We start from the raw sequence: 112,965 nt of genomic DNA, 5'->3' as shown, positions 1-112,965 counted from the left end.
GATGTCTCGGCGTACGCGATCCTTCGCCAAGCCGTAGCGTTCCTGGATCTTGCCTTCGAGCTGATCGCGCTTGCCGGCGATGCGGTCTAGATCATCATCAGTGAGCTTGCCCCACTGTTCCTTGACCTTGCCTTTAACCTGCTTCCAATTTCCTTCGACGCGGTTCCAGTCCATGGTGGCGAACTCCTTCGTTTCTCTGGTGGAAAAACGGTCGTATGACCGTGGGGTTCCGCTACAACGCCGAACAAGCGACAGCCGCGATTTGGAAGCCGATTTTCGTTTCGATCAAACAGCTTCGATGGAACATTAGCAGTCCCTAAAGGTTGATACGTGCGGCAGGTGGTGCCCTCCATCGCCTGCTGAAGATTGGGGCGACAGCCCCGATCGGCCCGCGCTCTCCGCCAGAGGCGCGGGCTTTATAAAGTGACCAAGCGAATAAACCGGCCAAGCGAAGCGATGACCGACAAGCCCTACGTCCTCACGTGTTCGAGAAGCCGCATTGGCGGACCGCGAGGCAGCTGAACAACGATTAATCCGGCGGCGATGCGATCTCTCCTATGACACCCCCACCACAGCCCGCACACTCTCCCGCTCCACCAGCGGGCACTCCAGCTTGGTGATCGGATACCGTCCCCGCCCGGGCGCCGCCGGCGCTTCCAGCTGTTCTATCGCCCATTGGCCCATCGCCATGTGCGGCAGGATCGAGGTCGTCAGCGGCGGGAACAGATGCCTGGCGATTTCCTCGTCGTCGTAGCCAACGACGGAAATATCCCCAGGGATGCGCAGGCCGGCTTCCTTCAGCGCTTCGTAGCAGCCGATCGCGGTACGGTCGTTCTGGCAGAAGATGGCGGTCGGGCGGTCCCTCAGCGCCAGGAGCTTGACGGTCGCGGCATAGCCCGCGCTGGCCGACCAGTCGCCCTCGACCACCAGTTCCGGATCGAACGGGATGTCGGCGGTGGCGAGCGCGCGGCGGTAGCCTTTCAGCCGGTCTTGTGCTGCCTGCATCCACGGCTCGCCGGTGATGGTGGCGATGCGGCGGTGGCCGTGGCTGATCAGATGGCGGGTGGAGCTCTGGCCGCCGGCGATCTCGCTCGGCACCACGGCCGGGAAGGCGTAGTCCGACGTGTAGCAATTGAGCAGGATCACCGGAATGTCGAGGCCGTAGAGATAGTCGGGCGCGGTGATCTCGCGGGTGAAGATGGTCATGTAGATCAGCGCCGAAATGCCCCGCTTGGTGAGTGCGGCGATGGCGCGCGGCTCCATGACGGAATCGCCAAGCGTCTGCGCCACCAGAAGCACGTTGCCGGCATTCCACGAGGCCTGCCGCGCGCCCTCGATGGCGACGACGGCTTCCGGGCTGGTGGCGAGCTGGTCGACGGCGAAGCCGATCACCCCGTCCAGCCCTTCAAAGGCGGGAAGCGGCGGGTGAAGTGCCGAAAAGGCGGGCGCGGCATAGCCAAGGGTCCGCGCGGCCTCGATCACCCGTTCGCGGGTCTGCTGCGACAGCTTGATGCCGGGCGAATTGTTGAGCACGAAGGAAACGGTCGCCTGCGAGCAGCCGGCGGCCCTGGCGATGTCGGTCATGGTGACGCGACCCCTGGCGCTCTTCGCCGGCGCCTTGCGGCGCCTCACCGTGTCGATGGCCGGATCCGTGGTTTCGCTCATGTCACTCCTCCAGCCTGTCTAGCGGCCGCCCGTCAGGCCGGCAAGATGGCGTGACGTTGTCGATTTATAGAGATCGTCGCGCGGATTTATATCTATTAGTAGCTTCAAGGTCTATCCATCCGGCATCTCCACACAGCCCGAAGGTCAAACGGCATAAGACATAGGCGTTGGCGCAGCCGAGGCGGAGGCTCGCCGGCGGATGTGCCGCGAAGCGCAAGCATACCCAGGGATATCGCCTCAGAACTAATACTGTTTACTAATACAAAAATGCGCTGTACCGTCAATCTGTCGCGTCCGGGTCGGTTGGGCTCGAGGCGGCGGGAGTACGAGAAATGGCCCGATGGCGAGCGGATCTTAACCCCGCAAGCCTTGTCTCGGATATGTGATATGTCTGACAAATCGGACTATTTACGAACGAAGGATGAGTCTCTAAGGTCCGCATCGTGGCTGGACCGGCGCCATTCTTTCGGTGCCGGGAACCCTTTGAGGAGGAGGGCGTCCAAGCTGCAAACGGCAAAATCAGGTCAGTGCAAGATCGGTCAGTCGCACGACTGAACCAAACGGGAGGTTGAACATGAAATCCTTGATACGAAATGCATCCGTAGCCACCGCGGCGCTGTTGCTCGGCCTGTCGGCCACGGCAATCGCGCGCGCCGACGACAAGCCGACGCTGGCCTTCGTCGTCAACGGCGCTTCCGATTTCTGGAAGGCCGCCGAAGCCGGCGTCAAGAAGGCGCAAGGCGAACTGCCTGACTACAATCTCGAACTCAAATATCCCGAACAGTCCTCGGTGGCCATCCAGCAGCGGCTGATGGACGATCTGGTGACCGCGGGCGTCAAGGGCATCATGGTCTCGGCCGTCGATCCCAAGACCTCGACCGACGGGCTTAACAAGATCGCCTCGGAAACGGCGCTGTTCACCACCGACAGCGACGCTCCGCAGACCAAGCGCGTCGCCTATATCGGCTCGTCCAACGTCGATGCCGGCAAGCAGGCGGCCGAAATCGCCAAGAAGGCGATGCCCGATGGCGGCAAGTGCCTCGGCTTCGTCGGCCTGCTCGGCGCCGACAATGCCAAGGAGCGCATCCAGGGCATGAAGGACGGTCTGGCCGGCACCAAGATCGAGCTGATCGACGTGCGTGGCGACGACATCGACCAGGCGCGCGCCAAGAAGAATGTCGAGGACGCGCTGGTTGCCAGCCCCGACGTCACCTGCATGGTCGGCTTCTACTCCTACAACACGCCGCGCATCTACGAAGCGCTGCGCGACGCCGGCAAGCTCGGCTCGATCACGGTGGTCGGCTTCGATGACGATCCGATCACGCTGGGCGGCGTCAAGGAAGGCACCGTTGCCGCAACCGTCGTGCAGCAGCCCTTCGAATGGGCCTATCAGGGCATGAAGCTGATGGCTGCCTATCTCAAGGGCGACAAGTCGGGCATCCCGGAAGGTGGCCTCATCATCGTCCCCACCAAGATCATCGGCAAGGACGATGTCGACGCCTATGCCGCCAACCTGAAGGCGATGTCTGGAAACTGATCGTCGTTAGCGCTGCCCCCATCCGCCTCCGGCTCCCTCTCCCCCTCTCTATACGGGGAGAGGGTAAGGGTGAGGGGTAGCGCGACGCCTCGCTTTTTATTGACGGGTTCGATCAGGCCAGTCAGTCTGTGAGCCCGCCAACTGCTGTCAGGCATGATGAACTATTCCGACACATCCATCGCCACGACCACCCCGTTCCTCAGCCTCGAGAACGTGCGCAAGACCTATCCGGGCGTCGTCGCGCTCGACGGCTTCTCCATGGAGGTCAGGCCGGGCGAGGTCATCGGCCTCGTCGGCGAAAACGGCGCCGGCAAATCGACACTGATGAAGATACTCGGCGGCGTCACCACGCCGGACAACGGCACGATCACCGTCGACGGCATCGCCCACAATAGCCTGACCGTCGAAGCCAGCCTGGGCTCGGGCATCGCCTTCGTCCACCAGGAACTCAATCTGTTCGACAATCTCGACGTCGCCGCCAACATCTTCTTCGGCCGCGAGCCGTTGCGCGCCGGGCCGCTCAGGCTCGTCGACCGCGCAAAGCTGCGCACCATGGTGGCGCCGCTGTTGAAGCGCGTCGGCGCCAATTTTTCCCCCGACACACCGGTCGCCGCTCTGTCGCTGGCGCAGCAGCAAATGGTCGAGATCGCCAAGGCGCTGTCGATCGAGGCAAGGCTGGTCATCCTCGACGAGCCGACATCGAGCCTGCCGCTCGCCGAGACCGACAAATTGCTCGACGTCATCAAGGCGCTGAAGGCCGACGGCATCAGCGTCATCTTTATTTCGCACCGCCTGCACGAGGTCGAGCGCGTCGCCGACCGCGTCGTCGTGCTGCGCGACGGCATGCTGGCCGGCACCTTGCCGAAGAGCGACATCGGCCATGACCAGATGGTCAAGCTGATGATCGGCCGCATGCTGAAGGAGCGCGAAAAGGCCTCCGAGGCCGCGCGCGCGCCCGGCGCCACAGCGCTTTCGGCCAAGGCCATCCGCACGCCAGCCTATCCCGGCCGGCCGGTCGATCTCGACGTCAGGCGCGGCGAAATCCTCGGCCTTGCCGGCCTTGTCGGCTCCGGCCGCACCGAACTGGCGCGGGTTTTCTTCGGCATCGACTCAAGTCTTGGCGGCGCGCTCGAGCTCGACGGCAAGCCGCTTGTGCTCGGCTCGGCGGCCGACGCCGTCGCGCATGGCATCTTCCTGGTGCCGGAGGACCGCAAGCTGACCGGCATCCTGCTCGACCTGTCGATCGCCCAGAATATTTCGCTGCCCAATCTGCCGGCGCATGCGCGACGCTCCCTGGTGTCCGCAAGCGCCGAGACCGCCACCGCCGAGAAACAAAAGAAAGATCTCGGCATCAAGGCGCCGTCGGTGCAAACGCGCACCGGAACGCTGTCGGGCGGCAACCAGCAGAAGGTCGTGCTCGGCAAATGGCTGGCCATGAATCCGAAAGTGATGATCCTCGACGAGCCAACGCGCGGCATCGACATCGGCGCCAAGGCGGAAATCTACGGGCTGATGCGCGCTCTCGCCGATGCCGGCGTCGCCGTGCTGATGATCTCCTCAGACATGGAAGAGGTGATCGGCGTGTCCGACCGCATCGCCGTCATGCATGAGGGCCAGATCTCGGGCATTCTCGACAAGGACCGGTTCAGCCAGGAAAACGTGCTGCTGCTGGCGGTGGGTAAGCAGCCGAAATAGGTTTTTGCCGGGGTCTCGCGCAAGCGCGATCTGCTCAGGCATTGGGGAGAAAACGATGAGCAAGAAAGATCTCGGCCTGCTGATCCTGATCCTGGTGGTCGGCGCCATCGTGGCGATCATCAATCCGCGCTTCCTGTTGCCGATCAACCTCGCCAACACCTCGAACCTGATCGGCCTGTTCGGCATCCTGTCGATCGGCCAGGCCTTCGTCATCATCACCGGCGGCATCGAACTGTCGGTCGGCTCGGTGGTTGCGCTGCTGGGAACGTTGTTCATCGACTTCATCGCCGTGCGCGAGGTGGCGTGGCCACTGGCCTTCGTGCTGATCCTCTTTCTTGGCGCCATCATCGGCCTGGTGCATGGCTGGCTGATCACAAGGCTCAAGCTGCAGCCGTTCGTCGTCACGCTGTGCGGTCTTCTGATCTACCGCGGCGTCGCCCGCTTCTACACCGCCGACGGCACCGCCGGCTTCGCCTTCGGCCAGAATTTTCCCGAGCTCGAATTCCTCACCGCCGGGCGCTCCTATGGCGTGCCGAACAGCTTCATCGCGCTCATCGTCATCGCCATCGTCATGTGGGTGGTGCTGCACCGCTCGGTCTTCGGCCGCTATCTCTACGCCATCGGCAAGAACGAGGAGGCGGCGAAATATTCGGGCATCCGCACCGGCCGCGTCGTCATGGCCGCCTATGTCATCTGCGGCGTGCTGACGGCACTGTCGGCGATCTATTTCGCCATGTACACGCGCTCGATCTCGCCGGCCAGCCACGGCCAGTTCTACGAACTCTACGCCATCGCGGCCGCCGTGCTCGGCGGCTTCTCGCTGCGCGGCGGCGAAGGCTCGCTGATCGGCGTCATCCTCGGCACGGTGCTGCTGCAGGAGCTGCAGAACCTCGTCAACCTGCTCGGCATCCCGTCCTCGCTCAACTTCGCGGTGATGGGCGGCGTCATCCTCATCGGCGTGCTGGTCGACCAGCAATGGGGCGTGTTCCGGGCACGGCGGCTGATGGCCGACGCCACCCGCAAAAGCGCCGCCGGTGCGGCCGCGGAATAGGCCGGGCTCGAAGCAGGTTAGATCAGCCCCAACATATCGGAAAGGGCCATCGCCTTGCGCAGTACCTCGGCGAAGCGCTCGCCGGCCGCGTCGCGCGGGCCGCTATTGTCGATCGAGGTGACGCCAGGGCCGGACAGAGTGACATTGGCGCTGCGCGCCAGCCGCGCCAGCACTTCGCCGCGCGATTCCCGTCCCCGCATCGCCAGACGCTCGGCCAGCACCTCCGGCGAGGCAGTGATCTCGACGACGGCCAGGTTGGCATAGCGCTCGCGCAGCATCGGGATGATCGCGCGCGACACATTGGCGACGGCCACGCGGCCATTGGCGACGCACCAGTCGACATCGGCCGGGATACCATAGCGCAAGCCGTGCGCTTCCCAGGAGATGGCGAAGGCGCCATCGGCTTCGGCTTCGATGAAGGCGGCGTCGGCCAGCGTGTCGTGGTCTTCGCTGGCGGCATCGCTCGGCCTGGTGATGACGCGGCGGACGAACTCCAGCCTTGTCTCCTCGGCAAAGCAGGCGCGGGCGTAGCCGATCACCGTGTCCTTGCCGGCGCCACTTGGGCCGACCACGGCGACGAAGACGCCATCGCGGATCGGAAACGTCTCGGCCGACAATTCACGCTCGATCGATGCCGACACCATCATGCCACCCGGCGCCCCTGGCGCCAGACCGTGCGTACGACCGGAACATGGTCGTCGACGCGCACGCGCACCAGATCAGCGCGGCGGCCCTGCTCGATGACGCCACGGTCGGTCAGGCCAATCGCTTCGGCTGGGTTCTTCGAGACCATCGCCACCGCCTGCGGCAACGAAATGCCGTCGACGACGTCGCCGAGGAAGAATGCCGACTGGATCAGGCTGAAGGGGATATAGTCGGACGACAGGATGTCGAGCAGGCCGTCGCTGGCCAGCGTACGGGCCGAGACATTGCCCGAATGCGAGGCGCCGCGCATGACGTTGGGCGCTCCCATCAGCACGCCGAGGCCAGCCCCTTTCGAGGCCCTCGCGGCCTCCTCCGTTGTCGGGAACTCGGCGACGCGCACGCCCTGTTCTATCGCCTCGCCGACATGGCCAAGGGTGGCGTCGTCATGGCTGGCCAGCACGATGCCGCGCTCATGGCAGGCGGCGGCGATCACCGCCCGGTTCGGTACCGAATTGCGCGCCGATTCTCCCATCCGCTTTTCGCAGAACAGTTTGAAGTCGCGATCGGTCAGCTTCAGCTTGCGCTGGTAATAGTAGGCATAGGTCTCGAGGTTGACGAACTGGCGCTGGCCGGGCGCATGATCCATCAGCGATGCCAGCTTGACCCGCTCGTCGCCATCGAAATTGGCGAATGCCTTGAGGCAGTCCGGCGCCGAAACCTCGCAGCGCAGATGGATGAAGTGGTCGGCCCGCAGACGGTCCTGCTGCACACTGTCCTCGATCGCGTCGGCCAATTTGCGGATGTCGGTCGATGTCAGGTCGGCGTCCTCGTCCATGCCGACGCGCAGGGCGTCGAGCACTGTGGTGATGCCGGCGGTCGCCACTTGCGCGTCATGGGCGAGCACGGCGGCGATCGGGTTCCAGCGCACCTTCGGCCGCGGCGCGTAGTGGCCTTCGAGATGATCCGTATGGAGTTCGACCAGCCCGGGAATGATGTAGTCGCCGCCCATATCCTCGCCGGCCATGCTCCCACTGGTATGGCAGGCGCCGGCGTCGATGCCGGCGATAAAGCCGTCGCGCAGCACCAGCGAACCCTCGACGATCTCGTCGGCAAGCACGATGCGGGCGTTGTGGAGAACAGTCTCGACGGTCATTTCAGGCAGTCCTTGGTTAGTCCAGCTGGGGTTGTTCGGCGGGTGCTCAGGCGGTTCTTCTGGCCGGGCGGCGCCCGAGCACGTGATGTGAGAGCACCATGAACGGTGCGCCCGGTTCGGTTTCGACAAACAGCGTCAGCGCATCCACCAGCACCGGCTGTCGCAGAATGTCCGCGAACAGACTATCGATTGCTGCGCGCAAACGAGGGCTTTCCTGTGACGTCGCCCGGCCGGACAGCGTCATGTGAAAGCGAAAGGTCTCGAAGACATAGGGGTAGCCCCATCGGCAAAGATTGCGGAACTCGGCCGGCTTCAGCGAATCCGGGCCGCGCCGCTCGATCTCGGATTCGGTCAGCGGAGCGCGAAAGCGATCGAAATCGCGCACCACGTCATCGGCGAAGCGGTTGAGCAGAGGCAGCGGTCCTTCCGGCACCAATGCGAAGAAGCCGTCGATCTGGCTGACGACGAGACGCGGGATGGTCGCCATCGGCGTCGCCTCGGCGAAATGGTCGAGTGCGGCGCGCAGCGAGGCTTCCGTCTCGTTGGCGGCCAGGCGGAACGGCGCCTTCAGCGTCGCGTGAAAACCATAGCGGCGCGCCGAAGCGGTGTGAAAAGCGACTTCCGCCGCCGACAGGTCGGCCACCGCCTCGACCGGCCTTGTCGCGGCACCAAACGGGTCGCGACCGAGCCAGTTGGCGGCGATCCGCGCCAGTGGCTCGTCCTGCCGGGGGGTGAAATAGATGGCGTAGCGCATTAGGAAGCCTCGTCAGTCCCGTTGCCATAGGTGATTTCCATGACGGATTGACGAAGCTTTGAAGGGTTTTCGAAGGCAAATCGACCCAGCCGTGTCCTTAGCCGACATTTTTCTCGGGCTGGACCAATTTTCCAGACGTCGGCGCTGCCCCTCACCTGCCTGCCGGCATCCTCTCCCCGTATAGTGACGGGGAGAGGGGCGCTGTCGTCGATGGTTTCGCCAATCATCATCGTAGCAAGAAGAAATGCCGAGGTTGTGGCCAGCCTCCTTCTCCCCGTCCCTATACGGGGAGAAGTGCCCGGCAGGGCGATGAGGGGCGGCGCCGACTTTCGACAATGGGTTGGTTTCCAAGAATGGGGAGCTGTCTTTGTCTGAAGCCATTCTATTGGAGGAGCAATCAGGCCTTCATCAGCCATTCGTGCTCGGGCGCGTTGTGGAATTTCCACGTCCGCTTCGGCCCGGCCATCACGTTGAGATAGTAGAGGTCGTAGCCGTGGCAGGCGGCGCAGGGGTGGTAGCCCTTGGGCACCAGCACGACATCGCCATCCTCGATCGCCATCGCTTCGTCGAGCGCGCGATGACCATTCTGGTCGGCGTCGGTGTAGACGCGCTGAAAGGCAAAGCCCTGCGGCGGGTTGAGCCGGTGATAGTAGGTTTCCTCGAGATAGGATTCATCAGGCAGATTGTCCTGGTCATGCTTGTGCGGCGGATAGCTCGACGTATGGCCGCCGGGCGTGATGACCTCGACCACCAGCAACGAATCGGCCGGCTTGCCCTCCGGCAATATGTTGGTCACGTAGCGCGTGTTGGTGCCCTTGCCGCGCACCTCCTGGCCGACATCGTCCGGTGCGATGACCCGCACCGGCAGGCCGCCGCCAAGGCCCGGCGCCGAGCAGACCGCGAGTTCCAGGTCGGTATCCGCGGTTACCGACCAGTCGGAGCCCTCAGGCACATACACCGACCACGGCTTGCCTTCGAAGGGCGACATGCGCTCGCCGAGCAGGCCGAGTTCCTTGCCGCCGGCTCTCGCATTGCCCTTGCCGGTGACGAACACCAGGCAGACTTCGCGATCATCCGTCTTCCCGAACGCGCTCTCGCCCGGCTTCAGCCGATGCAGGTCGAAACCAACATAGGTCCAGCCCGCGATTTGCGGCGTCACATGAGCGACGCGGCCATGGCCCTTGTCGGCCTTCACCAACAGCTTCGACATTGTGTCTCTCCTATCGCAAATCTTCGAGAATTGGCCGAAGTCTCCCAACTTCGTCATCCTAGGGCGTAGCAGGAGCGAAGCTCCGTCGCGAAGACCCTAGGATCCATGCCGCAACCTCGGTCCAAGAGCGCAGCGAAGCGGAATTTTGCACCGAAGCGGCTGTTTTGACATCACGGCAGGGATCCCGGGGTCTGCGCAGCGTCGCTTCGCTCCTTGCTTCGCCCCAGGATGACGAAGCGAGGAGCGTTTCAGCCAATCTCCAACGCATGCGACCTGTCATGCGCGCAGTGCCCGACCCGTTAGCCTTCTGCGTCATAGGCCGCTTTACTCCTTCGGCTCGACCGGAGGCTTGGCCTCATCGGCCGGCTTGTAGAGATAGAAGAACTGCCAGACCGCGTAGCCGGCGAAGCCGAGGGCAAGCACGCCCCAGAACGGCGTGCCGGTTGCGAATTCGATGATCGACCAGACGACGCAGACCGCGACGACGGCGACACGCCGCCACAAAGGCCGGAAGAAGGGGTGTTCGTAATCTTTCATCGGGCCAATCTACAGCAATCGGCTTTGCCGGGAACCCATCGCACATACGGCCTCCCTTGATCAGACATTGGGAAAGCCTTGCGTCTCGACCGTGTAGCCGGCGGCGGTCATCACGCGCATCAATTCCTTGTAGCCGACCTGAGCCATCCTGAGCGGCGGGTTCTTCTTCGGATCCTGCTCGGCCTCGACCACGAACCAGCCCTCATAGCCATGGTCGGCAAAGCGCTGCACGATGGCGCCGAAATCCAGCGAGCCGTCGCCCGGCACCGTGAAGGCACCCAGCGCCACCGCGTCGAGGAAGGACTGTTTCGTGCGGTCGAGTTTGTCGATCACGCCCATGCGCACATCCTTCACATGCACATGGTTGATGCGCTTATGATGGTTGTCGATGGCGCGCAGCACGTCGCCGCCGGCGAATGCCAGGTGGCCGGCGTCGAGCAGCAGCGGAATGCCGGCTCCGGAATAGCGCATGAAGGCATCGAGTTCCGGCTCGGTCTCGACCACGGCCGCCATATGGTGGTGGTAGGACAGCGGCATGCCCTGTTCGGCGCACCATTCGCCGAAATCGGTCAGGCGCCTAGCATAGGCCTTCATCTCGTCATCCGACAGCTTCGGCTTGGTGGCCAGCGGCTTGGAGCGGTCGCCCTGGATCGAGCGACCGACCTCGCCATAGACAATGCAAGGCGCGTTCACCGCCTTGAACAGGTCGATCATAGGCTGGATGCGATCCTTGTTGTCGGCCATCTCGTCATCGACCAGCGTGCCGGAGAACCAGCCGCCGCACAGCGTCACGTCGGCTGCCTTGAGGATCGGCAGCATGACATCGGGGTCATTGGGAAAACGCCGGCCCATTTCCATGCCGGTGAAACCGGCCGAGCGCGACTGGCGCAGACATTCTTCCAGCGACACGTCATCGCTGAGTTCCGCAAGATCGTCGTTCCACCACGCAATGGGGGACATGCCCAGTTTGGCTTTCAAGTCGTCGCTCCGGTCCTTGTTCACCCTCCCCCTTGTGGGGAGGGTCGCTGCGAAGCAGCGGGGGTGCGGCGCCGGCCCCCCACCCGGACCTTCGGTCCGACCTTCCCACAAGGGGGAGGTAGGGGCTTGGCCGCGTTACATCAATCGCCGATTGTCTGCATCTGCCGCTTCTCATCATAGGCCTTGCGCGCCGCGTTAACCTGCGGCCGTGCCGACACTTCCGGCACCGCCACATCCCACCAATGGCCTCCGGCATCGGTGGAAACCAGCGGGTCGGTGTCGATGACCAGCACGGTGGTGCGGCTGTTTGTCTTCGCCTTCTCCAGCGCGTTTTCCAGCCCGGCAATCGACGGTACTTTCTCCGCTACAGCGCCCATGCTCGCGGCATGCGCGGCGAAGTCGATATCGGGCAGAACTTCGTGGCGCGAGTCCTTCAGGAGATTGTTGAAGTTGGCGCCACCGGTCGCCATCTGCAGCCGGTTGATGCAGCCATAGCCTCTGTTGTCGAGCAGCACGATGGTGAGCTTGAGGCCGAGCATCACCGAGGTGGCGATCTCGGAATTCAGCATCAGATAGGAGCCGTCGCCGATCATGACGACCACCTCCTCGTCGGGCTTGGCCATCTTCGTGCCGAGCCCGCCGGCGATCTCGTAGCCCATGGTCGAGAAGCCGTATTCGGCGTGATAGGAGCCAGGCGCGCCAGCCTGCCAGAGCTTGTGCAACTCGCCCGGCAGGCCGCCGGCGGCATGCAGCAGCGTCACGCCGGAGCCCATCGCGCGCTGCACGGCACCGATCACTTGTGCGTCCGACGGATAGGCGGCATTGGTCGACGCGGTCACCTTGGCCGCCTCGGCCTGCCAGGCTGTCTTTCCGGTGGCCGCATTGTCGGTCCAGGTGGAAGGTGCCTTCCAATCTTTAAGCGCTGCACCCAGTTCGGCCAGACCCTCGGCTGCGTCAGTGACCAACGGCAGCGCGCGGTGTTTGCCGGCGTCGAAAGGCTGCACGTTGAGCCCGATGATGGTCTTGCCGGAGTTCTTGAACAGCGCCCACGAGCCGGTTGTGAAATCCTGCAGGCGCGTGCCGATGGCAATCACGACATCGGCTTCCTCGGCCAGCCGGTTGGCGGCCGAGGTGCCGGTGACGCCGACCGCCGCCATGTTGAGCGGATGGTCGTCCGGCAGCGAGGATTTGCCGCCTTGCGTCTCGCAGACGGGGATGCCGGCGTTTTCCACGAATTTCGCCAGCTCGTTCGAGGCCTGGGAATAGAGGACGCCACCACCGGCGATCACCAGCGGCTTTTTTGCTCCCTTGAGCGCGGCGACAGCCGCCGCAAGCTCATGACGGTCCGGGCGCGGCCGGCGCTGATGCCAGACCCGCTCGGCGAAAAAACTCTCGGGATAATCATAGGCCTCGGCCTGGACGTCCTGGCACAGCGACAGCGTCACCGGGCCGCATTCGGCCGGATCGGTCAGCACCTGCATGGCACGGCTCAGCGCCGGAATGATCTGCTCCGGCCGGGTGATGCGGTCGAAATAGCGCGACACCGGACGGAAGCAGTCATTGACCGTCGCCGTGCCGTCGGAAAAGTCCTCGGCCTGCTGCAGCACCGGATCCGGGATGCGGTTGGCAAAGACATCGCCGGGGAGAAACAGGACGGGCAACCTGTTTACATGGGCGAGCGCCGCCGCCGTCACCATGTTGAGCGCGCCCGGACCGATCGAAGAGGTCGCCGCCATGAAACGGCGGCGGAAATTGGCCTTGGCATAGGCGATCGCCGCATGCGCCATCGCCTGCTCGTTGTGGGCGCGGAAGGTCGGCAGTTCGTCGCGCACCTGATAAAGCGCCTCGCCGATGCCGGCGACATTGCCATGACCGAAGATCGCCCAGACGCCGCCGAAGATCGGCATGGTCTTGCCGTCGATCTCGGTCATCTGCTTGCTGAGAAAGCGGGTCAGCGCCTGCGCCATCGTCAGGCGGATTGTCTTGCTCATGGTGTCTCCTCCGCAGTCGTTATGCCGCGCTTCTTATGCCGCCTTGCGGCCGCGCGCGGCAAGCCACGCTTCGGTCAGCTGTTCGAAGCGCTGCGCCATGTCGGCGATAGCCTCTTCATCCGACATCTTGCCGGCCAGCCACTGTTCGGCTGCGTGGACGAAGATGGTGCGGCCGACGGCAAAACCCTTGACGATGGGCGCCTTGGCGGTGGCGGCGAAAGCCGCTTCCAGCTCGTCCTGCGGCGCTTCCAGGCCAAGCAGCACGACGCCGCGGCACCATGGATCGTGCTTCAGGATGACGGCTTCGATCTTCGCCCATGCACCGCTCGATGCCTGTGGTTCGAGCTTCCACCAATCAGGCTTGATGCCGAGCGCATAGAGTTCCTCCAACGCGCGTGGGATCGTCGTGTCGTCGAGCTTGCCATGCTTGCCGGCAATGATCTCGACCAGCAATTCGCGGCCGACCTTGCGCGCGCCTTCGAACAGCGCGCGCAGCTTCTGCTGCTGTTCTTCCTTGAGCGCCGCCGGATCGTCGGGATGATAGAAGCACAGGCACTTGATGCAGTGATCGACCGGCCATTCGGTGAGCTGCGAGCCGATGTCCTGTGAGAATTCGAAGCGCAGCGGCCGCGAGCCGGGCAGTTCGACCGGCCGGCCGAGCCAGGCAAAGGGATGGCGGGCGAATTCGAACATCGCCTCGCGGCCGTGCTTCTCGTCGATCAGCATGCCGTAGCCGTCGCGGCCGGCGGCGACCTTCGCCGCTGCCTTGACCGCCAGCACCTTGAAGTCACGGATGCGTGCCGGATCGGCACCGGCCTTCGCCGCCACATCCTCGAGCTGCACGCGGTGGTCGCAGGCGAGTGCCATCAGCGAGGGGACGTCGCGGCGGCGCGTCGTCGCCCAATGGATGTGGTTGATCGCCTCGTCCTTGCGCAGCGCCAGATGCTTGCTGCCGTGATTGAGGAAGAACCGCAACTCCTCGAAGGTCGGATACTCCGGCGCGCAGAGCAGCCGCGATACGGCAAAAGCGCCGCAGGCATTGGCCCAGGTTGCGGCCGTCGCATGGTCTTCTCCGCCCAGCCAGCCGCGCAGGAAGCCGGACATGAAGGCGTCGCCGGCGCCGAGCACATTGTAGATCTCGATCGGAAACCCCTTGCCGACGACGCCGTCTTCCAGGTCGTCGCTGATCGGTCCGTCATAGACGATGCAGCCCATGGCGCCGCGCTTCAAGACGATGGTGGCGGACGACAGCGAGCGGATCGTCTTCAGCGCGCTCAGGCAGTCGTCGGCGCCCGACGCGATCATGATCTCTTCCTCGGTGCCGACGATGAGGTCGCAATCGGGCAGCACCGTCTTCAGCTGGGCCGAGACCCGGTCCGATTTCACATAGCGCTCGAACCCTTCGGCATGGCCGGCAAGACCCCAGAGATTGGGCCGGTAGTCGATGTCGAACACCACCTTGCCGTCCTTGGCCTTCATGATGCGGATCGCCTTGCGCTGGGCGGCATCGCTGTTGGGCCGGGAAAAATGGGTGCCGGTGACGACGATCGACCGGGCTGAGGCGATGAAGGCCTCGTCGATGTCTTCCGGCGCCAGCGCCATGTCGGCGCAGTCCGAACGGTAGAAGATCATCGGCGAAACGCCTTCGTCCTCGACCGACAGCAGCACCAGCGCAGTCAGCCGCTCCTTGTCGGTCTTCAGGCCGTCGACATTGACGCCCTCGCGCTTGAGCTGCTCGCGGATGAAGCGGCCCATCTGCTCGTCGCCGACGCGGGTCAGCAGCGCCGAGCGCAGGCCGAGCCTGGCCGTGCCGACCGAAATGTTGGCCGGACAGCCGCCGACCGACTTGGCGAAGGAGGTGATATCCTCCAGCCGCGAGCCGATCTGCTGGCCGTAAAGGTCGACGGAAGCGCGACCGATGGTGATCACGTCGAGCGGCGCCTGTTTCGCGTCCACGGCTTCGCTCATTGGAACCTCCCGTCGGCCTTGTTGTCATGAACAACATTGTTGGGTAACACGCGCGAGCGGCAGCGTGGCGCCAGGAATATGAAATAATAATTCCAATCCATAGTCAATATGGAATGAGCGTTCCTTCGTTTAAAAGTGCCACCAAATGATGCGCAGGGGAGGAAACTTTGGTGGGTCTGTCTCCGTTCACCACGGAAGCGGGCCATCGTCGTTGAAGTACCCGGCGTTCGGACCGTCGGCATCCAGGGTCGCCAGGCGTATGACGATCTCGGCCGCCTGCTGCACGGTGCGGTGGCCCTTAAATCCATTTAGGTCGGTGGCGGTATAGCCCGGCGCCGCTGCATTGATCTTGATGCCTTGCGGCGCAAGCTCGCGGGCGAAGGCGACGGTGATGGCATTCAGGGCCGTCTTGGAACTGCCGTAACCCATCAGATTGACCGAATGGTTCGGCGTGGCGGAATCGAGCGCCCTCCCGATGGATCCCGTGGAACTGCTCACCATCACGATGCGGGCGGCCGGCGCTGCAAGCAGCAGCGGCAGGAAAGCCTGGGTCACGCGGATCGGCCCGAAGACATTGACGTCATAGGTCGCCATGACATCGGCAATGTGCTGCTGGCTCGGCGGCAGCTCGTAGTTGATGGCGACGCCGGCATTGTTCACCAGCACGTCGAGACAAGCGCTTTCCGCCCCGACAGTCTTGGCAGCCGCCGCCACGCTTTCGTCCTGTGTGACATCCAGCTCGAGCCATTGAACCTCCAGACCTTCGGCGCGCAATTCCTGTGCCGCCGCCATGCCACGCTCGGCATTCCTGGCGCCAAGCCAGACCTTGAAGCCCGTCGTCGCCAGACGCCGGGCGATTTCGTGGCCGATGCCCTTGTTGGCACCTGTCACCATAGCGGTTTTCGATTTCATCATTTGTATCTCCATCTCTTCCTGTCGAAGACCCCAGAGATGGCGCCCTGTGGGAAACACCGCGCGCCGAAAACTCTCCAGCTCTTGCCCAATCCTCTCATGCGGGTTGCGCGGCCCATTTGGATGCGCGATGCTGAGATCATGAGCGAGGCACTGCAGGAGTTGATCGATATCGCCGCGCGCCATGCGCAGGGGCGACGCACGAGAACGGCGATCCCTCGCGTTTCGATCGGCCGCAGCGAAGTCGCCACGGCGCCAATGGCGGGGGTATGGGGGTCGGGGGTGCTGTTCGTGCTGCAGGGTGCGAAAACGGTTCTGATCGGGGGCCGGACCCTTCGATACAATCCCGCCAGCTATTTCATCTACACCGTCGACACTCCCACCATCAGCCAGTTGGTCGAAGCGAGCCCCAGACATCCCTACCTGGCGATCGGCTTCACCCTCGACCTGCAGGCCGTCGCCGCCCTCCTCGTCGAGCATGAACCCGCGCTCGGCGGCGACAGTTTCTCCACCTCGCCCGTCAATGACGACCTGCTCGACGCCTTGCGGCGAATGATGCGGCTGCTCGACCGGCCAAGGGAGATTCCCGTGCTGGCGGCCACGCTTGAACGCGAGATGTTGTTTCGGCTGCTGCAAGGCCCCCAGGGCGGAAAGCTTCGCCAGCTTGCGCGCGCTGACGGCCATCTGTCCCGGATCGGCCAGGCGATTGCCTGGATCCGATCACATTGCCATCAGCCGGTCCGGGTCAGCGATCTGGCTGAAATCGCCCATATGAGCAACGCTGCATTTTTCCGCCACTTCAAGGCGGCGACGGCCATGAGCCCGATCCAATATCAGAAACAGATCCGGCTCCTGGAAGCCCGCCATTTGCTGGCCGCCCAGCCAGGCAATGTTGCAAGCGTTGCCTTCGCCGTCGGCTACGAGAGCGCTTCCCAGTTCAGCCGGGAATATGCCCGTCAGTTCGGCTTGCCGCCCGCGCGCGACGCGGCGCGGCTTTTGGCGGCAGGCGAGGCGTCCGCGGAGATTCTCTAAGCTTTGCGCTTGCGGCCCGTGTCGCGTCGCTTCTCGCCGACGCCGACGGTCAGCGCCATGGCCAGCGCCATCGTCGCCGACAGCGAACGGAAGCCGGCGAAATCGGCCTCGGCAACCTCGAACCAGACCTTGGCGAACTGGGCGAGCGGCGAGAACGAGCTGTCGGTGATGGCGACGATCGGCACGCCCTGTTCGGAAATGGTGCGGGCTTCCTCGATGGTGGCCGGGGCGTAGGGCGAGAACGAGATGGCGATGACGGCGTCCGCCGGCGTGGCGAAGGCGATCATCTCGGCATTCAGGCCGGCGGCCGATTCGATCAGCTGGTTGCGGATCTTGAGCTTGCCCAGCGCGTAGGCGATGTAGGACGCCACCGGATAGGAGCGGCGCTTGGCCAGCACGTAGATGGTCTCCGCCCTTGCCAGCAGGGAGATTGCGTCTTCCAGATGCGCTTCGTCCAGCGCGCGCGAGATGTCGTTGAGCGAGGTGGAGGCGGCAGCGACGAAACCGTCGAAGATCGCCCGGTGGCCGGCGCCCCCCTCGGCCTTGGCGCGCAAGGCCTGCAGCCTTTCGTCATAGGACGAGTTGCGCTCGCGCAGCCGCTCGCGGAATACCTGCTGCAGGCTGGTGAACCCGTCGAAGCCAAGCTGCTGGGCAAAGCGGATCAGGGTAGACGGCTGCACGCCGGCCGAAGCGGCGATGCTGGCGGCGGTGCCGAAGGCAATGTCGTCGGGATTGTCGAGCGCATAGGCGGCGATCTGGACGATGCGCTTGGGCAGGCTTTCGCGCCGATCGAGGATCGTTGCGCGCAGCGTCTCGAAGTCGCGAGGTACCCGTTCGTCCATCGTCGCCCTGTCCAAGCTCATGCGTGAAGCGTCCCTCTGTGCCTCATCATAGTGAGCCTGCGCAAGAACGCCATAAAAAATGAGACATACATTCCATTCCAAGAGAAAATGGATTAATTCATCCACGAAGCGCTTCAGGCAGTGGAGGAACGGAAAATGGTCGGCGTCGGTCTCATCGGCACGGGTTTCATGGGCAAGTGTCACGCCATCGCATGGAGCGCCGTCGGCGCCGTCTTTCCAGACGTGCCTAAACCCAGACTGGTCCATCTCGGCGAGGTCAATGAGGAGCTTGCCCGGCGCAAGGCGGGCGAGTTCGGTTTCGCCAAGGCCTCCGGCGACTGGCGCGCGGTCGTCAACGATCCGGAGGTCGATATCGTCTCGCTGACCACGCCCAACCAGTTCCATCCGGAGATGGCCATCGCCATCCTCGAAGCGGGCAAGCATCTGTGGTGCGAAAAGCCGATGGCGCCAAGCTTTGCCGAGGCTGAAGCCATGGCGGCGGCGGCGAAAAAGTCCGGCAAGGTTGCCGCGCTCGGCTACAACTACATCCAGAGCCCGGCGATCCGTCATATCGGCATGCTGCTCGATGAGAAGATCATCGGTGAGGTCAACCATCTGCGCATCGAGATGGATGAGGATTTTATGGCCGATCCCGAAGCGCTGTTCTTCTGGAAGCACGAAGCCGCTTCCGGCTACGGCGCGCTCGACGATTTCGCCGTGCATCCGCTGTCGCTGGTCTCAACCCTGTTCGGCCGGGTCGCCAGCGTCATCTGCGACATGGCGAAACCCTATGCCGACCGCAAGGTGGCCAGCGGCGGCCGTCGCGCGGTCGAGACCTACGACATCGCCAGCGTGCTGATGCATCTGGAAAACGGCATTGCCGGCACGCTGCTGGTCAACCGCTCGGCCTGGGGCCGCAAGGGCCGCATCGCCGTCCAGATATTCGGTTCGAAAGGATCGATCCTGTTCGATCAGGAGCGATCGAACGAATTCCAGCTCTATCTCACCGCCGATCGCCCGACCGAACAGGGCTACCGCACCATCCTGGTGGCGCCGCACCACAAGCCCTACGATGCTTTCCTGCCGGCGCCAGGCCATGGCCTCGGCTTCAACGACCTCAAGATCATCGAGTGCCACGAATTGCTGACGCGGCTTGACGGCAAGCCGGCGCGGCTCATCGAGTTTGCCGAAGGGCTGGAGATCGAGCGCACGGTGCACGCGATGGCGCGCTCGTTCGAGGAAAAGCGCTGGGTCGATGTCAGGTAGAGCCATGTAGTTCGTCGACGGGGAAGGTTACCGACTCTCGGCAGGCAAGATTTCACCATTCATTTGGTGACCCGTCACAGACATTCGCGATTGGCCGAAGCCTCCCGTCGCTCCTTGCTTTGCCCCAGGATGACGAAGTAACGGGCGTTTCGGCCAATCCCCAAGGCATGTGACCTGCCAAGGCAAGCACCATCCGACCGGTCAAAAATTTCCACGCCAAGTATCTGCGGTCACCTCAGCCGCCAGCGGCCGGAGTCTCCCAGCCGCTGACCCAGACCTGCCGCAACCGGTCGCCAATCCCCGGGCGACCGCCTTTGCCGGCCGGGCGGCCGGACTGCTTCTGGTTGTGGTTTCAATGCTGACCGCCTGGCAAGGCTTGAAGGCGGCGTGAATCCAGGTCTGAACCTGAAAACCGCCGCCTTATCCCTACCGGCTTCACCAATCAGGCGGCTCCCTGGCGGCTGTCGATCATGGCGCGGCGCACGGAGCGGCGCCACTCGACGGCGCCGGCAAGGCCGTGCAGCACCGTCTCGGTGGTCGCCCAGCCGATGCAGCCATCGGTGATGCTCTGGCCATAGACCAGCGGCTTGCCTGCCACCACGTCCTGCCGGCCGGCGACGAGGTTGCTCTCGATCATGACGCCGATGATGCGCTCGTCCCCCGCCGCGACCTGGCCGGCGACATCGGCCGCCACCTTGGGCTGGTTCTCGGGCTTCTTGGCTGAGTTGGCGTGGCTGACATCGATCATCAGGCGCGGCGCGACGCCGATGCGGGCAAGCTCGGTGCTGGCAGCTTCGATGCTCGCCGCGTCATAATTGGGCGCGACGCCACCGCGCAGGATGACGTGACAATCCTCATTGCCTGTCGTCGTCGCGATGCCGCTGCGGCCACCCTTGGTCACCGCCATGAAATGATGCGGCTGGGCGGCGGATTTCACCGCCTCGGCGGCGATCCGCAAATTGCCGTCGGTGCCGTTCTTGAAGCCGACCGGGCAGGACAGGCCGGAGGCAAGCTCGCGGTGGATCTGGCTCTCGGTCGTGCGCGCGCCGATCGCGCCCCAGGCGACGAGGTCGGCGATGTATTGCGGCGTGGTCATGTCGAGGAATTCGGTCGCCGCCGGCAGGCCGAGATTGTTGACGGCGGAGAGCACATTGCGCGCCATCCTCAGTCCCTTGTCGATGTTGAAGCTGCCGTCGAGGTCGGGATCGTTGATCAGGCCCTTCCAGCCGACCGTCGTGCGCGGCTTCTCGAAATAGACCCGCATCACGATCTCGAGCCGGTCCGACAGGCTCTCGCGCAGCGCCGCCAGACGGCTGGCATAGTCCACGGCGGCGACCGGATCGTGGATCGAACACGGCCCGACGATGACGAGCAGCCGGTCGTCGATGCCGTTCAAAATAGCGTGGATTGCGTTGCGTGACGCGCTGACGGTGCGCGTTGCCGTCAGCGTGCGCGGTATCTCCCGCATCACTTGGTCCGGCGTACTCAATTCCCTGATTTCCTTGACCCGAAGATCATCTGTGGTGGTCAACACGGCTTTCTGCTCCTGTTTGGGGAACCTGCCGGCTGAAAACAAAAAAGCCGCCAGGTATGGCGGCTGTTCGGATCTTGTTGCTGCAATCTTCAGATCGAGCGCAATCCTCCCGCCGCCAGCGAGCTCCTAAAGTACCAATACGTGGCGGTCAGGTTGATCATGTGGCTGATATAGTCGAAGCGGAGGAGCTTGTCACGTGCCTGATCGGGCTTACCAGCGCGGATCAGGCCATTCGACGTTATCCCACTCCAGAAGGTCTCCAGGTGACAAAAGATTCTTCTCACCACGTTGAAGGCGGTATGTGTAGAGGGTTTCGTACATGGGCTCGAAACTGGATAGTAGGTCCAGAAAATGCCGCCTCCGCTCGGATTTTGACCATGAGCAGAAAATTGCGGTACGGCTCCAGAGACCATCGAAAACATTGCGGTATGCTGGATCCAGCCGCTGCCAACGCGCGACTGCTTCAGCGCCAAGCGCTGCGAAATCCTCCTTGAGAGCCTCCTCGATTACGGCTTCCAGAGCATAGACAATGGCCTGGGTTTTTGCGGTGTGTTCGAGATACGCCAGCGATACCCTCAGCATCCTTTGCTGAAGAAGAATAACGGGCCACAGCGCCTGGACTCCATAACGGATGCCCATTTCCTCATGATCTGAGGAGGGGTGTAGAATCTCGCGTTGGCGTTCGTAGGCCTTCCGGACATCGTAGGCTAGATTTAAGAACAGGCCTTCCCTGTTCTTAATGAGTGGCGATCGCTCATTGACCTCATGCACGACCGTGCGGAGCCATTGAAGAGATGTATAGTCACCAACCAGAAGAATGCCGGCGTGATTTTTCAGTAAGCGATATGAGAGCAAACGCACCCTCCTGTCTCAGGCGGCTTTCCAGACATGCTGCACCGAGCGGCTCATGCAGTCCAGGGATCGAAGAGTTCAATTCCAAAGCCTTCGAAATCCTTCGTATTGCGCGTTGCCAAGGTGAGTTCTTGCGCAATCGCCGTGGCTGCGATCAGGCCGTCCATCGACGCCAGACCGCGACCGCGGCGCTTCGCAAGGCCCATCAGGTCGCCCCAGGCCAAGGCAACCAGTTCGTCCACCGGAATAACCCGCTGCTCGAAGCGCTGCGGCAGGTCCCGAGCAAGCCACTCGGCCAGTGCCTCACGTTTCCGGCCCTCATCCATGAGGGCAACCCCGCGCCGGATCTCGGCAATCGACACGACGCTGATAAATGAGCGGTCCTCATCAAGCCCGTCCAGCCAGTCCAGAACGCGTGCGTCCGGTGCCGGCCTTGTCACCTCGGACAAGACATTCGTATCGAGCAGTAGCCTCACAGCGGCAGATCACGCGGTTCGTCACGCTGACGCTGAAGGTCGAGATCGGCGCCGCGCAGCGGCGACTCCAGCAGGAACTCCGCAAGCGTACCCTTGCGCGCGGTCTTCCGCTGCCATTCCTCGGCCGAGACGACAACCACGCTTGGTTTGCCGTTTCTAGTGATCGTCTGCGGTGAAGACTGTGCGCGCTCGATAACTTCCGAGAGCCGGGCTTTTGCCCCGGCGACCGTCCAGTTGGTATTCTCTTTGGGCGCAGATAGCATTGCGACCTCCATGACCAGTCTGACTATCCTGACTATATGGGAATGGCGATGCGGCGGCAACAGGGCGCGGGGGCTAACCGATGGTAGCCAATTGCGGGATGGGCCGAAGCCTCTCGACTTCGTTATCCCTGGGCGAAGCAGGAGCGAAGCTCCGTCGGGGAGACCCTGGGACCCATGCCGGGACGCCAATCGAAGAGTGCAGCGGAGCAGAAGTCTGGACTGCTGTGACGCTCGGAAGTCGCGGCATGGATCCTCGGGTCTGCGCCGCGTCGCTACGCTGCTTGCTCCGCCCGTGGATGACGAAGTGATGCCGCCAGACTCGCCGACGCTACTCCGGCGATGACCCTGCGATGCTCTGGTCGTAGTCGACCAGCGATCCGGTCATGACGCCTGACTGCGGGCTGACCATGTAGCTGATCAGCCGCGCGAGCTGGTCGGGCTTCACCAACTGGCCCATCGGCTGCGCCGCCTCGGCCTTTGCCAGCCAGTCGTCGGGCGCGTCGTGCCATTTCTTCTGCACGATGTCCTCGCCCTCGGTGTCCATCCAGCCGGGCAGCACGGCGTTGCTGCGGATGCGGTTATAGCGATACGCATTGGCGACATTCTTGGTCAGCGTCATCAGCGCGCCTTTGCTGGTCGAATAGGGCGTCAGGAAAGACTGCCCGCAATGCGCCGACATAGACAGCACATTGACGATCGAGCCGGGCGCCTTCTTCTCGAGCAGATGCGCCACCACGCCCTGCATCAGGAAAAACGGCCCGCGCACATTGGTGTCGAAAATCGTGTCGAAAAGCTCTTCGCTGGTTTCGACCAGCGAACCACGCGCCGACGTCGCGGCGGCGTTGACCAGCGCGTTGATGGTGCCGAAATGCGAGATCGCGGTGGCGACCGCGCGCTTGCAGTCGGCGACCTTCGAGACGTCGGCGCTGATGAAGATCGCGTCGACACCCAATTTCCTGAAATGGGCAACGGCCTTGTCGCCCTTCTCCTGCGAGCGGCCGATGAGCGCCAGCGCCCGGCAGCCCTCGTCGGCCAGCGCCTCGGCAACGGCAAAGCCGATGCCTTGCGCACCGCCGGTGACGATGGCGCGTGTCTGCGAATTGCGATCGGCGGATGCACTCATCGCTATGCTCCTGGGTCTGGGGTCCGGATTCCGGTTCTTACTTGTCGAGGCGGACGGTCTTGCCCGATGTCGCGGATTTCAGCGCCGCATCCGCCAGCTTCAGCGCCACCAGCCCGTCCGCGCCGCTTGGCGCCGCCTTCTTGCCCGACGTCGCCGCTGCGATGAAGGCAGCGATCTCGTTGGCATAGGCGTCGAGATAGCGGGTCATGAAGAAGTCATGCAATGGCGGGCGGGTGTAGCCCTTCTCGTTGGCCAGTTCGATCGACACCGGGCGCTGGTTCTCGGCCGCGATCATGCCTTTCGAGCCATGCACCTCGATGCGCTGGTCGTAGCCATAGGTGGCGCGGCGCGAGTTGGAGATGACGGCCTGCTTGCCCGAAGCGGTCTCGAGGATGACACTGACGCTGTCGAAATCGCCAGCCGCGCCGATCTTCTTGTCGACCAGCACCGAGGCATGGGCGCTGACCGCCACCGGCTCCTCGCCGAGCAGGAAGCGCGCCATGTCGAAATCATGGATGGTCATGTCGCGAAAAATGCCGCCCGAGCGCTTGATGTAGTCGATCGGCGGCGCACCCGGATCGCGCGAGGTGATGGTGACCATCTCGACGGTGCCGATGGCGCCGTCGTCGATCGCCTTGCGCACGGCGGCGAAATGCGGATCGAAGCGCCTGTTGAAGCCGACCATCAGCGTCGCCTTGGTCTTGTCGACCACCGCCAGGCATTTCTCGACCCGCTTGACGTTCAAATCGATCGGCTTCTCGCAAAAGATCGCCTTGCCGACCTTGGCGAAACGCTCGATCAAATCGGCATGGGTATCGGTCGGCGTGCAGATGACGACGGCGTCGATGTCCTTGGATTTCTCGATGGCGTCGATTGTGCGCACTTCGGCGCCGTAGGCGCTCGCCAACTCGGTCGCCGCCTTCTCGAACGCGTCGGCGACGGCAACCAGTTGGGCCTGCGGATTGGAGCCGACGGCGCGGGCGTGGACCTTGCCGATGCGGCCGGCACCGAGGAGGGCGAAGCGGAGAGTCATGGAAATTTCCTCTAGGGATGGGTTAGAGAGTGGTGTCTCCACCTTGCTGTCAGCGAAAGGTGGCAGGGGGTATTTTTCCAGCGAGCCAGATTGTTCCTAAACCGGGTGACCACCCTGTTTAGGCCGCGAGTTCCGCCTCGCCGGTCTTGGCGCCTGTGATGTAGGAGACGATATCGTTTCCGTCGGTGTTTTCCTTGCGCAAATTGGCGACGATGCGGCCGCGCCGGAACACGACGATCCGGTCGCAAAGATCGAACACCTGGCGCATGTTGTGGCTGATCAGGATCAGCGGCTCGCCATTGTCCTTCAGCGTGCGGATGATGTTTTCGACCTGCGCCGTCTCCTGCACGCCGAGTGCGGCCGTCGGCTCATCCATGATGATCAGCTTGGAGGCGAAGGTCGCGGTCCGGGCGATCGCCACGCACTGGCGCTGGCCTCCGGACATGTGGCGGATGGTGTTGGACAGATTGGGGATCTTCACCGCCGTGCGGATCAGCGCCGCCTCGGTCGCCTTGCGCATATATTTGCGGTCGAGGATCGAGAACGGCCCGAGATTGAACAGCACCTTTTCGCGGCCGAGGAACAGGTTCGAGGGCACGTCGAGATCGTCGGCCAGCGCCAGGTTCTGGAACACTGTCTCGATGCCCGCCGTGCGGGCCTCGATCGGCCCGGTGAAATTCACTTCCTTGCCGTCGAACCAGATCTGGCCGCTGGTGCGCTGCTCGACAGCGGTGATCTGGCGCACGAAGGTCGACTTGCCGGCGCCGTTATCGCCCATGATGGCGACATGCTCGCCCTTGCGCAGCTCGAAGTTCGCGCCTTCCAGCGCATGCACGCCGCCATAGCGCTTGGTCAGGTTTTCGGTCTTCAGGACGATGTCTGACATGGTCAAGCCCTCATTGCCCGCAGGCGTTGGCGCCACTGGTCGAGAACCACCGCACCGACGATGATCACGCCCTTGACCATCTCCTGGTAGTAGGCGTCGAGGCGCAGGAAGGTGAAGCCGGAGATGATGACGCCGAAGATCAGCGAGCCTATCACCGTGCCGATGATCGAGCCGCGGCCGCCCGACAATGAGACGCCGCCGATGACCGCCATGGCGATCGCGTCGAGTTCGTACATCACGCCCATGCCGGACTGCGCGGTCAGGTTCTTGGAGCTCAGCACCACGGCGGCGAGTGCGGCAAGCACACCGGCGATGACGTAGACGAGGATCTTGTGGTTGGCGATCTTGATGCCGGACATGCGCGCGGCGTCCTCATTGGAGCCGATCGCGTAGCAATGCTTGCCGTACCTTGTGTAGGTCATGATCAGCTGGAACAGCACCGCCAGCGACAGGAAGATGATGACGGGCATCAGGCCTTTGCCGATGCCAGCGAAACTCTCGGTGGGAAACGAGATCGGCTGGCCCTTGGACCACCATTTGGCGATGCCGCGCGCGGTCACCATCATGCCGAGCGTGGCGATGAACGGCGGAATGCGCGTGTAGGCGATCAACGCACCGTTGACCAGGCCGGCAAACAGGCCGCAGGCGATCGCGACCAGCACCGGCACGATCACCGGCAGGTCGGTCCAGCCCTGGGCGAGGAACATCGCCTTGGGGTTGGGATTTCCGTTGACGGTCGCTACCTGGGCAAAACTCATGGCAATCATTGCCGTCGCGCCGACGATCGAACCCGAGGACAGGTCGATGCCGCCGGTGATGATCACCTGCGTCACGCCGATGGCGATGATGCCGACGATCGACACCTGCAGGATGATGATCTGCAGCCGGGCTTCGTTGAAGATCGCGCTGACGTCGCCGCGGGTGTTGAACAGGAAGCTGTCGCCAAGAAAGATGCGGCCGATCAGTTCGAAGACGACAACAAGAATGACGAGCGCCAGGAAAACGTTGAGCTCGGCAGGCCATGCGCGCTTCTTCGCGTCATAGCCAACTCCGCCGACGCCATGAGATGTCTGTGCCACGTATTCTGTCCTCCGTCAGCCGCGGTCGCCCCTTGCTGCCTTGCCGGCGCCGAGGGAAAGAGGAGCGGCGCTGTGAGTGCGCCGCTCCGTATGTCCGCTGCTCAGTTCTTCTTCAGGAACTTGTCGATGTTGGCCGGCGTCACCAGCTGGAAGGGGACGTAGACCTTGTGTTCGACCTTTTCGCCCTTGGAGAGCTTGAGCGCCGCATCCAGCGCACCGGCGCCCTGGCCGGCCGCGTCCTGGAACACGGTTGCGTCGAGGTCGCCCGCCTGCATGGCGGCAAGTGCGTCCTGGGTGGCGTCGACGCCGCCGACCACGACCGTCTTCATGTCGATGTTGGCGGCCTTCATCGCCTGGATGGCGCCGATGGCGCTTTCGTCATTGTTGGCGATGACGCCGTCGAATGGCTTGCCGGTCGACAGCCAGTTGGTCATCAGGTTCTGCGCCTCGTCGCGATTCCAGTTCGATGTCTGCTTGTCGATGATCTTGATGAAGCTGCAATCCGGCGTGGCGATCACCTCTTCGATATCCTTGGTGCGCTGCACGGCGGCCTGGTTGGAGAGCTCGCCCATGATCACGTAGACGTTGGCTTCCTTCTTGCCGGCTTCCTTGAACAAGCGGCAGACTTCCTTGGTCTCGAGCGTGCCGGAATCGGCCTCGTTCGAGGCGACGAAGGCCTGGTTGTCGGGCAGGGTGTCGACGTTGACCGGCTCGCGGTTGACGTAGACCAGCGGGATCTTGGCCGCGGCGGCAGCGTCCGACATTGCCTGCGTGGCCGAGGTGTCGACCGGATTGACGATGATCGCGTCGACGCCCGAAGCGGCGAAGTTCTTGATCTGGTCGAGCTGCTTGGCGACGTCGTTTTGCGCGTCCTCGACCTGCAGCTCGACGCCATCCATGCCCTTGGCCTGCTCGATCATGCCGTTGCGCAGCACGGTCAGGAAGTTGTCGTCGAACTTGGCCATCGACACGCCAACCTTGGCGGCCATGGCGGATGAACTCATCAGCGCCGCGAAAGCGACGCCCAAAATCAGTTTCTTCATTGTGTTTCTCCTCCACATGCTGGTGTCCGGTTTCACCGATTTATCCGGAATCCCCGATCTCCCCGGGGAATCTCTCCCTGATATCGTTTCTGTTCCGGGTGACGGCTTGCCGTTTGCTGCTGGAACGCCAAACCCTCTGCTTGAAACAGATGTTCCGGAACGAAAGAACCAAAATACACAGTTGGTGAAATATTTATTCCATTTCACATCCGGGCGTCAAGGGCGATTCAGCGGCCTGCCGGCCGATTTATGCATCGCCCTGATAGATTCTATCATTTGCCTCGGCGGCTCGCGCGACGGAAGCTAGATGTTTTCCGGCAGATAGATGTCAAAGGGCAGGAAGGTCTGGCCTGGAGCGTTGGCGGCGCCGGTTTCGATGGCATGCGCCATCAGGTCGACAAGCTCGCGACATAGAGCGGCGAGCGGCGTCGAGATCACCATGGTGAGGATGTTGTCGGCGAGTGCCGCGCGCGATTCGGCGTTGATCTCGTTGCAAACGACCACCGGCATGTTCGCGGGCCTTGCTGCCCGCAGCGCCGAAACCGCGCCTTCCATGCCCCCGCCGGCGACGTAGCAGCCGACAAGATCCGGATAACGCGCCAGAAGATCGATCATCGCATCATGGGTCACCTGGTTGGCTTCCAGATTGACCAGCGTTTCAAGCACGCTGAAGTCCGGCGCATGCTCGCGAAAGAAGGAGCGAAAGCCGATCTCGCGCAGCTCGTGGCCGTGGAAGCGGTGGCTGCCGACGAAGAGGGCGACCTTGCCAGGCTTCTTCGCTGCCTTGGAGATCATCCATGCGGCGGTGCGCCCGACCTTGCGGTTGTCGAGGCCGATATATCCCTCCCGGATGCCGGCGGCAAAGTCGGACAGCACCGAAAAGACCGGCTGGCCTCTCGCCTTCAAGGCTTCCACGACCGCTGTCAGGGTCGGATGGTCCGGGCCGACAACGGCGATAGCCCGCGATTTTGCCGCCAGCTTGCGCATCTGGGAGGCGATCTCGTCGGGAGCCAGGGAACTGGCGAAGTCGATGGTCGCAACACCGCGGAAGCGTTTCGATTGCGAGATGGCCAGTTCGAGTTCACGCGCGAAGTCACCGTAGAAGGCATCATTGCCCCGCAGCAGCAGGAAGCCGAGCCGGTACTCCGGCAATTCCTGGCGCATGCGCTGCTTGATAAGTCCGGCGGCGTGATAGCCGATATCGGTAGCGGCCTCGTAGACGCGGCGCGCGGTCTCCTCGCGCACCGGCAGCCGGTTGTTCAGCACGCGGTCGACGGTGGCGACACTGACGCCTGAGACGCGCGCCAGATCAGTGATGGTCGGCCGTTTCGCCATGCTTGCCTCATTGGAATTGCCTGAGGCTTCCTACACTATTCTGATGGGAAATGATAGAAACTATCTTTATGATGTTGAGTCTATCATGATCCGGCGCTATTTTTCAGGCTCGAAGACAAGGGATCTCAGGCATTCGTTCCGGCGAGTGCCTTGCCGTGGGAGGCAACCATGCATGCTGCGCCGTCCCGGCGTGACTACAGCCTGATCGGCCGCGACGCCAAGCTCGCCGTCGAGACCGGCCTGTCCGCGGCCGAGTGGTATCACACCGACGTGTCCCGCAAGCAGATGAAGGAGCTGATGCAGCGCTCCGACGGGCCGGCGATCCGCGATACAGCGATCTGGTTCGCCGCGCTGATCGTCAGCGGCGCCGGCGGCGCCTGGTTCTGGGGCACATGGTGGTGCGTGCCGTTCTTCTTCGTCTATGGCGTTCTCTACGGCTCCTCAACTGATTCGCGCTGGCACGAATGCGGCCATGGCACCGCTTTCCGGACGCAGTGGATGAATGATGTGGTCTATCAGATCGCCTGCTTCATGATCATGCGCAATCCGGTGACCTGGCGCTGGAGCCACACGCGCCACCATACCGACACCATCATCGTCGGCCGCGACCCGGAGATCTCGGTGATGCGGCCGCCGGACCTGGTTCGCGCCGTGCTGGGCTTCGTCGGTGTGCTCGACGCCTGGCATGCGATGAGCGACATGCTACGCAACGCCGCCGGCAACATCAGTGCCGCAGAGAAGACCTTCATTCCCGAGCAGGAGCAGCCAAAGGCGATCCGCGTCGCCCGCATCTGGACGGCGATCTATGCCGCGACCATTGTGTTGGCGCTCTACACCGGCTCGTTTCTGCCGCTGATGCTGATCGGCCTGCCCAGGCTCTATGGCGCCTGGCATCACGTCATGGTCGGACTGCTGCAGCATGGCGGCCTGGCCGACAATGTCACCGACCACCGGCTCAACAGCCGCACCGTCTACATGAACCCGATCAGCCGCTTCATCTATTGGAACATGAACTACCATGTCGAGCATCACATGTTCCCGATGGTGCCCTATCACGCGCTGCCGAAGCTGCACGAACTGATCAAGCACGATCTGCCGGCGCCGACACCGTCGATCCTGGCCGGCTACCGCGAGATGATCCCGGTCTTCCTGCGCCAGCTGCGCAACGAGGACTATTTCCTCAAGCGCGAGCTGCCGCCGACCGCCCGGCCATATCGCGAAGAATTCCACAACGATGCCGTCGCGGCGGCGGCGGAATGATCGTGCTGCTATCCGATTTTCAGGGGAGGACTGAATGAGTGACTGGGTTGAGGCCTGTGGCGCGGAGGATATCGACGAGGAGGACGTGATGCGCTTCGACCATGGCGGCCGCACCTTCGCCATCTATCGCAGCCCCGACGATGAGTTCTTCGCCACCGACGGCCTCTGCACGCACGAAAAGGTGCACCTGGCAGACGGGCTGGTGATGGACGACATCATCGAATGCCCCAAGCACAATGGCCGTTTCAACTACAAGACGGGTGACGCCCGCGGCGCGCCGGTCTGCGTCAACCTGAAGACCTATCCGGTCAAGGTCGACGCCGGCAAAGTCCTGATCCAGATCGGATGACTGATATGGCGCGGGGAATGGTCATCATCGGCGCCGGCGAATGCGGCGGGCGCGCAGCGTTGGCTCTGCGCGAGCTGGGCTATGACGGGCCGGTGACGCTGGTCGGCGACGAGCCGCATCTGCCCTACGAACGCCCGCCGCTGTCCAAGGACGCGATGGTCAGCGATACGCCCGAAATCAAGGCGATCGCCAGCGACGCGATTCTGGCCGAGAAATCGATCCGGCATATCCATTCCGTCGAGGCCGCGGCGATCGATCGCGCGGCGCATGCGGTGCGGCTGTCGGACGGGTCGGTCCTGCCTTACGACAAGCTTCTGCTGGCGACCGGTTCGACGCCGCGCAAACTGCCGATGCCGGGGCTAGGTTCGCGCTGCGTCTATCTCCGAACCTTCACTGACGCGCTCGCCATTCGCGCGCATCTCAAGGCCGGCAATCGGATCGCCATCATCGGCGGCGGTTTCATCGGCCTCGAACTCGCCGCCGCGGCGCGCAAGCTCGGAGCGTCGGTTACCGTCATCGAGGCGCAGCCGCGCATCCTGATGCGCGGCGTGCCGCCCGAAATCGCCGAGATCATCCATGATGCGCACGTCGCCGAGGGCGTGACGATCCTGTGCGGGACCGGCATCGCGTCCATCGCCGACGATGGCAACGAGGTGCGCATCACGCTTGCCGGCGGACAGGAGATATCAGCCGACCTCGCCGTCATCGGCATCGGGGCCGTGCCGGTGACCGGGCTTGCCGCCGAAGCAGGGCTGACAATCGACAACGGCATATCAGTCGATGGGCAACTGCGCACCAGCGATCCCGACATCTTTGCCGCCGGCGATTGCTGCTCGTTTCCGCTCGCCGTCTATGGCGGACGCCGCGTCCGGCTGGAAGCCTGGCGCAACGCCCAGGAGCAGGGCGCGCTGGCGGCGAAAAACATGCTGGGTGCCGGCGAGGCGCATGCGGCGGTGCCATGGTTCTGGTCGGATCAGTACGGCCTGAGCCTGCAGATCGCAGGGCTCTCCGACGAGGGCCGCAGCACGGTGCGCCGCGATCTCGACGATGGTGCCTTCATCCTCTTCCATTTGGCCGAGGACGGCCGGCTGGTGGCCGCCAGCGGCATCGGCCCCGGCAACGCTGTCGCCCGCGACATCCGGCTGGCCGAAATGCTGATCGGCAAGCAGGCGAAACCGACGCCGGAGGCGCTGGGATCGCAGGCCGTCAAGCTGAAGTCGTTGCTGGCGGCTTGAGCCACCGCGCCGCTTTTCGAGATCGGCGCCGCCCCTCATCTGCCTGCCGGCATCTTCTCCCCGTATAGTGACGGGGAGAAGGGATCTGGCCGCGACGCCGGTGCCCGTCCTGCAACGCCGACAATTGGCGAAGCCATTCATGACAGCGTCTTTCTCCCCGTCACTATACGGGGAGAAATGCCCGGCAGGGCAATGAGGGGCGGCGCAAACGTCAGCGAGTTCGCTGCTGAATCCGCAACGCGCCCTAAAACAGCGCCTTCAGCTCCGGTAGCTTGTCGTTGACCAGCCAGCCGTAATAATTCTCCTCCGGCAGCTTCTCCGGCTCGCCGGCAGCGCGGCGCCTGTCGTTCTCCGCCTTCAGCGCATGGGCGCGCTGCTCCGGATTGCCGACATTGTAGAGCGTGGCGGTCAGTCCCGGATTGCCCGAAATATCGAAGCCGGCGATGCTCTTGTAGGCGTCGATCGATTTCCTGATTGTCGCGGCGACGTAAGCCAGCGTCAGGTCGGGATCCATGATGGTCTTGTAGACCGAGTTGGGATCGCCGACGTCTAGCTTCGGCAGGCCTGAAACCTTGTGCACCAGGTCGCTCATCTGCAGGGCGGTCAGCGGATTGAGCTGGCCGAGGCCGAAGGTCTGGCCGGCATAATAGGGCTGGAAGAAGGTGGCGCCGAAGCGGTCGTCGGGAAAGCTTGTCCCGCCGACGGACTTGCCGCGAAACGAATGGTTCCACACCTGCTCGCGGCATTCCCACAGATCGTAGCTGTCCGACACCCCGGCGCATTTCTTGAATTCCGGCCGCTGCACGAAATCCGTGATGTCCTCGCCGTCATAGGCGAAGGACAGCTTGCTGGAGAGATAGGAGATCGCCTTGACATAGTAGGTCTGCAGCCGGTCGTAGGCGTCGACATTGTAGGTGTGCTCGCCGACGATGGCGCCGACGATGTGCAGGGGATCGATGCCGTAGGTGGCCGCTGCCTTCTTGATCTTGCCGCGCAGGTCGGCGTCGTTCTGCAGCAAGGCGTAAACCTTGCGGTACTTCGCCTGGAAGGTGGTGTTGGTCGCCTGCGTGCGCCGGCTTGAAGCGCCGGGAATGTCCGGCTGTACGGCATTGCGGTTTCCCGTCGGCACCAATGTCGCCGCCTCAGTGGCGAACAGGGTCGCCGCCAGCGTCAAGCCGAGAATGAGGAGGATCAGTTTTTTCATGCGCCGCCGCCCAAGCAATTCCAGGAAAAGTGTGAAACGGTTTTCCGTCCGGAATTGCGTCAACCAAGAGATCGAGAATGCCGCGCAAACTAGGTAAAGCTCTTGATCGAGTCGAGAGCACCCCTTCACCCAGCATTACGAAAGATGGCCAGATGGTACCATCTGGCCACACCCGAAACTTGTTTGCCCGACGTGTCGCCTGGACCGGCGCCGGAATGACCCGGCGCCGCCGTTTAAAGGATGAATCGCGACAAATCCGTGTTGCGCGACAGATCGCCGACGTGCTTTTCCACATAGGCGGCGTCGATCGTGACGCTCGTTCCGTTGCGGTCCGGCGCGTCATAGGAGATTTCGTCCAGCACCCGTTCCATCACCGTCTGCAGCCGCCTTGCGCCGATGTTCTCCACGCTGGCGTTGAGGTCGACGGCGATGCCGGCCAGCGAATCGATGGCGTCGTCGGTGAAGGTCAGGTCGACGCCTTCGGTCTTCATCAGCGCGATATACTGCTTGATCAGGCTGGCCTCGGTCTCGGTCAGGATGCGGACGAAATCGTCCTTCTCCAGCGCCCGCAGTTCGACTCGGATCGGCAGTCGGCCCTGCAATTCCGGCAAAAGGTCGGACGGTTTGGAAACGTGGAACGCACCCGAGGCGATGAACAGGATATGGTCGGTCTTCAACGGTCCGTATTTGGTCGCCACCGTCGTGCCCTCGATCAGCGGCAGCAGGTCGCGCTGCACGCCTTCGCGAGAAACGCCGGCGCCCATGCCGCCTTCCCGTGACGCGATCTTGTCGATCTCGTCGAGGAAGACGATGCCGTCATTTTCCGTCGCGTCGAGCGCCCGGCGCACCACTTCGTCCTGATCGAGCAGCTTGTCGGACTCATCATTGACCAGCAGCGCGTAGGATTCCTTGACCGTCGTCTTGCGCGACTTGGTCTTCTTGCCGCCCATCGCCTTCGACAGCATGTCGTTGATGTTGAGCACGCCGATATTGGCGCCCGGCATGCCGGGAATCTCGAAGCCGGGCATGCCGCCAGTGCCGGTGTCGGCGACTTCGATCTCGATCTCCTTGTCGTCGAGCTCACCGTCGCGCAGCTTCTTGCGAAAGCTATCGCGGGTGGCCGGGCTCGCCGTCTTGCCGACAAGCGATTCCAGCACGCGTTCCTCGGCATTGATATGGGCGCGCGCCTTGACGTCCTCGCGCATCTTCTCGCGCACCAGGCCGATGGCGATCTCGACCAGATCGCGGATGATCTGCTCGACATCGCGGCCGACATAACCGACTTCGGTGAACTTGGTCGCCTCGACCTTGACGAAGGGCGCACCGGCCAGCCGCGCCAGGCGGCGCGAAATCTCGGTCTTGCCGACGCCCGTCGGCCCGATCATCAGGATGTTCTTCGGCATCACCTCTTCGCGCATCTGGCCTTCCAGCTGCTGGCGGCGCCAGCGGTTGCGCAAGGCGATGGCCACGGCGCGCTTGGCGTCTTTCTGGCCGATGATGAAACGGTCGAGTTCCGAAACGATTTCGCGGGGAGAAAATGTGCTCATATGACTAAATTCCACTTTGCCACTGCTTGATGGCCTCTAACGGATGCAGCAGCATGATCACGTTGAGTGTCAGATTGTCCCGGATGAGATAGCCGGTACCCAGTTCGAAGATGACGGCCAGGCTGACGATCACCCATATAGGTAGCGTTCGCGCCATCACAAATCCCACCACCATGGCCAGTGTGTCGGACACCGAATTGATGATGCTGTCGCCATAATAATCGAGCGAGATGGTGCCGGCGCGGTAGCGGTCGATGATGAACGGGCTGTTCTCGACCAGCTCCCAGCCGCCTTCGATGAGGACAGCGAATGCCAGCCTCAGTCCGATCGGTGAGCGTGGAAACAAAAACCGCGCCAAGGCATAGAACAGGAAGCCGTGGATGAAATGCGATGGCGTGTACCAGTCGGAAATATGCTGGGAATTCTCCGAGCTCTGCACGACACCATGCCAGAGTTTGACGTAGCCGCAGGTGCAGATCGGTGTCCGTCCCATCAAATAGAGCGTGACGGCCTGGACGATGATCAGTCCAAGCACGATGAGAACCCCCATCCGCCAACTGTTTTCGTAGGCCGATAGGTTTTTGTCCTCGCCGGATGCTTTCATGCCGTCATTCCCCCTCATGCCCTTCGAACTCTTCGGTCATCGCAGCCCGCTACGCCTTCAGCGGCGGCAGCCAGCGGATTACGGCCGCCGGCAAAGTGGGCTTGACGACAATTCGCCGGATACGCTGCCAGCCCGCCCCGAAAAGGATGATCAACGCGCCGACAACGACCAAAATCAAGGCAAAAGGCGGAATGCCAGTCGAATGGGAGGCGGAGTTGACCAGATAGTAGATGCCCAGCGAGCCGAAATAGGCCAATGTGGGAACTAACAGCGAACGGCGGTCTATGGCGAGCGCAACATAAACGAAGCTAAGGATCAGGATCGTCAGCATGATGGTCGCATTGGCGTCGGGTGCGATATGTCCGAATGCGACGTTCTGGCCAGTTGCCATGATAAAGAGCGGATGCACCAGCATGGGCGCCGATACGACATGCAGCCAGAACGCACAATCGGACCAGATCTTGCGTCGATCTCGGTCGTGGATGTCGAAAGCCACGGCCGTCGAGAATACGATTAGGCCGCAGATCAGCGGCATGTAGAGTGCCGCGCGGAGCAATTCGGGAACATCCTCGAGGCTTGGCGGCGCAACCGCGCCCGTCGTCACGCCGTCGTACAGGATTATCGCCGTTTGCAGGAAAGCAAGTAGGGTGAAGGCGATGGCGATGACCCCGGCAAGGACGGGAACGCGAAAGCGCCAGAAATAGATCACCGCCGCCGCTATTCCCCCGCCGAGAAACAGATATCCGGCCCGGGAAGCCGTTTGGCGCAACGCCAATAGCTGCCAGATGGTCTCCGGCATGCGGATGTCAAAGCTGGCCCTAACCCCCAGCGCCAGCGCGACCAGGATGGCGACAATGAAGATCAGGGCAAGCACGGAAGAAGACAATTTCATCCGGTGCTGGCGCGTGACAATTTCGGCGAGCGCCCAGGCGAAAACCGCAAGAATGCAGGCAATCCAGAACGTCTGACCAGGAAGCATGGTGATGAGGACGAAGAAAATACCGGCGTTGAGCAGAACAGTCCCCACGGTGATGAACAGATCATTGCCGCCGCCGACCAGTCGCAGGTTTTCCTCGTCACCCTCATCATCGACGCGCTGGGCCTCAGCCGCGACCGAGCGTTCCATGGCCTCAAGTTGATCCCGCAGCGCCTGCGAAATCAGACCCGAGGCGATTGCCTTGTCGAGTGTTTCCGCGCGGATCAATCGGGCTCCTGTGGCGCGTCGCGCGCCATCATCAATGCTGGCCCGTATTCCGATATTCTGGTGTCAAAGGCAACAAAGCCGGCCTTTTCATAAGCGCGGATAGCCCGCCCGTTGGCGGGATCCGGGTCGATGATGACGCGCGGCACGCCTTCCTCGAACAGTTGTTCGACGAACTGGCGCACGATTGCCGAGCCGTGGCCGAGCCCGAGCAGTTCCGGACGGCCGATCCACAGGTCGATGCCGAGCGTCCCGTAAGGCTGGTCGGCATAGGGATGGTCGTCTTCCAGATGCGGGTCGTAGCTCTGCAGATAGGCGATCGGCTTGCCGTCGAATTCGACGATCAGCGGCTCGACCGAAATCGAGTCGATATGATCGCGAATCTCGGCGATTCCCGTTTCGGGATCGTCCCACCACTCCGCCACATGCGGCTCGGCGAGCCAGCCGGCGATCATCGGCAGGTCCTTCTCCGTCACCGGCCGAAAATCATACCTATCTTCTTGTTGCACCATGATCTTTCCCGAAAACCGGTTGCCACTTTTCGGGATCATGGTCGGCGGCCGGGTCAGCCGGCATCGAGCGTTTCGAAGACGAAATTGTTGTTGGTGTAGACGCAGATATCGGATGCGATCTGCATCGCCTTGCGGGCGATCTCCTCGGCGTCCTTGTCGCTGTCCATCAGGGCACGCGCCGCGGCCAGCGCGTAATTGCCGCCCGAGCCGATGGCCATGACGCCATGTTCGGGCTCGAGCACGTCGCCGGTGCCGGTCAGCGCCAGCGAGACCGACTTGTCGGCAACCAGCATCATCGCTTCCAGCCGGCGCAGATAGCGGTCGGTGCGCCAGTCCTTGGCGAGTTCGACGCAGGCGCGCGTCAGCTGGTCGGGATATTGTTCGAGCTTGGCTTCGAGCCGCTCCAGAAGCGTGAAGGCGTCGGCCGTGGCGCCGGCAAAACCGGCGATCACATTGCCGCCCTTGCCGATGCGACGAACCTTTTTGGCGTTCCCCTTCATGATGGTCTGGCCAAGGCTGACCTGGCCGTCGCCGGCGATCACCACCTTGTTGCCCTTGCGCACCGTCACGATGGTCGTGGCGTGCATGGTCAGTTCGTTCGACATTTCCTGGCTCCGAGCAGCGCTATCCCAAAAGGCGATTGGCGCGGTACGAGTGACTTGATCGGCCATATGTATGCATGGGCCCGATGATTGCAAACCGCTCGATACCGACCCGGATGGCAACTGGCAATCGCCGGATCATGCTGCTAGAAGGCTCTCGTTTTCAAGCCGGTGAAGGCTTGAAAGCGTGAAACCCTGGGACAAGGACAAGGTCATGTCGCCCCGCTCCGCCGAAGCCAGCCGCAAGACCAAGGAAACCGATATCGCGGTATCGGTCCATGTCGACGGCTCGGGCAAGTCGGACATTTCGACGGGCGTCGGCTTCTTCGACCATATGCTGGACCAGCTTTCGCGCCACTCGCTGATCGACATGACGGTCAGGGCCAAGGGCGACCTGCATATCGACGATCACCACACGGTCGAGGACACCGGCATCGCGCTCGGCCAGGCGCTGGCCAAGGCGCTCGGCGAACGGCGCGGCATCATGCGCTATGCCTCGATCGACCTTGCCATGGACGAGACGCTGACGCGTGCGGCGATCGACGTGTCCGGCCGTCCGTTCCTGGTCTGGAACGTTTCTTTCTCGTCGCCGAAAATCGGCACGTTCGACACCGAACTGGTGCGAGAGTTCTTCCAGGCGCTGGCGCAGAATGCCGGCATCACGCTGCATGTCACCAACCATTATGGCGCCAACAACCACCACATCGCCGAGACCTGCTTCAAGGCGGTGGCGCGTGCGCTGCGCACGGCACTTGAACGCGACCCGCGCCAGCCGGACGCGGTACCCTCCACCAAGGGATCTTTGAAGGGATAGCGTCATGGCCGCCTATGTCGTCATGGAACCGCCCGGCCGCGGCGAGAAGGCCGATACGACGGCCTTTGTCCGCGACGGCTTCGCCTGGCTGGGTTTTCTGGTGCCGCCACTCTGGTTCGCCTGGCATCGGCTGTGGATCGAAGCAGGCCTTGCCTTCGTCGTCATGGGCTTGCTTTCCATGCTCGGCCAAAAGCTCGGCCTTGGGCCGGCCGCATCGCTGCTGTCGTTGCTGGTTTCGCTGTATGTCGGACTGGAAGGACAGGTGCTGCGCATGTCGGCGCTTCGCCGGCGCGGCTGGCACGAATGGGGCGTGGTCGAGGCCGGATGGCTCGACGATGCCGATACCCGCTATGCGCTCGAGACGGAAGCGCTTTCCGATCAACCCGCACCGGCACCGCGCATGGTCCCGGACGCTGCCCTGGCGCGGCCGTCGCAGCCGGGCATCGCGCTGGGGCTGACCCATATTCCGGGAAGACGCTGACATGCGGGTTGCCATCATCGATTACGGCTCGGGCAATCTGCGCTCGGCCACCAAGGCTTTCGAGCGTGCCGCGCGTGAAGCCGGCATATCCGCGGAAATCGACCTGACCGCCGATGCGGACAGGGTGCGCACAGCCGATCGCATCGTCCTGCCCGGCGTTGGCGCCTATGCCGACTGCGCGGCCGGCTTGCATGCCGTCGAAGGCATGTGGGAAGCGGTCGAGGAGGTCGCGATCGCCAAGGGCCGGCCTTTCCTCGGCATCTGCGTCGGCATGCAGCTGATGTCGCAGCGCGGCTTGGAAAAGACTGTCACCAACGGCTTCGGCTGGATTTCGGGCGACGTCAAGGAGATCACGCCGGCCGATCCGGCGCTGAAAATCCCGCAGATCGGCTGGAACACGATCGACCTCAAACGCCAGCATCCGCTGTTTGCCGGCATTCCGACCGGGCCGGACGGGCTGCATGCCTATTTCGTGCATTCCTACCATCTCGATGCGCGCAAGGCGGATGAAGTCCTGGCGGTCGCCGATTATGGCGGCCCGGTGACAGCGACCGTCGCCCGCGACAATCTCGTCGGCACCCAGTTTCATCCTGAAAAGAGCCAGGCGCTGGGCCTGGCGCTGATCACCAATTTCCTGCGCTGGAGGCCCTGAAGATCATGAGCAAGAAGGGCTATTGGATGGCGATGATCGATGTCCGCGATCCCGATGTGTATAAGCAGTACATCGAGGCGAATGCGGTGGCCTTTGCGAAATACGGCGCGAAATTCCCAGTGCGGGCCGGTCGCTACGAGAATCCCGAAGGACCGACCGGCAACCGTCATGTGCTGGTCGAGTTCGACTCCTACGACAAGGCGGTCGAATGCTATCATTCGCCGGAATATCAGCACGCCTCGAAGTTCCGGCTTGCCGCCTCATCAGGCCATTTCGTCATCGTTGAAGGCGCCTGAACGGATGATCCTTTTCCCCGCCATCGATCTCAAGGACGGCCAATGCGTGCGCCTCAAGCACGGCGACATGGCCACCGCGACCATCTACAATGACGACCCGGCGGCCCAGGCCAAGGCCTTCGAGCAACAGGGCTTCGAGTGGCTGCATGTCGTCGACCTCAATGGCGCCTTCCAGGGCCAGAGCGTCAACAGTGCGGCGGTTGGTGCCATCCTCAAGGCGACGAAAAACCCGGTGCAACTCGGCGGCGGCATCCGCACGCTGGCGCAGATCGAGGACTGGCTCGATCGCGGGCTGGCCCGCGTCATCCTCGGCACGGTGGCGGTGCGCGATCCCGACCTGGTCAAGCAGGCCTGCAAGACGTTCCCGGGCAAGGTGGCCGTCGGCATCGACGCCAAGGACGGCAAGGTCGCCGTCGAGGGCTGGGCCGAGGCGTCGAGCCTCGGCGTCATCGAACTGGCGAAGAAGTTCGAGGGCGCCGGCGTCGCCGCCATCATCTACACCGACATCGACCGCGACGGCGTGCTGACCGGCATCAACTGGGATGCCACCATCGATCTCGCCGACGCCGTGTCGATCCCGGTGATCGCGTCCGGCGGCCTCGCCTCGATCGCCGACATCGTGCGCATGACCATGCCCGACGCGCGAAAGCTCGAAGGCGCGATCTCAGGCCGTGCCCTCTATGATGGCCGCATCGATCCGTCCGAGGCGCTGGCGATCCTGAAAGGCCGGCCGGCGGCGGAGACGCGGTCGTGAAAATCTCCATCATTCTGGCCTCCTATGACAGCGGCCATTACCACGGCGGCATGGGCCAGGGCCCGGATGCGCTGATATCGGGCGGTCTCGTCGATGCGCTGACCATGGCTGGCCACGATGTCGCAGTGGAAGACATCGGCAAGGTCGGAGACAACCAGGAGCGCGAGATCGCCACCGGCTTTGCCGTCTGCAACGCGGTCGCCGCCGAGGTCCGTCTTGCCCTGGATGGTGGCCGCTTTCCCATCGTTCTCGCCGGAAACTGCCTGACCAGTGCCGGCGCGGTCGCCGGTGAGGGCGCCGATGCGATCATCTGGGCCGACCAGCATGGTGACCTCAACACACCCGAGACATCCATATATGGCTTTCTCGACGGAATGGCGCTGGCCACTGTTCTGGGCCTGTGCTGGCGGCCGATGGCGGCGGCCATTCCCGGCTTCAAGCCGATCGATCCGTCACGCTGCGTGCTCGTCAACGCACGCGATCTCGATCGGGCGGAAAAGCAGCTCCTCGAGACATTGCCGATCATCCGGACGGAATGTCCTGGGGTGGCCCAGGCGACCGAAAGATTGAAGGTCGCCGGCGCCAGACGCGTGCACATGCATCTCGATCTCGACGTGCATGATCCCCAGGAGCTGCAGGCCAACCGCTACGTCAGTTCTGGCGGGCCGAGCCCGGAACAATTGCGCGACGCGGCTTGCGCCGTGGCGCTTGCGGTGCCGGTCGTCGGCATCACTGTTTCCGCCTATGATCCGGCCTTCGACGCGCAGGGCGATGTCCCGCCGCTGGTCGGCCAGATGCTCAACGATCTCATCGCCACGATAGAGGGCCGCTGATGCTGAAAGCCCGTGTCATCCCCTGCCTCGACGTCAAGAACGGCCGTGTCGTCAAGGGCGTCAACTTCGTCGATCTGATCGATGCCGGCGATCCGGTCGAGGCGGCCAAGGCCTATGACGCGGCCGGCGCCGACGAGCTTTGCTTTCTCGACATCACCGCTTCGTCGGACAATCGCGAGACCATCTTCGACATCGTCGCCCGCACCGCCGAACAATGCTTCATGCCGCTGACCGTCGGCGGCGGCGTGCGCCAGGTCGCCGACATCAGGAAGCTGCTGCTGGCCGGCGCCGACAAGGTGTCGATCAACACGGCGGCGGTGAAGAGCCCGGATTTCGTCGCCGAGGCGGCCGGCAAGTTCGGCAACCAGTGCATCGTCGTCGCCATCGACGCCAAGAAGGTGTCCGGCGTCGGCGAGGCCGACCGCTGGGAGATCTTCACCCATGGCGGGCGTGAGAAGACCGGCATCGACGCGGTCGAATTCGCCCGGCTGATGGTCGATCGCGGCGCCGGCGAGATCCTGCTGACGTCGATGGATCGCGACGGCACCAAGGCCGGCTACGACATCGCGCTGACCCGCGCCGTCGCCGACGCGGTGCGGGCGCCGGTGATCGCTTCCGGCGGTGTCGGCACGCTCGATCACATGGTCGAAGGCATTCGCGATGGCCATGCCGGCGCGGTGCTGGCGGCCTCCATCTTCCATTTCGGCACCTACACGATAGCGCAGGCCAAGGCGCATATGGCCGCCGCGGGACTGCCGATGCGGCTGGACTCCCTCGGTAATCGGTCTTAAAGCATGATCCCGAAAAGCGGGAACCGGTTTTCGGAAAAAGATCATGCTTAAACAAGCAGATAGATGACGGTCATGACCGAGTTTTCGCTATCCGACCTGGAAAAAATCGTCGGGGAACGCGCCCATTCCGGTGATCCGGACTCCTGGACCGCAAACCTGTTTGCGCGCGGCATCGACAAGGCGGCGCAGAAGCTCGGTGAAGAAGCGGTCGAGACTGTCATTGCCGCCGTCAAGGGCGATAAGCAGGCCCTCGTTTCGGAAAGTGCCGATCTTGTATATCATTGGCTCGTCGTTCTCGGCCTCTCCGGGGTTCCGCTGAGCGACGTGCTTAAGGAACTCGAAGGCCGCACCAGGCGTTCGGGCATCGCCGAGAAGGCGTCACGGCCCAAGGGCTGACCGCGAGGAGGGCAGGTATCTCGATGGATCAGCTCGCGCCAACCGAGAAATATTCCCCCTTTCGTTTCTTCTCCGCCGAGCAATGGTCGCAATTCCGCGCCGACACGCCATTGACGCTGAGCGCGGACGAATTCCGCCGCCTGCGTTCGCTCAACGACCCGATCGATCTCGAAGAGGTCAAGCGCATCTATCTGTCGCTGTCGCGGCTTTTGTCCGCGCATGTCGAGGCGAGCCAGCTGCTGTTCAGGCAGCGCCAGGCCTTCTTCAACGCGGTGGACATCGTCAAGACGCCTTTTATCATCGGCATTGCCGGTTCTGTCGCGGTCGGCAAATCGACCACGGCGCGCGTGTTGAAGGAGCTGTTGGCGCGTTGGCCGTCGAGCCCCAAGGTCGACCTTATCACCACCGACGGCTTCCTGCTTCCCAACGAGGTCCTGCGCCGCGAGAACCTGATGGAACGCAAGGGGTTTCCGGACAGCTACGATGTCGGCGCGCTGCTGCGCTTTCTCTCGGGCATCAAGTCGGCGCTGCCCGATGTCCGCGCGCCGGTCTATTCGCATCTGACCTATGACGTCATTCCCGGCGAGTTCGTCACCATCGATCGGCCCGACATCCTGATCTTCGAAGGCATCAATGTCCTGCAGCCCGGCAAGCTGCCGCAGGATGGCAAGATCGTGCCCTTCCTGTCGGACTTCTTCGACTTCGCCATCTATATCGACGCCGACGAGAAGCTGATCCACAATTGGTACATCTCCCGCTTCATGCGCCTGCGCGAGACCGCCTTCCGCAACCCGGACTCCTTCTTTCACCGCTACTCGCAGCTCTCGGAGGGTTCGGCGCGCGCCATCGCCGAAGGCCTGTGGACCAACATCAACCTGAAGAATTTGCGCGAAAACATCCTGCCGACGCGGGCCCGCGCCGACTTGATCCTGCGCAAGGGCGCCGACCACCTGGTCGAGGAAGTGGCGCTCAGGAAACTCTGAATTTCCGGCACGTTCCTTGATTTCTGGGGTCCCTTAAAGTCATCTTAACCCCGCTTTCCTACTGTCGAACCGAGGACACTTCGCGGGCTCCGACAGGCAATGAACGCGCCATTCATTCACATTGGTTGGCCGGGATGAGCGCGATCGCGGTCCGTCCTGGTCCTGATGCTCGCGCCGCCAGCGGCCGGACCGAGCGGCTTCGGCCGCTTGTTCTGTCGATGGCCGTTCTGGCCATTGCCGTCCCTTGGCAGATGCACTGGGGCGTCAATGGCGATACGAGCTGGAACATCACAATCAGTGAGCGGCTGCTGGCCGGCGATCGCCTCTATATCGATGTGATCGAGACCAATCCGCCCTTCACCATATGGCTATACCTGCCGGCGGTGTATCTCGCGAAACTGCTCGGAGTCGTGCCGGAATATCTGGTCTATGCCTACAGCTATGCATTGTGCATTTTCGGCCTGTGGTTTGCCAGCTTCGTTGCGCGTCGCGCCCGATTCCCCGAAAATTCCGGGCTCTACACGCTGTTACCGGCGTTTCTGGCTTTGCTCGTGCTGTTTCCCGGCAACAGTTTCAGCGAGCGCGAGAATCTGGGGGTCGCCCTGCTCTTGCCGTTGCTGGTGCTCATGGCCTGGCGCGCGGCGAATGACCCGTCATCGCCGCCGGAATGGTGGGTAGCCGCATTGGCCGGTCTGTCCGGCAGTGCCATGGTGCTGGTGAAGCCCTACTATGCGATCATGATCATAGCGCCGGCATCTTATGTGGCGTGGCGCCAGCGCAGCATCAGGTCGCTGTTTGCAATCGAATACTGGATCGTCGGCTTTGTCTGCCTGAGCTATCTGGCCGCAGTGCTCTGGCTTTATCCCGAGTTCATGCGCGACGTCTACCCGAATCTAGCCGACACCTACTTGCGCTACAAACAGTACGGGCCGGTGCTCGCCACCTACGGCGGAGCATACCTTGTTTCGATCTGCTTCCTCCTGTTTTTGCGCAACGGCCGGGCGCTGTCGCCACTGGTCATGGTGCTGGCGATCGGTTCTGTTGCCGGCTTTGTTCCCCTGGTCTACCAAGGCAAGGGTTGGGCCTATCATGCCTATCCGGCGCTGGCGCTGATGCTGGCGGCGATCACCTGCTGTGCTGTCGAGCGGTCATCGGCACGCGGCGTGGCGCGGTTGGACATTGTCCAGAAAATGCTGCTGGCCGCCATCGTTGCAGTCAATTGGTTGCCTTTCAAATATACCGGGAAACCCGCGGCAGACTTTGTTGCGAGCCTGCGCGCCGCAGTCGATCATCCCACCATCGGCTTGATCGGCTCGGGTATGGAAAGCGGCCATCCGCTTACTCGGACGATCGGAGGCCGATGGATATCTGCCTATTGCAGCGATTGGCTTGGCGGCCTCGCCGTCCTTTTTGCGAGAATTGCACGTGCGCAGGGCAACACGGTCGAAGCGGCACGTCTTGACGCGATCGTGCGCAATTTTCTCGACGCCAAGATACGCGAGCTGAAGGCCGCGAAGCCCGACCTGATGATCGTCCAGAAAACGGATACTTTCTGGATTTCACGCGTCATGCAGCGTGACGATTTTTCGAGCTTCATGAATGACTATCGAGTTCTGAGCGAAGATGAGAACATTCGCGTCTACCTTCGCAAGGGTTCAGGAAAAGTCATCTCGACCAACTGAGAGTCACGGGTTGACCCGCCGCAACGTCAGATTGATCCTGCCGCCATTTTTCAGCAGCGCCGAAGTCGAGGGGTAGATGCGGTCGACGCCATGAAAGCACAGCCGCCCTTCGCCGCCGAGCACCACGACGTCACCGCTTTGCAGCCTGAACGACTTCGTGGCGCCGTCACGCGTCGTCTGGCCGACCCGGAACAGGCAATCATCACCCAGTGAGACGGAAACCACCGGCGCCGAAAAATCGGCCTCGTCCCGGTCCTGGTGCAGGCCCATTTTTGCCTCCGGCGTATAGAAATTGACTAGGCACGCTTCCGGCGGATGCGGATAGCCCGAGACCTGTCGCCACAGTTCGAGCAGGCTATTCGGGATTGGCGGCCATGGCGCTCCGGTCACGGGATGCGTCGGCTGATAGCGGTAGCCTTGCTCCTTGTCGGTGACCCAGCCGAGCGGGCCGCAATTGGTCATGCGCACGCTCATCTCCTTGCCGGTGCGCGGCATCGCCGGCAGGAACAGCGGCGCCTGCTGCACGATGCTTCTCACCTCATCGACCAGCGCTTCCTGCACGCTGCGTGACAGGTAAGCCGGCATGTGGCGGACGCCTTTGGGCAGGACGAGCACGGATTCGGGCACCTTGCGGAGGGTTCGGAACCGTAAAATGTCACGATCGAATGAAAACGGCGACCCGAAAGCCGCCGCTCATGTCTAATTGACGATCGCCCCCTATCAGGCGAGGTCTGGTATCCGCGGCACCTGGGTAATCTTGCCGGCATGCGTCACATCGGTATCGGCCTCGAAAACGACCGTGTTCTTGACGCCCTTGCGCTTGCCGTAGCTTCTTGTGCTCGCCATTGGGCGTGGTGCTTAATCGTTCTCCACCCGGCCGCGCAGTTTCTTGATCGTGCCGCGTCCGGCCTTGCTCTTCAGCCGCCGCTCCACCGCACCCTTCGATGGCCGCGTCTTCTTGCGCGGCGGCGGCGGCGGTTCGGCGGCCTTGGCGACCAGCGCCGTGAGCCGGGCCCGTGCGTCCGCCCGGTTCTGTTCCTGGGTGCGGAAGCGGCCTGCCTCGATGACGATGACACCGTCCTTGGTGGCACGCTGTCCGGCAAGCTTGATCGTCCGCTCGCGCACGCGCTCCGACAGACCCTCTGCGTTGGCCGCGTCGAAGCGCAGCTGCACCGCCGTCGCCACCTTGTTGACGTTCTGGCCACCCGGACCGGACGAACGGATGAAATCCTCGTGCAGGTCGCCCGGATGGATCACCGCATCGCCTGATATGATGATGTTGTCGTCGCTCGCCATGCCGCAGTCATGGCGCGGCGGATCGAAAAAGAAAAGGCCCGATCGAAGCCGGGCCTTTCAACGACGGCTGAGTCCGATGGCGTGATTACTCCGCCGCTTCCTGCATGCGCGGGGCGGCACCCAGCACCACGGCGTCGACATGGCATTCGAATTTCTCGAAGTTGACGGCGAACATGCCGACCAGCCTTGCCGCCTGCAGGTCATAGCCGGCCTTGTCGGCCCAGGTCGAGCGCGGTTCGAGAATGGCGCTGTCGACGCCGCGAACCGCCACCGGCACCTCGAAACCGAAATGCGGGTCGGTGCGGAACTCGGCCGTCTTCAGCGAGCCGTCGAGTGCGGCGGCAAGCAAGGCCCGCGTCGCCTTGATCGGCATGCGCTTGCCGGTACCGTAGGCGCCGCCGGTCCAGCCGGTGTTGACCAGCCAGCAATCGGCGCCATGCCGGGCGATCAACTCGCGCAGCAGATTGCCGTATTCGGATGGATGGCGCGGCATGAACGGTGCACCGAAGCAGGTCGAAAACGTCGCTTCGGGCTCGGTCACGCCCTTTTCGGTCCCGGCCACCTTGGCGGTGTAACCGGAGAGGAAATGATACATCGCCTGCGCCGGGCTCAGCCGGGCGATCGGCGGCATCACGCCGAAGGCGTCGGCGGTCAGCATGATGATGTTGTTGGGATGGTTGGCGCGTCCGGTCTTGCTGGCGTTGGGGATGAAATGCAGCGGGTAGGCGCAGCGCGTGTTTTCGGTGAGCCTTCCATCGTTGAAATCCGGCACGCCATCAGCGTCGAGCACGACATTTTCCAGCACGGTGCCGAAGCGCTGCGTGGTGGCGAATATTTCCGGCTCGGCTTCCGCCGACAGCTTGATCGTCTTGGCGTAGCAGCCACCTTCGAAATTGAAGATGCCGTGCGGCCCCCAGCCATGCTCGTCGTCGCCGATCAGCGTGCGCGAGGGATCGGCCGAGAGCGTCGTCTTGCCGGTGCCAGACAGGCCGAAGAAGATGGCGGCGTCGCCGGCCGCGCCCTCATTGGCCGAGCAATGCATCGGCATCACGCCTTTCGCCGGCAGCAGATAGTTGAGCATGGTGAACACCGACTTCTTCATCTCGCCGGCATAGGAGGTGCCGCCGATCAGCACGATCTTGCGCGTGAGGTCGACGGCGATCACCGTTTCGGTGCGGCTGCCGTGGCGGACGGGATCGGCGCGGAAGGACGGCAGGTCGATGATCGTCATCTCGGGCACGAAATGCTCGAGTTCGGCGGCATTCGGGCGGATGAGCAGATTGCGGATGAACAGCGAGTGCCAGGCAAACTCGGTGATGACCCTGGTGGGCAGCTTCAGTTCCTCATCGGCGCCGCCGACCAGATCCTGGACGTAAAGATCCTTGTCCGCGGCATGCGCCTGGAAATCGGCAAGCAGCGTGTCGAACTGGGCCGGCGAGATCGCCTTGTTGTTGTCCCACCAGATATGCGGCTCCGTGGCGCCGTCGCGGACGACGAACTTGTCCTTGGGCGAGCGGCCGGTGTGCTGGCCGGTCTCGGCGAGCAGTGCGCCGTGCGCGGTCAGCCTGGCCTCGCCGCGTCGGATCGCTTCCTCATAAAGGGCTGCCGCACCGAAATTATAGCGCACCACGCCGGTGGTTTTCAGGCCGATATGATAGATCGCGCAGGCAGGATTGCGTTTGCCGACTTCCGACATGGGGGTCCCTTCTTGGATTTGCCGCATCGTTTGCCGGCGTGTTTCCGGCAAGCCCGCACTGCGGACTGAAATGGTCAGAACCAGAAAAGCCAAATGATATCAAATCATTAATCGATTTAAAAATTTTGAAAGTTGTTTAAATCGTTTATATGTGCAAAAAGTTCCGCGGTTGCCCAAAGGATTGGCGATGTTCGTTCGTCCAATCCATATCGAGGTAGGATTGTGGCCGCCGGCATGCCGCGCGTGACAGCGGACAAGGCCTATGCCACATTTTGTACCTAATTTGTCCTGCAAAAGCCCCTTCTCTACGAAAGAAGGGACAGCTCATGAGGGAGCCGCTTGAAATGGCAACAATCGCGCTTGTCGATGACGACCGCAACATTCTAACATCGGTGTCGATCGCCCTCGAATCCGAGGGGTATCGCGTCGAGACCTACACGGATGGTGCGTCAGCGCTGGAAGGATTGGCGGCACGCCCGCCGAATCTTGCCATCCTCGACATCAAGATGCCGCGCATGGACGGCATGGAACTGCTGCGCCGGATGCGCCAGAAGTCCGACCTCCCGGTGATCTTCCTGACCTCGAAGGACGACGAGATCGATGAATTGTTCGGCCTCAAGATGGGCGCCGACGATTTCATCCGCAAACCGTTCTCGCAGCGTCTGCTGGTCGAGCGGGTGCGCGCCGTGCTGCGCCGTGCCAGTGCCCGCGAGGCCGCCGCCAAGACACCCAGCCAGCAGGCCCGCTCGCTTGAGCGCGGTCAGCTCGTCATGGACCAGGAGCGTCATACCTGCACCTGGAAGGGCGAACCGGTGACGCTCACGGTCACCGAGTTCCTGATCCTGCATTCGCTGGCGCAGCGTCCCGGTGTCGTAAAAAGCCGTGATGCGCTGATGGATTCGGCCTATGATGAACAGGTCTATGTCGACGACCGTACCATCGACAGCCACATCAAGCGGCTGCGCAAGAAGTTCAAGGCCGTCGACGACGACTTCGAGATGATCGAAACCCTTTACGGAGTCGGATACCGGTTCCGCGAGGCGTGAATAGGCAATAGGCAGTAGGGAATAGTCGGTAGTCAGTTTTGAATGGTGCGAGCGGCACTCATGCATAGCCGCGATCTCAGCCAACCATTTCTCTATTCCCTACTGCCTACTCACTACCGACTAATTACTAGGCGGGAGCTGCTATTCGATGGCAGTGGAAGCACAGCGAACAAGACCGGCGGGCGCCTCCAGGCGGCCGTCGCGGATCATGCCGTCCTTCGTATCGAAGATCACGGTGCCGATGCGCCGCTTCCTCGGCCATCATATCTTTTCCAGCCTGACGCGGCGTATCCTCTTTCTCAACCTCGCCGGCCTGGCCGTCCTGGTAACCGGCATTCTCTATCTCAACACCTTCCGCGACGGGCTGATCGACGCCCGCGTCGAAAGCCTGATGACACAGGGCGAGATCATCGCCGGCGCGATCGCGGCGTCGGCGACGGTCGAGACGGATTCGATCAGCATCGACCCGGAAAAGCTGCTTGAGCTGCAGGCAGGCGAAAGCCTGGGGCCGGGCTCCGACCAGCTCGACAATCTCGACTTCCCGATCAACCCGGAGCGCGTCGCGCCGGTGCTGAGAAGGCTGATCTCGCCGACCCGGACCCGCGCCCGCATCTATGACCGCGACGCCAATCTGCTGCTCGATTCACGCCATCTCTACTCGCGCGGCCAGATCCTGCGCTACGACCTGCCGCCGGTCGAAGAGGAAGAGCCCGATCTGGTCGAGCGCATCCAGAAATTCGTCTTCGACTTCTTCCGCAACACCGAACTGCCGGTCTATCACGAGCAGCCGGGCGGCAATGGCGCCGCCTTCCCGGAAGTGGTCAAGGCGCTCACCGGCAGCCCGTCGACCATCGTGCGCGTCTCGGAGCAGGGCGAGCAGATCGTTTCCGTGGCGGTGCCGATCCAGCGCTTCCGCGCCGTTCTCGGCGTGCTGATGCTGTCGACCGAAGGCGGCGACATCGACAAGATCGTCGCCGCCGAACGCAAGGCGATCCTGCGCGTCTTCGGTATCGCGGCCCTGGTCACCGCCATCCTGTCGATGCTGCTCGCCTCCACCATCGCCAATCCGCTGCGCCGGCTGTCGGCGGCGGCCGTGCGGGTGCGGCGCGGCGTCAAGAGCCGTGAGGAAATCCCCGACTTTTCCGACCGCCAGGACGAGATCGGCAATCTGTCGATCGCCATACGCGACATGACCAACGCGCTCTACGCCCGCATCGAGGCGATCGAAAGCTTCGCGGCCGACGTGTCGCACGAATTGAAGAACCCGCTGACATCGCTGCGCAGCGCGGTGGAAACCTTGCCGCTTGCCAAGAACGACGATTCGCGCGGCCGGTTGATGGACGTCATCCAGCACGATGTCAGGCGGCTGGACCGGCTCATCACCGATATTTCCGACGCCTCACGCCTTGATGCGGAGCTCGCGCGCGAAGATGCCGGGAACGTCGACCTGAAGAAATTCATCACCGATCTCGTCGCCGTTTCGCGTGAAGCCACGCGCAACAAGAAGGCGGTCGAGATCGAGTTCAAGGTCGCCAAACTGCCGCAGGGCGTCAAAGGCTATTTCGTCGTCGGGCATGATCTGCGCATCGGCCAGGTCATCACCAACCTGATCGAGAACGCCCGCTCCTTCGTTCCCGAGGACCATGGCCACATCGGCCTGTCGCTGGCGCGCGCCGGCAAGTTCAACATCGTCACCGTCGACGACAATGGCCCCGGCATCCGGGCCGACAACATCGACCGCATCTTCGAACGCTTCTACACCGACCGGCCGGCCGGCGAGGCGTTCGGCCAGAATTCTGGCCTTGGCCTGTCGATATCCAGGCAGATCGTCGAGGCCCATGGCGGCACGCTGACCGCCGAGAACATCCCGGGCACCAAACCCGGCGAGATCAAGGGCGCGCGCTTTGTCGTGACGCTGCCGGCCGAAGCATGATCCCGAAAAGTGGGAACCGGTTTTCGGACAAGATCATCATGCTTCATCCAAAACCATGATCGTGCAAGATCGTGCCTGATCCAATTGCGCAGCCTGAAAACATTCACGGAACCGCGATCCTGATCGGCGAGCGCGGCGTCCTTATCACCGGGCCGTCCGGCGCCGGCAAGACGACGCTGGCGCTCACACTCCTGGACCATTGCCGCGCGCGCGGGCTGTTCTCGCGGCTGATCGGCGACGACAGGCTGCTTGCCGCGACCCGCGCCGGGCGGCTGGTCTGTCGCGTGCCGGCGACCATCGCCGGTCTCGCCGAAGTGCCTGGATTCATGCCGCGCCCGCTGCCGTTCGAGCCGGGCGGAGTGATCGACCTGCATGTGAGGCTGGTGCCAAAGGCAGAGATGGCCCGTTTCCAGGAGGAAATCAGCGAGCCGGTCGCAGGCTGCCCAGTGCCGCGTATCGACCTTGCCGAGCGTAACGCCGCCACGGCCTTGCCCGCCGTGATGGCGCGGCTGTCGATCGCGCCTTTTCTATGATCCGCCCCAGGTTTTTTGCTGCAATGCGTCAAAATGGCATGGGCCTGCGCAATTTTGGGCTTGTCAACGGGCCGTGCGTCGACAAGATAGCGCTCCCGCTGCCTGGAATGGCTGGCGAGCATAAAATGCGCCTGTGAAGCGGCGATGACGGGAGCCACCAAAGAATGATCGGACTCGTGCTTGTAACGCACGGTCAACTGGCCGCCGAGTTTCGACATGCCGTGGAACATGTCGTCGGGCCACAAGACAATTTCGAAACCGTGGCGATCGGCGCCGACGACGATATGGAGCAGCGTCGCCGCGACATCATCGACGCCGTTGCCCGTGTCGACACCGGGGCGGGGGTCATCGTGCTGACCGACATGTTCGGCGGCACGCCCTCCAACCTCGCCATCTCGGTAATGGAATCCGGCCGCACCGAGGTGATCGCCGGCATGAACCTGCCGATGCTGATCAAGCTCTCTTCGATCCGCAAGGGCGACAATATGGCCGCCGCACTCGACGAGGCTCAGGCGGCCGGCCGCAAATACATCAATGTCGCCAGCCAGCTCTTGAGCAGCAAATGAACGCGCTGTCCCCGGAAAAAGCTCAGATCGCCAAAGATACCATCACCAGGGACTTTCCCATCATCAACCAGCGCGGCCTGCACGCGCGCGCCTCGGCGAAGTTCGTCCAGCTGGCCAGCGGCTTCGACGCCTCGGTGCATGTCGAGAAGGACGGCGTCAAGGTCGGCGGCACCTCGATCATGGGCCTGATGATGCTGGCGGCAAGCCCCGGCTACTCGATCCGCGTCACCGCCAGCGGGCCGGAGGCCCAGGAGGTCATCGACGCCCTGGAGCAGCTGGTGGCGTCCCGCTTCGGCGAGGAAAGCTGATCTGCCAAACCGCCAATGCATGTCCGGGAGACATGCAGGGATAAAGATTTCTTTATATCCCATTGTCGTCTTCGCCCTGATCTGCTAGTCAGGCCGGCAATTCGCGCCCTTCGACGCGCCGACCGGCGCGGGCGCATCCGCAACCAATTCGCAGCACAACAATTCGGAGCACTGCCATGACGGGTAGCAAGGACTATGTGGTCGCCGACATCTCGCTGGCCGGCTGGGGCCGCAAGGAAATCGAGATCGCCGAGACCGAAATGCCGGGCCTGATGGCCAGCCGCGAGGAATTCGGCGACAAGAAGCCACTCAAGGGCGCGCGCATCACCGGCTCGCTGCACATGACCATCCAGACGGCGGTGCTGATCGAGACCCTGAAGGCGCTCGGCGCCGATATCCGCTGGGCCTCCTGCAACATCTTCTCGACGCAGGATCACGCGGCCGCGGCCATCGCCGAGGCTGGCATCCCGGTATTCGCCGTCAAGGGCGAGAGCCTCGAGCAGTACTGGGACTACACCGACAAGATTTTCCAGTGGACCGACGGTGGCCTCTCCAACATGATCCTCGATGATGGCGGCGACGCCACCATGTACATCCTTATCGGCGCCCGCGCCGAGGCCGGCGAGGACGTGCTGTCCAACCCGCAGAGCGAGGAGGAAGAGTACTTCTATGCGCAGGTCAAGAAGCGCCTGAAGGCCTCGCCCGGCTTCTTCACCAAGCAGAAGGCTGCGATCCGCGGCGTCACCGAAGAGACCACGACCGGCGTCAACCGGCTTTACCAGCTGCAGAAGAAGGGCCTGCTGCCCTTCCCCGCCATCAACGTCAACGACTCGGTCACCAAGTCGAAGTTCGACAACAAGTACGGCTGCAAGGAATCGCTGGTCGACGGTATCCGTCGCGGCACCGACACGATGATGGCCGGCAAGGTCGCCGTCGTCTGCGGCTATGGCGACGTCGGAAAGGGCTCGTCGGCCTCGCTCAAGGGCGCCGGCGCCCGCGTCAAGGTCACCGAGGTCGATCCGATCTGCGCCCTGCAGGCGGCGATGGACGGTTTTGAAGTCGTCACTCTGGAAGACGCGGCCCCCACCGCCGACATCGTCATCACCACCACCGGCAACAAGGATGTCGTCACCCTCGACCACATGCGCTCGATGAAGGACATGGTGATCGTCGGCAACATCGGTCACTTCGACAACGAGATTCAGGTGGCCGCGCTGCGCAACCTGAAATGGACCAACGTCAAGCCGCAGGTCGACATGATCACCTTCCCGGACGGCAAGCGGATGATCCTTCTGTCGGAAGGCCGGCTGCTCAATCTCGGTAACGCCACAGGCCATCCGAGCTTCGTCATGTCGGCGTCCTTCACCAACCAGGTGCTGGCCCAGATCGAGCTGTACACCAAGCCCGGCCAGTACGAGAACCAGGTCTACGTCCTGCCCAAGCATCTCGACGAAAAGGTCGCGCGCCTGCATCTCGACAAGCTTGGCGCCCGCCTGACCGCACTGTCCGATGAACAGGCCGCCTATATCGGCGTCACGCCTCAGGGTCCGTTCAAGCCGGAACACTACCGCTATTAACCAAACCGAAAATTGCTACCAGATATTGAGGCCGGGCGATTGACTTTTCGCCCGGCTTTATTTTTGCGCGCAATCGCCTTCACGACGATTCGGCGAGGGGTTATTGTCAGGTGATTCGCGACGCTTCCAGCCCGAGAGGGGTTCAAGAGAGGTGTGCATCAGGGCGGTCTTGCATTCAGGCGGCGGAGAGGACCAAGACATGCCGGGGCAACACCCGCACAGAGCGGGACGGGCCGTTTCCGGCGGCCATGACGATTCGAGGATCACTGGCTCCGCCTTGCAAGGCGGAGGCCTGTCCTGGCGCGCCCGCGCGTCGATCTTCCTTGCCACCTCCGCGCTTGCCGGCCCCTTGGCAGGTGCCGTCGCCCATGCCGAGACCGCCGTCGCCGGATTGTCGATGAGCGCCGTCGAGGTGATGCAGCTTGCCGTGTTTGTCGGCGTGACGGGTGCCGCACTTCTGTCGGCCATCGTCCTCATCCGCGAAAGAGCCCGCACCTCGGCGGAAAATGTCGAACTCAGGAGCCGCCTCGCCGACATCAACGCGGCGCTCCGCCGCTCGGAGGCGCTGCTCAATCTGCGCGACCAGCGCGTGGTCGTCTGGGCCGCGGAAAACAAGAAGCCCGAACTCATCGGCACATTGCCCGTCGAAAGCGGCGCTCCGGAGGACCGGGCCGCTTTCCTCGCTTTCGGCCGCTGGCTGATGCCGCGTTCGGCGGCAGCGCTTGAACATGCCGTTGCGGGATTGCGCGAAAAAGCCAAACCCTTCGACCTCGTCATCGAATCGCAGGCCGGCGCGCCGCTCGAAGTGCATGGCCGCAAGAGCGCGGCGCATGTGCTCGTGCGCTTCGTCTCGCTTTCGGAGACGCAGCGCAGCCAGGCCAGGCTGAAGATCGACAACCAGCGGCTGGCCGCCGACCATGACACGATGATCGGCCTGCTCGACGCGCTGAACATGCCGGCATGGCTTCGCAGCGAGGATGGGCGGCTGAAGTGGGTCAACCGGGCCTATGCCGATGCGGTCGAGGCCGAAAATGCCGAAGCCGCGGTTCGAGAGGCAAAGGAGTTCCTCGGCGGCCAGGCACGCGACGCGATTGCCGCCCAGCACAAGACGCATCCGGTCTTCGAACAGTCGCTTTCCACCGTGATCGAAGGCGATCGCCGTGTGTTTGCGGTCACCGATTTCGCCGGCAGCGATGGCTCGGCCGGCCTTGCTTGCGACACCAGCGCCATCGAGACGGTTCGCGGCGAATACGAGCGGACCGTCAGGAGCCACGCCGACACGCTCGACCAGCTCAATACGGCGGTCGCCATTTTCGATACCGACGAGAAGCTGCGGTTCTTCAATCAGGCTTTCCAGAAGTTGTGGGGGCTCGACAGCGGCTTCCTGCACAGTGCTCCCGACAATGCGCTGCTGCTGGACCGGCTGCGCAGCGAGGGCAAGATCGCCGAGCAACCTGAATGGCGCCGCTGGAAGGAAGGTCTGCTCGGCGCCTATCGTGCCGTGGAATCTCAGGAGCATTGGTGGCATCTGCCGGACGGCAAGACCATCCGCGTCGTCGCCAACCCGCAGCCCAAGGGTGGCGTGACCTGGGTGTTCGAGAACCTGACCGAGAAGATGGACCTCGAAAGCCGCTACCAGACAGCGGTGCGGGTCCAGGGCGAGACGCTCGACAATCTTGCCGAAGGCGTGGCGGTGTTCGGCCCCGACGGCAGGCTTCGGCTGTCGAATCCCGCCTTTGCCACACTCTGGGGTTTGAGCGGCGAAGCGGCCAAGCCGAATGTGCACGTGTCCACGATCCGCGACCTTTGCGACCGGCAGGCGGCGGACAGCCCCTGGCCTGGCTTCGTAGCCGCCATCACCGGCTTTGACGACGAGCGCCGCGACCGCCACGGCCAAACCGAACTCAACAACGGCAATGTTCTGAGCTACGCCATAATCCCGTTACCCAACGGGCAGGTGATGATGACCTTCGTCGACGTTACCGACAGCGTTCATGTCGAAAGGGCGCTGAAGGACAAGAACGAGGCGCTGCAAAAATCCGACCAGCTCAAGAACGAATTCGTCCAGCACGTCTCCTATGAACTGCGCTCGCCGCTGACCAACATCATCGGCTTCACCGAACTGCTGTCGCTGCCCACGACCGGTCCGCTGACGCAGAAGCAGCGCGAATATGTCGAGCATGTCAGCTCGTCGTCCTCGGTGCTGCTCACCATCGTCAACGACATCCTCGATTTGGCGACGGTGGACGCCGGCATCATGCAGCTCGACATTTCCGAGGTGCACGTCGATCGCACCATTGCGGCCGCCGCCGAACTGGTCGCCGACCGGCTGGAAGAGCATTCGATCAGGCTCGAGGTCGACGTCACCGCTGCGCCGAAGACGTTCCACGGCGACGAAATCCGCGTCCGCCAGATCCTCTACAATCTGCTCAGCAACGCCGCCAACTACGCGCCGGAAGCCAGCACCATCCGGCTCACTTGCCGCCATCTGGCGGGCGGGGTGGAATTCTCGGTTCATGACGACGGCCCCGGCATGCCGCCGGATCTGCTCGATTCGGTGTTTCGCCGTTTCGAGCCGCGCGCCAATGGCGGCCGCCGGCGCGGCGCCGGCCTCGGCCTGTCGATCGTCAAGAGCTTTGTCGAGCTGCATGGCGGCAGCGTTCGCATCGAAACCGGCAGGGACAAGGGCACGACCGTCATCTGCACCTTTCCCGACATGCCGGGCATCCGCGCCGCGGCTGAGTAGCGCGCTCGATGACAGGATTGGTGCTGGAGCGTTTACTCGCCGACGAGACACAGACAGCGCGGCTGGGCGAGGATCTGGCGCTGTCGCTGCGCCCGGGCGATGTGCTTGCCCTCAAGGGCGATCTCGGCGCCGGCAAGTCGACGTTGGCGCGGGCCTTGATCAGGGCCTTGGCCGACGATGCCGGCCTCGATGTGCCGAGCCCGACTTTCACGCTGGTGCAGAGCTACGACACGCGCGTCCCGGTCCATCATTTCGATCTCTACCGCCTGTCCTCGGCCGCCGAGATCGATGAGCTCGGGTTCGACGAGGCCCTGGCCCAAGGCGCCGCGTTGGTCGAATGGCCGGAACGAGCGGAAGATTATCTGCCGAAGACCACGGTCCTGATCGAGCTCGTCCAGCAAGGCGACGGCCGGCTGGCGCGATTGTCGGGGCAGGGCGCTGCCTTCGATCGGGCGGCACGATCGCTGGCCATGCGCGACTTTCTCGAAAATGCAGGCTGGGGGCAAGCGCAGCGCCGCCATTTCATTGGCGATGCTTCGGCCCGCTCCTATGAGATCGTTTCGCTGCCGAACCGGAAGCCGCGAGTGCTGATGAACTCGCCACGGCTGGTGCTCGGCCCTCCGGTGCGTGACGGCAAGCCCTATGCCGAGATCGCTCATACCGCCCGGTCGGTCTCCGCCTTCGTCGCCATCGACCGCGCCTTGAAGGCCGGCGGCGTCAGCGTTCCGGAAATCCATGCCGACGACCAGGAGCAGGGGTTTTTGCTGCTCGAACATCTTGGTTCCGAAGGGTTTCTCGGCGGCGATGGTCAGCCGCTGGCCGATCGCTACGCGGCGGCGGCCGAGCTGCTGGCCATGATGCATGGCAGGACCTGGCCGCAGCACCTGGAAACAGGGCACGGCGGCTTCCATGAAGTGCCGCCCTTCGACCGCGACGCCATGATGATCGAAGCCGATCTGCTGGTCGACTGGTACGTGCCGGCGCTATCGGGCAGCCCGGCAAGCGACAGCTTGCGCGCCGGCTACCACAGGGAGTGGAACGCGCTTCTCGACCGGCTGCACGGCCGCGAAGTCACGCTGATGCTGCGCGACTTCCATTCGCCCAACATCATCTGGCGCGGCGACCGCTCCGGGCATGACCGGCTGGGCATCGTCGATTTCCAGGACGCGCTGATCGGCCCGTCCGCCTATGACGTCGCCTCGCTCGCCATGGACGCGCGCGTCACCATGTCACCCGAGATCGAGAAACAGACGCTGAATGCCTATATCGGGGCGCGCCACGCAGCCGGCACTTTCGACGAAGCAAGTTTCCTGGAATCCTACGCAATCATGGCGGCGCAGCGGAACTCCAAGATCCTCGGCATCTTCGTCCGGCTCGAAAAGCGTGACGGCAAGCCCTATTATCTAAAGCACCTGCCGCGCATTCGCGATTATCTGCGCCGGGCCTTGTCTCACCCGGCGCTGGCAAGCCTGCGCGATTTCTACAACGCCAACGGTTTGCTGGAGGAGCGAGCGCTGTGACAGCAAGACCGGACACTGCCATCGTACTCGCCGCCGGGCTCGGCAAACGCATGCGGCCGATCACCGACACCATTCCCAAGCCGCTGGTCAGGGTCGCCGGCAAGCCGTTGCTCGACTGGAGTCTCGACAGCCTGGCCGCCGCCGGTGTCGGCAAGGCCGTGGTCAACGTCCATTATTTTCCCGAACAGATCGTCGCCCATGTCGCCGCGCGCCGCGCACCGCGGATCGTCATTTCCGATGAGAGCGAAAAACTGCTCGATTCCGCCGGCGGCATCGTCAAGGCGTTGCCGGAACTGGGCTCGCAGCCCTTCTATATCCTCAACGCCGACACGTTCTGGATCGACGACGGTCCTCTCAATCTCCAGCGCCTCGCCCTTGCATGGGACGCGGCGAAAATGGATATTCTGCTGATGCTGGCGGATCTCCATCAGGCGACCGGACACTGCGGCAGCACCGATTTCCTGGTGGCGCCGGATGGCCGCTTGCGGCGTTCAAAGGGGGATCCGGCGGGCTTGATCTATGCCGGCGTGGCGATCGTCCATCCGCGTCTGTTCAAGGGCGCACCGGCCGGGCCGCACTCGCTCAATGCCTATTTCGATACGGCCATAGCCGCAGGGCGCCTGTTCGGCATGCCGATGCATGGCCATTGGATCACCGTCGGCACGCCCGATGCCATCGCGCTCGCGGAAACGGCGGTCGCCGGCGCGCTAGCCGAGTTGCAATGAGCGGCTCAAGCCGCGTTTTCTCAATTCCCCCCGGAGCGCCGTTTCTGCCGACGCTTGCCGAGGCGCTGCTTGCCGGCCGCCTCGTTCCAGGTTTTCGGTTCGACGGCGACCCGCTCGCTCTGGCCGATGTCACCATCTATGTGCCGACGCGCCGCGCGGCGCGCGCTCTGCGGGGTGTCTTCGTCGACAGCCTGGCAACTCGCGGCGGCGGCGGTTCGGCGATCCTGCCGGTCATCCGGCCACTCGGCGAGTTCGATGAGGACGAGGCGGCGTTCGAGACCGAGGCAACGGCGGCCATCGATCTCGCGCCGCCGATCGCCGCTTCTGAGCGCCTGTTGCTGCTGACGCCGCTGGTGCGCGCATGGAAACGCCGGCTGCCGGCACATGTCGCCGCCCTCTTCGCCGAGGAGATCGTCATCCCGGCCTCCACCGCCGACGCGATCTGGCTGGCGCGCGATCTCGCGGGGCTGATGGACGAGATCGAGACGGAAGGCACGGACTGGGCCAAGCTCACCGATCTGGTGACCGGCAACCTTGCCGGATGGTGGCAGGTGACGCTCGAATTCCTCGGTATCGTCACCGACGCCTGGCCGAAATTCCTTGCAGAGAGCGATCGCTCCAACCCGGCCGCGCATCGCAGCGCGCTCATCCGCGCCGAGGCCGCCCTGCTGCAGCGCAATCCGCCCGCCGGGCCCGTCATCGCGGCGGGGTCCACCGGCTCGATACCAGCCACCGCCGAACTGCTTGCCGCGATCTCGCGCTTGCCCGGCGGCGCCATCGTGCTGCCCGGCCTCGACCGGACGCTGGACGAAGCGTCCTTCCAGGCAATCGCCGCGCCCGGTGCCTGCCCGGCCGTGCTTGGCCACCCGCAATACGGTCTCGCCAGGCTGATCGGCAAGATCGGCGTGTTGCGCGGCGATGTCGAGGAGATCGGCGCGCCCGGACCGCAACTTGCGTTGCGCGCCGCCCTTGTCGGCGAAGCCTTGCGGCCGGCCGAGACCACCGAATTGTGGGCCGAGACGCGCAATGGCTTTTCGGCGTCCGACATCGCCGGGGCATTCGCCGGCGTGACCTTGCTCGAAGCGGCCAGCGAACGCGATGAAGCCGTGGCCATTGCCGTCGCGCTGAAGCGTGCGGTCGAAGTATCAGGCCAAAGGGCCGCTCTGGTCACCGGCGACCGCGCGCTGGCGCGACGCGTTTCGGTCGAGCTCCAGCGCTTCGGCGTCGTCGCCGACGATTCCGGCGGCACGCCGCTCGCCAACACCCCGGCGGCCAGCCTGCTCAGACTGGCGCTCGAAGCGGTGTTCCGGCCAGGCGATCCGGTTGGCCTGCTGTCGCTGCTCAAGCATCCGTTGCTCGGGCTTGGCCTCGAACGTGCCGATGTGCGCCATGCGGCGGAACTGATCGAACTGGTGGCGCTGCGTGGCGGCACCGGCCGCCCGGACATCGTTTCGCTGCCGGAACTGTTTGATAGCCGCCTCACCGAATTGGGCAGCGGCCGCCGGCCGCCCTTCTGGTTTTCCCGGCTGACCGTGCGCTCCATCGAAGGCGCTCGGAATTTGCTCGACCGTCTCAGACAGGCGCTTGCGCCGCTCGCGGCTTTCCGTGGCCAAGCGGACGCCGACCTTGCCGCGCTGGTCACAGCCAGTGTCGTCGCCCTCGAAAATCTCGGCCGCACCGTCGATGGCGGCCTTGCCGAACTCTATGCCGGTGACGCCGGCGAAAAGCTTGCCGAACTGCTGCGCGGGCTGGTCGCGGCTTCCGCATCGCTGTCCTTCGCGGCGAACGAGTGGCCCGATGTGATGGCGGCGCTGATCGCGCCTGAAACTGTCAAGCCGGCGCAAGGCACCGACAGGAACATCGCGATCTGGGGCGCGCTGGAAGCGCGCTTGCAGACTGTCGATACGCTGGTCATCGGCGGGCTCAACGAGGGCGTGTGGCCGCGCAAGCCAGAGAGCGACCGCTTCATGTCGCGGCTGATGAAGACCGGCATCGACCTCGAACCGCCGGAACGGCGCATCGGCCTTGCCGCGCATGATTTCCAGATGGCCATGGGCGCCAGGAAGGTGGTGCTGGCCCGCTCGGCGCGCGCCGGTGACGCACCCGCCGTGCCGTCGCGCTGGCTGCAGCGCCTGCTCACCTTCATCGGCAACGACCAGGCAGCTGAATTGCGCCGGCGTGGCGACGAACTGCTCACACGGACGCGCGCGCTCGACAGTGGTCCAAGGCAGGATTTCGCGCCACGGCCGCAGCCGAAGCCGCCACTGTCCGTGCGTCCCGGCCATTTCTCGGTCACCGAGATCGAGACCCTCCGCCGTGACCCCTACGCCGTCTATGCGAGACGCATTCTAGGACTGATGCCGCTCGACCCGGTCATTCGAGACCCAGGTGCGGCCGAGCGCGGCACACTGTTTCACGCCATCCTGCATCTGTTCTCGGCGCGGGTGGCTGACCCGCGCGCGCCCGATGCGCTCGCCGGCCTCATTGCCGCGGGCCGCGCCTGTTTTGCCGAAGTCGCTCTTCCGGCGGATGTCGAGGCGGTGTGGTGGCCGCGTTTCGAAAAACTCGCCGCCAACATCATCGAATGGGAGCGCACGCGCGCCGACGCGGTGATCCGGCGCCATGCCGAGGAGCGCGCCGGAAAGACCGTCGTCGGCCAGTCCGGCGTGACGCTGTCCGGCTATGCCGACCGTGTCGACCTGCTGGCTGGCGGCATGGCCGACATATTGGACTATAAGACCGGCTCCTCGCCGTCCAAGGCGCAGGCGCACACGCTGCTGGCGCCGCAACTGGCACTGGAGGGCGCGCTGCTCAGGCGCGGCGCCTTCAAGGATTTGGGCGCGCGCGAGCCCTCGCAACTGGCCTTCATCAGGTTGAAGCCGAATGGCGAGGTGTTCGAGGAATCCATCCTCGAACACAACCGCCAGCCGCGAACCGCCACCGATCTGGCCGAAGAGGCCTGGGCGCGGCTGGAAAAGCTCTTGATCCACTACGCAGACCCGGGAAGCGGCTATCTGTCGCGCGCACTGCCGTTTCGCGAGGGCGAGACCGATGGCGATTACGACCATCTTGCCCGCGTGCTGGAATGGTCGGCCGGCGGCGATGCCGGTGACGAGGGAGGGGAGGCATGAAGAAGGCCTATCCCATCCCCAGCGACACAGCGACCAGTCAAGCCCGCGCCGCCGACCCTCAGAATTCCGCCTGGGTGTCGGCCAACGCCGGCTCCGGCAAGACCCATGTGCTGGCCCAGCGCGTCATCCGGCTGCTGCTGCGCGGCACCGATCCGTCGAAGATCCTGTGCCTGACCTACACGCGCGCCGCCGCCGCCAACATGTCCAATCGGGTGTTCTCGACATTGTCGGATTGGACGACGCTCGGTGACGCGGATCTGGCGTCGAAGGTCGAGGCGCTGGAAGGGCGCCGGCCCGATATCGACACCATGCGCCGGGCGCGGCGCCTGTTCGCCGAGGCGCTGGAAACACCCGGCGGGCTGAAGATCCAAACCATTCACGCCTTCTGCGAATCGGTGCTGCACCAGTTCCCGCTGGAAGCCAACATCCCGGCTCATTTCGAGATGCTCGACGGCCAGATGGAGGCATCGCTGTTTGCCGCCGCGCGCCGCGACATGATCTCCGGAACCGCCGCCGGCGACAGGGATCTGGCCGAGGCCTTTGCCACCATCCTCGACCGTGGCGGCGAAGCCGGGCTCGACGCCTTGCTGGGCGAGATCGTGCGCAAGCGCGACGGCTTGCGCAATTTCATCGACGCGGTCGGGCACGACGGCACGCGCTTCCAGGCGCTGTTCGACGAATTCCATTTCCGCCCCGGCCAGACCGCCGAAGGCATAGCGGCATCGGCCTGGCCGCTGCCGGGTTTCTTGCCGGACTATTTTGCCGGCTTCGCCCAGGCCGCCGATGCCACCGATGCGAGAGCGGTGCTGAACAACATCCTGCCCTATGCGCGCCAGGCTTTCGCCGAGAGCGACCCCATTCGCCGCCTGCAATTGCTCGCAAGAGCCTTCCTCAAGACCGATGGCGACGCCTACGACCCGGCAAAAGCCTTCAAGAAGGCGCTTGTCGACCGACTGCCGGATCTGGCGGAGCGCTATCTCTCAGCGGCCAGCACGATCGTTGAAACGGTCGATCGGCTGGCCCTGTTCCGGATGCTGGAAGGCACGGTTGCCGCGCTGACCATCGCCGACTGGCTGATCGCCCGCTACGAAGTGCTGAAGCGCAGCCGCGGCTTTCTCGACTTCAACGACCTGATCACCCGCACCGTCAACCTTCTGACGCGGCCCGATGCCGGCCCCTGGGTGCAATACAAGCTCGACCAGGGCATCGACCACATCCTGCTCGACGAGGCGCAGGACACCAGCCCGGATCAATGGGAGGTTGTGAAGCGGTTGGCGGAAGAGTTCTTCGCCGGCTTCGGCGCCCGTGACAGGGTCCATCGCACGGTCTTCGCCGTCGGTGACGAGAAGCAGTCCATCTATTCCTTTCAAGGTGCCGCCCCGGACTCCTTCGCCGACAGCCGGCTGTTGTTTGCCGGCAGGGTGCGCGGCGCCGAGGCGTCCTTCGCCGATTTGAAGCTGACCTGGTCGTTCCGCTCGACCGACGACGTTCTTGCCGCCGTTGACCGCGTCTTCGCCGATCCCGTCGTGCGGCGCGGCATCAGCCATGATCCAGATCCGCTGAGCCACAAGGCGATCCGCACCGATGCGCCGGGCTATGTCGAGGTGTGGCCGTCGGTCGGCGCCGATGTCGTCGACGAGCCCGACGACTGGACGCAAGCCATCGACCATGCGCATGCGCCGGCGGTGCGCGTCGCGGAGAATGTCGCGGCCACCATTGCCGGCTGGATCGGCACCAGGGAGATCATCGAAGGCCGCGGCAAGCGGCTGCGGCCTGGCGACGTGCTGGTGCTGGTGCGCAAGCGCGACCGCTTCGTCCATGCGTTGACTCGCGCCTTGAAACGCCGAGACATCCCGGTCGCCGGCGCCGACCGGCTGAGCCTGCCCGGCCATATCGCGGTCAAGGACCTGATCGCACTCGGCCATTTCCTCATCCAGCCGCAGGACGATTTGTCGCTCGCCGCCGTGCTGCGCAGCCCGGTCTTCGATTTGCCGGAGGAGACGCTGTTCGCGCTCGCCTCGCAGAGGCCGCACGGCCTGTCGCTGATCGCATCGCTGCGACAGCATGCAGGCGAAAGCGAGCGACTTGCAGCTGTCGTCACCCAGCTCGACACCTGGACGAATGAGGCCGCCTTCAAGCCGGTGTTCGAATTCTACGCCGGGCTGCTGGCGCGCGATGGCGTGCGCCGCAGGATGATCGCCCGGCTCGGGCCTGAGGCCGGCGACATTCTCGACGAGTTCCTGAGTTTCTGCCTTGCCGAGGAGCGAACCGGCCTGCCGGGGCTGGAAGCCTTCCTGTCGACGCTGGAAAACGCCGGTCCCGAGATCAAGCGCGAGATGGACCAGACCCGCGACGAGGTCCGGGTCATGACCGTGCACGCCGCCAAGGGCCTGGAAGCGCCGGTCGTGTTCCTGGTCGATGGCGGCTCCGCGCCGTTCAGCGACCAGCATCTGCCGCGCCTGATGCCCTTCGATGGTTCCGGTGCAAACTGGGATGGCAAGGGCTATCTCTGGCGCTCGGCCAGCGACGTCGCCAATGGCTTTTCCAAAGCAGCGGCAGCGCGGGCACGCGAACTCGCCGACGACGAATACCGCCGGCTGCTCTACGTCGGCATGACCCGTGCCGAGGACCGGCTGATCGTCTGCGGCTATCACGGCAAGCGAGCGCCGAACGCCGGCACATGGCACTCCATCGTCAGCCGCGCGCTGCTCGGCGCTCCAGAGAGCGAGCAGCGTCCGCATCCCGCTGGTGGTGAGCCGGTGCATCGCTTCCATGTCACTAGGCTGCCGCCCGTCGCACTGGTGTTCAGCGAGCAGGCACGGCAGGCCGACGCTTTCGAGCCTTTGCCGGCGGGCCTGTTCCGGCCCTTGCCGCCTTTCGAGGACCTGCCGCGTCCGCTGTCGCCATCCGGCGCCTCGGCACTGATCGACGAAGGCAAGGAAGCCGTGGTCGACAAGGCCTCGCCGGTGCTGGATGCCGAAACCGAGCCGGGCTTTGCCGTGCTGCGCGGGCTTGCCCTGCACAAACTGCTGCAGATGCTGCCCGGCATTGCCAAGCCTGAGCGCCTGGGCGCGGCGGAACGTTATCTCGCACGAACGGGCGCACAGTGGTCCCCGTCGGAACGGGAGAAAGCCCTGGCTTCGGTCACATCAATCCTTGCCGACGCCAGCTTCGGTCCGCTGTTTGCGCCGTCGTCGCGTGCCGAGGTCGCGATCATGGGCAGCCTGGAGGTCAAGGGCAAAAAACGCTCGATTTCCGGCAAGATCGACCGGCTGGCGGTGACGCCGGACGCGATTTCGATCGTCGACTACAAGACCAATCGGCCTGCGCCCGCCTCTCTGGCCGAGGTCCCGCCGGCCTATGTCCTGCAGCTCGCGCTCTATCGCGCCCTGCTGCAGCCGCTTTATCCCGGACGCGCGGTCAAGGCGGCCCTGCTGTTCACCGAAGCGCCGCGGCTGATCGAACTGCCGGCCAGCGCCATGGATGATGCCCTTGCTCGACTCACGGGAGCGTGACACAACACCTGCTTGAAGAAGGGCGCGATCACCACCACATTTGGTGGGACAAAAATTTTCGAAAGGATTTCCGCATGGGTGCCACCGTCAAGGTCGACAAGAGCAATTTTCAGGCCGATGTGCTTGATGCCAACGTACCGGTCGTCGTCGATTTCTGGGCGGAATGGTGCGGTCCCTGCAAGATGATCGCGCCGGCGCTCGAAGACATAGCCACCGAACTCGGCGCAAGGGTGAAGATCGCCAAGCTGAACATCGACGAGAATCCCGAACTCGCCGCCCAGTTCGGCGTGCGCTCGATCCCGACACTGATGATCTTCAAGGGCGGCGAAATGGCCGACATGAAGGTGGGTGCCGCGCCGAAGACAGCGCTGTCGCACTGGATCAATGGCAACCTCGCCTGATCCGTCTGAAATTCCTGATATATCAAGCCCGGCCTTCGCGCCGGGCTTTTTGTTGGCGTCACCTACAGCGCCGCGCGTCCTTGGGTCATGCGCTGGGCCGCTCTGGCCCTGACGTCCGCGCACTCCATGTCTTCTGTTGGCAGCGCCAACAGGGAGAAACGACATGACCGGATCCGCCAAGGCCACCGTCTTCATCGACAATGGGCGTGTCATCGTCACCGAGTACCGCTTCGCGCCGGGCGACAACACCGGCTGGCATCGCCATGGCCATGACTATGTCGTGGTGCCGCTGATGGACGGCAAGGTGAAGCTGTTGACCAAGGACGGCGAGAGCTTCGCCGAGATGAAGAAGGGCGCGCCCTATTTCCGCAAGGAAGGCGTCGAACACGACGTCATCAACGCCAACGAAGGCGAATATGCCTTCATCGAGATCGAACTGAAGTGATGGCATGCCATCATCTGCCATCTTGATGGCAGGCCCAGGAAAGGCTATATCTTTCTCAAAAGGGAGTTTGAAATGGCCGAACCCCAGCTTTCCGTCCGCAGCGCAAAAGCACGTGATCTTGCGCATCGACTCGCTCGTCGCGAAAACCGCTCAATAGCTGATATCGTCGAACGCGCGCTTGAATCCTATGAGATTCGGGAGGCCGGGCGAGAACCGGCATCCGCCTTCTACTCTCGCCTGACGGCGAGCGTTGGCGTCGACATCGATCTGGAAGAAATCATCCGGGAAAGCCGCAAGGTCCATACAGGGCCGGAGCTTTGATTTTCGTCGACACCAATGTGATTTCAGAGAGCCTTAGAAAGGCGCCTGACGCGACTGTCATGGCTTGGCTGGTCCGCAACGATGCCGAACTGGCGCTTCCCACGGTGGCGATTGCCGAAATCGCTTTCGGCATCCAAAAGATACGACCTGACGAGCGTGCCGATCGCTTGGAGCAAGGTCTCTCCCAATGGCGCCATCGCTTTGCCGGTCGCATTTTTGGGCTGACGGAAGAGGCGGCTCTGGCTTATGGCGAGATTATGGGAACGGCGACGCGCCAGGGCCGGGGCATGTCGGCACCCGATGGCATGATTGCAGCGATAGTTCGCGTGAATGGCGGTCGGCTGGCAACGCGTAACCTGAACGACTTCGGCCCGGCCAACCTTGAGCTGATCTCACCTTGGGATTTCTAGGGCGTTTCACCGTTTCACGGAAAAGGCGGAATGCTCTACCAGTCGGCGATACGATCGCCTCCGGCGAATTGCGCGCTTTTTTCGGTATATTCGAACAGCTCGATCTTCACGTCGTTGGGGTCGCGGATCCAGGCCTGGAAGGTGTCGTCGCAGGCGCGTTTCTTTGACGTGACATCGACGCCCTTCGACCTGATATGGGCGATAGCGGCGTCTATGTTCTCCACTTCGAGGCAGAGATGGTTGATCTGGTTCAGGTCGCTGTAGTGAGCTCCGTCCTTCTGGAACACCTCGACATGGCTGCGCCCGCCGCAATCGAGATAGAACCCGAAAATCTTGCCGTCACGCAGGAAATTGAAGCGGGTGTCCATGCCCAGCACGTCGCGGTAAAAGCTTCGCGTCACCTCCAGGTCGTCAGCGAAGATACAGACGTGAGCGAGCTGCTTGACCTTGATCATGACTGGTTCCTCGCGGTCGCCGATATCCAACCTCAGGTCGGCGGCGTGCCGTTCTCGGCCAGCACCGCGCCGGCTAGGTACAATGAACCGCCGATCAGGATGCGCGGCGGCGGGCCGTCCCAGGTGTCGCGCAGCAGCATCAGCGCGTTGGCAACGGAACTCACCGGCTCGGCCGTCAGTCCCGCTTCCGTCGCGCGGATCGCCAGTTCGTCGTTCGGCACGCCGGCCTCGCTGAGGCTCACCGGCACTGTGTAGACATGCCGAGCCAAGCCTTTGAAGGCACGGAAATAGCCGCTCTGATCCTTGGTGTTGATCATGCCGGAGATGAGCAAGAGCGGACGCGGGTTCTTTTCTTCCTGCTCCGCCAGTGCTTCGGCAATAACCACGCCGGCGCCCGGGTTGTGGCCGCCGTCCAGCCAGATGTCGGCACCCTTCGGCGCCAGTTCGGCCAGACGGCCCTGCGCCAGCTTCTGCATGCGGCCGGGCCAGGCGACATTGATCATCGCCTTTTCGGCGGCGCGATGGCTGATCTCGAAACCGGCCGCCTTGACCGCGGCGATCGCCGCCGCCGCATTGGCGAATTGGTGGCGCCCCGGCAGCCGTGGCGGCGGCAGGTCCATCAAACCGTCCTCGTCCTGGTAGACCATGCGGCCGTTTTCCTCAAAGGCGAGGAAATCCTGACCATAGACGAAGGTCGGGCACTCCAACCGCTCCGCGGTCTCGATCAGCACCTGCAGCGCGGTCTCGCTTTCCTGTGCGCCGATGACCACCGGGCAGCCAGGTTTGATGATGCCTGCCTTTTCAGCGGCGATCAGTTCGACACGGTCGCCGAGATAGGCCTCGTGGTCGAGCGACACCGGCATGATCACCGATACGGCCGGCTCCTTGACGACATTGGTGGCGTCGAAACGGCCGCCGAGCCCGACCTCGATGATGGCGGCATCGGCCTGGTGTTCGGAAAACAAGAGGAAGGTGACGGCGGTGAGGATCTCGAAGACGGTGATCGTCTCGCCTTCGTTGGCCCTGGCGACGCGGGCGATGGCATCGGCGAACACCCTGTCCTCGACCAGCCTGCCGCCGCCATCGGCGGCCAGCCGGTAGCGCTCGTGCCAGTTGACCAGATGCGGCGAGGTGTGGACATGGACGCGGTAGTCCGCCGCCTCGAGCAGGGCGCGCGAAAAGGCGGCGCACGAACCCTTGCCATTGGTGCCGGCGATGTGGATGACCGGCGGCAGCCGGTCCTGCGGATTATCAAGCCGCTCCAGCAGCCGCGAAATGCGGTCGAGCGAAAGGTCGAAGCCTTTCGGGTGAAGCGCCATCAGGGCTTCGATTTCGCGGTCGGCGGCAAGCGTCATCATGGAAGAATCCTATGCGGGTCGCGAGGCGCGCGCAATCGCGGTCGCGGCGCACGATGTCGCGTCAGGCTTGCGGTCGGGCTTCCGTCGCAATGGTGGCCGGCGGCAGGATTTCCGGCTCCAGCGGCTTCTGCTCCTCCGGCAGCTTGAGCAGCATCTTGAGCAGCCGCGCGATGGTTTCGCGCAGCTCCAGCCGCGACACCACCATGTCGACCATGCCGTGCTCCATCAGATATTCGGAGCGCTGGAAGCCGTCCGGCAATTTCTCGCGGATCGTCTGTTCGATGACGCGTGGTCCGGCAAAGCCGATCAGCGCGCCGGGCTCGGCGATATGTACGTCGCCCAGCATGGCGTAGGAGGCAGTGACGCCGCCGGTGGTCGGGTTGGTCAAAACGACGATGTAGGGAAGGCCTGCTTCCTTCAGCCTGTCGACGCCGACCGTGGTCCTCGGCAATTGCATGAGGGACAAAATACCTTCCTGCATGCGGGCACCGCCGGAGGCGGCGAACAGGATCAACGGCCGCTTGCGCTGCAGGGCCGCTTCAAAGCCACGCACGATGGCGTCGCCGGCGGCCATGCCGAGCGATCCGCCCATGAAGGCGAAGTCCTGCACCGTGACAACGACCGGCAGGCCCTCGACGGTCCCCAGCGCGTTGATGATCGCGTCTTCCAGGCCGGTCTTGGCCTTGGCGTCCCTCAGCCGGTCGACATAGCGCTTCTCGTCACGGAATTTCAGCGGATCCTGCATGACCTTGGGGTTGTCCAGGGTCTCGTATTTGCCGTCGTCGAAGAAGAATTTCAGCCGCTCCTTGGCCGAGATCTTCATGTGATGACCTGACGAAGGGATGACGAACTGGTTGGATTCCAGATCCTTGTGGAACACCATCTCGCCGGTCTCCGGATCCTTGATCCAGAGATTCTCGGGCATGTCGGTGCGCCGGCCGAGCATCGAATTGATCTTCGGACGAACGTAATTGGTGATCCAGTTCATCGCTTCGGCTCCTGTCCTGACGAAGAGTTAGTGCATGTCGCCCAAAAGTGGAAACCGGTTTTGGGATAACGACATGCGCAAAGCTGAGGTAGGAGAACTATTCGGCGGCAGCAAGGCGGGCCGAGCGCACACCTTGCGCAAGGCCGCTGACCAGCGTGGCGACGGCTTCGGCAGGGTCGGCGGTCTTCTCGCCTTTCGGCCCCAGCACGTTGGCCACGGCATTGACGATCGCGGTGCCGACGACGACGCCGTCGGCATTGGCGCCGATCACGCGGGCCTGCTCGGCGGTCTTGACGCCGAAGCCGACGCAGACCGGCAGGTCGGTGTGGCCCTTGATGCGCTTGACCGCCGCCGCCACCTTGCCGGTGTCGGCCAGCGCCGAGCCGGTGATGCCGGTCATCGACACATAATAGACGAAGCCTGACGTGTTCTGCAGCACCTTGGGCAGGCGCTTGTCGTCGGTTGTCGGCGTTGCCAGCCGGATGAAGTTGATGCCGGCCTTGAGCGCCGGAATGCACAGTTCCTCGTCCATCTCCGGCGGCAGGTCGACGACGATCAGCCCATCGATGCCGCTGGCAATAGCATCCGTGAGGAAGCGGTCGACGCCGTAGATGTAGATCGGGTTGTAATAGCCCATCAGCACGATCGGCGTCTCATTGTCGCCGGTCCGAAACTCCGACGCCATTTTCAGTGTCCTGACCAGCGTCTGGCCGCCTTTCAGCGCCCTGAGGCCCGCGGCCTGGATAGCCGGACCGTCGGCCATCGGGTCGGAAAACGGCATGCCGAGCTCGATGATGTCGGCGCCCGCGCCCGGCAGTGCCTTCATGATCGACAGCGAGGTGTCGTAGTCCGGGTCGCCGCCCATGAAATAGGTGACGAGCGCCGGGCGGCCTTCGGTCTTCAGCTTCGCCATGCGGCGATCGATGCGGGTCACCATGATCAGATCTCCATGCCCAGCATCGAGGCCACCGTATGCACGTCCTTGTCGCCACGACCGGACAGGTTGACGATGACGATCTGGTCCTTATCCATCCCAGGCACGATCTTCACCGCATGCGCGATGGCATGCGCCGATTCCAGCGCCGGGATGATGCCTTCGACCCGCGTCGTCAGCTTGAAGGCCTCCAGCGCCTCGTCGTCGAGAATAGGTACATATTCGACGCGGCCCGAGTCGCGCAGCCAGGAATGCTCCGGACCGACGCCGGGATAGTCGAGACCGGCCGAGATCGAATGCCCGTCCATGATCTGGCCGTCCGCATTCTGCAGGAGATAGGTGCGGTTGCCGTGCAGCACGCCGGGTTTTCCTGCATTCATCGAGGCGCAATGCTCGATGCCGTCGAGGCCGCGTCCGCCGGCCTCGATACCGATGATGCGAACCTCTTTGTCGTCCAGGAACGGATGGAACAGGCCGATGGCGTTGGAACCGCCGCCGACAGCGGCGATGATGGTCTCCGGCAGCCGGCCTTCCTGTTCGAGGATCTGCGCCCGCGCCTCGATGCCGATCACCGACTGGAAGTCGCGCACCAGCTCCGGATAGGGATGCGGTCCGGCGGCGGTGCCGATCAGGTAATAAGTATCCTCGACATTGGTCACCCAATCACGAAGGGCTTCGTTCATGGCGTCTTTCAGCGTACCATGACCGGCGGTTACCGGCCGCACTTCGGCGCCGAGCAGCTTCATGCGGAAGACATTGGGGCTTTGCCGGGCAACGTCGGTGGCCCCCATATAGACGACGCAGGGAAAGCCGAAGCGGGCCGCGACCGTGGCCGAGGCCACGCCGTGCTGGCCGGCACCGGTTTCGGCGATGATGCGCTTCTTGCCCATGCGCTTGGCCAGCAGGATCTGGCCGAGACAGTTGTTGATCTTGTGCGAACCGGTGTGGTTCAGATCCTCGCGCTTGAAATAGACTTTTGCACCACCGAGATGCCTAGTCAGTCCCTCGGCGAAATAGAGCTTCGAGGGCCGCCCGGCATAGTGGGTCGAAAGATCGGTCAGTTCAGCCCTGAAATCCGGATCATTCTTGACCTCGTTCCAGTGCCGCTCCAGGTCGAGGATCAGCGGCATCAGCGTTTCGGCAACGAAACGACCGCCAAAAATGCCGAACATGCCCTGTTCGTCGGGTCCGGTGCGGAAGGAATTGGGTGTCGCCGGCTTGTTCATCGCCGATCTCCTGGCATCTTGATGTCTTGAGCATGTCCTTGTCGCAAAACCGGTTCCCAACATGCTCTGGATTGAACCGGTCAGGCGGCGCGGTTGTCTCGCGCTGCCCTGACGGCCCGGAAAAATTGTTCGATCAGCGCCGGATCCTTGACGCCCGGCGCGCTTTCCACGCCTGAGGAGATGTCTATTCCGGGCGGGTTGGCAAGCCGAAGGGCATCGCCGATATTGGCGGCGTTGAGCCCACCGGAAAGCATGTAATCGACACCGCCGTCAAGGCCGGCAAGAATGCGCCAGTCGAAGGCAACGCCATTGCCGCCCGGCAGTTCGGAGCCTTTCGGTGGCTTGGCGTCGAACAGGAAGCGGTCGGCGATGCCGACGAACGGCTTTATCCGTTCGAGATCGGCGGCCTCGCTGAGCGGCAGTGCCTTCATCACCGACAGGCCATAGCGGGCTTTGACCTCGGCCACCCGCTCCGACGTTTCCGAGCCGTGCAACTGCAGCATATCGGGCTGCATCTTGGCAACGATTTCGTCCAGGAAGGCGTCGCTGGCATCGACGGTGACGGCAACCGCTTTGGCTTTGCCGCGCGCCGCCTCGCGCAGGCGGCCAGCCTCGGCAGGCTCGACATAGCGTGGGCTTTTCGGGAAGAAAATAAAGCCGACATGGCTGGCGCCGCCGGCCAGCGCCGCGGCCATTGCCCCGTCGGTCTTCAAGCCGCAGATCTTGATGTCGAGTGCCATGCGCGGGAATTGGCATGAAAAGCGAAAAGAGTCGAGAAAAAGCATACTGTTTGCCGGCAAGGCCAAAGGCGCTACTTATGGATGGACAAGGCGGGAGCAGGATCATGACCGAGAGAACCGTTGCCGAACTCAGGCAGAAGATTTCGCAGGCGCGCGAGGTCATCGCGCACCTGATGGACAAGGCCGCCTTCAACGGCGCCGAGGCGCACCGCGCGCTCGACTATTTCGGCAGCGATGCCTTCGACGGCAATTTTTTGCCGTGGCCGCATCATGGCGACGAGGGGTTGCGACCGGATGAACTCAACGCCGCGAATGACGATTGACGTTACTCGAACGCAATCGCCTGAAGCGCGCCGCCATTGCGCTTCAGCCAGGCCTTGCAGCGTTCGGTGTCCGGGCAAAGCTGCTCGCACAGCTTCCAGAATTTCGGACCGTGGTTCATCTCCTTGAGATGCGCAACCTCGTGCGCGACGAGGTAATTGATGACCGGCGACGGCGCCATCATGATCCGCCAGGAGAACGACAGATTGCCGTCGGAGGTGCAGGAGCCCCAGCGGCTCGACGTGTCCTTGAAGCGGACGGCCTTGGCGCGCTTGCCCAGCGCCTGCGTGTGCTTGAGCACCAGCTTCTCGATCTCCTTCTTGGCCTCGCGCTTGAGAAAGTCGGCGATGCGGCGCGGCAGGTGAATGCGGTCGCCATGCACGATCAGCAGCGGGCCGCGCTCATCGCTCGACACCGTCACGGTCCCGCGGTTTGAAGGCTCGTGGACGATGCGGTGCGCCACGCCACGCACCGGGATCTTGATGCCGGGGCGCACCTGCGGCCGAGCCGGGACCTTGGCCAGCCGCTGTTCCAGCCAGTCCTGATGGCGGTCGAGGAATTTTTCCACCTCGCCCCGGCGCAGGCCCGGCGGCACGGTGATGCGCAGGCCACGGCCACCGGAATCGATGCGCAGCGTCAGGCGCCTTGCGCGGTCGTTCTCGACGATCTTGAGCGGCAGCGAGCGGCCGGCAACGACATGCTCGCGCTCTTCGGGCGCGGGCTTGGGCTTTGTCAAATTGCGGAAGAAGCCGAAAGACATGGCCGGACGATACGTGATTCGAGGAAAACGAATAGAACAAAAAAGAAACGGCGCCGCTTTCGCGACGCCGTTTTTCACGATGTGACCAGTCGCCGGGTCATTAGAGCGACGTGCGTCCAATTGGACGCACAAAGTACGCTCTAACACTTTTGAATCTACGCATCGTGCTTTCCGAAAATCGAAGTCGATTTTCGGGCCGATGCGCTAGTCGTCAAGCAGGTTCGAGCCCTTGCCACGCTTGGTGGTCGTTCCGGTGCCCGGGTCGGTCTTCGTCGGCGCCGTCGACTTGTTGCGGTTGGCCATGAAGCGGTCGAACTCGTCCTGGTCCTTGGCGCGACGCAATTCGCGGGCGTACTCGTCGAACTGCGTGAGCATCTCGTCTAGCTTGCGGCGCTCTTCGTTCAGGCGCTCAAGTTCCTTTTCGCGCCAGTCGTCGAAAGCGACGTTGCCGGTGCGGGCGGAGCCGTGACCCCAGCGCGCAGCCTTGTCGGAACCGCGGCGGCAGCCGGCGAAGATGCCGTCGGTGGCACGGTTGACGTCACGCTTGAAGCCCTCGAGGCGGTCGCCCCAGATGATGTAGGCGAGCATGGCGAAGCCGAGTGGCCAGAACACCATGAAACCGATCACCATCAACGCGATGGTTGCCGGCGTCCAGGCCGGGCGGATCAATGCGGATGTGTTCATTTTCTCCCATTCCTTCGGTTGGAGACAGCCAAGACCGGCTGCGTGGAATCGAAATGGGAAGAAGAAAACGGCGATTCAAGACAATGTCCGCCAAATCCGGACAAGCGGCTGAAATGATTGTTGCTTTTTGAGTGCTTCGAGGAAAAGCACGACCAATCCGGCGACAAGTCCCCAAAATGCCGCGCCGACGCCGAACAGCGTCAACCCCGAAGCGGTGACGGCGAAGGTGACGGTGGCGGGCATGCGTTCGCCTTCGTCCTTCAAGGCGATCGACAAAGCATTGGCAAGCGGCGACATCAGCGCCAGACCCGCCACCAGCACGATCAGGCTCTGCGGCAGGACGGCGAAGATCGCCACCAGCGACGCGCCGAAAATGGCGAAGACGAGATAGGCGAGCGCATAGAACGGGCCGGTCTTCCAGCGCTCGGTGGGGTCCGGATGGACGTCGGGCCCGGTGCAGATCGCCGCCGAAATCGCCGCCAGATTGGTGGTCGAGCCGCCAAACGGCGCCGACAACAGCGAAAACAGGCCGGTGACGCCGATCAGCGGGCCTGGCTCCGGGTGATAGCCGGCGGCGCGCAGCACGGCGAGGCCGGACAGGTTCTGTGAAGCCATGGTGACGAGATAGAGCGGCAGCGCCAGGCCGATGATCGCGGCGGCGCTGAACTGCGGCGCGATCAGCGTCAGCGTCGACAGTTCCGGTGTCGGCAGGCCGCCGACGCGGCCGGTGAGAAATGCCGCGAGGCCGCCGCCGATCAGCACGACCAGCACCGACACCGCCGGATTGAACAGCCTGATGACGAAAAAGGCCGCGATCAACGGCAGGATCAGCCAGGGATCGGCGGGGATGGCCTTGACCGCGTTGATGGCGAAGCTGACGAGGATGCCGGCCAGCATGCCGGATGCCACCGACGCCGGTATCCTGGCGATCAGCCGCGTCAGCGGTCCGAACAGGCCGGTGGCGATCAACAGGATGCCGGTGACGATGAAGGCGCCGACCGCCTCGTTCATCGAAAAGCCGCTCGATGCGGCGATCAGCGCCAGGCCCGGCGTCGACCATGCGGTGATGACCGGCATCTTCGTGCGCCAGGACAGCCACAGGCACTCGATCGCCATCGCCAGGCAGATCGCCGTTACCCAACTCGCCGTCTCGATCTGCGTCGCGCCGACCGCCTTGGCGGCGGCAATGACGATGGCCAGCGTGCCCCCGAAGCCGACGATGGCCGCGACGAAGGCGGATATCGGAATGGAAAGGCGCATCAGTTTCCCCTCTGTGCCATCGCGTCGACGGCCCGCACCAGCATGTCGAGATCCTGCGGCCGCGACAGGCGGTGGTCGCCATCGGGGATCAGCGACAAGGTCACGTCGTCGGCCGGCAGCAGGCTGACCAGCTTCAGCGCATGGCTTGCCGGCACGTCCGTATCGGCCAGCCCCTGCAGGATGTGCACCGGGCAATGCGTGTCGATCGGGCCCGTCATCACCCTGTTGTCGCGCCCATCCTCGATCAGGGCGCGTGTGTAGATGTAGGGCTCGGCGGAATAGTCCGACGGCTCCTCGAAGAAGCCTTTTTTGGCGAGGTCGCGTTTCTGCGACTTGGTCAGCACCGGTTCGACCAGTTCAGCGGTAAAGTCTGGCGCCGGCGCCAGCAGCACCAGGCCGGAGACGTTGCTGTCGCCCGCCTTGCGCAATTCCTGCACCATGCGCAGCGCAATCCAGGCGCCCATCGAGGAGCCGACCAGGATCTGCCGGCCCTTGGTGAAATGCCGGAACACGGCAAGGCTTTGCGCAAGCCATGTCGAAATCGTGCCGTCGGCAAAGGCGCCGCCGGATTCGCCATGGCCGGAATAATCATGGCGCAGGAACGCGCGGCCTTCCCTTGCCGCCCAGTCCGACAGCGTCTGCGCCTTCGTGCCCAGCATGTCCGACTTGTAGCCGCCGAGCCAGACGATGCCGGGTGCGGAACCGGCAGTATGGCGCACCGCGATGCGCGATCCGTCGACATCCAGAAAGAGTGGGGGCGTGGCGTTCATGGCATTTTCCTCAACGTCGGTCTTGTGGCACAGCCAGCGGCGAGGCGGAAAGTGCTCGCGATGTTCTTTGTTTGGTGCAGGGCAGCGATCAGGGTGATTTTCTGTCAATGCTGTGCTATTGACTCCGCCCGCGCGCTCACCACATTGACGCGTCACGCATCAACACTGACAAACCCTGAACGAAACGGCCAAGGAGACCACGACCATTCGCAGACCTTTCAAAGCAGCGGCGCCGACCAAGGATGGCCCGCGCTCCAACCGTGATATCCGGGTTCCCCGGGTCCAGCTTATCGACGCCGAAGGCCAGAACCGCGGCGATGTTTCCATCAACGACGCATTGCTGCTCGCCGAAGAGGCTGGGCTCGATCTCGTCGAGATATCGCCCAATGCGGTGCCCCCCGTCGTCAAGATCCTCGATCTCGGCAAGTTGAAATACGCCAACCAGAAGAAGGCGGCCGAGGCGCGCAAGAACCAGAAGGTCATCGAGATCAAGGAGATCAAGATGCGCCCGAACATCGACAGCCATGATTACGAGACCAAGATGAAGGCGGTTCGCCGCTTCTTCGAGGAAGGCGACAAGGTCAAGCTGACGCTGCGGTTCCGTGGCCGCGAGATGGCGCATATGGAACTCGGCATGCAGCTTCTGAACAAGGTCCGCGAGGAAGTGGCGACCATCGCCAAGGTCGAGGCGGAACCGAAGCTCGAAGGCCGCCAGATGATGATGGTGCTGTCGCCGCGCTAAGGTGTGCTGAGCAACACACCTGAGACGCGATGGCGTCAGGCTTGGTATCGCGCTTAAATCCGCCTGAATCACATCCCAAGGCGTCCCGGCGATCGGCGGGACGCCTGTTTTCTTGGCAGAGGCTGGGATCGCCGGTTCTTTTTTATGTCGTCTTCCCAAAACCGGGGCCACTTTTGGGACGACATCAGGCTCTTCGACGATCGGATTCCAACCTTGGACAAAGAACTCAAATACGGGCTGGGTAACTACCAGCATACGCGCCGGATGGTGCTCGCCGGGCTCGTGGCGGTGCTGTTCGCGGCGCTGTTGTTTGGCCAATCGACGTTTCCGCCCGACACGCCGGTGCATGAGTCGATTGAAATGTTCGGCGTGCTGCTGATTTTCCTCGGCATCGTCGGGCGCCTTTGGTCGACGCTCTACATAGGTGGGCGCAAGGCTTCCGAGGTGGTGACCGGCGGGCCCTACTCGATCACCCGCAACCCCCTTTATGTGTTCTCGACCGTGGCCGCGGCCGGTGTCGGCGCCCAGATCGGCTCATTCTCCGGCATCATCTTGTTCGCGGTGCTGTGCGCGGGCGCCTTCCATATCGTCATCCTGCGCGAGGAGAAATTCCTCAAGGAAGCGCTTCCCGCCACATATCAGGCCTATCTGGCGAGAGTGCCGCGCTTCTTCCCGAAGCTTTCCCTCTACCAGGAGGGTGATACCGGCAGCTTCAAGCCGCGTCTGCTGTTGACCACGCTGCTCGACGGCCTGGTGTTCCTCGTCGCGCTGCCGGCCTTCGAGCTGATCGATGGCGCCCAGCAGTCGGGCATGTTGCCGGTGCTGTTCCGGCTGCCCTGACTCAAGGGCAGAGCCGCATCTCTACAGGTGTTGCACAGCAGCCGGCTTTGACGTATAGGACCGCCGTTCAAGAAAACCGCCCGGCAGGGCATGCCGTGGCGGTTTCATTTGCTTTTCGGGCTTTGGTCGGCCCGAAGCGAACAAGACAAGAGGCGTGGAGTGCCGGAGGCACGACAGGGACCTCATAGAAACGGAGTAGCAAAATGCCCAAGATGAAGACCAAGTCCGCTGCAAAAAAGCGGTTCAAGATCACAGGTACGGGTAAAGTCCTGTCGGCTGCGGCCGGCAAGCGTCACGGCATGATCAAGCGTTCCAACAAGTTCATTCGAAATGCCCGCGGCACGATGGTTCTGGCTGAACCGGATGGCAAGAAGGTCATCAAGAATTTTCTGCCGAACGGCCTCTAAGGCGTGATGCCAAAAAGTTGCAGACTTTTTGGATAACATCCCGCTCAAATAAGGCATTCGGTCCGGACACGCATTTGTTTTACGCAATTCCGAACGGAAAACCGCAAGGGCACTTTTCCTGGAATTGCTTTTAAGGAGATCATGACATGGCACGCGTAAAGAGAGGCGTCACCTCGCACGCCAAGCACAAGAAGGTCCTGAAAGCCGCAAAAGGCTTCTACGGCCGCCGCAAGAACACCATCCGCATCGCCAAGCAGGCGGTGGAAAAGTCGCTGCAATACGCTTACCGCGACCGCAAGAACCGCAAGCGCTCGTTCCGCGCGCTGTGGATCCAGCGCATCAACGCGGCGACCCACGAGCATGGCCTGACCTACGGCCGCTTCATCGACGGCCTCAACAAGGCCGGCATCGAGATCGATCGCAAGATCCTGTCGGACATGGCCATCCATGAGCCGCAGGCTTTCGCAGCCCTGGTCGCCAAGGCCAAGGTGGCGCTCGAATATCTGAAGAACACCACGCCGAACGCTTTTGAAAGCGCTGTCGCCTAAGACCAGCGCTTCCCAAGCATTCGCAATTCTGATTTGGGGAACCCGCGCTGGCACGGCTGGCGCGGGTTTTTCTTATACCTGATGTAACCAAAATGGTGACGACGAACCAAAATGGTGCCGGTCGCCCGATCGAGAGAGTTTCGCCGTGAACGACACAGCCGGAAATCTTGAAGCCCTGGAGGCCTCGCTGCTTGCCGACATCGCATCGGCCTCCGACGAGGCCTCGATCGAGGCCGTGCGCGTCGCGGCTCTTGGCAAGAAGGGTTCCATCTCCGAAATGTTGAAGACGCTCGGCGCCATGACCGCCGAGGAGCGCCAGTTGAAGGGCCCGGCCATCAACGGCCTCAAGAACCGCGTCACCGATGCCCTGACGGCCCGCAAGGCCGAGCTCAGGGATGTGGCGATCACAGCCCGCCTGGCCGCTGAAAAGGTCGACGTGACGCTGCCGGTGCGGCAGTCGCCGGCTGAGCGCGGCCGCATCCATCCGATCAGCCAGGTCATCGACGAGATCGCGGCGATCTTCGGCGATCTCGGTTTCTCCATAGCCGAAGGTCCGGATATCGAGAGCGATTACTACAATTTCACCGCGCTGAATTTCCCCGAAGGCCATCCGGCGCGCGAGATGCACGACACCTTCTTCTTCCAGCCGGACGAAAAGGGCGAGCGCAAGCTTTTGCGCACCCACACCTCACCCGTGCAGATCCGCACCATGGAGACGAAGAAGCCGCCGATCCGCATCGTCATTCCGGGTAAGACCTATCGTCAGGATTCCGACGCTACCCACTCGCCGATGTTCCATCAGGTCGAGGGGCTGGTGATCGACAAGACGGCCAATGTCGCGAACATGAAGTGGGTGCTGGAGGAGTTCTGCAAGGCCTTCTTCGAGGTGCCGCAGGTCAAGATGCGCTTCCGGCCATCCTTCTTTCCGTTCACCGAGCCCAGCCTCGAGGTCGACATCCAGTGCGACCGCTCGCGGCCCGGCGAGGTGCGCTTCGGCGAAGGCTCCGACTGGATGGAGATCCTCGGCTGCGGCATGGTGCATCCCAACGTGCTGCGCCATGGCGGGCTCGATCCGGACGAGTATCAGGGCTTTGCCTGGGGTATGGGCATCGACCGCATCGCCATGCTGAAATACGGCATGCCGGACCTGCGCGCCTTCTTCGACGCCGATGTCCGCTGGCTGTCGCATTACGGCTTCCGGCCGCTCGACATGCCGACTTTGTTCGGAGGCCTAAGCGCATGACAGCGCCGCACGCCGGCGGCTGCCGTTGCGGCGCCGTGCGGTTCGAGGCCTCGGCCGAACCGCATCACGTCAGCTATTGCCATTGCGGCGATTGCCGGCGGGCGAGCGGCGCGCCGGTATCGGCCTTTGTCGGCTTCCTGGCCGGTCAGGTCGCGTTCACCGGCAAGGCGCTGAAGATGTTCGAGAACGGCCCGGTGACGCGCTCCTTCTGCGGCGTCTGCGGCTCGCCCATCGCCTATGTCGACGAGCGGCTGGAGGATGACATCTATTTCATGCTCGGCGCCATGGACATGCCGGCCGATTTCAAGCCGACGCTGCATGCCTATGTCAGCGAGCAGCTTCCCTTCCTGCATATGTCCGACGACTTGCCGAGACATCTGAAATCAAGCGTCAAAAGACCAGACGGAACAGTCCAATGAAATTCACCCTCTCCTGGCTCAAGGACCATCTCGAGACCGACGCCTCGCTCGACGAGATCGTCGAGCGGCTGACCTCGATCGGCCTCGAAGTCGAGCATGTCGACGACAAGTCGAGCCTGAAGCCGTTCGTCATCGCCAGGGTGCTGACGGCGGTGCAGCACCCCGATGCCGACCGGCTGCGCGTGCTCACCGTCGACACCGGCGACGGCAAGGCACCGGTGCAGGTCGTCTGCGGCGCGCCCAATGCACGCGCGGGTCTGATCGGCGCCTTTGCTGCGCCCGGCACCTACGTGCCCGGCATCGACGTGACGCTGACGGTCGGCAAGATCAGGGGTGTCGAAAGCCACGGCATGATGTGCTCCGAGCGCGAGCTGGAACTGTCCGACGAGCACCACGGCATCATCGACCTGCCCCAGGATGCGCCTGTCGGCACCAGCTTCGCTGCCTACGCGCATCTCGACGATCCGGTCATCGAGATCAACCTGACGCCGAACCGGCCGGACGCCACCAGCGTCTACGGCATCGCCAGGGATCTGGCGGCGAGTGGACTTGGCCGTCTCGTCGGCGGCGCTATCATGCCCCATGTCGGCAACGGCATGTGCCCGGTCAAGGTGACGATCCTAGCGCCGGAACTCTGCCCCGGCTTCGCGCTGCGGCTGGTCAAGGGCGTCAAGAACGGCCCGTCGCCGAAATGGCTGCAGCAGCGGCTGATCGCCATTGGTCTCAGGCCGATCAGCGCGCTGGTCGACATCACCAACTACGTCACCTTCGACCGCGGCCGGCCCCTGCATGTGTTCGACGCCAGCAAGGTCGCCGGCAATCTGACCGTGCGCCGCGCGCGCGATGGCGAAAAGGCACAGGCGCTCGACGGCCGCGAATACACGCTGACGCCGGAGATGTGCGTCATATCAGATGAAGACGGCGTCGAATCGATCGCCGGCATCATGGGCGGCGAGCATTCGGGCTGCGACGAGAACACGTCGGACGTGCTGATCGAATCCGCCCTTTGGGATCCGATCACCACGGCGCGCACCGGCCGCACGCTCGGCATCATCACCGATGCGCGCTACCGCTTCGAACGTGGCGTCGATCCTGAATTCATGGTGCCCGGAGTCGAGCTGGCGACCAGATTGGTGCTCGATTTCTGCGGCGGCACGCCGACGGAGATCGAAGTGGCCGGCTATGCGGGCCACACGCCCAAGATCGTCTCCTTCCCGCTTTCGGAAGTGAAGCGGCTGACGGGCATCGAGGTGGCGAAGGCGGAAAGCCTCGACATCCTGTCGCGCCTCGGCTTCAAGCCCGAGGGGTCGGGCGATACCGTCAACGTCGCCGTGCCGTCCTGGCGCCCCGATGTCGACGGCAAGGCCGATCTGGTCGAGGAGGTGATGCGTATCCACGGCGTCGACAACATCGCCCCGCAGCCGCTCGGCGCGCATGACGCGGTCAACGCCAGGATACTCACCACGCTGCAGGTCCGCACCCGCACGGCCAAGCGCGCGCTTGCCGTGCGCGGCATGATGGAAGCCGTCACCTGGTCGTTCATTCCGGCCAAACACGCCGAACTGTTCGGTGGCGGCCAGACGGCACTGAAACTCGCCAACCCAATCGCCGCCGACATGTCCGACATGCGGCCGTCGCTGCTGCCGGGGCTGATTGCCGCTGCCCAGCGCAATGCCGACAGGGGCATCGGCGACGTGGCGCTGTTCGAAGTCTCTGGCACCTACGAAGGCGATGGCGCCGACCAGCAGCGGCGCGTTGCCGCCGGCGTGCGCCGCGGCACCGCTAAGCTCGACGGCTCCGGCCGCAACTGGGCCGGCAATTCGAGCCCGGTCGGCGTGTTCGACGCCAAGGCCGATGCCATCGCCGCGCTCGAAGCCTGCGGTGCGCCGGTCGAGCGGCTGCAGATCGAGGCGGGCGGTCCGGCCTGGTATCATCCCGGCCGTTCCGGCACGATCAAGCTCGGCCCGAAAACCGTGCTCGGCACGTTCGGTGAATTTCACCCGAAGGCGCTTGAGGGCCTCGATGTTTCCGGGCCGCTCTGCGGCTTCGAAGTGTTCGTTGATGCCGTGCCCGAGCCCAAGGCCAAGCCGACGAAGACCAAGCCGACGCTCGAGCTCTCCGCCTTCCAGATGGTCAAGCGCGACTTCGCTTTCGTCGTCGACAAGACCGTCGAGGCCGGCACGCTGGCGCGCGCGGCGCTCGCCGCCGACAAGAAGCTGATATCAGGCGTTTCGGTCTTCGATATTTTCGAAGGTGCCTCGCTTGGAGCGGGCAAGAAGTCGATCGCCATCGAAGTTTCGATCCAGCCGGTCGAGAAGACGTTGACCGACGAGGATTTCGAGGCGCTGGCCAAGCGCATCGTCGAGAATGTCGGCAAGCAGACCGGCGGCGTTCTGCGCGGGTAGATTCTTTTGACGCAATTCCCAAGGGAAAGCGCTCTGCGCTTTTCCCGGGAAAACCGTTTCACACTTTTCCTGGAATTGCTCTGAGCCTTGCGAGCAGACGGCGAATCGCACTCCAAAGAGCGATGGATCATCTGCGCTAGTCCGGCCTTCCTTTCGAAACGCAACGCACGGCGTTTCTTGAGATCGTTCTCCCCGTCCTTTACGGGGGGAAGGTAAGGGTGAGGGCAGCGCTAACATCGAATATGAATAGCGAACGCTGGCGCCGCCCCTCATCCGCCTGCCGGCACCTTCTCCCCGTATAGTGACCTATCGGATTCACACATCTTTCTGCGGCGGCTAAAGAAACGTGAAATCAAAGACTTAAGTGAGGGCGATGTTGTCATGATCTCTTGGCGGCGCTAGGATGCAGGCGTTGAAAATGCTGGCATTTTTGACCTACCGTCCATGAGCGGAAAGAGATGTGTGAATGCCATAGGTATAGTGACAGGGAGAAGGGATGCTCTGGCAACCGCCCCGCTCTTCGGTTAGCCTCCAAAAAATTCCTTGGCGGGAGGATGAACCTTTTTGGACCGATCAGCGACAGAGCAGACAGGAGCCAGGCGGCTCGACCGGCCATGACAGCAGCGACGGAAACCGATCGCGCGCTTGTCGACCGGGTCGCGAAGGGCGACCGTGCCGCCGTGCGGCTCCTGTTCATGCGTCACCACGCGCGGGTCTACCGCTTCGTGGCGCGCCAGACGGGATCGGAAATGATGGCCGACGATATCGCCAACGAAGTGTTCCTCGAGCTATGGCGCCAGGCGCCATGCTTCGAAGGGCGCTCCGAAGTCTCGACATGGCTGCTCGGCATCGCCCGTTTCAAGGCGCTGTCCTTGCTGCGCAAGAAGAAGGAAGACTGGATCGACGACGAGGCCGCCGCCGCGGTGGCCGACAGCGCCGACACGCCGGAAGTCGTCACCATGAAGGGAGACAAGGCTGCCGCCTTGCGCCGGTTCGTCGACGCCTTGCCGGAAGAGCATCGCGTGGTGATCGATCTTGCCTATTATCATGGCCAGTCGGTGAGCGAGATCGGCGAAGTGCTCGACATTCCGGTCGCGACCGTCAAGACTCGAATGTTTTACGCCCGCAAGAAACTCGGTGAGGCCCTCAAGGCCGCCGGTTACGACAGGGGGTGGCCATGAGCGCCGCTGAAAAGATGTCGCGCCGCGACGAAATGGAAACGCTGCTGCCGTTCTATCTGAACGGCTCGCTGGAAGGTTCGGACCTGGAAGCCGTCGAGGAATGGCTGGCCAGCGATCCGGCGGCACTTGCCGCCCTTGGCGAGGCGGAAGCCGAATTCTCCGGCACCACGGCCGCCAACGAAGCGATCCGTCCGCCGGCCGATGCGCTCGGCCGCTTCGCCAGGGCGCTCGATGCCGAGGCCGGACCTGTCCGCCAGCCGGCAGACTCGTCCTGGCTGGCGCAGGCCTGGGGCCGCTTCATGGCGGTGCCGGTCGGCGTCGCCTGGGCCGCGGCCGCGGTTCTGCTGGCCCTGGTCATGGTGCAGTCATTTGTCGAGCCCAGCGGCAAGGGCAGTGATTTCGAGATAGCCGGCGCGCAAGACGATCTGGCGAAAATGCCGTTCGCCCTGGTCAAGTTCAAGCCGGATGCGAAGATGTCGGATATTTCTGGCTTTCTCGGCAGCAACGGGCTGAAGATCATCGGCGGACCGACCACCGACGGCGTCTTCCGGCTTGGCATTCCCGCGACCACCACCGCCGACTACACAAGGCAAATCGGCCTTGTTGCCGCCCAGCCTTTCACGGAGACTGTGATCGAGGGAAGGAGGCCGGTTGATGGCGGCTGAGGCGGTCATTCGATTTGCGGCAATGCTTGCGGCGACGATGACAATCGCCGCCGTGCCCGCGTCGGCGCAGACCAGCGCGAAGCCTGAACCCGCGAAAATCGACTGCCGCGACGGGGCCAACGCGGCCGGGGCGGACTGCGGCAAGGATGGCAGTGACAGTGCAGCCGGTGCGGGTCCTGCAGCGGCAGGGGCCGTCTTTCTGCCCGCCTTGATCGTCGACCTGTTTCCCAATCCGGCAGCGCCTCCGGCACCGGTGCCGACGCCACGGCCGGCTCCGGCGACACCGCCGGCCGATAGTCAAGCCGGCCCTCCGTCTGGCGGCCCGATCGTCTCTCCGACCGATCTCATTGCCGTTCAGCCGCCGCGCGCGGTGGTCGGCGATTTCGTGCCCGACGAGGTGCTGGTGACCGTCGACGGCGACGCCGGCGCGGTGCAGCAGATCGCCGCGTCCTTCGGCCTCCAGGTGCGCTCGCAGCGCCAGTCGCGGCTGCTTGGCACTACATTGGTGCGCTTCGGCATTCCCGATGGCCGGCCCGTCGGCGTCGTGCTGGCGCAACTGGCGGCCGACGGCCGCACCCAGCGGCGCGAGCCCAACCATGTCTATTCGCTGCAGCAGGCCGCCGGCATCGTCAACTATGCCTTCGACCGAATCGCGCTCGATTCCAAGCAGGCCAGCGGCGAAAACGTTCGCATCGCGGTGATCGACACAGGCATCGACGACACCAACCCGGCGCTGGCTGGCGTCGTCGCCGAACAGTTCGACGCCATGCCGGGGGTGCCGATCGAAAAGCGCGATCACGGCACGTCGATCGACGGCCTGATCGCCGGCGTCGGCGCGCTGGAGGGCATGGCGCCGGGCGCCAGGATCTACCACGCCCGGGCCTTCGAGGGCGGCAAGTCGACCATGGATGTCATCCTATCGGCGCTAGACTGGGCGGCGGAGCAGGACGTGCGCATCATCAACATGAGCTTCGTCGGGCCGAAGAACGACCTGCTCGGCGTCGCCTGCCGCAATGCCCGGGCGCTCGGCATGGTGCTGGTCGCCGCCGCCGGTAACAACGGGCCGAAAGCACCCTATGGTTATCCGGCCGCCTTCGACGGCGTCATCGCCGTGACCGCCACCGATGCCAAGGACGGGCTGATGCCGCAGGCCAATCGCGGCGCCTATGTCTTCATCTCGGCGCCCGGCGTCGAGATGGTGGCGCCGAGCGGCGCCGGCTCGGATGTGGTCACCGGCACCTCGTTCGCGGCGGCGATCGTCAGCGGCGCGATTGCCAATCTCATCCATGCCGCGCCCGATCGCTCGGCCGACGACATCGAGAAGGCGCTCGCGGCAACGGCCAGGGATCTCGGCCCCAAGGGCCGCGACAATGATTTCGGCTATGGGCTGCTGGACATCAAGGCGGCAGGGGCAACGGAATAAATTCCGTATATTATACTTCGCGGACCCAAGGGCTATGGTCGATAGTCATACACTTTCCATCTTGGCCGCAATCCGTTTCAGGCCACCGGTAGTGAGATTTAGGCCCCAGCCAGGAAGGGCCGTTCGCCGACAAGGCTCTGATTTTTAGACTCAATAGAAAAAGTCGCCGGCAGGACTTCTTTCCGTACGGCCAATTCGCGAAGAGATGCCAGGGCCGGCTGATCTAGCTTTAGGTTCTGAATTCTCACCCCTTTGTAATCAGTAGGAACGATGGTGTTCCGTAACGACCCTTGGGTCGAATCCGATCTGTAGACACCATGAGCCAGAGCATCGGAAATTGCCAGCGATAGGCACATGTCTTTGGAAGAGAACGATATACTCCCTAGCAGGCCAGCGAATTGCGTGCCCTTCAGGGCTTCAGTCAACTCGTTGAATATCTCAACCGCACCGCCCGCATTCTTGTGGCCTTGCTCCATTACAATGTTCAACGGCCATTCCGTGCGTTTGGAAGCCACGAACGAAATCGCCCACAGCAAGCAAACCCGAAAACACAGACCATATTCAGAATCCAAACGGATGCCGCGAGCCGGAGCGGGATTTCGATAGAACGAAACATAGTCATCGCGTCTGAAACCGGCGGATATGCCGAGCGCAAGGTATCGATCAATCAACGGGAAAAAGCGGCTGGCAAAGGAAAACCTCTTTTCCTTCTCCCAGCCGGCGAACTCCCCTTGTTTGGCCCGGTACTTCTTGGCGTGAAACCTCTTGATGTCGAACTCTGACAGCAGCGCCGCCAGATCGGTCTCATAGCTACCCCATTGATCAACATCGCCTAGGAAGCCAGCCACGACCGTGTTGGTAGCCTCGCCACCATGGGTTCCGCTTTCGTCAAAGTGAGCCGTCATCACCATGAACAGGCTTCCTTGTCGCACAGTGCGGAGGGACTCGCGAGCGGCGCAATTACCTGAGAAATGCCATTCCACATCTGTCATACCTCTTTGGGTACGCCAAGTACGATATACAGTATGTCGTTGTCTCAAAACCGGGGCCACTTTTGAGCGTCATGCATTTAGCCCGGCGCGCCGGCGACCGATCCCCTGACCACCAGGTCGACGGGCCAGACTTCGCCGCGAGCGCCCTCTTCCAGCCCCGAAATCCGGGCCGCCAGCCGCTCGGCGACGCGGGCGCCGGCGAGACGGATGGATGAGCGCGTCGTCGACAGCGGCACTGAAAAATTCTCCGGCCTCAGCCAGGGGAAGACGTCGTCATGGGCGATCAGCGACACGTCGCCCGGTATGCTCAGGCTGAGGTCGCGCACCGCGCGCACGACGCCCAGCGCCATGATCAGGCTGGAGCAGGCGATCGCCGTCGGCGCATCGCCCTCTTCCAGCAAGCGCCTGGTGGCGCGATAGCCATTCTCTTCGGTCATGACCACCGAGCAGACGTGTCGTTCGCCCAAAGTCAGCCCGCTCGTGGCGAGCGCCCGGCGCACGCCGCGCTCGCGATGGATGGCAAAGGTCTCGCGGTCGTCGCCGTTGATCAGCGCCAGCCGCCGGTGGCCTAGCTGGATCAGCAGCCTGGCCGCCTCGTGGAAGGCGCCCTCATTGTCGATGTCGGTGAAGGCATAGTCGAAATCGAAGCCTTCGCTACGGCCATGGACGATGAAGGGAATGCCGAGCGTGTTGACCAGCGCCACGCGCCGGTCGGCGGGCCTTGGCGAGGAAATGTAGACGGCGTCGACCTGCCGGTTGGCGACGATGCGCCGGTAGGTCGTCTCCTGGTCGTCGGCATCGGCCGGCGACAGCACCAGGTCGAGTTCGTGCGAGCGGGCGTAGTCGCCGAGGCCAGACAAGAATTCGACGAAATGCGGATCGATGTCGACGGACGCACCGGTCGGCAGGACATAGCCGATCATACCGGTCTTGCCGGTCGCCAGGCGGCGCGCGCTCGGATTGGGACGGTAACCATGGCGCTTGGCGGCATCCATGACACGCCTGCGCGTTTCCTCGTTGACCTCGGGATAGCCGTTCAGCGCCCGGCTTACCGTGGTCTGCGACAGCGCCAGCATATGGGCAAGCTGCTTGAGGTTCACGAAAACTCTCCATCTCCCTCAAAGCGCTTTTAACTTGAATCGACCCAAGTGCCCTCGGGGTTGAGCCGTTCGACAACGAACCATAAGCGTGGTTCAGACGTGTTTGAAACAAAAAATGCTGCTGCACTGCCATAAAAGCATGTTGCAGCGCACTTTTTAGGCCGCAGACGCGCCGGATTAAATCGACTAGCCCACCTGCCTCTTGACTTCCGGCCGATTCAATGGCGAGATCAAAAAGGCCAAAGCGCTTTGGAAGACTCTCCGAAAGGTTGCGGTTCCTTTCCGAGTGAGTCACAGTCCTGCGGCGTCGGCGGGCGGAATGGAGGTTCCGTCCGGTGTGTTTGATCCACTGGGAGGAATACCGATGAAGAAAATGCTTTTGCTGGGTGCCGCGTTTGCCACGCTCGCCCTGGGCGCGCCGGCTCATGCCGAACTGAAGTTCAAACCGGGTGAGGACAAGCGCTTCAACTGGGCAAACTACGAAGAGCTCAAGAAAGTCGACCTCAAGGGGGAGACGCTGTCGATCTTCGGACCGTGGCGCGGTGAGGACGAAGGCCTGGTGCGCGGCGTTCTCGACTATTTCTCGGAAGCCACCGGCGTCGAGATCAAATACTCCTCCTCGGAAAATTACGAACAGCAGATCGTCATCGACACGCAGGCCGGCAGCCCGCCCAACATCGCCGTGCTGCCGCAGCCGGGCCTGATCCAGGACCTGGCATCGAAGGGCCTGTTGACGCCGCTCGGCGACGACACCGCCAAATGGATCAAGGACAATTACGGCGCCGGCCAGTCATGGGTCGATCTCGGCACGTTCAAGGACAAGGACGGCAAGCCAGGCTTCTTCGCCTTCCCCTACAAGGCCGACGTGAAATCGCTGGTCTGGTACTCGCCGGACAACTTCGAGGAAGCCGGCTACAAGGTGCCGAAGACGCAGGAAGAGCTCGCCGATCTCGAAAAGAAGATCATCGCCGATGGTGGCAAGCCCTGGTGCATCGGCCTCGGCTCCGGCGGCGCCACCGGCTGGCCGGCGACCGACTGGGTCGAAGACCTGATGCTGCGTACCCAGTCTCCGGAAGTCTACGACAAATGGGTGAAGAACGAGATCCCGTTCAACGACCCGTCGGTGGTCAGCGCCATCGATATCTTCGGCAAGATCGCGACCGACGACAAGATGGTCGACGGCGGCGCCAAGGCGGTTGCGGCGACCGATTTCCGCGACAGCCCGAAGGGCCTCTTCTCTGTCCCGCCGAAATGCTACCTGCACCATCAGGCGTCGTTCATCCCGACCTTCTTCCCGGAAGGCACCAAGGTCGGCCAGGACGCGGACTTCTTCTACTTCCCTCCCTATGCCTCCAAGCCTGAACTGGGCACGCCCGTGCTCGGCGCCGGCACGCTGGCGATGATCACCAAGGACTCCAAGGCCGCCCGCGCGTTCATCGAATTTCTGAAGATGCCGCTCGCCCATGAGATCTGGATGGCCGAGGGTGGTTTCGTGACGCCGCTCAAGTCGGTCAACAAGGAGGCCTATGCCAGCGACGCGCTGAGGAAGCAGGGCGAAATCCTCGCCAACGCCTCGACCTTCCGCTTCGACGGTTCCGACCTGATGCCGGGCAAGATCGGCGCCGGCGCCTTCTGGACCGGCATGATCGACTTGGTCGGCGGCAAGTCCGCGCAGGATGTCGCCACCGACATTCAGAAAAGCTGGGACGCGATCAAGTAGGCGTCCGACAGGAAGCAGCCGATTGTTCGGCTATCCGATCCCGACTGGATCCGGGCCCTGGAGGCCCGGATCCGACCGGCGGCCCGTGCCGCGGCGATTATCATGAGCACACAAACATCCGGCATGAAGCGCGATCAGCAAAGGGAAAGCCTGTCTTGCCTGGCGATCGCGCTCTGAACAACTGAATCGGCGCATCTCACCGCCCGGACCGTTCGGCCTTGGCTGATGATACGCAGGGGGAGGGACCCATGGCGGCTCAGATTTTCTCGGCCATATTCGTAATCATCGTCGGGGTCGGCGGTTGCGTCGCCTATTTCTGGGGCGCCAACAAACTGGTCGACCTGATATTCCCGTCGCGCGGCGTCGCCGGCGCCGCGGCCATCGACAATCTGCGCCGGCAAGGGCTGGTCCGACCATGGCTGTTCGTCGGTCCGGCGATGATCATCCTCACCATCTACCTGATCTACCCGGTGGTCGAGACGCTGCGGCTGTCGTTCCTCGATCGCGGCGGCATCAATTTTGTCGGCTTGGCCAACTATGAATGGGCCTTCGGCGACCGCGAGTTCCGCAACTCGATCCTCAACAACATCATCTGGCTGGCGGTGGTGCCCGCCGCCTGCACCTTCCTCGGGCTGATCATCGCCGTGCTCACCGACAAGATCTGGTGGGGCACGATCGCCAAGAGTCTGATCTTCCTGCCGCTGGCGATCTCCTTCGTCGGCGCCAGCGTGATCTGGAAATTCATCTACGAGTATCGTGGCGAGGGCCAGACCCAGATCGGCATCCTCAACGCCATCATCCAGCATTTCGGCGGCCAGCCGCAGGTCTGGATATCGCTGCCGTTCTGGAACAATTTCTTCCTGATGGTGATCCTGATCTGGATCCAGACCGGCTTTGCCATGGTCATCCTGTCTTCCGCCCTGCGCGGCATTCCCGAAGAAACGCTGGAAGCCGCCGTCATCGACGGCGCCAATCCGTTCCAGATCTTCTGGAAGATCATGGTGCCGCAGATCTGGGGCACCATCGCCGTCGTCTGGACCACTATCACCATCCTGGTGCTCAAAGTGTTCGACATCGTTCTGACCATGACCAACGGCCAGTGGAACAGCCAGGTGCTGGCCAACCTGATGTTCGACTGGATGTTCCGCGGCGGCGGCGATTTCGGCCGTGGCGCCACCATCGCCATCATCATCATGATCGCTGTCATTCCGATCATGATCTGGAACATCCGCCAGGCGAACAAAGAGACGGGAGGACATTGAGATGGCCGTTGCGACCGGAAAGTCCTTCGCCAGCCGCTTTGGCGTCCACATCGCCGTGCTTGTCTTCGTCGCGATCTGGACCATACCGACGCTCGGCATCCTGGTCTCGTCGCTGCGCGACAAGAACCAGATCATCGCCTCTGGCTGGTGGAACTCGTTCGCCAGTTCCACCCAGACCGAGGCCGGCCGACTGCCGGCCGCCTCGACGCAAGTCGAAAAGGACGGCAAGTTCGTTCTCGAGGGCAACATCTTCGGCGACGGCGCCAAGCGCAACATCAGCGCCTTCGGTGTCAAATCGGCGGCACCGACGCAATATCCCGCCGACACTTCGGCCGATCTCGGCGACGGCGTGACCCTGCGGCTCAATGCCGATGGCAGCTTCGTCATGGCCTCGCCCAAGGCGTTCGAAGGCGATCGCGGCCAGCGTGTCTACTATGCCTCGTCGGCGCCGCCGAAATTCACCACCGACAACTACAAGACGGTGCTGTTTTCCGAGGGCATCGGACGGTCGTTCATGAACTCGCTGACCGTCACCATCCCGGCGACAGTCATCCCGATCCTGATCGCGGCGTTTGCCGCCTATGCGCTGGCCTGGATGCGGTTTCCCGGCCGGGCGCTGCTGATCGCGGTGATCATCGGCCTGCTGGTGGTGCCGCTGCAAATGTCGCTGATCCCGCTTTTGAAGCTCTACAACGGCGTCGGCGCTTTCTTCGGCATGCCGTCGAAAACCTATCTCGGCATCTGGCTGGCGCATACCGGCTTCGGCTTGCCCTTCGCCATCTACCTGCTGCGCAGCTACATTGCCGGCCTGCCGCGCGAGATCATGGAATCGGCGCGTATCGACGGCGCCAGCGATTTCGAGATCTTCGTCAAGATCGTTTTGCCGCTGTCGTTCCCCGTGCTGGCCTCGTTTGCCATCTTCCAGTTCCTATGGGTATGGAACGATCTGCTGGTGGCGATGGTTTTCCTCGGTACAGAGGCAGACCAGATCGTGCTGACCGCCAAGCTCAACGCGCTGTTGGGCTCCCGCGGCGGCGACTGGGAGATTCTGACGACATCGGCTTTCGTGACCATAATCGTGCCGCTGATCGTCTTCTTCTCGCTGCAGCGCTATTTTGTCCGCGGGCTGCTTGCCGGCTCGGTGAAAGGAGGCTGAGACGATGCAATCCGCTTTGAAGGCCAGCTCGAAACCTGACCTCGCCATCGATCGCGACTGGTGGCGGGGTGCTGTGATCTACCAGATCTATCCGCGCAGCTACCAGGACTCGAACGGCGACGGCATAGGCGACCTCAAGGGAATCATCGGCCGCCTCCCCTACATCGCCGCACTCGGTGCGGACGCCATCTGGATTTCGCCGTTCTTCAAATCGCCCATGAAGGATTTCGGCTATGACGTCACCGACTACCGCGACGTCGATCCGATGTTCGGCACGCTGGCCGACTTCGACGCGCTGACCGCCGAGGCACACAGGCTGGGCTTGAAGGTGATGATCGACGAGGTGCTGTCGCACACCGCCGACAACCACCCGTGGTTCAAGGAAAGCCGGTCGAGCCGCACCAACCCGAAGGCCGACTGGTACGTCTGGGCGGACGCAAGGCCGGACGGCACGCCGCCCAACAACTGGCTGTCGATCTTCGGCGGCTCGGCCTGGCAATGGGACACCAGCCGCCAGCAATATTACCTGCATAATTTCCTGGCCGAGCAGCCCGACCTCAACTTCCACAACCGCCAAGTCCAGAATGCGCTGCTGGACGTCACCCGTTTCTGGCTGGAGCGCGGCGTCGACGGCTTCCGGCTCGACACCATCAATTTCTACTTCCACAGCCAGGGCCTGGAAGACAATCCGCCGCTGCCGCCGGAAGAGCGCAACGACCAGACCGCACCGGCGGTCAACCCCTACAACTACCAGGATCATCTCTACGACAAGAGCCGCCCGGAGAACCTCGGCTTCCTCGAGCGCTTCCGCGCCCTGCTCGATGAATATCCGGCAACCGCCGCGGTCGGGGAGGTCGGCGATTCGCAGCGCGGACTGGACGTGGTGGCTGCCTACACCGCCGGCGGCAAGCGCGTACACATGTGCTATTCCTTCGACTTCCTGGCGCCGGAAAAGATCAGTGCGGCCAAGGTCCGCTCGGTGCTGGAATCCTTCAGCAAGGTCGCCAGCGATGGCTGGTCGTGCTGGGCCTTTTCCAACCATGACGTGATGCGCCCGGCCTCGCGCTGGGCGGCCGGCGAAGCCGATCCGACCGCCTATCTCAAGGTCATCTCGGCACTGCTGATGTCGCTGCGCGGTTCGGTCTGCATCTATCAGGGCGAAGAGCTTGGGCTCGGCGAAGCCGACCTTCGGTTCGAGGATTTACAGGATCCCTATGGCATCCGCTTCTGGCCGGAATTCAAGGGCCGCGACGGCTGCCGCACGCCGATGGTGTGGGACGGCAGCGCCAGCAATGGCGGCTTCTCATCGGCAAAGCCCTGGCTGCCGGTGCCGGCCAAGCATATGTCGCAAGCGGTCAATGTTCAGCAGGGCGACGAGAACTCGCTGCTTGAGCACTACCGGCGCTTTCTGACCTTCCGGCGTGCCCATCCGGCACTGGCCAAGGGTGACATCACCTTCATCGAAAGCGAGGGCGACACCGTCGCCTTCACCCGCCGCGCGGGCAATGAGCAGGTCGTCTGCGTCTTCAATCTGGGAGCCGGGCCAACCGAGGTTGACCTCGGCGGCCGATCGCTGCAACCTTTGCCCGGGCACGGATTTTCGGGGCAGGCGAGCACCGGTTCCATACGGCTCGGCGGCTACGGCGCCTGGTTCGGGCGCGTCGACTGAATTTCAAATCACTTGAATTTCAAATTACTGGAGGGAAACCAATGGCCGATGTCACGCTAAGACAAGTGAAGAAGTCCTACGGCAATCTGAACATTCTCCACGGCATCGACCTCGATATCAAGTCGGGCGAATTCATCGTCTTCGTCGGCCCGTCGGGCTGCGGCAAGTCGACATTGCTGAGGTCGATCGCCGGGCTCGAGGAAATCACCTCCGGCGAGCTCAGAATAGCTGGCGAGGTCGTGAACGACGTGCCGCCGTCGAAGCGGGGCATCGCCATGGTGTTCCAGTCCTACGCGCTGTATCCGCACATGACCGTCTACGACAACATGGCGTTCTCGATGAAGATCGGGAAGGAGAACAAGGCCGAGATCGATCGGCGCGTGCGCCAGGCGGCGGAAATCCTGCAGCTGACGAAATACCTCGACCGCTTGCCCAAGGCGATGTCGGGCGGACAGCGCCAGCGCGTCGCCATTGGCCGCGCCATCGTGCGCAATCCGAAGGTGTTCCTGTTCGACGAGCCGCTGTCGAACCTTGACGCCGCACTTCGCGTCGCCACACGCATCGAGATCGCCAAGCTCAAGGAATCGATGCCCGCCACGACCATGATCTATGTCACCCACGACCAGGTCGAGGCGATGACGCTGGCCGACCGCATCGTGGTGCTCAAGGACGGCCATATCGAACAGGTCGGCACGCCGATGGACCTCTACAAGAAGCCCGGCAATCTGTTCGTTGCCCAGTTCATAGGCTCGCCGGCCATGAACATCCTGCCGGCGACCATCGACAAGACCGGAAATCCGACTGTCGTCAGCCATGTCGGCGGGCGCAAGGCGACCGTGCCGATCACGACGCCTGCTTCGGCAAAGGGTGCCGCGGTGAGCTTTGGCGTGCGACCGGAGGACCTGATCATCGCCAGCGGTGCGGACTATCTGTTCGAAGGGACGGTCGACTATGTCGAGCAGCTCGGCGAAGTCCAGCTTGTCTACATCGACATCGGCCGCGCCGACCTGCCGCTGGTGACCAAGCTGCCTGGCAATGTCGAAGTCAAGCGTGGCTCGACATTGCGCCTGAGCGCCAATGGCGAAGACCTGCATATCTTCGACACGGATGGGCGGTCCTTCGCTCTTCACGAAGCGGAGGCGAAGGCGGCCTGAGAGGTCGCACGACGATACTGCCCTGTTACAAAAACAAGAGCGGCGGGCAAGGTCCGCCGCTCTCGTTTGGAGATCAGCTTCGGCTGTTAGCGGCCGAAGAGGTTCCGGTCACTGCCCTGAGGGGCGGACTTCGGTGCATCGCCAGACGAATTGAGCAGCTTGTAGACGGGCGATTCGCTCTTGCGGATCGAGCCCGTATGCGAGGTGTCGACGTTGACGGTCGACTGCTTGTTGATGTCGGTGCCGCCAGCGTTGTCGTTGCGGGCATAGGCGCTGCCGGCGGCAATCAGAAGAGCGGCGGCAGTAAGAACAATCTTTTTCATTTTGATACTCCGTATTCTCGAATTCGATACGGCGGGTTAACCCGCCGCATCGCTGTCGGATGTTGGTTTTGGTCGGATGTTAGTTGTTGCCGAACAGGTTGCGGTCGCTGCCATGGTTGACAGGCGCCTGCGTGGCCGGCTCCGACTTCTTGACGGAAGCCGTGTACGAGCTGTCGACCGCGGCGGCAGGCTGGTCGGCGCCCTTGGAGCCAAAGTTGTCGCTGCCGGCGAAGGCACTGCCGGTGATGGCCAGAACGGCGGCGGCGGCAAGAAGGATCTTGTTCATTTTAGTCTCCTGAATTTCTGGATTTCGCCAGGACAGCGGGCAGACCCGCCGTCAACTGGGAATTGGTTGTTAGCGGCCGAAGAGGTTACGGTCGCTGCCCTGAGCGGGCGTCTGGGCAACCGGTTCCGAGGTCTTGGTGGAAGCCGTGTACGACTTGTCGACCGCGGCAGCAGGCTGATTGGCGCCGTTCGAACCGTAGTGGTCGCTACCATTAGCGAAGGCGCTGCCGGAAATGGCCAGAACGGCGGCGGCAGTGAGAATGATCTTTTTCATTTTTTTGTACTCCAGTGTCTTCTTTTCCGTCCGTCCAGCGGCGTGTCTTGGAAAGGAAATCGCGTCGTTCGGACAGCCCCGATGTGGGAGGGCATCCTCACCTTTTCCAATCACGAAGTTGTTCCGTGTGGACCATGAATCCGCCACTTGAAATTGTGCCACGGGATTCCACACGCTACTTTTTATTCATGTTTTTCAATACCTTACGTAAAATCGCCCGCTGGATCACCAACTGTTTCCAAGGGCCGGCGTTCACACCGTCCTGCACGCACCGTCAACAGAAACGAACCGTTCGGTTCGATTTTAGAACCAGCTAATGGTCACTTTTCGAAACCGTTAACCTTTTTTGGTCGCCGGCAAGGGGCTGGCTTCGATGAGATTGCAGTTGGGAATGGCCGCCGCGGAGATAGGATTTCGGCTCCGCAATCGCCAACGGAACGTTTCGCATGCGTGTCGCGCCGCATGGATACGATGTCGTTTTCATGCCGATGACGCGCCCGCGATCGTGGTTAGATCGTACCATCTCAGGTGCCGCTTCGTGACGACGAGGCGGAGAATTGGGAAGCCGGTCAGAATCCGGCGCTGCCCCCGCAACGGTGGTGGAGTTCAAGTCGCAACGGGAGACCACTGGGCAGTTGCCTGGGAAGGTGTCGCGATGGTCCGTAAGGACAACTCCAGAGCCCGGAAACCAGCCCGAGATTTCTAGACTCGACTGATCGCGGTGGGCGGTCAAGAGGTGGATAGTGCATGTCCGGCGCATCGCCGGCCTGCGTCCGATCCTTCCTCCGTCACCACCAGTTCAGTCCTTAAGAAACGAGGACAGGACATGGATATTCGCAACGACATGCTGAGGCTCTTGAACAGCCGCCGGCAAGGCTTTTCGCTAGAGCAGCCCTTCTACACCGATCCAGACTTTTTCAAGCTCGACATGGAGCTGATCTGGTATCGTGATTGGCTGTTCATCGGCCACGATTGCGAGCTGCCGAAGCCAGGCAGCTACATCACAGTTCAGATCGGCGACTATCCGGTCGTTCTTGTCCGCGACCAACAAGGCAAGATCAACGCCTTCCACAATTCCTGCCGCCATCGCGGCAGCCGGGTCTGCAACACAGACAAGGGCACGGCGGCAAAGCTGGTCTGCCCCTATCACCAATGGACCTATGAGCTCGACGGCCGGCTGCTGTTTGCCCGCCAGATGGCCGACGGTTTCGACAAGAGTGAGTTCAGCCTGAAGCCGGTCGCCTGCGAGAGCGTCGGCGGCTACATCTTCATCTGCCTGGCCAGGGAGCCCGCCGATTTCGCGCCGATGCGGGCGATGATCGAACCTTATCTTTTGCCGCACCGGTTGCGCGAAGCAAAGATCGCCTTCGAGAGCACGATCATCGAGAAGGGCAACTGGAAGCTGGTCTGGGAAAACAATCGCGAGTGCTATCACTGCGTCGCCAATCATCCCGAGCTGTGCAAGACCTTCCCGGAAGCGCCTACCGTGACCGGCGTCAACGGCGCCGACAGCGACCCTGAAATGGTCGCGCATTGGGCCAAATGCGAGGCATCAGGCCTGCCGAGCAAGTTCCGCATCGATCCGGCCGGGCAGTACCGCGCCACCCGCGCGCCGCTGTTGCGCGATGCCGTCAGCTACACCATGACCGGCAAGCTGGCGGTGAAGAAGAACCTCTCCGACACTGTCTCCGCCGACAGGATCGGAACCTTGATGCACTATCACTATCCGACGACCTGGAACCACATCCTCATCGATCACGCGGTGACGTTCCGGGTGCTGCCGATCAGCGCCACGGAAACGGCGGTGACGACGAAGTGGCTGGTGCACAAGGACGCGGTCGAGGGGGTCGATTACACCATCGAAGACCTCACCCATGTCTGGACCGAAACCAACGACCAGGATCGCCGCATCGTCGAGGAAAACGCCTTTGGCATCCTGTCGCCCGCCTACGAGCCCGGCCCCTATTCGGAGTTGCATGAGGGCGGCGTGATCCAGTTCGTCGAATGGTACGCGTCGTTCATCGGCCCGCGCCTCGCCGAAGGCGGCCGGCCGGCCCTGCGCAGCGTGGCCTAGTGCATGTCGCCCAAAATGCGCAGCGGCTTTGGGATCATGCATAAAACAAAAGGGACAAGAGGATGAATGCGATGACGGATCTTGGCCTCTATCGCCATCTCGACCAGATGACGCCCTGGAACGACAGGCTGCAGGTGCTGGAAGTGATCGGCGTCAGCGACGAAGCACCCGACGTAAAGACCTTCACCTTCCGCTCCGACAACCAGACCTGGTTCCGCTACAAGCCGGGCCAGTTCGTGACGCTGGAACTGCCGACAGCCGACGGGCCGCTGATGCGCACCTACACGCTGTCGTCCTCGCCATCGCGGCCGTTCTCGATCGCGGTGACAGCGAAGGCGCAGGCGGGCAGCACAGGCACGCGCTGGATGTTCGACCATCTGGCGCCGGGCTCGCACGTCAAGGCCTATGGGCCGACAGGTGACTTTTCGCTGCACAGCCACCCGGCGGCCAAGTATCTGTTCATCTCCGCCGGTTCCGGTGTGACGCCGATGATGTCGATGCTGCGCTGGCTGAACGACTGCGCGCCATGGACCGATGTCGGCTTCGTCAACTGCGCGCGCCGTCCGGAAGAGATCATCTTCCGCAAGGAACTCGAACTGCTCGGCAGCCGCATGCCCGGCCTGTCGCTCGGCTTCATGATCGAGGAGCGGTCGAGCCGCGAGGGCTGGTTCGGCCATATGGGCCGCATCGATGCGATCCGGCTGCCATTGCTGGCGCCCGATTTCCGCGAGCGCGAAATCTTCTGCTGCGGCCCCGATCCCTTCATGCGCGCCGTGCGCGGCATGCTGGAGGCCACCGGCTTCGACATGACGAAATATCATCAGGAGAGCTTTGCGGCGCCTGTCGTGGAAGAAATCCTGGCGCCGTTCACGTCGCCCGAGGAAGACGGCGCCGCCGTTGTCGCCGAAGCCGTGACACCGATCCGGTTCGCGCTTTCGGATGTCGACGCCGAATGCGTCGCCGGCCAAACCGTGCTGCAGACCGCGCGGGCTTCAGGTGTGAGGATTCCCGCCGCATGCGAGTTTGGCCTGTGCGGCACCTGCAAAGTGAAGAAGGTCGCGGGCGACGTCGAGATGAGCCACAATGGCGGCATCCTCGACCACGAGATCGACGACGGCTTTATCCTCGCCTGTTGCTCAAAACCGCTTTCGGCGCTCGAAATCGAGGCGTGACCGGCGGTTGGTGCCATCAGGGGCCCGGAGTGATCAGCCTCAAGGATGGGAAATAGGTCCGGTAGCGGCTGACATCACGGGTCAGGAGCGGAAGCCGAGCGACAGCGGCATGGGCGCCAATAAAGAAGTCGGGCAACACGCCAATCCTGGATCCTCCTGATCGGCGGTATTGTGTGAACACCTTTCCGGCCAGGAAAAGGGCGGCTCTCGGCATCGGAGCCATTTCGAGACCGGCCGCGTCCAGAAACGTCTCGAGATCCTCGATGCGAGTGTACCGAACAGCAAGTTCGGCGTAGACCGCATCATTGATCAACAATGGCCCATTAAGGCTCGCTGCCTCGAGCTGTGCAACCGACCAGTCCGCCCAGGTCGGATCATCCGTAACGAGGTCGAGCAGAACGTTGGTGTCGACGAACGTCACGCTTCGCCACGCGTCAGCGCCATGATCGCGTCGGTCGTAAGCCCCTCGCCGGCATGGCCGCGCAACTTGGCGAAGCGGCTCGCAGGCGGCTTTTTGTCAACGCGAGCCAGCACCACGCTGCCATCGGCGGCGCGTCGGAAATCGACCCTGCTGCCCGGGACGATCCCCAGGAGATCGCGGACCGGTTTGGGAATGGTCACTTGTCCCTTTGCCGTAACGGTGGTGGCCATCTTCATCCTCTGGTAATACCATGTTTCGATAAGGTATTACCTTGCAGGTCGGATTTCAATGCTTGAAGCATCGAGTCCTCGGCCGAACTGTCAGTGCCAAGACGACATGCGTTGGGAAGGCAACGTCCGTTCAGACTCCGTAGCGTTCGGTGCGAATGTTTCCCGCTGCAACGCCGGCATCAATCAGCGCCTGGGCGGCGACCGACACGAAAGCGTTGGAGCCGCAGACAAAGGCGAGACCGGGCGGCTCGGGCAGCCGCGCCATTGCTTGCGCCATCATCGCGACGTCCACTCGCCGCGCATAATCGGCCGGGCGCCGCGCGGCTTCGCGCGTCAGTGTCAGCACAAGGTCGAAGCCGTCCCTGCGGTCGTCGAGGCCGATCAGTTCGTCGCGAAAGATCACTTCGTCCCAGATCCGGGCTGAAGAGACCAGGATGACGGGCACCTTCGAATTACGCGCGGCGCGATGGCGGACCATCGACATCAAGGGCACGACACCGGAGCCGCCGCCGACCAGCACAAGCGGGCCACTCTCATCTTCCGGCCAGATGAAATGCCCGCCGAGCGGCCCACGCAGTTCGATCTCGTCACCAATCGCCGCGACCTCATGGAAGAATGGCGAGACCTCGCCATCGTCGAGTTTCTCGATCGCCAGCTCGATCACGCCGTCAATCTCGGGCGCGGAGGCGATGGAATAGGAGCGGCGAGCTTGGTAACCGTCCGGCGCCGTCAGCCTGACGTCGACATGCTGCCCGGCGCGATAGGCAAAGGGCCGCGATGGCTGGAAAAAGAAGCTGGTGACCCGCGGCGTGCGCTTTTCGATACGGACGATCCCGGCCGTCTGCCAGGGCGATTGCACTGCTGCCGCATCGCTCATGGATCGCCCGTATAGCGCTGTTCGCGCCATGGATCGCCATGGATGTGATAGCCGCGCAATTCCCAGAAACCGGGTTCGTCGCGCGTCGTGAACTGCAGGCCGTTCAGCCATTTGGCCGACTTCCAGAAATAGAGATGCGGAACGAGCAGTCTTGCCGGGCCGCCGTGATCCGGCGTGATTGGCTTGCCTTCATAGAGCAGCGCCACCATGGCCTTGCCGGCGGTGAGATCCTTTACCGGCACATTGGTGGTGTAACCATCGAACGCGTGCGCCAGCGTGAAGCCGGTCGGCGGCTCCAAACCCGCGTCTGCAAGGATATCGTCGACCAGCACGCCCTGCCACGGCGTGTCGAACTTGGTCCATGCGGTCACGCAATGGATGTCGCGTGTCATCTTGGTCAGCGGCAGCGCGTTGAATTCGGCCCAGTTCCATTTCTTGATCGGGCGCGGGCCATGCTTCAGCGTGAAAGCCCAATCCTCGGTGCGCACACGCGGCGTCGGACCGGCCGACAAGACTGGAAAACCCTGTTCGAGATATTGGCCGGGCGGAATGCGCGCATCGCCATCGGCTGGCGGCCGCCGTCCTGAAGAGAAACCTCGGGTGACCATCGCGGTAAATCCTCTGCACCAGGCATCCGTCTGCCTGCCGCAGTTTTCTCGATGATGCCGCCGCGGGCAACCGAAATCTTGACGGACAAGGCGGCAGTTCCGAAGAGCCTACCGCCTTTGCATTCAGTTCAGCGCCTCGCGTCAGCCATTGGCGAGCGGCACCGCGACATAGATCTGGCCTCCATCGCGCTCGACCAGCAACAGCACCGACTTCCTGCCGGACTTGCCGGCCTGGGCGATCGCCTGGGTGACCTGCCTGGCGCTCTTCACCGGCATCTGATTGACGGCGACGATGATGTCGCCGGCCTGGATTCCGGAAGCCGCGGCAGCCTTGTCGGGATTGACGCTGGCAACCACCGCACCGCGCTGATTGTGGGCGAGATTCATCTGCTCGCGAATGTCAGGGGTGATGTCCATCAGGCCAAGCCCGATCGCCGGGGAACCTTGCCCGACGCCAGGCGCGCCGGACCCGTCGTCCAGCGACGCGGTCTTCACGTCGTCGGTGTTGCGCCCGATATCGACGGAAATATCCACGGCCTTGCCCTTGCGCCAGATGCTCAGGGTCTCCCTGGCGCCAGGCGTGACATCGGCGACCGCCCGCGACAGGTCCTTGGGATCCTTGACATCCTGCCCGGCAAAGCTGGTGATGACGTCGCCGGCCTCGACTCCGGCCCTGGCGGCCGGCGAGCCGTCATTGACCCGCGAAACCAGCGCGCCGGCGGGATGATCGAGGCCGATTGCGCTCGCCACATCCGCCGTCACCGGCTGGATCTCGACGCCGAGGTAGCCATACTGGATCGAGCCGTCCTTCATCAGCTTGGCGACAACCTTCTGGGCCTGGTCGGACGGGATGGCGAAGCCAACGCCGACGCTGCCGCCATTGGGCGAATAGATCGCCGCGTTGATGCCGACGACATTGCCGTTCACATCCACCAGCGGACCGCCGGAATTTCCATGATTGATCGGGGCGTCGATCTGGATGAAGTCGTCGAACGGGCCACTGTGCAAATCCCGGCCGCGGGCCGAAACGATGCCTGCGGTGACGGTGGTGCCGATGCCGAACGGGTTGCCGAAGGCCAATACCTGGTCGCCTGGCATGAGCTTGTCGGAATCACCCCATTTGACAGTCGGCAGGGGTTTGTCCGACTTGACCTTGAGGACGGCGAGATCGTTCTTGGCATCGCGGCCGACCAGCTTGGCGGGGAGTTCGGTGCCGTCATCGAGCGCAACCTTGATCGAGGAGGCACCATCGATGACGTGATTGTTGGTGACGATGATACCATCCGCGCCCACGATGAAGCCGGAACCCAGCGCTTCGGCACGCTGCGGTTGCTGCTGTGGCGGTGTCTTGGGCATCGGCATGCCCTGGTCACCGAAGAACTGACGAAAATAGTCGTCGAAAGGCGAGCCGCCGTCGAAGGGAGAGGCATCGCTCGTCGTTCCAGGCTCTGCCTTCATGACGGTGGTGATCGTTACCACCGCCGGCTTGTCGGCCGCCACGATGGGGGCGAACGAGCCGTTGGGAGCGGTGAGGCCGGCGACAGGCGTCTGGGTGGTCGGAACGGTGTTACCTTCGCTTTGAGCGAAAGACATGACGAAAGGAGATATGATCAGCGCAGCGCCCAGCAAGGCCGCGACGCGATGTCTGCGAATTATGTCTGACATGGTCGTTTGTCCGGGCGAGAGTTGATCGGTCGCCGTGGAGGTCTCCTTGTGGGGAAACCGGCCATTCGGCGTGTCGAACGTCGCGAATGCCCGTCTCGCCTGGCATGGCAGCCGACCGGATCGACAGCTCTGCATCTAGGACGTGGATTGGCCCGATTTAGGGTTTTCGGGCAACCTTACGAAGATTTAATTTCCGTATGACGGCTGGTCACGATGTCGTCAGGCGCCGCGCCAGTTCGGTGTTCCCTGCCTCGCCGGGGCATCAGATCCCGCCGGTTCGCCCTAGATACGCGGTGGCGATGTCGTGCATGCGCTTGCTGTCGAAGCTCGGACCGTGGCCGCCATGGCCGATGCGGATCGGCAGGTCGAGCAGGCGCTGCATCGTACTGATATAGGCCGTTCGGTCCGAATCGGGCAGATCGTCGATCAGCGTGTCGTCGTAGATGGCGTCGCCGCTGAAGAACAGACCGTCGGCCTCGTCGAACAGCGCGATCGAATCCGGCGAATGGCCAGGCAGATGCAGCACACGGAATTGCCGGTCGCCGAGATCGACGATGTCGCCCTCGTCCAGGGTTCGCGTTAGCGGCGCGGGCGGGATCTTGTAGTCGGCGGCCTTCCAGCCCGGCGCCGGCACTTTCGAAACGGCGCCTTCGAGATCACGGAACATGTAGGCGTAGGTCGCCGCCTCATCCATGCTCTCGAACTGTTCCGCGCTTGTCCTTGGCCCTGCTCGCCACGGAAATTCGTGCAGCGAGCCGACATGGTCGAGGTGGATGTGGGTGGCGACGACCAGCAGCGGCTTGCCGTCGGGCGTCTCGATCTCAGGCGCCAGCGGACGGATGCCCATGCCGGTATCGACCAGAAGGTCGGCGTCGCGGCCGCGCAGATACCAGATGTTGGCACGCAGGTACTCATGCACGAACGGTTCGGTCAGCATCGTCGTCTTGTCGTCGATGATGCTTTTGCTGAACCACTCCGGCATCAGCTGTGAGCCCGGCATCAGCTGTGACCCAGCATCAGACGAAGGGCTTTCCGACCTTGTATTTCTCCGGAACCAGCCGCTTGAGATAAGCCATGCCGGCGTCGGACAGCTGATTGACATCGGGCTTCATGAAATCGTCCGGCATGTGGCGGGTCTTGCCGGCGACGTTCTTCAGTGGCACCTTCTTCAGCACCGTTTTGGTGCCGTCATACTGCAGCGCCACCGAGCCGCCGCCCTGTTCGGCGACGGCAACCGCGAAGGCGCCGGCATCGAAAGCCTCCCGCGCGTCAACCGCGCTAATGGCGCCGATATAGCCGCGCGGCATGTAGCCGAGCGCGTCGACGCGGGCGCGCTTGCCGGGCAGGCCTTCGGCCAGTGCGCGCTCGAGTGCGGCCGGCAGATCGCTGCCCGACAGCTTGACGTTGCCATGCGCGTCGCGCTCGAGCTTGTCCGGCGGCACCAGGCTTTCGACCAGCGCCTTGCCATCGGCGGTGCCGACACCTTCCGAAACGGCGACGATGCAGCGTTTGTGGCGATCGAGCGTGGCGCGCACGTCGTCGATGAAACCGGCGGCCGAGAAGGGGCGCTCGGGCACATAGACCAGATGCGGGCCGCTGTCGGGGTCGAGCTGCCATGCCGCGGCGGCCGCGGTCAGGAAGCCGGCATGCCGACCCATGACGATGCCGACATAGATGCCGGGCAAGGCGCGAAAATCGAGGTCGACGGAAAGGAACGCGCCGGCGACGAACTCGGCCGCCGAAATGAAGCCCGGCGTGTGGTCGTTCTCCTCGAGGTCATTGTCGATGGTCTTCGGCGCATGGACGAAGGCGATCGTGCCGCCTGCGGCATCGGTCAGGATCTGCTGCGTGCCCGACGTGTCGTTGCCGCCGATATAGATGAAAGCGTCGGCGCCGGCCTTCTTCAATCCGTTGAGGATGACGTCACAATAGGCGGCATCCGGCTTGTCGCGTGTCGAGCCAAGGGCTGCACTGGGCGTTCCGGCAATCAGCCGCAGCCGGTCCTCGGGAATCGCGGAAAGATCGACATAGTTGCCGTCACGGATACCGCGCACGCCGTGGAGGGAACCGAGGACCTTGGCACCGGGATGCCGCTTGCGGATCTCCAGCGTCGCCCCGACCACCGTCTGGTTGATGACGGCGGTTGGGCCGCCGCCCTGCGCGATGACAAAAGTTCCGGCCATTCCTGACGTCTCCCGAGCGATGAATTCGCAGGCACATTCGCCTGTCTTTTGCTATCGCGCAACGGAAGAGTGGAGCGGGTGACGTGTCAGACGACCACCACCGGGTTTTTCTTGGAGACGCGGCTGTAGAGGTCGATGATGTCCTGGTTGATCAGGCGCACGCAACCCGACGACATCGCCTGGCCGATGCTCGCCCATTCGGGCGAACCGTGGATGCGATAGCCGGTGTCCTTGCCGTCCTGGTAGATGTAGAGAGCGCGCGCGCCGAGCGGGTTGGTCAGGCCGCCGGGCTGGCCGGCCTGCCATTTCACCAGTTCCGGCTTGCGGACGATCATTTCGGGCGGCGGCGTCCAGGTCGGCCATTCCCTGCCGTACTGGATGTTGGCGCGGCCGGACCAGCGGAAGCCGTCCTTGCCGATGCCGACGCCGTAGCGGATGGCATCGCCACCCGGCTGGACGAGATAGAGCATGCGCTCCTGCAGGTGGACGACGATGGTGCCGGGCGCCTCGCCTGTCGTGTCGACGACGATCTGGCGGCGGAATTCCGGCTTGACCTTCAAATAGGGCACTTCCGGCACGTTAAAGCCGCCGTCGGTCAGCGCCGCATACATGACGCCGGGGCTGGTGATGTTCTTGTCGACGCTGATCGCGGGCCGCATCGGCGGCACCGAACCGGTGGTGACGCCGTCGAGCTCGAGCGCCGGCAGGCCGCCACCCGAGGTCGAGCAACCGGCGGCGCTGAGCAGTGCGAGCGCCCCTGCCCCCGACAGGATGGCGCGGCGGGAAAGATGATGATCGATTTCGATTGCGTCGCCATTTCGCGGCGGCGTCAGACCCTGCGGCAACTCACCCATATACCCAAACCCTACGCTGTCGGCGGGAAGCACGGTCCGGCCGGATAGCAGGCATTTTCATCATTCATGGTTGATAAAGCGTGAAGACACCTTGCTCAGCCTGCGTTTGCGGCGCGAACTGACGCCGGTCCGCCGTTGGCGAATTAGGGAATCGCCTCTTTACATTCTTCCGGACCCAAGGATTTATCCTCTTCTTTACGCTCAACGGAGACGAGCATGTCCTTCGAAAACTGGGCCGCCTTCGCCGCCGCATCGACGATCCTTCTCATCATTCCGGGTCCGACCATCCTTCTGGTCGTGTCCTACGCGCTGGGCCAGGGCTGGCGCACCGCATTGCCGATGGCCGTCGGGGTGGCGCTTGGTGACTTCACCGCGATGACAATGTCGATGCTGGGCATCGGCGCGCTGCTGGCGGCCTCGGCGACCGTCTTCACCATCCTGAAGCTGATCGGCGCCGGCTATCTGATCTATCTCGGCGTGAAACTGTTTCGTGCCGGCGGCACGCTGAAAGCCGAACCGCGCACCGATGCGGTGTCGTCGGCCAAGATGATGGCGCATGCCTGGCTGGTCACCGCGCTCAACCCGAAAAGCATCACCTTCTTTGTTGCCTTCCTGCCGCAGTTCCTCGACCGGCACGCCGATTTCTGGACGCAGATGCTGATCTTCGAGACGACCTTCCTGGCGCTCGCCTTCGCCAATGCCTTCGGCTATGCGCTGATCGCGGCACGCGCACGCAACGTCGTGCGCAATCCCAAGGCGATCCGCATCTTCAATCGCACTGGCGGCACGCTGCTGGTCGGCGCCGGCATCGCCACGGTGGCGATGCGTTCGGGTAACTGAGGTAGGGGGTTGGATTCGTTCATCGGGCAGCGCCAACTTCGGCGGTCAGCGAAAACAGCCGTGGCAAACCGGCATCACCTGAATATCAGCACACCTTCGCCTCACCATTTCACGCTGAAGCCGAAATTGCCTTCGAGGATGCGGCGTTTGTGGCCGCCAGGATTAGTGGTGTAGTCGCCGGTGGCGAAGATGCTGACCTTGTCCGTCACCTTGGCGATCACGCCTCGGTCTGCCGCCCGAGTCGCCGCTATCGCAGGTGTAAACGGTGTTCCCGGCGGATGGATCCAGCACGCATGCGGCAAACGCAGCGCGCATGGTTGGCGTGTCGGTGGCCCATGCTTTAGGATCGCCTTGGGCCGAAGGATCGAGGGCCTGTCACGGGTCGATGAAAGGACATCGCATGGCAATCAGGGACGTATTCGGCCTGACGCTTTCGGGTGCAACGGAGGCGGGAGTCACGCCCTACAGCCAGGCAGTGCGTCAACTGCAGTGCTTCATCGGCGATCCCGTGGCGTCCATCGACCGCGCCATCGCGGAAGATCCGGGCTTTGTCATGGCGCATGTCTTCAAGGGCTATCTGTTCGGCCTTGCGACCGAGCGGGAGGCGACGGCCGTGGCCAAGGCGTGCCATGAGACGGCACTGTCGCTTGCCGCGACCGCGCGCGAGCAGGCGCATGTCTCGGCTCTCGGTCATCTCGCCAACGGGCGTTGGCATCAAGCCAGCCGCGTTCTCGAGGATATCACCATCGAGACCCCGCGCGACGGGTTGGCGCTGCAGGTCGGCCACCAGATCGATTTCTTCACCGGCAATGCCCGCATGCTGCGTGATCGCATCGCCCGTGCCCTGCCGTCCTGGCAAAGCGGCATGCCCGGCTATCACGCCGTGCTCGGCATGCAGGCCTTCGGGCTGGAGGAAATGGGTGACTATATCAGGGCCGAACAGCTTGGCCGCTCGGCAGTCGACATGGAGCCGCGCGACGGCTGGGCGCAGCATGCCGTCGCCCATGTCATGGAAATGCAAAGCCGGCAAAGGGATGGCATCGCCTGGATGCGCGCCAACCCCGAGGCGTGGACAAGGGAGAGCTTCCTGCAGGTGCACAATTGGTGGCACCTGGCGCTGTTCCATTATGATCTCGGTGAAACGGACGAAGTGCTGGCGCTCTATGACGGCCCCATCTACAGCGTGCAATCGACGATGGCGCTCAACATGGTCGATGCGTCGGCAATCCTGTGGCGGTTTTATCTTGGCGGCATCGATGTCGGCGACCGCTGGACGGCAATCGCCGCAAACTGGCGCAACGCCGGCGCCGGCAATTATGCCTTCAACGATGCCCACGCGATGATGGCGTTTGTCGGCGCCGGGCTCGAAGCCCCGGCTCGGACCTTGCTCGACACGCAGCGCGAGGCCATGCATGGCAACGACGACAATGCGGATTTCACCAGGGATGTCGGCCATCCCCTCACGCTCGCCATCAAGGCATTCGGTGAGGGCAGCTATGCCGAGACCGTACGCCTGATCCGGCCGATCCGGGCGATCGCCCACCGTTTCGGCGGCAGCCACGCCCAACGCGACGTCATCGACCTGACACTGATCGAGGCGGCCCTGCGCGCCGGTGAGGGAGCGCTTGCCCGGGCGCTGACGGCAGAACGGTCGATGGCGCGACCCGACAGTCCACTGTCGGCGCTGCTTTCCCGGCGTGCCGCCGATTTGTCAGAGAATTGACCCGCGACCGATCTTGTCTTAGAAACTGACCAAGCCAGATTATTTCGGGACCCGAAAAAATTAATGGCAAGGGGAGGAAACCATGTATCTCGGCCTCGATCTCGGGACATCGGGCGTCAAGGCGCTGCTCATCGATGCCGGGCAAACCGTCATCGGTTCCGGCCATGCGTCGATCGACGTGTCGCGGCCGCATCCAGGCTGGTCGGAACAGAACCCCAACGACTGGATCCGCGCTTGCGAAGAGGCGATTGCCGATCTCAAGGCCAGGCATCCCGGGGAGTTCGCCGCGGTCAAGGGTATCGGCCTGTCCGGCCACATGCATGGCGCAACGCTGCTCGATGCCGCCGACAAGGTGCTGCGCCCCTGCATCCTGTGGAACGATACACGCAGCCATGCCGAGGCCGCCGTCCTCGACGCCGATCCGCGCTTCCGCGCGCTGACCGGCAACATCGTATTTCCCGGTTTCACGGCGCCCAAGCTTGCCTGGGTTAAGAACAACGAGCCCGCAGTCTTCGCCAAGGTCGCGAAAGTGCTGCTGCCCAAGGATCTCCTGCGGCTCTGGCTTACGGGCGAACACATTTCGGAAATGTCGGATTCCGCCGGCACGTCCTGGCTCGATGTCGGCAAGCGCCGCTGGAGTGCGGAACTGCTCGCCGCGACATCGCTCGATGAAAAGCAGATGCCGTCGCTGGTCGAGGGTACGGAGAAGGCAGGCGCGCTGCGTATCGAACTGGCCTCGAAATGGGGCGTCCAGGCCGGCATTCCGATCGCCGGCGGTGCCGGTGACAATGCGGCCTCTGCCTGCGGCATGGGCACGGTCGGCGCCGGCCACGCCTTCGTCTCGCTCGGCACATCGGGCGTGCTGTTTGCCGCCAACGCGTCCTACCTGCCCAACCCGGCAAGTGCAGTGCATACCTTCTGCCACGCGCTTCCGAACACCTGGCACCAGATGGGCGTCATCCTGTCGGCAACCGATTCGCTGAACTGGCTGTCCGAAATCACCGGCAAAGGCGCCGGCGAATTGACCGCCGAACTCGGCGACTCATTGAAGACACCCAGCGGCGTGTCCTTCCTGCCTTATCTCTCGGGTGAGCGCACACCCCACAATGATTCCGCCATTCGCGGCGCGTTCACCGGGCTGGCGCATGAATCGAGCCGTGCCGTGCTGACGCAGGCCGTGCTGGAGGGCGTCGCCTTTGCCTTCCGCGACAGCCTCGAAGCCCTGGCCAAGGCCGGCACTACCTTGACGCGGGTGACGGCGATCGGCGGCGGTTCGCGCTCGCGCTATTGGCTGAAGGCGATTGCCACCGCGCTTCAACTGCCTATCGACATTCCCGCCGACGGCGACTTCGGCGCCGCCTTTGGCGCCGCACGGCTCGGCCTGATCGCGGCGACGGGTGCCGATCCGCTGGCTGTGTGCACGGCGCCCAGCACGGATGCTACCGTTGAACCGGACGCTGCGCTCGCTGGGGCGTATGCGGATGCGTATCAGCGCTACCGGTCGCTCTACCCGGCAATCAGGGGCGTGACCGCGTGAATGAGCGCGAGGCACCCCCCTCTGCCCTGCCGGGCATCTCCCCCGCAAGGGGGGAGATTAGCAGCGTTGGCGGGTATGCCAGTCCTGCAAGGTGGATGATTGGCGATGGCGCGGATGCCAACCAATCTCCCCCCTTGCGGGGGAGATGGCCGGCAGGCCAGAGGGGGGTGCTTCACGCCCGCCTCCCCCAGAAGTCCTCACTGCGCCGGCACCTTGTCGAGAAAACCGGTGACGCTCTTCAGGCGGCCGTTCTCGATGACGCCGATATCGGTGCCTTCGATCACCGAAGGCGTCCCCTCGGGTCCGAGATTCCACGAGAAGCGGATCTTGTCGGCAAAACCGTCCGGCGTGCCCTTCAGCGAAAAGCGAAACCCGGCAAAGCGCTGCTGCACGCCGCCGATCAGAGCCGCGACGCCCGCATGCCCATCGCCCTGCATGAGCGGATCGCGATAGCTGACGTCTTCGGTGAAGGTCGCCTTGAGCAAGTCGGCCCGGCGCTCGGCATCGCTTTCGTTCCAGGCGGTGATGTAGTTTTGGGCGATCTTGTTGAGGTCGGTCATGGCCTGTCTCCTTTGTCTGGCTGTTTTGACGTGAGCCTTTTCGACCAGCGGACGAACGAAACCAATTACGCCTGAGGTAATCGAGGCGAATTACCTGACGTAATCAGGGCGAACTATTCGAGAGGAAAAAACATGAGCAGCGGATTTTTCGGCGACATCAAGAAGATCAAATATGAGGGACCGGATTCGACCAATCCGCTGGCTTACCGGTTCTACAACCCGGATGAGGTTGTGGCCGGCAAGCGGCTGGAAGACCATCTGCGCTTCGCCGTCGCCTACTGGCATTCCTTTGCCTGGCCGGGCGGCGATCCGTTCGGCGGCCAGACCTTCGACCGGCCGTGGTTCCCCAAGGCCGGCGGCATCGACACGATGGAACTGGCGAAACTGAAAGCAGACGTCGCCTTCGAGATGTTCTCGCTGCTCGGTGCGCCCTATTTCTGCTTCCACGACGCCGATGTACGGCCTGAAGGCAAGGATTTCTCCGAAAGTGCGGCCCGCCTTGACGAGATCGCCGACTACTTCGCGGGAAAGATGAAGCAGACCGGCGTCAAGCTTTTGTGGGGCACGGCCAATTTGTTCTCCAACCGCCGCTTCATGTCGGGCGCCGCCACCAATCCCGATCCGGATGTCTTTGCCTATGCGGCGGCGACGGTGAAAAGCTGCATTGACGTCACCAAGCGTCTGAAGGGCGAGAACTACGTGCTGTGGGGCGGGCGCGAGGGCTATGAGACGCTGCTCAACACCGACCTTGCCCGCGAGCAGGAGCAGGCCGGCCGCTTCCTCAGCCTCGTCGTCGACTACAAGCACAAGATCGGCTTCAAGGGCACGATCCTGATCGAGCCGAAGCCGCAGGAGCCGACCAAGCACCAGTACGATTACGATGTCGCGACCGTCTACGGCTTCCTCAAGCGCTTCGGATTGGAGAAGGAGGTCAAGCTCAACATCGAGCAGGGCCACGCCATTCTGGCCGGTCATTCCTTCGAGCACGAGCTGGCGCTGGCCAATGCGCTCGGCGTCTTCGGCTCGATCGACATGAACCGCAACGACTACCAGTCGGGCTGGGACACCGACCAGTTCCCCAACAACGTGCCTGAAATGGCACTGGCCTACTACCAGGTCCTGCAGGCCGGCGGTTTCAAGACCGGCGGCACCAATTTCGACGCCAAGCTGCGCCGCCAGTCGCTCGACCCACAGGATCTGCTGATCGGTCATATCGGCGGCATGGATTCCTGCGCACGCGGCCTCAAGGCGGCGGCCCGGATGGTCGAGGACAAGGCGCTGTCCGCACCGCTGGCCGAACGCTATGCCGGCTGGAACACGGCCGAGGGCAAGGCGATGCTGTCCGGCAAGCGCACGCTGGAAGATATCGCCGAGCGCGTCGTCAAGAAGAAGATCGAGCCGCAGCCAAGGTCGGGCCGCCAGGAACTGCTGGAAAACATCGTCAACCGGTACGTGTGAAGTCCGACCTCTGGACCGATATCCACCACGTCTGACTGAAAGCCGCGGCAATCGCTTCCTGCTAGAGAAATTCCAGGAAAAGTGTGAAGCGGTTTTCCGTCCGGAATTGCGTCAAAACAAAGCGTTAGAGCGGTAATGCTCTAGGGCCTCACGGTACACGACTCAGGTCTGTTTTGAGATCGTCATCGATCTTCGGGGTGCTTTTGCGAGCCATGCGTTGGCTGCTGCTTTGGG

At 63.2% G+C, this 112,965-nt stretch carries 112 protein-coding genes, 1 pseudogene and 1 riboswitch (1 of these 114 only partly in view); of the genes and pseudogenes, 57 read left to right on the top strand and 56 right to left on the bottom strand.

The annotated features are described in order from the left end of the window. On the bottom strand, window positions 1-174 hold the 5' portion of the coding sequence (locus tag NKH02_RS13880; RefSeq protein WP_352601557.1) for a CsbD family protein. 30 nt of this gene lie to the left of the window's left edge; 174 of the gene's 204 nt are visible here — the first part of the coding sequence; its start codon is at window positions 172-174; its stop codon lies beyond the left edge, outside the window. 381 nt (window positions 175-555) lie between these two features. Continuing rightward, window positions 556-1,665 (bottom strand): LacI family DNA-binding transcriptional regulator, encoded by a 1,110-nt coding sequence (locus NKH02_RS13875; RefSeq protein WP_352879403.1) that lies wholly within the window; start codon window positions 1,663-1,665, stop codon window positions 556-558. Window positions 1,666-2,239: 574 nt separating this feature from the next. Between NKH02_RS13875 and NKH02_RS13870 the strand changes: the two genes are divergently transcribed. The 3 genes from NKH02_RS13870 to NKH02_RS13860 all read left to right on the top strand — a co-directional run bounded on the left by NKH02_RS13870 (window position 2,240) and on the right by NKH02_RS13860 (window position 5,948). Continuing rightward, complete coding sequence (locus tag NKH02_RS13870; protein WP_352872868.1) at window positions 2,240-3,202, top strand: sugar-binding protein; 963 nt, start codon at window positions 2,240-2,242, stop codon at window positions 3,200-3,202. A gap of 156 nt (window positions 3,203-3,358) precedes the next feature. Then, on the top strand, window positions 3,359-4,897 hold the full coding sequence (locus tag NKH02_RS13865) for a sugar ABC transporter ATP-binding protein (protein ID WP_352879423.1): 1,539 nt from the start codon (window positions 3,359-3,361) through the stop codon (window positions 4,895-4,897). 55 nt (window positions 4,898-4,952) lie between these two features. Next, entirely contained in the window at window positions 4,953-5,948 is a 996-nt protein-coding gene (locus tag NKH02_RS13860; RefSeq protein WP_352879401.1) for an ABC transporter permease, read from the top strand. 17 nt (window positions 5,949-5,965) lie between these two features. Here the strand turns inward: NKH02_RS13860 and phnN are convergent, their stop codons facing one another. The 9 genes from phnN to NKH02_RS13815 form a co-directional block, all read right to left on the bottom strand. Then, window positions 5,966-6,595 (bottom strand): phosphonate metabolism protein/1,5-bisphosphokinase (PRPP-forming) PhnN, encoded by a 630-nt coding sequence (gene phnN, locus NKH02_RS13855; protein WP_352879399.1) that lies wholly within the window; start codon window positions 6,593-6,595, stop codon window positions 5,966-5,968. Next, window positions 6,592-7,746: an alpha-D-ribose 1-methylphosphonate 5-triphosphate diphosphatase gene (locus tag NKH02_RS13850; RefSeq protein WP_352879398.1), complete on the bottom strand. Its 1,155-nt coding sequence runs from the start codon at window positions 7,744-7,746 to the stop codon at window positions 6,592-6,594. The genes phnN and NKH02_RS13850 overlap by 4 nt, the downstream gene beginning before the upstream one ends. A 46-nt stretch (window positions 7,747-7,792) precedes the next feature. Then, window positions 7,793-8,500: a DUF1045 domain-containing protein gene (locus NKH02_RS13845; RefSeq protein ID WP_352879396.1), complete on the bottom strand. Its 708-nt coding sequence runs from the start codon at window positions 8,498-8,500 to the stop codon at window positions 7,793-7,795. A gap of 397 nt (window positions 8,501-8,897) precedes the next feature. After that, a complete protein-coding gene (gene iolB / locus NKH02_RS13840; RefSeq protein WP_352879394.1) occupies window positions 8,898-9,710 on the bottom strand; it encodes a 5-deoxy-glucuronate isomerase in 813 nt (270 codons plus the stop codon). A 324-nt stretch (window positions 9,711-10,034) separates the two neighbouring features. Beyond that, window positions 10,035-10,247, bottom strand: a complete 213-nt coding sequence (locus NKH02_RS13835; protein WP_352879392.1) for a DUF3329 domain-containing protein — start codon at window positions 10,245-10,247, stop codon at window positions 10,035-10,037. Window positions 10,248-10,307: 60 nt separating this feature from the next. Continuing rightward, window positions 10,308-11,225 carry a myo-inosose-2 dehydratase gene (iolE, locus tag NKH02_RS13830; protein WP_352879391.1) on the bottom strand — a complete coding sequence of 306 codons (918 nt, stop codon included), beginning with the start codon at window positions 11,223-11,225 and terminating at the stop codon, window positions 10,308-10,310. A gap of 140 nt (window positions 11,226-11,365) precedes the next feature. Continuing rightward, entirely contained in the window at window positions 11,366-13,216 is a 1,851-nt protein-coding gene (gene iolD, locus NKH02_RS13825) for a 3D-(3,5/4)-trihydroxycyclohexane-1,2-dione acylhydrolase (decyclizing) (protein ID WP_352879389.1), read from the bottom strand. A 33-nt stretch (window positions 13,217-13,249) separates the two neighbouring features. Beyond that, on the bottom strand, window positions 13,250-15,184 hold the full coding sequence (locus tag NKH02_RS13820) for a bifunctional 5-dehydro-2-deoxygluconokinase/5-dehydro-2-deoxyphosphogluconate aldolase (RefSeq protein WP_352879387.1): 1,935 nt from the start codon (window positions 15,182-15,184) through the stop codon (window positions 13,250-13,252). 186 nt (window positions 15,185-15,370) lie between these two features. Further along, entirely contained in the window at window positions 15,371-16,099 is a 729-nt protein-coding gene (locus NKH02_RS13815; protein WP_352879385.1) for an SDR family NAD(P)-dependent oxidoreductase, read from the bottom strand. A gap of 138 nt (window positions 16,100-16,237) precedes the next feature. Between NKH02_RS13815 and NKH02_RS13810 the strand changes: the two genes are divergently transcribed. Continuing rightward, a complete protein-coding gene (locus tag NKH02_RS13810) occupies window positions 16,238-17,128 on the top strand; it encodes an AraC family transcriptional regulator (RefSeq protein WP_352879383.1) in 891 nt (296 codons plus the stop codon). On the opposite strand, the gene NKH02_RS13805 is transcribed toward NKH02_RS13810, so the two are convergent. Continuing rightward, window positions 17,125-17,970, bottom strand: a complete 846-nt coding sequence (locus tag NKH02_RS13805; protein WP_352879421.1) for a MurR/RpiR family transcriptional regulator — start codon at window positions 17,968-17,970, stop codon at window positions 17,125-17,127. The genes NKH02_RS13810 and NKH02_RS13805 overlap by 4 nt on opposite strands. A 156-nt stretch (window positions 17,971-18,126) precedes the next feature. On the opposite strand from NKH02_RS13805, the gene NKH02_RS13800 reads away from it, so the two are divergent. Beyond that, entirely contained in the window at window positions 18,127-19,236 is a 1,110-nt protein-coding gene (locus NKH02_RS13800; protein WP_352879381.1) for a Gfo/Idh/MocA family protein, read from the top strand. Window positions 19,237-19,525: 289 nt separating this feature from the next. Further along, window positions 19,526-19,627 (top strand): annotated as a pseudogene (locus tag NKH02_RS13795) (LysE family translocator); the annotation flags it as partial. Between the two features lie 51 nt (window positions 19,628-19,678). On the opposite strand, the gene NKH02_RS13790 reads toward NKH02_RS13795, so the two are convergent. The 9 genes from NKH02_RS13790 to NKH02_RS13750 form a co-directional block, all read right to left on the bottom strand. Further along, window positions 19,679-20,770, bottom strand: coding sequence for a 3-deoxy-7-phosphoheptulonate synthase (locus NKH02_RS13790; RefSeq protein WP_352879380.1), 1,092 nt, complete (start codon window positions 20,768-20,770; stop codon window positions 19,679-19,681). Between the two features lie 210 nt (window positions 20,771-20,980). Further along, window positions 20,981-21,631 carry a DUF6904 family protein gene (locus tag NKH02_RS13785; protein ID WP_352879378.1) on the bottom strand — a complete coding sequence of 217 codons (651 nt, stop codon included), beginning with the start codon at window positions 21,629-21,631 and terminating at the stop codon, window positions 20,981-20,983. Window positions 21,632-21,675: 44 nt separating this feature from the next. Continuing rightward, a complete protein-coding gene (locus NKH02_RS13780; RefSeq protein ID WP_352870620.1) occupies window positions 21,676-22,098 on the bottom strand; it encodes a type II toxin-antitoxin system VapC family toxin in 423 nt (140 codons plus the stop codon). Further along, the gene (locus NKH02_RS13775; RefSeq protein WP_352870621.1) at window positions 22,095-22,361 is read right to left on the bottom strand and encodes a type II toxin-antitoxin system Phd/YefM family antitoxin; all 267 of its coding nucleotides are present in this window, start codon (window positions 22,359-22,361) and stop codon (window positions 22,095-22,097) included. The genes NKH02_RS13780 and NKH02_RS13775 overlap by 4 nt, the downstream gene beginning before the upstream one ends. Window positions 22,362-22,689: 328 nt before the next feature. Beyond that, on the bottom strand, window positions 22,690-23,484 hold the full coding sequence (locus NKH02_RS13770) for an SDR family oxidoreductase (RefSeq protein WP_352879376.1): 795 nt from the start codon (window positions 23,482-23,484) through the stop codon (window positions 22,690-22,692). Window positions 23,485-23,521: 37 nt separating this feature from the next. Continuing rightward, window positions 23,522-24,517: an inositol 2-dehydrogenase gene (gene iolG, locus NKH02_RS13765; protein WP_352879374.1), complete on the bottom strand. Its 996-nt coding sequence runs from the start codon at window positions 24,515-24,517 to the stop codon at window positions 23,522-23,524. A gap of 118 nt (window positions 24,518-24,635) precedes the next feature. Continuing rightward, entirely contained in the window at window positions 24,636-25,403 is a 768-nt protein-coding gene (locus tag NKH02_RS13760; RefSeq protein WP_352870624.1) for an ATP-binding cassette domain-containing protein, read from the bottom strand. Window positions 25,404-25,405: 2 nt separating this feature from the next. Then, the gene (locus tag NKH02_RS13755) at window positions 25,406-26,482 is read right to left on the bottom strand and encodes an ABC transporter permease (protein ID WP_352879373.1); all 1,077 of its coding nucleotides are present in this window, start codon (window positions 26,480-26,482) and stop codon (window positions 25,406-25,408) included. Between the two features lie 101 nt (window positions 26,483-26,583). Next, a complete protein-coding gene (locus tag NKH02_RS13750) occupies window positions 26,584-27,525 on the bottom strand; it encodes a sugar ABC transporter substrate-binding protein (protein ID WP_352870626.1) in 942 nt (313 codons plus the stop codon). Between NKH02_RS13750 and NKH02_RS13745 the strand changes: the two genes are divergently transcribed. Then, on the top strand, window positions 27,440-27,832 hold the full coding sequence (locus NKH02_RS13745) for a hypothetical protein (protein ID WP_352879427.1): 393 nt from the start codon (window positions 27,440-27,442) through the stop codon (window positions 27,830-27,832). The genes NKH02_RS13750 and NKH02_RS13745 overlap by 86 nt on opposite strands. Here the strand turns inward: NKH02_RS13745 and NKH02_RS13740 are convergent. Continuing rightward, window positions 27,829-28,860: a LacI family DNA-binding transcriptional regulator gene (locus NKH02_RS13740; protein WP_352870627.1), complete on the bottom strand. Its 1,032-nt coding sequence runs from the start codon at window positions 28,858-28,860 to the stop codon at window positions 27,829-27,831. The genes NKH02_RS13745 and NKH02_RS13740 overlap by 4 nt on opposite strands. A gap of 168 nt (window positions 28,861-29,028) precedes the next feature. Here NKH02_RS13740 and NKH02_RS13735 point away from each other — a divergent pair, with 168 nt between their 5' ends. The 3 genes from NKH02_RS13735 to NKH02_RS13725 are packed head-to-tail and all read left to right on the top strand — an operon-like array spanning window position 29,029 to window position 31,704. After that, on the top strand, window positions 29,029-30,120 hold the full coding sequence (locus NKH02_RS13735) for a fatty acid desaturase family protein (RefSeq protein ID WP_352879371.1): 1,092 nt from the start codon (window positions 29,029-29,031) through the stop codon (window positions 30,118-30,120). A 34-nt stretch (window positions 30,121-30,154) separates the two neighbouring features. Beyond that, window positions 30,155-30,469 carry a Rieske (2Fe-2S) protein gene (locus tag NKH02_RS13730; protein ID WP_352870629.1) on the top strand — a complete coding sequence of 105 codons (315 nt, stop codon included), beginning with the start codon at window positions 30,155-30,157 and terminating at the stop codon, window positions 30,467-30,469. Continuing rightward, complete coding sequence (locus NKH02_RS13725) at window positions 30,466-31,704, top strand: NAD(P)/FAD-dependent oxidoreductase (protein WP_352879369.1); 1,239 nt, start codon at window positions 30,466-30,468, stop codon at window positions 31,702-31,704. Before NKH02_RS13730 ends, NKH02_RS13725 begins: the two co-directional genes overlap by 4 nt. A 244-nt stretch (window positions 31,705-31,948) precedes the next feature. Here NKH02_RS13725 and NKH02_RS13720 read toward each other — a convergent pair whose 3' ends face one another. The 6 genes from NKH02_RS13720 to hslV form a co-directional block, all read right to left on the bottom strand. Further along, a complete protein-coding gene (locus NKH02_RS13720; RefSeq protein ID WP_502913810.1) occupies window positions 31,949-32,908 on the bottom strand; it encodes a DUF1402 family protein in 960 nt (319 codons plus the stop codon). Window positions 32,909-33,141: 233 nt separating this feature from the next. Further along, the gene (gene hslU / locus NKH02_RS13715) at window positions 33,142-34,455 is read right to left on the bottom strand and encodes an ATP-dependent protease ATPase subunit HslU (RefSeq protein ID WP_352729331.1); all 1,314 of its coding nucleotides are present in this window, start codon (window positions 34,453-34,455) and stop codon (window positions 33,142-33,144) included. A 4-nt stretch (window positions 34,456-34,459) separates the two neighbouring features. Then, complete coding sequence (locus NKH02_RS13710; protein ID WP_352879367.1) at window positions 34,460-35,059, bottom strand: DUF2585 domain-containing protein; 600 nt, start codon at window positions 35,057-35,059, stop codon at window positions 34,460-34,462. Window positions 35,060-35,108: 49 nt separating this feature from the next. Next, on the bottom strand, window positions 35,109-36,263 hold the full coding sequence (locus NKH02_RS13705; protein ID WP_352879366.1) for a hypothetical protein: 1,155 nt from the start codon (window positions 36,261-36,263) through the stop codon (window positions 35,109-35,111). Continuing rightward, entirely contained in the window at window positions 36,260-36,772 is a 513-nt protein-coding gene (locus NKH02_RS13700; RefSeq protein WP_352879364.1) for a GNAT family N-acetyltransferase, read from the bottom strand. Before NKH02_RS13700 ends, NKH02_RS13705 begins: the two co-directional genes overlap by 4 nt. Before the next feature lie 53 nt (window positions 36,773-36,825). Continuing rightward, a complete protein-coding gene (gene hslV, locus NKH02_RS13695; RefSeq protein WP_352870634.1) occupies window positions 36,826-37,377 on the bottom strand; it encodes an ATP-dependent protease subunit HslV in 552 nt (183 codons plus the stop codon). 211 nt (window positions 37,378-37,588) lie between these two features. Between hslV and hisB the strand changes: the two genes are divergently transcribed. The 10 genes from hisB to NKH02_RS13645 all read left to right on the top strand — a co-directional run bounded on the left by hisB (window position 37,589) and on the right by NKH02_RS13645 (window position 45,056). After that, window positions 37,589-38,188 carry an imidazoleglycerol-phosphate dehydratase HisB gene (gene hisB / locus NKH02_RS13690; protein WP_352879363.1) on the top strand — a complete coding sequence of 200 codons (600 nt, stop codon included), beginning with the start codon at window positions 37,589-37,591 and terminating at the stop codon, window positions 38,186-38,188. 4 nt (window positions 38,189-38,192) lie between these two features. Continuing rightward, a complete protein-coding gene (locus NKH02_RS13685; RefSeq protein ID WP_352879362.1) occupies window positions 38,193-38,669 on the top strand; it encodes a DUF2628 domain-containing protein in 477 nt (158 codons plus the stop codon). A 1-nt stretch (window position 38,670) separates the two neighbouring features. Further along, a complete protein-coding gene (gene hisH, locus NKH02_RS13680; RefSeq protein WP_352879361.1) occupies window positions 38,671-39,321 on the top strand; it encodes an imidazole glycerol phosphate synthase subunit HisH in 651 nt (216 codons plus the stop codon). 5 nt (window positions 39,322-39,326) lie between these two features. Further along, window positions 39,327-39,617 (top strand): DUF1330 domain-containing protein, encoded by a 291-nt coding sequence (locus NKH02_RS13675; RefSeq protein ID WP_352630626.1) that lies wholly within the window; start codon window positions 39,327-39,329, stop codon window positions 39,615-39,617. Between the two features lie 4 nt (window positions 39,618-39,621). Beyond that, on the top strand, window positions 39,622-40,371 hold the full coding sequence (gene hisA / locus NKH02_RS13670; RefSeq protein ID WP_352879359.1) for a 1-(5-phosphoribosyl)-5-[(5-phosphoribosylamino)methylideneamino]imidazole-4-carboxamide isomerase: 750 nt from the start codon (window positions 39,622-39,624) through the stop codon (window positions 40,369-40,371). Next, window positions 40,368-41,204, top strand: coding sequence for an arginase family protein (locus NKH02_RS13665; protein WP_352879357.1), 837 nt, complete (start codon window positions 40,368-40,370; stop codon window positions 41,202-41,204). Before hisA ends, NKH02_RS13665 begins: the two co-directional genes overlap by 4 nt. Then, window positions 41,204-41,995, top strand: a complete 792-nt coding sequence (hisF, locus tag NKH02_RS13660; RefSeq protein WP_352879356.1) for an imidazole glycerol phosphate synthase subunit HisF — start codon at window positions 41,204-41,206, stop codon at window positions 41,993-41,995. Before NKH02_RS13665 ends, hisF begins: the two co-directional genes overlap by 1 nt. A gap of 72 nt (window positions 41,996-42,067) precedes the next feature. Continuing rightward, entirely contained in the window at window positions 42,068-42,391 is a 324-nt protein-coding gene (locus tag NKH02_RS13655) for a phosphoribosyl-ATP diphosphatase (protein ID WP_352879354.1), read from the top strand. A gap of 23 nt (window positions 42,392-42,414) precedes the next feature. After that, complete coding sequence (gene coaA / locus NKH02_RS13650) at window positions 42,415-43,374, top strand: type I pantothenate kinase (RefSeq protein WP_352630634.1); 960 nt, start codon at window positions 42,415-42,417, stop codon at window positions 43,372-43,374. 134 nt (window positions 43,375-43,508) lie between these two features. Continuing rightward, complete coding sequence (locus NKH02_RS13645) at window positions 43,509-45,056, top strand: hypothetical protein (RefSeq protein WP_352879352.1); 1,548 nt, start codon at window positions 43,509-43,511, stop codon at window positions 45,054-45,056. A 3-nt stretch (window positions 45,057-45,059) separates the two neighbouring features. On the opposite strand, the gene NKH02_RS13640 is transcribed toward NKH02_RS13645, so the two are convergent. The 4 genes from NKH02_RS13640 to NKH02_RS13625 form a co-directional block, all read right to left on the bottom strand. Further along, window positions 45,060-45,671, bottom strand: a complete 612-nt coding sequence (locus NKH02_RS13640) for an alpha-ketoglutarate-dependent dioxygenase AlkB family protein (protein WP_352879350.1) — start codon at window positions 45,669-45,671, stop codon at window positions 45,060-45,062. A 105-nt stretch (window positions 45,672-45,776) separates the two neighbouring features. Further along, window positions 45,777-45,902, bottom strand: coding sequence for a hypothetical protein (locus NKH02_RS13635; protein ID WP_352879349.1), 126 nt, complete (start codon window positions 45,900-45,902; stop codon window positions 45,777-45,779). Window positions 45,903-45,914: 12 nt separating this feature from the next. Then, window positions 45,915-46,352, bottom strand: coding sequence for an alternative ribosome rescue aminoacyl-tRNA hydrolase ArfB (gene arfB, locus NKH02_RS13630; protein WP_352879348.1), 438 nt, complete (start codon window positions 46,350-46,352; stop codon window positions 45,915-45,917). An 85-nt stretch (window positions 46,353-46,437) separates the two neighbouring features. After that, window positions 46,438-48,048: a phosphoenolpyruvate carboxykinase gene (locus NKH02_RS13625; RefSeq protein ID WP_352879347.1), complete on the bottom strand. Its 1,611-nt coding sequence runs from the start codon at window positions 48,046-48,048 to the stop codon at window positions 46,438-46,440. Window positions 48,049-48,392: 344 nt separating this feature from the next. Here NKH02_RS13625 and NKH02_RS13620 point away from each other — a divergent pair, with 344 nt between their 5' ends. From NKH02_RS13620 to NKH02_RS13550, 15 genes are all read left to right on the top strand, one after another. Further along, window positions 48,393-49,094 (top strand): response regulator transcription factor, encoded by a 702-nt coding sequence (locus tag NKH02_RS13620; protein WP_013528337.1) that lies wholly within the window; start codon window positions 48,393-48,395, stop codon window positions 49,092-49,094. A gap of 148 nt (window positions 49,095-49,242) precedes the next feature. After that, the gene (locus NKH02_RS13615; protein WP_352879343.1) at window positions 49,243-51,027 is read left to right on the top strand and encodes a sensor histidine kinase; all 1,785 of its coding nucleotides are present in this window, start codon (window positions 49,243-49,245) and stop codon (window positions 51,025-51,027) included. A gap of 71 nt (window positions 51,028-51,098) precedes the next feature. After that, window positions 51,099-51,560, top strand: a complete 462-nt coding sequence (locus NKH02_RS13610) for an HPr kinase/phosphorylase (RefSeq protein ID WP_352879342.1) — start codon at window positions 51,099-51,101, stop codon at window positions 51,558-51,560. A gap of 164 nt (window positions 51,561-51,724) precedes the next feature. Then, on the top strand, window positions 51,725-52,126 hold the full coding sequence (locus NKH02_RS13605; protein WP_352879341.1) for a PTS sugar transporter subunit IIA: 402 nt from the start codon (window positions 51,725-51,727) through the stop codon (window positions 52,124-52,126). After that, entirely contained in the window at window positions 52,123-52,434 is a 312-nt protein-coding gene (locus tag NKH02_RS13600; protein ID WP_352870650.1) for an HPr family phosphocarrier protein, read from the top strand. The genes NKH02_RS13605 and NKH02_RS13600 overlap by 4 nt, the downstream gene beginning before the upstream one ends. Window positions 52,435-52,610: 176 nt before the next feature. Next, entirely contained in the window at window positions 52,611-54,011 is a 1,401-nt protein-coding gene (gene ahcY, locus NKH02_RS13595; protein ID WP_352879339.1) for an adenosylhomocysteinase, read from the top strand. Window positions 54,012-54,210: 199 nt separating this feature from the next. Further along, window positions 54,211-56,757, top strand: coding sequence for an ATP-binding protein (locus NKH02_RS13590; RefSeq protein ID WP_352879337.1), 2,547 nt, complete (start codon window positions 54,211-54,213; stop codon window positions 56,755-56,757). Window positions 56,758-56,765: 8 nt separating this feature from the next. Beyond that, window positions 56,766-58,277: a tRNA (adenosine(37)-N6)-threonylcarbamoyltransferase complex ATPase subunit type 1 TsaE gene (gene tsaE, locus NKH02_RS13585; protein ID WP_352879335.1), complete on the top strand. Its 1,512-nt coding sequence runs from the start codon at window positions 56,766-56,768 to the stop codon at window positions 58,275-58,277. Continuing rightward, window positions 58,274-59,002, top strand: a complete 729-nt coding sequence (locus tag NKH02_RS13580; RefSeq protein WP_352879333.1) for a nucleotidyltransferase family protein — start codon at window positions 58,274-58,276, stop codon at window positions 59,000-59,002. The genes tsaE and NKH02_RS13580 overlap by 4 nt, the downstream gene beginning before the upstream one ends. Next, the gene (gene addB, locus NKH02_RS13575) at window positions 58,999-62,133 is read left to right on the top strand and encodes a double-strand break repair protein AddB (RefSeq protein ID WP_352879332.1); all 3,135 of its coding nucleotides are present in this window, start codon (window positions 58,999-59,001) and stop codon (window positions 62,131-62,133) included. Before NKH02_RS13580 ends, addB begins: the two co-directional genes overlap by 4 nt. Then, the gene (addA, locus tag NKH02_RS13570) at window positions 62,130-65,648 is read left to right on the top strand and encodes a double-strand break repair helicase AddA (protein ID WP_352879331.1); all 3,519 of its coding nucleotides are present in this window, start codon (window positions 62,130-62,132) and stop codon (window positions 65,646-65,648) included. The genes addB and addA overlap by 4 nt, the downstream gene beginning before the upstream one ends. 74 nt (window positions 65,649-65,722) lie before the next feature. Continuing rightward, window positions 65,723-66,049 carry a thioredoxin gene (gene trxA, locus NKH02_RS13565; RefSeq protein WP_352870657.1) on the top strand — a complete coding sequence of 109 codons (327 nt, stop codon included), beginning with the start codon at window positions 65,723-65,725 and terminating at the stop codon, window positions 66,047-66,049. A gap of 163 nt (window positions 66,050-66,212) precedes the next feature. After that, a complete protein-coding gene (locus NKH02_RS13560) occupies window positions 66,213-66,494 on the top strand; it encodes a cupin domain-containing protein (protein ID WP_352879330.1) in 282 nt (93 codons plus the stop codon). Window positions 66,495-66,566: 72 nt separating this feature from the next. Then, window positions 66,567-66,815 carry a hypothetical protein gene (locus tag NKH02_RS13555; RefSeq protein WP_023761145.1) on the top strand — a complete coding sequence of 83 codons (249 nt, stop codon included), beginning with the start codon at window positions 66,567-66,569 and terminating at the stop codon, window positions 66,813-66,815. Beyond that, window positions 66,812-67,225: a type II toxin-antitoxin system VapC family toxin gene (locus tag NKH02_RS13550; RefSeq protein ID WP_352879328.1), complete on the top strand. Its 414-nt coding sequence runs from the start codon at window positions 66,812-66,814 to the stop codon at window positions 67,223-67,225. Before NKH02_RS13555 ends, NKH02_RS13550 begins: the two co-directional genes overlap by 4 nt. A gap of 35 nt (window positions 67,226-67,260) precedes the next feature. Here NKH02_RS13550 and NKH02_RS13545 read toward each other — a convergent pair whose 3' ends face one another. From NKH02_RS13545 to NKH02_RS13520, 6 genes are all read right to left on the bottom strand, one after another. Further along, window positions 67,261-67,680 carry a VOC family protein gene (locus NKH02_RS13545; protein ID WP_352879327.1) on the bottom strand — a complete coding sequence of 140 codons (420 nt, stop codon included), beginning with the start codon at window positions 67,678-67,680 and terminating at the stop codon, window positions 67,261-67,263. Window positions 67,681-67,712: 32 nt separating this feature from the next. Beyond that, complete coding sequence (locus NKH02_RS13540) at window positions 67,713-69,038, bottom strand: bifunctional folylpolyglutamate synthase/dihydrofolate synthase (RefSeq protein ID WP_352879325.1); 1,326 nt, start codon at window positions 69,036-69,038, stop codon at window positions 67,713-67,715. Window positions 69,039-69,099: 61 nt separating this feature from the next. After that, window positions 69,100-70,026, bottom strand: a complete 927-nt coding sequence (gene accD / locus NKH02_RS13535) for an acetyl-CoA carboxylase, carboxyltransferase subunit beta (RefSeq protein WP_352870661.1) — start codon at window positions 70,024-70,026, stop codon at window positions 69,100-69,102. Between the two features lie 97 nt (window positions 70,027-70,123). Then, on the bottom strand, window positions 70,124-70,963 hold the full coding sequence (gene trpA / locus NKH02_RS13530; protein WP_352879323.1) for a tryptophan synthase subunit alpha: 840 nt from the start codon (window positions 70,961-70,963) through the stop codon (window positions 70,124-70,126). Window positions 70,964-70,965: 2 nt separating this feature from the next. Then, entirely contained in the window at window positions 70,966-72,186 is a 1,221-nt protein-coding gene (gene trpB, locus NKH02_RS13525; protein ID WP_352879322.1) for a tryptophan synthase subunit beta, read from the bottom strand. An 80-nt stretch (window positions 72,187-72,266) separates the two neighbouring features. Beyond that, on the bottom strand, window positions 72,267-72,926 hold the full coding sequence (locus tag NKH02_RS13520; RefSeq protein WP_352870664.1) for a phosphoribosylanthranilate isomerase: 660 nt from the start codon (window positions 72,924-72,926) through the stop codon (window positions 72,267-72,269). A 104-nt stretch (window positions 72,927-73,030) separates the two neighbouring features. On the opposite strand from NKH02_RS13520, the gene NKH02_RS13515 reads away from it, so the two are divergent. Beyond that, the gene (locus NKH02_RS13515) at window positions 73,031-73,249 is read left to right on the top strand and encodes a hypothetical protein (protein ID WP_352870665.1); all 219 of its coding nucleotides are present in this window, start codon (window positions 73,031-73,033) and stop codon (window positions 73,247-73,249) included. Window positions 73,250-73,251: 2 nt separating this feature from the next. Here the strand turns inward: NKH02_RS13515 and NKH02_RS13510 are convergent, their stop codons facing one another. From NKH02_RS13510 to NKH02_RS13495, 4 genes are all read right to left on the bottom strand, one after another. Beyond that, window positions 73,252-74,007, bottom strand: coding sequence for a M48 family metallopeptidase (locus tag NKH02_RS13510; RefSeq protein WP_352879320.1), 756 nt, complete (start codon window positions 74,005-74,007; stop codon window positions 73,252-73,254). A 204-nt stretch (window positions 74,008-74,211) separates the two neighbouring features. Continuing rightward, window positions 74,212-74,691, bottom strand: a complete 480-nt coding sequence (locus tag NKH02_RS13505; protein WP_352870667.1) for a DUF2852 domain-containing protein — start codon at window positions 74,689-74,691, stop codon at window positions 74,212-74,214. Between the two features lie 75 nt (window positions 74,692-74,766). Then, on the bottom strand, window positions 74,767-75,951 hold the full coding sequence (locus tag NKH02_RS13500) for a benzoate/H(+) symporter BenE family transporter (RefSeq protein ID WP_352879318.1): 1,185 nt from the start codon (window positions 75,949-75,951) through the stop codon (window positions 74,767-74,769). Then, window positions 75,951-76,721, bottom strand: a complete 771-nt coding sequence (locus tag NKH02_RS13495; RefSeq protein WP_352879316.1) for an alpha/beta hydrolase — start codon at window positions 76,719-76,721, stop codon at window positions 75,951-75,953. Before NKH02_RS13495 ends, NKH02_RS13500 begins: the two co-directional genes overlap by 1 nt. Before the next feature lie 205 nt (window positions 76,722-76,926). Between NKH02_RS13495 and infC the strand changes: the two genes are divergently transcribed. From infC to NKH02_RS13445, 10 genes are all read left to right on the top strand, one after another. Further along, on the top strand, window positions 76,927-77,463 hold the full coding sequence (gene infC, locus NKH02_RS13490; RefSeq protein WP_013528312.1) for a translation initiation factor IF-3: 537 nt from the start codon (window positions 76,927-76,929) through the stop codon (window positions 77,461-77,463). Between the two features lie 213 nt (window positions 77,464-77,676). Then, window positions 77,677-78,303 carry a methyltransferase family protein gene (locus NKH02_RS13485; protein ID WP_352870670.1) on the top strand — a complete coding sequence of 209 codons (627 nt, stop codon included), beginning with the start codon at window positions 77,677-77,679 and terminating at the stop codon, window positions 78,301-78,303. Between the two features lie 203 nt (window positions 78,304-78,506). After that, a complete protein-coding gene (gene rpmI, locus NKH02_RS13480; protein ID WP_006201248.1) occupies window positions 78,507-78,710 on the top strand; it encodes a 50S ribosomal protein L35 in 204 nt (67 codons plus the stop codon). 146 nt (window positions 78,711-78,856) lie between these two features. Beyond that, window positions 78,857-79,258 (top strand): 50S ribosomal protein L20, encoded by a 402-nt coding sequence (rplT, locus tag NKH02_RS13475; RefSeq protein ID WP_006201247.1) that lies wholly within the window; start codon window positions 78,857-78,859, stop codon window positions 79,256-79,258. Between the two features lie 145 nt (window positions 79,259-79,403). Then, complete coding sequence (pheS, locus tag NKH02_RS13470) at window positions 79,404-80,501, top strand: phenylalanine--tRNA ligase subunit alpha (RefSeq protein WP_352879314.1); 1,098 nt, start codon at window positions 79,404-79,406, stop codon at window positions 80,499-80,501. Continuing rightward, complete coding sequence (locus NKH02_RS13465; RefSeq protein ID WP_352879312.1) at window positions 80,498-80,920, top strand: GFA family protein; 423 nt, start codon at window positions 80,498-80,500, stop codon at window positions 80,918-80,920. Before pheS ends, NKH02_RS13465 begins: the two co-directional genes overlap by 4 nt. Continuing rightward, entirely contained in the window at window positions 80,917-83,325 is a 2,409-nt protein-coding gene (gene pheT, locus NKH02_RS13460) for a phenylalanine--tRNA ligase subunit beta (protein WP_352879310.1), read from the top strand. Before NKH02_RS13465 ends, pheT begins: the two co-directional genes overlap by 4 nt. Before the next feature lie 614 nt (window positions 83,326-83,939). After that, window positions 83,940-84,506, top strand: coding sequence for a sigma-70 family RNA polymerase sigma factor (locus NKH02_RS13455; protein ID WP_352879308.1), 567 nt, complete (start codon window positions 83,940-83,942; stop codon window positions 84,504-84,506). Beyond that, window positions 84,503-85,171, top strand: coding sequence for an anti-sigma factor (locus NKH02_RS13450; RefSeq protein ID WP_352879306.1), 669 nt, complete (start codon window positions 84,503-84,505; stop codon window positions 85,169-85,171). The genes NKH02_RS13455 and NKH02_RS13450 overlap by 4 nt, the downstream gene beginning before the upstream one ends. Beyond that, a complete protein-coding gene (locus NKH02_RS13445; RefSeq protein ID WP_352879304.1) occupies window positions 85,161-86,594 on the top strand; it encodes a S8 family serine peptidase in 1,434 nt (477 codons plus the stop codon). The genes NKH02_RS13450 and NKH02_RS13445 overlap by 11 nt, the downstream gene beginning before the upstream one ends. 98 nt (window positions 86,595-86,692) lie before the next feature. On the opposite strand, the gene NKH02_RS13440 is transcribed toward NKH02_RS13445, so the two are convergent. Both NKH02_RS13440 and NKH02_RS13435 read right to left on the bottom strand, forming a co-directional pair. Further along, a complete protein-coding gene (locus NKH02_RS13440; protein WP_352879302.1) occupies window positions 86,693-87,505 on the bottom strand; it encodes a hypothetical protein in 813 nt (270 codons plus the stop codon). 158 nt (window positions 87,506-87,663) lie between these two features. Then, complete coding sequence (locus tag NKH02_RS13435; protein ID WP_352879300.1) at window positions 87,664-88,686, bottom strand: substrate-binding domain-containing protein; 1,023 nt, start codon at window positions 88,684-88,686, stop codon at window positions 87,664-87,666. Window positions 88,687-89,050: 364 nt separating this feature from the next. Between NKH02_RS13435 and NKH02_RS13430 the strand changes: the two genes are divergently transcribed. The 5 genes from NKH02_RS13430 (at window position 89,051) to NKH02_RS13410 (ending at window position 95,647) form a co-directional block, all read left to right on the top strand. After that, window positions 89,051-90,406: an ABC transporter substrate-binding protein gene (locus tag NKH02_RS13430; protein WP_352879299.1), complete on the top strand. Its 1,356-nt coding sequence runs from the start codon at window positions 89,051-89,053 to the stop codon at window positions 90,404-90,406. 248 nt (window positions 90,407-90,654) lie between these two features. Further along, window positions 90,655-91,668, top strand: a complete 1,014-nt coding sequence (locus NKH02_RS13425) for a carbohydrate ABC transporter permease (protein WP_352879297.1) — start codon at window positions 90,655-90,657, stop codon at window positions 91,666-91,668. A gap of 1 nt (window position 91,669) precedes the next feature. Next, entirely contained in the window at window positions 91,670-92,824 is a 1,155-nt protein-coding gene (locus NKH02_RS13420) for a carbohydrate ABC transporter permease (RefSeq protein WP_352879295.1), read from the top strand. A gap of 4 nt (window positions 92,825-92,828) precedes the next feature. Beyond that, window positions 92,829-94,493 carry a beta-galactosidase BglA gene (gene bglA, locus NKH02_RS13415; protein WP_352879293.1) on the top strand — a complete coding sequence of 555 codons (1,665 nt, stop codon included), beginning with the start codon at window positions 92,829-92,831 and terminating at the stop codon, window positions 94,491-94,493. Between the two features lie 41 nt (window positions 94,494-94,534). After that, window positions 94,535-95,647: an ABC transporter ATP-binding protein gene (locus NKH02_RS13410; protein WP_352869318.1), complete on the top strand. Its 1,113-nt coding sequence runs from the start codon at window positions 94,535-94,537 to the stop codon at window positions 95,645-95,647. Between the two features lie 86 nt (window positions 95,648-95,733). On the opposite strand, the gene NKH02_RS13405 is transcribed toward NKH02_RS13410, so the two are convergent. From NKH02_RS13405 to NKH02_RS13395, 3 genes are all read right to left on the bottom strand, one after another. After that, on the bottom strand, window positions 95,734-95,970 hold the full coding sequence (locus tag NKH02_RS13405) for a DUF680 domain-containing protein (protein ID WP_352869321.1): 237 nt from the start codon (window positions 95,968-95,970) through the stop codon (window positions 95,734-95,736). A gap of 79 nt (window positions 95,971-96,049) precedes the next feature. Next, the gene (locus NKH02_RS13400) at window positions 96,050-96,256 is read right to left on the bottom strand and encodes a DUF680 domain-containing protein (protein ID WP_352879291.1); all 207 of its coding nucleotides are present in this window, start codon (window positions 96,254-96,256) and stop codon (window positions 96,050-96,052) included. A 69-nt stretch (window positions 96,257-96,325) separates the two neighbouring features. Next, window positions 96,326-96,529 (bottom strand): DUF680 domain-containing protein, encoded by a 204-nt coding sequence (locus NKH02_RS13395; protein WP_352869327.1) that lies wholly within the window; start codon window positions 96,527-96,529, stop codon window positions 96,326-96,328. 509 nt (window positions 96,530-97,038) lie between these two features. After that, window positions 97,039-97,240, top strand: a riboswitch (cobalamin riboswitch). Between the two features lie 115 nt (window positions 97,241-97,355). Between NKH02_RS13395 and NKH02_RS13390 the strand changes: the two genes are divergently transcribed. Further along, window positions 97,356-98,603, top strand: a complete 1,248-nt coding sequence (locus NKH02_RS13390) for an aromatic ring-hydroxylating oxygenase subunit alpha (RefSeq protein ID WP_352879289.1) — start codon at window positions 97,356-97,358, stop codon at window positions 98,601-98,603. 71 nt (window positions 98,604-98,674) lie between these two features. Next, window positions 98,675-99,775 carry an FAD-binding oxidoreductase gene (locus NKH02_RS13385; protein ID WP_352879287.1) on the top strand — a complete coding sequence of 367 codons (1,101 nt, stop codon included), beginning with the start codon at window positions 98,675-98,677 and terminating at the stop codon, window positions 99,773-99,775. Window positions 99,776-99,791: 16 nt separating this feature from the next. On the opposite strand, the gene NKH02_RS13380 is transcribed toward NKH02_RS13385, so the two are convergent. The 8 genes from NKH02_RS13380 to NKH02_RS13345 form a co-directional block, all read right to left on the bottom strand. Further along, on the bottom strand, window positions 99,792-100,196 hold the full coding sequence (locus tag NKH02_RS13380) for a type II toxin-antitoxin system VapC family toxin (protein ID WP_352879285.1): 405 nt from the start codon (window positions 100,194-100,196) through the stop codon (window positions 99,792-99,794). Continuing rightward, the gene (locus NKH02_RS13375; protein ID WP_352869337.1) at window positions 100,193-100,426 is read right to left on the bottom strand and encodes an AbrB/MazE/SpoVT family DNA-binding domain-containing protein; all 234 of its coding nucleotides are present in this window, start codon (window positions 100,424-100,426) and stop codon (window positions 100,193-100,195) included. Before NKH02_RS13375 ends, NKH02_RS13380 begins: the two co-directional genes overlap by 4 nt. Before the next feature lie 130 nt (window positions 100,427-100,556). Beyond that, on the bottom strand, window positions 100,557-101,303 hold the full coding sequence (locus NKH02_RS13370) for an FAD-binding oxidoreductase (RefSeq protein ID WP_352879283.1): 747 nt from the start codon (window positions 101,301-101,303) through the stop codon (window positions 100,557-100,559). Beyond that, the gene (locus tag NKH02_RS13365) at window positions 101,300-101,911 is read right to left on the bottom strand and encodes a molybdopterin-dependent oxidoreductase (RefSeq protein WP_352879281.1); all 612 of its coding nucleotides are present in this window, start codon (window positions 101,909-101,911) and stop codon (window positions 101,300-101,302) included. The genes NKH02_RS13370 and NKH02_RS13365 overlap by 4 nt, the downstream gene beginning before the upstream one ends. Window positions 101,912-102,052: 141 nt before the next feature. Further along, window positions 102,053-103,576, bottom strand: a complete 1,524-nt coding sequence (locus NKH02_RS13360) for a DegQ family serine endoprotease (RefSeq protein ID WP_352879279.1) — start codon at window positions 103,574-103,576, stop codon at window positions 102,053-102,055. A 262-nt stretch (window positions 103,577-103,838) separates the two neighbouring features. After that, window positions 103,839-104,558, bottom strand: a complete 720-nt coding sequence (locus tag NKH02_RS13355) for an MBL fold metallo-hydrolase (protein ID WP_352879419.1) — start codon at window positions 104,556-104,558, stop codon at window positions 103,839-103,841. A gap of 34 nt (window positions 104,559-104,592) precedes the next feature. Then, the gene (locus tag NKH02_RS13350; protein WP_352879277.1) at window positions 104,593-105,759 is read right to left on the bottom strand and encodes a diphosphate--fructose-6-phosphate 1-phosphotransferase; all 1,167 of its coding nucleotides are present in this window, start codon (window positions 105,757-105,759) and stop codon (window positions 104,593-104,595) included. A gap of 86 nt (window positions 105,760-105,845) precedes the next feature. Next, a complete protein-coding gene (locus NKH02_RS13345) occupies window positions 105,846-106,613 on the bottom strand; it encodes a L,D-transpeptidase (RefSeq protein ID WP_352879275.1) in 768 nt (255 codons plus the stop codon). A 216-nt stretch (window positions 106,614-106,829) separates the two neighbouring features. Between NKH02_RS13345 and NKH02_RS13340 the strand changes: the two genes are divergently transcribed. The 3 genes from NKH02_RS13340 to xylB all read left to right on the top strand — a co-directional run bounded on the left by NKH02_RS13340 (window position 106,830) and on the right by xylB (window position 110,713). After that, a complete protein-coding gene (locus NKH02_RS13340; protein ID WP_352879273.1) occupies window positions 106,830-107,453 on the top strand; it encodes a LysE family translocator in 624 nt (207 codons plus the stop codon). Between the two features lie 400 nt (window positions 107,454-107,853). Beyond that, window positions 107,854-109,176 carry a tetratricopeptide repeat protein gene (locus NKH02_RS13335; protein WP_352879271.1) on the top strand — a complete coding sequence of 441 codons (1,323 nt, stop codon included), beginning with the start codon at window positions 107,854-107,856 and terminating at the stop codon, window positions 109,174-109,176. A gap of 82 nt (window positions 109,177-109,258) precedes the next feature. Next, window positions 109,259-110,713: a xylulokinase gene (gene xylB, locus NKH02_RS13330; protein ID WP_352879269.1), complete on the top strand. Its 1,455-nt coding sequence runs from the start codon at window positions 109,259-109,261 to the stop codon at window positions 110,711-110,713. A 197-nt stretch (window positions 110,714-110,910) separates the two neighbouring features. Here the strand turns inward: xylB and NKH02_RS13325 are convergent, their stop codons facing one another. Beyond that, entirely contained in the window at window positions 110,911-111,273 is a 363-nt protein-coding gene (locus NKH02_RS13325; RefSeq protein ID WP_352879267.1) for a nuclear transport factor 2 family protein, read from the bottom strand. 132 nt (window positions 111,274-111,405) lie between these two features. Between NKH02_RS13325 and xylA the strand changes: the two genes are divergently transcribed. Further along, complete coding sequence (xylA, locus tag NKH02_RS13320; RefSeq protein ID WP_352879265.1) at window positions 111,406-112,731, top strand: xylose isomerase; 1,326 nt, start codon at window positions 111,406-111,408, stop codon at window positions 112,729-112,731. The last annotated feature ends 234 nt before the right edge of the window (window positions 112,732-112,965 follow it).

Source organism: Mesorhizobium sp. M1396 (assembly GCF_040317725.1).
Lineage (GTDB): Bacteria > Pseudomonadota > Alphaproteobacteria > Rhizobiales > Rhizobiaceae > Mesorhizobium.
The sequence above is the reverse complement of the archived record's forward strand: the minus strand, read 5'-3'. Positions and strand labels throughout refer to the sequence as shown.

Bases quoted from the DNA above. Each gene is read 5' to 3' on its own strand.
- NKH02_RS13875 (WP_352879403.1), bottom strand. From the start codon at position 1,665: ATGAGCGAAACCACGGATCCGGCCATCGACACGGTGAGGCGCCGCAAG.
- NKH02_RS13870 (WP_352872868.1), top strand. From the start codon at position 2,240: ATGAAATCCTTGATACGAAATGCATCCGTAGCCACCGCGGCGCTGTTG.
- NKH02_RS13865 (WP_352879423.1), top strand. From the start codon at position 3,359: ATGAACTATTCCGACACATCCATCGCCACGACCACCCCGTTCCTCAGC.
- NKH02_RS13860 (WP_352879401.1), top strand. From the start codon at position 4,953: ATGAGCAAGAAAGATCTCGGCCTGCTGATCCTGATCCTGGTGGTCGGC.
- phnN (WP_352879399.1), bottom strand. From the start codon at position 6,595: ATGATGGTGTCGGCATCGATCGAGCGTGAATTGTCGGCCGAGACGTTT.
- NKH02_RS13850 (WP_352879398.1), bottom strand. From the start codon at position 7,746: ATGACCGTCGAGACTGTTCTCCACAACGCCCGCATCGTGCTTGCCGAC.
- NKH02_RS13845 (WP_352879396.1), bottom strand. From the start codon at position 8,500: ATGCGCTACGCCATCTATTTCACCCCCCGGCAGGACGAGCCACTGGCG.
- iolB (WP_352879394.1), bottom strand. From the start codon at position 9,710: ATGTCGAAGCTGTTGGTGAAGGCCGACAAGGGCCATGGCCGCGTCGCT.
- NKH02_RS13835 (WP_352879392.1), bottom strand. From the start codon at position 10,247: ATGAAAGATTACGAACACCCCTTCTTCCGGCCTTTGTGGCGGCGTGTC.
- iolD (WP_352879389.1), bottom strand. From the start codon at position 13,216: ATGAGCAAGACAATCCGCCTGACGATGGCGCAGGCGCTGACCCGCTTT.
- NKH02_RS13820 (WP_352879387.1), bottom strand. From the start codon at position 15,184: ATGAGCGAAGCCGTGGACGCGAAACAGGCGCCGCTCGACGTGATCACC.
- NKH02_RS13815 (WP_352879385.1), bottom strand. From the start codon at position 16,099: ATGATGAAATCGAAAACCGCTATGGTGACAGGTGCCAACAAGGGCATC.
- NKH02_RS13810 (WP_352879383.1), top strand. From the start codon at position 16,238: ATGAGCGAGGCACTGCAGGAGTTGATCGATATCGCCGCGCGCCATGCG.
- NKH02_RS13805 (WP_352879421.1), bottom strand. From the start codon at position 17,970: ATGGACGAACGGGTACCTCGCGACTTCGAGACGCTGCGCGCAACGATC.
- NKH02_RS13800 (WP_352879381.1), top strand. From the start codon at position 18,127: ATGGTCGGCGTCGGTCTCATCGGCACGGGTTTCATGGGCAAGTGTCAC.
- NKH02_RS13775 (WP_352870621.1), bottom strand. From the start codon at position 22,361: ATGCTATCTGCGCCCAAAGAGAATACCAACTGGACGGTCGCCGGGGCA.
- NKH02_RS13770 (WP_352879376.1), bottom strand. From the start codon at position 23,484: ATGAGTGCATCCGCCGATCGCAATTCGCAGACACGCGCCATCGTCACC.
- iolG (WP_352879374.1), bottom strand. From the start codon at position 24,517: ATGACTCTCCGCTTCGCCCTCCTCGGTGCCGGCCGCATCGGCAAGGTC.
- NKH02_RS13760 (WP_352870624.1), bottom strand. From the start codon at position 25,403: ATGTCAGACATCGTCCTGAAGACCGAAAACCTGACCAAGCGCTATGGC.
- NKH02_RS13750 (WP_352870626.1), bottom strand. From the start codon at position 27,525: ATGAAGAAACTGATTTTGGGCGTCGCTTTCGCGGCGCTGATGAGTTCA.
- NKH02_RS13740 (WP_352870627.1), bottom strand. From the start codon at position 28,860: ATGGCGAAACGGCCGACCATCACTGATCTGGCGCGCGTCTCAGGCGTC.
- NKH02_RS13735 (WP_352879371.1), top strand. From the start codon at position 29,029: ATGCATGCTGCGCCGTCCCGGCGTGACTACAGCCTGATCGGCCGCGAC.
- NKH02_RS13730 (WP_352870629.1), top strand. From the start codon at position 30,155: ATGAGTGACTGGGTTGAGGCCTGTGGCGCGGAGGATATCGACGAGGAG.
- NKH02_RS13725 (WP_352879369.1), top strand. From the start codon at position 30,466: ATGACTGATATGGCGCGGGGAATGGTCATCATCGGCGCCGGCGAATGC.
- NKH02_RS13720 (WP_502913810.1), bottom strand. From the start codon at position 32,908: ATGAAAAAACTGATCCTCCTCATTCTCGGCTTGACGCTGGCGGCGACC.
- hslU (WP_352729331.1), bottom strand. From the start codon at position 34,455: ATGAGCACATTTTCTCCCCGCGAAATCGTTTCGGAACTCGACCGTTTC.
- NKH02_RS13710 (WP_352879367.1), bottom strand. From the start codon at position 35,059: ATGAAAGCATCCGGCGAGGACAAAAACCTATCGGCCTACGAAAACAGT.
- NKH02_RS13700 (WP_352879364.1), bottom strand. From the start codon at position 36,772: ATGGTGCAACAAGAAGATAGGTATGATTTTCGGCCGGTGACGGAGAAG.
- hslV (WP_352870634.1), bottom strand. From the start codon at position 37,377: ATGTCGAACGAACTGACCATGCACGCCACGACCATCGTGACGGTGCGC.
- hisB (WP_352879363.1), top strand. From the start codon at position 37,589: ATGTCGCCCCGCTCCGCCGAAGCCAGCCGCAAGACCAAGGAAACCGAT.
- NKH02_RS13685 (WP_352879362.1), top strand. From the start codon at position 38,193: ATGGCCGCCTATGTCGTCATGGAACCGCCCGGCCGCGGCGAGAAGGCC.
- hisH (WP_352879361.1), top strand. From the start codon at position 38,671: ATGCGGGTTGCCATCATCGATTACGGCTCGGGCAATCTGCGCTCGGCC.
- NKH02_RS13675 (WP_352630626.1), top strand. From the start codon at position 39,327: ATGAGCAAGAAGGGCTATTGGATGGCGATGATCGATGTCCGCGATCCC.
- hisA (WP_352879359.1), top strand. From the start codon at position 39,622: ATGATCCTTTTCCCCGCCATCGATCTCAAGGACGGCCAATGCGTGCGC.
- hisF (WP_352879356.1), top strand. From the start codon at position 41,204: ATGCTGAAAGCCCGTGTCATCCCCTGCCTCGACGTCAAGAACGGCCGT.
- NKH02_RS13655 (WP_352879354.1), top strand. From the start codon at position 42,068: ATGACCGAGTTTTCGCTATCCGACCTGGAAAAAATCGTCGGGGAACGC.
- coaA (WP_352630634.1), top strand. From the start codon at position 42,415: ATGGATCAGCTCGCGCCAACCGAGAAATATTCCCCCTTTCGTTTCTTC.
- NKH02_RS13645 (WP_352879352.1), top strand. From the start codon at position 43,509: ATGAGCGCGATCGCGGTCCGTCCTGGTCCTGATGCTCGCGCCGCCAGC.
- NKH02_RS13635 (WP_352879349.1), bottom strand. From the start codon at position 45,902: ATGGCGAGCACAAGAAGCTACGGCAAGCGCAAGGGCGTCAAGAACACG.
- arfB (WP_352879348.1), bottom strand. From the start codon at position 46,352: ATGGCGAGCGACGACAACATCATCATATCAGGCGATGCGGTGATCCAT.
- NKH02_RS13625 (WP_352879347.1), bottom strand. From the start codon at position 48,048: ATGTCGGAAGTCGGCAAACGCAATCCTGCCTGCGCGATCTATCATATC.
- NKH02_RS13620 (WP_013528337.1), top strand. From the start codon at position 48,393: ATGGCAACAATCGCGCTTGTCGATGACGACCGCAACATTCTAACATCG.
- NKH02_RS13615 (WP_352879343.1), top strand. From the start codon at position 49,243: ATGGCAGTGGAAGCACAGCGAACAAGACCGGCGGGCGCCTCCAGGCGG.
- NKH02_RS13605 (WP_352879341.1), top strand. From the start codon at position 51,725: ATGATCGGACTCGTGCTTGTAACGCACGGTCAACTGGCCGCCGAGTTT.
- NKH02_RS13600 (WP_352870650.1), top strand. From the start codon at position 52,123: ATGAACGCGCTGTCCCCGGAAAAAGCTCAGATCGCCAAAGATACCATC.
- ahcY (WP_352879339.1), top strand. From the start codon at position 52,611: ATGACGGGTAGCAAGGACTATGTGGTCGCCGACATCTCGCTGGCCGGC.
- NKH02_RS13590 (WP_352879337.1), top strand. From the start codon at position 54,211: ATGCCGGGGCAACACCCGCACAGAGCGGGACGGGCCGTTTCCGGCGGC.
- tsaE (WP_352879335.1), top strand. From the start codon at position 56,766: ATGACAGGATTGGTGCTGGAGCGTTTACTCGCCGACGAGACACAGACA.
- addB (WP_352879332.1), top strand. From the start codon at position 58,999: ATGAGCGGCTCAAGCCGCGTTTTCTCAATTCCCCCCGGAGCGCCGTTT.
- addA (WP_352879331.1), top strand. From the start codon at position 62,130: ATGAAGAAGGCCTATCCCATCCCCAGCGACACAGCGACCAGTCAAGCC.
- trxA (WP_352870657.1), top strand. From the start codon at position 65,723: ATGGGTGCCACCGTCAAGGTCGACAAGAGCAATTTTCAGGCCGATGTG.
- NKH02_RS13560 (WP_352879330.1), top strand. From the start codon at position 66,213: ATGACCGGATCCGCCAAGGCCACCGTCTTCATCGACAATGGGCGTGTC.
- NKH02_RS13555 (WP_023761145.1), top strand. From the start codon at position 66,567: ATGGCCGAACCCCAGCTTTCCGTCCGCAGCGCAAAAGCACGTGATCTT.
- NKH02_RS13545 (WP_352879327.1), bottom strand. From the start codon at position 67,680: ATGATCAAGGTCAAGCAGCTCGCTCACGTCTGTATCTTCGCTGACGAC.
- NKH02_RS13540 (WP_352879325.1), bottom strand. From the start codon at position 69,038: ATGATGACGCTTGCCGCCGACCGCGAAATCGAAGCCCTGATGGCGCTT.
- accD (WP_352870661.1), bottom strand. From the start codon at position 70,026: ATGAACTGGATCACCAATTACGTTCGTCCGAAGATCAATTCGATGCTC.
- trpA (WP_352879323.1), bottom strand. From the start codon at position 70,963: ATGGTGACCCGCATCGATCGCCGCATGGCGAAGCTGAAGACCGAAGGC.
- trpB (WP_352879322.1), bottom strand. From the start codon at position 72,186: ATGAACAAGCCGGCGACACCCAATTCCTTCCGCACCGGACCCGACGAA.
- NKH02_RS13520 (WP_352870664.1), bottom strand. From the start codon at position 72,926: ATGGCACTCGACATCAAGATCTGCGGCTTGAAGACCGACGGGGCAATG.
- NKH02_RS13515 (WP_352870665.1), top strand. From the start codon at position 73,031: ATGACCGAGAGAACCGTTGCCGAACTCAGGCAGAAGATTTCGCAGGCG.
- NKH02_RS13510 (WP_352879320.1), bottom strand. From the start codon at position 74,007: ATGTCTTTCGGCTTCTTCCGCAATTTGACAAAGCCCAAGCCCGCGCCC.
- NKH02_RS13505 (WP_352870667.1), bottom strand. From the start codon at position 74,691: ATGAACACATCCGCATTGATCCGCCCGGCCTGGACGCCGGCAACCATC.
- NKH02_RS13500 (WP_352879318.1), bottom strand. From the start codon at position 75,951: ATGCGCCTTTCCATTCCGATATCCGCCTTCGTCGCGGCCATCGTCGGC.
- NKH02_RS13495 (WP_352879316.1), bottom strand. From the start codon at position 76,721: ATGAACGCCACGCCCCCACTCTTTCTGGATGTCGACGGATCGCGCATC.
- rpmI (WP_006201248.1), top strand. From the start codon at position 78,507: ATGCCCAAGATGAAGACCAAGTCCGCTGCAAAAAAGCGGTTCAAGATC.
- rplT (WP_006201247.1), top strand. From the start codon at position 78,857: ATGGCACGCGTAAAGAGAGGCGTCACCTCGCACGCCAAGCACAAGAAG.
- NKH02_RS13465 (WP_352879312.1), top strand. From the start codon at position 80,498: ATGACAGCGCCGCACGCCGGCGGCTGCCGTTGCGGCGCCGTGCGGTTC.
- pheT (WP_352879310.1), top strand. From the start codon at position 80,917: ATGAAATTCACCCTCTCCTGGCTCAAGGACCATCTCGAGACCGACGCC.
- NKH02_RS13455 (WP_352879308.1), top strand. From the start codon at position 83,940: ATGACAGCAGCGACGGAAACCGATCGCGCGCTTGTCGACCGGGTCGCG.
- NKH02_RS13450 (WP_352879306.1), top strand. From the start codon at position 84,503: ATGAGCGCCGCTGAAAAGATGTCGCGCCGCGACGAAATGGAAACGCTG.
- NKH02_RS13445 (WP_352879304.1), top strand. From the start codon at position 85,161: ATGGCGGCTGAGGCGGTCATTCGATTTGCGGCAATGCTTGCGGCGACG.
- NKH02_RS13440 (WP_352879302.1), bottom strand. From the start codon at position 87,505: ATGGTGATGACGGCTCACTTTGACGAAAGCGGAACCCATGGTGGCGAG.
- NKH02_RS13430 (WP_352879299.1), top strand. From the start codon at position 89,051: ATGAAGAAAATGCTTTTGCTGGGTGCCGCGTTTGCCACGCTCGCCCTG.
- NKH02_RS13425 (WP_352879297.1), top strand. From the start codon at position 90,655: ATGGCGGCTCAGATTTTCTCGGCCATATTCGTAATCATCGTCGGGGTC.
- NKH02_RS13420 (WP_352879295.1), top strand. From the start codon at position 91,670: ATGGCCGTTGCGACCGGAAAGTCCTTCGCCAGCCGCTTTGGCGTCCAC.
- bglA (WP_352879293.1), top strand. From the start codon at position 92,829: ATGCAATCCGCTTTGAAGGCCAGCTCGAAACCTGACCTCGCCATCGAT.
- NKH02_RS13410 (WP_352869318.1), top strand. From the start codon at position 94,535: ATGGCCGATGTCACGCTAAGACAAGTGAAGAAGTCCTACGGCAATCTG.
- NKH02_RS13405 (WP_352869321.1), bottom strand. From the start codon at position 95,970: ATGAAAAAGATTGTTCTTACTGCCGCCGCTCTTCTGATTGCCGCCGGC.
- NKH02_RS13400 (WP_352879291.1), bottom strand. From the start codon at position 96,256: ATGAACAAGATCCTTCTTGCCGCCGCCGCCGTTCTGGCCATCACCGGC.
- NKH02_RS13395 (WP_352869327.1), bottom strand. From the start codon at position 96,529: ATGAAAAAGATCATTCTCACTGCCGCCGCCGTTCTGGCCATTTCCGGC.
- NKH02_RS13390 (WP_352879289.1), top strand. From the start codon at position 97,356: ATGGATATTCGCAACGACATGCTGAGGCTCTTGAACAGCCGCCGGCAA.
- NKH02_RS13385 (WP_352879287.1), top strand. From the start codon at position 98,675: ATGACGGATCTTGGCCTCTATCGCCATCTCGACCAGATGACGCCCTGG.
- NKH02_RS13375 (WP_352869337.1), bottom strand. From the start codon at position 100,426: ATGGCCACCACCGTTACGGCAAAGGGACAAGTGACCATTCCCAAACCG.
- NKH02_RS13370 (WP_352879283.1), bottom strand. From the start codon at position 101,303: ATGAGCGATGCGGCAGCAGTGCAATCGCCCTGGCAGACGGCCGGGATC.
- NKH02_RS13365 (WP_352879281.1), bottom strand. From the start codon at position 101,911: ATGGTCACCCGAGGTTTCTCTTCAGGACGGCGGCCGCCAGCCGATGGC.
- NKH02_RS13360 (WP_352879279.1), bottom strand. From the start codon at position 103,576: ATGTCAGACATAATTCGCAGACATCGCGTCGCGGCCTTGCTGGGCGCT.
- NKH02_RS13355 (WP_352879419.1), bottom strand. From the start codon at position 104,558: ATGCCGGAGTGGTTCAGCAAAAGCATCATCGACGACAAGACGACGATG.
- NKH02_RS13350 (WP_352879277.1), bottom strand. From the start codon at position 105,759: ATGGCCGGAACTTTTGTCATCGCGCAGGGCGGCGGCCCAACCGCCGTC.
- NKH02_RS13345 (WP_352879275.1), bottom strand. From the start codon at position 106,613: ATGGGTGAGTTGCCGCAGGGTCTGACGCCGCCGCGAAATGGCGACGCA.
- NKH02_RS13340 (WP_352879273.1), top strand. From the start codon at position 106,830: ATGTCCTTCGAAAACTGGGCCGCCTTCGCCGCCGCATCGACGATCCTT.
- NKH02_RS13335 (WP_352879271.1), top strand. From the start codon at position 107,854: ATGGCAATCAGGGACGTATTCGGCCTGACGCTTTCGGGTGCAACGGAG.
- xylB (WP_352879269.1), top strand. From the start codon at position 109,259: ATGTATCTCGGCCTCGATCTCGGGACATCGGGCGTCAAGGCGCTGCTC.
- NKH02_RS13325 (WP_352879267.1), bottom strand. From the start codon at position 111,273: ATGACCGACCTCAACAAGATCGCCCAAAACTACATCACCGCCTGGAAC.
- xylA (WP_352879265.1), top strand. From the start codon at position 111,406: ATGAGCAGCGGATTTTTCGGCGACATCAAGAAGATCAAATATGAGGGA.